Origin of the sequence: Eubacterium sp. AF16-48 (assembly GCF_003479405.1) — a bacterium.
Taxonomy (GTDB): domain Bacteria; phylum Bacillota; class Clostridia; order Lachnospirales; family Lachnospiraceae; genus Eubacterium_G; species Eubacterium_G segne.
Genome location: NZ_QUHB01000010.1, coordinates 1 through 105,689, shown reverse-complemented (window position 1 = coordinate 105,689; position 105,689 = coordinate 1). Strand labels below are relative to the sequence as shown.

At 35.2% G+C, this 105,689-nt stretch carries 86 protein-coding genes and 6 tRNA genes; 13 read left to right on the top strand and 79 right to left on the bottom strand.

Translation table 11 applies throughout. From position 1 onward, the window contains the following. Positions 1–423: 423 nt before the first annotated feature. The 32 genes from DWW68_RS11035 to DWW68_RS10880 form a co-directional block, all read right to left on the bottom strand. A complete protein-coding gene (locus tag DWW68_RS11035; protein ID WP_186840673.1) occupies positions 424–1,560 on the bottom strand; it encodes a glycosyltransferase family 1 protein in 1,137 nt (378 codons plus the stop codon). Positions 1,561–1,635: 75 nt separating this feature from the next. Further along, the gene (locus DWW68_RS11030; protein WP_118589568.1) at positions 1,636–2,823 is read right to left on the bottom strand and encodes a glycosyltransferase; all 1,188 of its coding nucleotides are present in this window, start codon (positions 2,821–2,823) and stop codon (positions 1,636–1,638) included. Next, positions 2,820–3,920: a glycosyltransferase gene (locus tag DWW68_RS11025; RefSeq protein WP_118589569.1), complete on the bottom strand. Its 1,101-nt coding sequence runs from the start codon at positions 3,918–3,920 to the stop codon at positions 2,820–2,822. Before DWW68_RS11025 ends, DWW68_RS11030 begins: the two co-directional genes overlap by 4 nt. A gap of 53 nt (positions 3,921–3,973) precedes the next feature. Then, the gene (gene rfbC / locus DWW68_RS11020) at positions 3,974–4,576 is read right to left on the bottom strand and encodes a dTDP-4-dehydrorhamnose 3,5-epimerase (protein WP_118589570.1); all 603 of its coding nucleotides are present in this window, start codon (positions 4,574–4,576) and stop codon (positions 3,974–3,976) included. Further along, a complete protein-coding gene (gene rfbD, locus DWW68_RS11015) occupies positions 4,563–5,453 on the bottom strand; it encodes a dTDP-4-dehydrorhamnose reductase (protein ID WP_118589571.1) in 891 nt (296 codons plus the stop codon). Before rfbD ends, rfbC begins: the two co-directional genes overlap by 14 nt. Before the next feature lie 3 nt (positions 5,454–5,456). Next, positions 5,457–6,485 carry a dTDP-glucose 4,6-dehydratase gene (rfbB, locus tag DWW68_RS11010; RefSeq protein ID WP_118589572.1) on the bottom strand — a complete coding sequence of 343 codons (1,029 nt, stop codon included), beginning with the start codon at positions 6,483–6,485 and terminating at the stop codon, positions 5,457–5,459. 79 nt (positions 6,486–6,564) lie between these two features. Beyond that, positions 6,565–7,434 (bottom strand): glucose-1-phosphate thymidylyltransferase RfbA, encoded by an 870-nt coding sequence (gene rfbA / locus DWW68_RS11005; RefSeq protein ID WP_118589573.1) that lies wholly within the window; start codon positions 7,432–7,434, stop codon positions 6,565–6,567. An 87-nt stretch (positions 7,435–7,521) separates the two neighbouring features. After that, entirely contained in the window at positions 7,522–8,049 is a 528-nt protein-coding gene (locus DWW68_RS11000) for a VanZ family protein (RefSeq protein ID WP_118589574.1), read from the bottom strand. 42 nt (positions 8,050–8,091) lie between these two features. After that, on the bottom strand, positions 8,092–9,531 hold the full coding sequence (locus DWW68_RS10995; protein ID WP_118589575.1) for a lipopolysaccharide biosynthesis protein: 1,440 nt from the start codon (positions 9,529–9,531) through the stop codon (positions 8,092–8,094). 13 nt (positions 9,532–9,544) lie between these two features. Beyond that, complete coding sequence (locus tag DWW68_RS10990; RefSeq protein WP_118589576.1) at positions 9,545–10,666, bottom strand: TDP-N-acetylfucosamine:lipid II N-acetylfucosaminyltransferase; 1,122 nt, start codon at positions 10,664–10,666, stop codon at positions 9,545–9,547. Positions 10,667–10,697: 31 nt separating this feature from the next. Continuing rightward, positions 10,698–11,702 carry a glycosyltransferase gene (locus DWW68_RS10985; protein WP_118589577.1) on the bottom strand — a complete coding sequence of 335 codons (1,005 nt, stop codon included), beginning with the start codon at positions 11,700–11,702 and terminating at the stop codon, positions 10,698–10,700. A gap of 31 nt (positions 11,703–11,733) precedes the next feature. Next, positions 11,734–12,816 carry an acyltransferase gene (locus tag DWW68_RS10980; protein ID WP_118589578.1) on the bottom strand — a complete coding sequence of 361 codons (1,083 nt, stop codon included), beginning with the start codon at positions 12,814–12,816 and terminating at the stop codon, positions 11,734–11,736. Positions 12,817–12,966: 150 nt separating this feature from the next. Next, on the bottom strand, positions 12,967–14,649 hold the full coding sequence (locus tag DWW68_RS10975) for a PT domain-containing protein (protein ID WP_118589579.1): 1,683 nt from the start codon (positions 14,647–14,649) through the stop codon (positions 12,967–12,969). A gap of 197 nt (positions 14,650–14,846) precedes the next feature. Next, the gene (locus DWW68_RS10970) at positions 14,847–15,989 is read right to left on the bottom strand and encodes a DegT/DnrJ/EryC1/StrS family aminotransferase (RefSeq protein ID WP_118589580.1); all 1,143 of its coding nucleotides are present in this window, start codon (positions 15,987–15,989) and stop codon (positions 14,847–14,849) included. 14 nt (positions 15,990–16,003) lie between these two features. Further along, positions 16,004–16,858, bottom strand: a complete 855-nt coding sequence (locus DWW68_RS10965) for a fumarate hydratase (protein WP_118589581.1) — start codon at positions 16,856–16,858, stop codon at positions 16,004–16,006. Between the two features lie 14 nt (positions 16,859–16,872). After that, entirely contained in the window at positions 16,873–17,379 is a 507-nt protein-coding gene (locus tag DWW68_RS10960; RefSeq protein ID WP_118589582.1) for a fumarate hydratase C-terminal domain-containing protein, read from the bottom strand. Next, positions 17,376–18,350, bottom strand: a complete 975-nt coding sequence (locus DWW68_RS10955; RefSeq protein WP_118589583.1) for an acyltransferase — start codon at positions 18,348–18,350, stop codon at positions 17,376–17,378. The genes DWW68_RS10960 and DWW68_RS10955 overlap by 4 nt, the downstream gene beginning before the upstream one ends. Next, on the bottom strand, positions 18,351–19,490 hold the full coding sequence (locus tag DWW68_RS10950) for an HpcH/HpaI aldolase/citrate lyase family protein (RefSeq protein WP_118589584.1): 1,140 nt from the start codon (positions 19,488–19,490) through the stop codon (positions 18,351–18,353). It abuts the gene before it with no gap. Further along, complete coding sequence (locus tag DWW68_RS10945; protein WP_118589585.1) at positions 19,468–20,730, bottom strand: ATP-grasp domain-containing protein; 1,263 nt, start codon at positions 20,728–20,730, stop codon at positions 19,468–19,470. The genes DWW68_RS10950 and DWW68_RS10945 overlap by 23 nt, the downstream gene beginning before the upstream one ends. Positions 20,731–20,732: 2 nt before the next feature. Next, positions 20,733–21,626, bottom strand: coding sequence for a hypothetical protein (locus DWW68_RS10940; RefSeq protein WP_021952346.1), 894 nt, complete (start codon positions 21,624–21,626; stop codon positions 20,733–20,735). Positions 21,627–21,636: 10 nt separating this feature from the next. After that, positions 21,637–22,932 carry an MmgE/PrpD family protein gene (locus tag DWW68_RS10935; RefSeq protein WP_118589586.1) on the bottom strand — a complete coding sequence of 432 codons (1,296 nt, stop codon included), beginning with the start codon at positions 22,930–22,932 and terminating at the stop codon, positions 21,637–21,639. 10 nt (positions 22,933–22,942) lie between these two features. Further along, positions 22,943–23,908, bottom strand: coding sequence for a 2-hydroxyacid dehydrogenase (locus DWW68_RS10930; protein ID WP_118589587.1), 966 nt, complete (start codon positions 23,906–23,908; stop codon positions 22,943–22,945). 15 nt (positions 23,909–23,923) lie between these two features. Continuing rightward, complete coding sequence (locus DWW68_RS10925; protein WP_118589588.1) at positions 23,924–25,192, bottom strand: O-antigen ligase family protein; 1,269 nt, start codon at positions 25,190–25,192, stop codon at positions 23,924–23,926. A gap of 77 nt (positions 25,193–25,269) precedes the next feature. After that, positions 25,270–26,157, bottom strand: coding sequence for a glycosyltransferase family 2 protein (locus DWW68_RS10920; protein ID WP_118589589.1), 888 nt, complete (start codon positions 26,155–26,157; stop codon positions 25,270–25,272). Further along, positions 26,154–27,308, bottom strand: a complete 1,155-nt coding sequence (locus tag DWW68_RS10915; protein WP_118589590.1) for a glycosyltransferase — start codon at positions 27,306–27,308, stop codon at positions 26,154–26,156. The genes DWW68_RS10920 and DWW68_RS10915 overlap by 4 nt, the downstream gene beginning before the upstream one ends. Positions 27,309–27,319: 11 nt before the next feature. Then, positions 27,320–28,660, bottom strand: a complete 1,341-nt coding sequence (locus DWW68_RS10910) for a glycosyltransferase (RefSeq protein ID WP_118589591.1) — start codon at positions 28,658–28,660, stop codon at positions 27,320–27,322. Position 28,661: 1 nt separating this feature from the next. Next, positions 28,662–29,597 carry a hypothetical protein gene (locus DWW68_RS10905; protein WP_118595008.1) on the bottom strand — a complete coding sequence of 312 codons (936 nt, stop codon included), beginning with the start codon at positions 29,595–29,597 and terminating at the stop codon, positions 28,662–28,664. 5 nt (positions 29,598–29,602) lie between these two features. Beyond that, positions 29,603–29,785, bottom strand: a complete 183-nt coding sequence (locus DWW68_RS10900; protein ID WP_118595006.1) for a hypothetical protein — start codon at positions 29,783–29,785, stop codon at positions 29,603–29,605. A gap of 10 nt (positions 29,786–29,795) precedes the next feature. Further along, positions 29,796–31,157, bottom strand: a complete 1,362-nt coding sequence (locus DWW68_RS10895) for a hypothetical protein (RefSeq protein ID WP_118589593.1) — start codon at positions 31,155–31,157, stop codon at positions 29,796–29,798. 9 nt (positions 31,158–31,166) lie between these two features. Further along, positions 31,167–31,961 (bottom strand): glycosyltransferase, encoded by a 795-nt coding sequence (locus tag DWW68_RS10890; protein WP_118589594.1) that lies wholly within the window; start codon positions 31,959–31,961, stop codon positions 31,167–31,169. Positions 31,962–32,004: 43 nt separating this feature from the next. Continuing rightward, a complete protein-coding gene (locus DWW68_RS10885; RefSeq protein WP_118589642.1) occupies positions 32,005–33,204 on the bottom strand; it encodes a DUF1972 domain-containing protein in 1,200 nt (399 codons plus the stop codon). Between the two features lie 35 nt (positions 33,205–33,239). Continuing rightward, positions 33,240–34,685 (bottom strand): sugar transferase, encoded by a 1,446-nt coding sequence (locus tag DWW68_RS10880; RefSeq protein WP_021952360.1) that lies wholly within the window; start codon positions 34,683–34,685, stop codon positions 33,240–33,242. Positions 34,686–34,909: 224 nt separating this feature from the next. Here DWW68_RS10880 and DWW68_RS10875 point away from each other — a divergent pair, with 224 nt between their 5' ends. From DWW68_RS10875 to DWW68_RS10865, 3 genes are all read left to right on the top strand, one after another. After that, a complete protein-coding gene (locus tag DWW68_RS10875) occupies positions 34,910–35,320 on the top strand; it encodes a hypothetical protein (RefSeq protein ID WP_021952361.1) in 411 nt (136 codons plus the stop codon). Position 35,321: 1 nt separating this feature from the next. Then, on the top strand, positions 35,322–36,152 hold the full coding sequence (locus DWW68_RS10870; protein ID WP_118589595.1) for a DUF5685 family protein: 831 nt from the start codon (positions 35,322–35,324) through the stop codon (positions 36,150–36,152). A gap of 80 nt (positions 36,153–36,232) precedes the next feature. Further along, positions 36,233–36,925 (top strand): J domain-containing protein, encoded by a 693-nt coding sequence (locus DWW68_RS10865; protein ID WP_118589596.1) that lies wholly within the window; start codon positions 36,233–36,235, stop codon positions 36,923–36,925. 69 nt (positions 36,926–36,994) lie between these two features. Here the strand turns inward: DWW68_RS10865 and DWW68_RS10860 are convergent, their stop codons facing one another. The 4 genes from DWW68_RS10860 to pth are packed head-to-tail and all read right to left on the bottom strand — an operon-like array spanning position 36,995 to position 42,778. Then, positions 36,995–38,038, bottom strand: coding sequence for a serine hydrolase (locus tag DWW68_RS10860; protein WP_118589597.1), 1,044 nt, complete (start codon positions 38,036–38,038; stop codon positions 36,995–36,997). Then, positions 38,035–38,679 (bottom strand): hypothetical protein, encoded by a 645-nt coding sequence (locus DWW68_RS10855; protein ID WP_118589598.1) that lies wholly within the window; start codon positions 38,677–38,679, stop codon positions 38,035–38,037. The genes DWW68_RS10860 and DWW68_RS10855 overlap by 4 nt, the downstream gene beginning before the upstream one ends. Positions 38,680–38,716: 37 nt before the next feature. After that, complete coding sequence (gene mfd, locus DWW68_RS10850; protein WP_118589599.1) at positions 38,717–42,214, bottom strand: transcription-repair coupling factor; 3,498 nt, start codon at positions 42,212–42,214, stop codon at positions 38,717–38,719. A gap of 9 nt (positions 42,215–42,223) precedes the next feature. Further along, positions 42,224–42,778, bottom strand: a complete 555-nt coding sequence (gene pth / locus DWW68_RS10845; RefSeq protein ID WP_021952367.1) for an aminoacyl-tRNA hydrolase — start codon at positions 42,776–42,778, stop codon at positions 42,224–42,226. 170 nt (positions 42,779–42,948) lie between these two features. On the opposite strand from pth, the gene DWW68_RS10840 reads away from it, so the two are divergent. Continuing rightward, positions 42,949–44,070 (top strand): acyltransferase, encoded by a 1,122-nt coding sequence (locus DWW68_RS10840; protein ID WP_118589600.1) that lies wholly within the window; start codon positions 42,949–42,951, stop codon positions 44,068–44,070. A gap of 37 nt (positions 44,071–44,107) precedes the next feature. Here DWW68_RS10840 and spoVG read toward each other — a convergent pair whose 3' ends face one another. Genes spoVG through DWW68_RS10825 form a run of 3 tightly spaced genes read right to left on the bottom strand, consistent with a single transcriptional unit; the run spans position 44,108 to position 46,798 of the window. Further along, positions 44,108–44,389, bottom strand: coding sequence for a septation regulator SpoVG (gene spoVG / locus DWW68_RS10835; RefSeq protein WP_021952371.1), 282 nt, complete (start codon positions 44,387–44,389; stop codon positions 44,108–44,110). Between the two features lie 19 nt (positions 44,390–44,408). Then, complete coding sequence (gene glgD / locus DWW68_RS10830) at positions 44,409–45,527, bottom strand: glucose-1-phosphate adenylyltransferase subunit GlgD (protein ID WP_118589601.1); 1,119 nt, start codon at positions 45,525–45,527, stop codon at positions 44,409–44,411. After that, positions 45,527–46,798, bottom strand: a complete 1,272-nt coding sequence (locus DWW68_RS10825; RefSeq protein ID WP_118589602.1) for a glucose-1-phosphate adenylyltransferase — start codon at positions 46,796–46,798, stop codon at positions 45,527–45,529. The genes glgD and DWW68_RS10825 overlap by 1 nt, the downstream gene beginning before the upstream one ends. A 373-nt stretch (positions 46,799–47,171) precedes the next feature. Here DWW68_RS10825 and murC point away from each other — a divergent pair, with 373 nt between their 5' ends. The 4 genes from murC (at position 47,172) to DWW68_RS10805 (ending at position 52,281) form a co-directional block, all read left to right on the top strand. Continuing rightward, a complete protein-coding gene (gene murC, locus DWW68_RS10820; RefSeq protein ID WP_118589603.1) occupies positions 47,172–48,554 on the top strand; it encodes a UDP-N-acetylmuramate--L-alanine ligase in 1,383 nt (460 codons plus the stop codon). 322 nt (positions 48,555–48,876) lie between these two features. After that, positions 48,877–50,061, top strand: a complete 1,185-nt coding sequence (locus tag DWW68_RS10815; RefSeq protein ID WP_118589604.1) for a DnaD domain protein — start codon at positions 48,877–48,879, stop codon at positions 50,059–50,061. Between the two features lie 27 nt (positions 50,062–50,088). Then, on the top strand, positions 50,089–51,081 hold the full coding sequence (locus DWW68_RS10810; protein ID WP_021952376.1) for an ATP-binding protein: 993 nt from the start codon (positions 50,089–50,091) through the stop codon (positions 51,079–51,081). A 30-nt stretch (positions 51,082–51,111) separates the two neighbouring features. Beyond that, positions 51,112–52,281, top strand: a complete 1,170-nt coding sequence (locus tag DWW68_RS10805) for a ribose-phosphate pyrophosphokinase (protein ID WP_021952377.1) — start codon at positions 51,112–51,114, stop codon at positions 52,279–52,281. A 112-nt stretch (positions 52,282–52,393) separates the two neighbouring features. Here DWW68_RS10805 and DWW68_RS10800 read toward each other — a convergent pair whose 3' ends face one another. The 6 genes from DWW68_RS10800 to DWW68_RS10775 all read right to left on the bottom strand — a co-directional run bounded on the left by DWW68_RS10800 (position 52,394) and on the right by DWW68_RS10775 (position 62,756). Next, complete coding sequence (locus DWW68_RS10800) at positions 52,394–54,295, bottom strand: AAA family ATPase (protein ID WP_118589605.1); 1,902 nt, start codon at positions 54,293–54,295, stop codon at positions 52,394–52,396. Next, complete coding sequence (locus DWW68_RS10795) at positions 54,292–55,356, bottom strand: exonuclease SbcCD subunit D (protein WP_118589606.1); 1,065 nt, start codon at positions 55,354–55,356, stop codon at positions 54,292–54,294. Before DWW68_RS10795 ends, DWW68_RS10800 begins: the two co-directional genes overlap by 4 nt. Before the next feature lie 190 nt (positions 55,357–55,546). Beyond that, positions 55,547–56,119 carry a hypothetical protein gene (locus DWW68_RS10790; RefSeq protein WP_158576888.1) on the bottom strand — a complete coding sequence of 191 codons (573 nt, stop codon included), beginning with the start codon at positions 56,117–56,119 and terminating at the stop codon, positions 55,547–55,549. Between the two features lie 161 nt (positions 56,120–56,280). Continuing rightward, positions 56,281–58,395 (bottom strand): hypothetical protein, encoded by a 2,115-nt coding sequence (locus DWW68_RS10785; protein ID WP_118589608.1) that lies wholly within the window; start codon positions 58,393–58,395, stop codon positions 56,281–56,283. A gap of 75 nt (positions 58,396–58,470) precedes the next feature. After that, positions 58,471–60,405, bottom strand: coding sequence for a 1,4-alpha-glucan branching protein GlgB (gene glgB / locus DWW68_RS10780; protein WP_118589609.1), 1,935 nt, complete (start codon positions 60,403–60,405; stop codon positions 58,471–58,473). 68 nt (positions 60,406–60,473) lie between these two features. After that, positions 60,474–62,756 (bottom strand): hydratase, encoded by a 2,283-nt coding sequence (locus DWW68_RS10775; protein ID WP_021952383.1) that lies wholly within the window; start codon positions 62,754–62,756, stop codon positions 60,474–60,476. Between the two features lie 316 nt (positions 62,757–63,072). On the opposite strand from DWW68_RS10775, the gene DWW68_RS10770 reads away from it, so the two are divergent. Both DWW68_RS10770 and DWW68_RS10765 read left to right on the top strand, forming a co-directional pair. Continuing rightward, complete coding sequence (locus DWW68_RS10770) at positions 63,073–64,200, top strand: glycosyltransferase (RefSeq protein ID WP_158576887.1); 1,128 nt, start codon at positions 63,073–63,075, stop codon at positions 64,198–64,200. 43 nt (positions 64,201–64,243) lie between these two features. Then, positions 64,244–65,032 carry a lysophospholipid acyltransferase family protein gene (locus DWW68_RS10765; RefSeq protein WP_118589611.1) on the top strand — a complete coding sequence of 263 codons (789 nt, stop codon included), beginning with the start codon at positions 64,244–64,246 and terminating at the stop codon, positions 65,030–65,032. Positions 65,033–65,100: 68 nt separating this feature from the next. Here DWW68_RS10765 and DWW68_RS10760 read toward each other — a convergent pair whose 3' ends face one another. From DWW68_RS10760 to DWW68_RS10735, 6 genes are all read right to left on the bottom strand, one after another. After that, entirely contained in the window at positions 65,101–65,784 is a 684-nt protein-coding gene (locus DWW68_RS10760) for a hypothetical protein (protein WP_118589612.1), read from the bottom strand. Positions 65,785–65,885: 101 nt separating this feature from the next. After that, complete coding sequence (locus DWW68_RS10755) at positions 65,886–66,260, bottom strand: immunoglobulin-like domain-containing protein (protein WP_118589613.1); 375 nt, start codon at positions 66,258–66,260, stop codon at positions 65,886–65,888. 125 nt (positions 66,261–66,385) lie between these two features. Further along, the gene (locus DWW68_RS10750; RefSeq protein ID WP_021952392.1) at positions 66,386–67,378 is read right to left on the bottom strand and encodes a fibronectin type III domain-containing protein; all 993 of its coding nucleotides are present in this window, start codon (positions 67,376–67,378) and stop codon (positions 66,386–66,388) included. A gap of 132 nt (positions 67,379–67,510) precedes the next feature. After that, a complete protein-coding gene (locus DWW68_RS10745; protein WP_021952393.1) occupies positions 67,511–68,110 on the bottom strand; it encodes a hypothetical protein in 600 nt (199 codons plus the stop codon). Between the two features lie 15 nt (positions 68,111–68,125). Continuing rightward, positions 68,126–69,337 (bottom strand): hypothetical protein, encoded by a 1,212-nt coding sequence (locus DWW68_RS10740; RefSeq protein ID WP_118589614.1) that lies wholly within the window; start codon positions 69,335–69,337, stop codon positions 68,126–68,128. A 917-nt stretch (positions 69,338–70,254) separates the two neighbouring features. Next, positions 70,255–73,029, bottom strand: coding sequence for a glycoside hydrolase family 3 protein (locus DWW68_RS10735; RefSeq protein ID WP_118589615.1), 2,775 nt, complete (start codon positions 73,027–73,029; stop codon positions 70,255–70,257). Positions 73,030–73,340: 311 nt separating this feature from the next. Here DWW68_RS10735 and DWW68_RS10730 point away from each other — a divergent pair, with 311 nt between their 5' ends. Both DWW68_RS10730 and DWW68_RS10725 read left to right on the top strand, forming a co-directional pair. After that, positions 73,341–74,639: a phenylacetate--CoA ligase gene (locus tag DWW68_RS10730; RefSeq protein ID WP_118589616.1), complete on the top strand. Its 1,299-nt coding sequence runs from the start codon at positions 73,341–73,343 to the stop codon at positions 74,637–74,639. 11 nt (positions 74,640–74,650) lie between these two features. After that, on the top strand, positions 74,651–75,082 hold the full coding sequence (locus DWW68_RS10725) for an ACT domain-containing protein (RefSeq protein WP_021952398.1): 432 nt from the start codon (positions 74,651–74,653) through the stop codon (positions 75,080–75,082). Between the two features lie 103 nt (positions 75,083–75,185). Here the strand turns inward: DWW68_RS10725 and DWW68_RS10720 are convergent, their stop codons facing one another. The 13 genes from DWW68_RS10720 to DWW68_RS10655 all read right to left on the bottom strand — a co-directional run bounded on the left by DWW68_RS10720 (position 75,186) and on the right by DWW68_RS10655 (position 93,145). Next, a complete protein-coding gene (locus DWW68_RS10720; protein WP_118589617.1) occupies positions 75,186–76,532 on the bottom strand; it encodes a glucose-6-phosphate isomerase in 1,347 nt (448 codons plus the stop codon). A gap of 98 nt (positions 76,533–76,630) precedes the next feature. Continuing rightward, positions 76,631–77,356: a hypothetical protein gene (locus DWW68_RS10715; RefSeq protein WP_118589618.1), complete on the bottom strand. Its 726-nt coding sequence runs from the start codon at positions 77,354–77,356 to the stop codon at positions 76,631–76,633. A gap of 142 nt (positions 77,357–77,498) precedes the next feature. After that, a complete protein-coding gene (locus DWW68_RS10710) occupies positions 77,499–78,191 on the bottom strand; it encodes a 5'-methylthioadenosine/adenosylhomocysteine nucleosidase (protein ID WP_118589619.1) in 693 nt (230 codons plus the stop codon). Further along, entirely contained in the window at positions 78,191–78,436 is a 246-nt protein-coding gene (locus tag DWW68_RS10705; RefSeq protein WP_021952402.1) for a TIGR03905 family TSCPD domain-containing protein, read from the bottom strand. Before DWW68_RS10705 ends, DWW68_RS10710 begins: the two co-directional genes overlap by 1 nt. A 4-nt stretch (positions 78,437–78,440) precedes the next feature. After that, positions 78,441–79,184 carry an ABC transporter ATP-binding protein gene (locus DWW68_RS10700; protein ID WP_021952403.1) on the bottom strand — a complete coding sequence of 248 codons (744 nt, stop codon included), beginning with the start codon at positions 79,182–79,184 and terminating at the stop codon, positions 78,441–78,443. A gap of 8 nt (positions 79,185–79,192) precedes the next feature. Continuing rightward, the gene (locus DWW68_RS10695; RefSeq protein WP_021952404.1) at positions 79,193–79,996 is read right to left on the bottom strand and encodes an ABC transporter permease; all 804 of its coding nucleotides are present in this window, start codon (positions 79,994–79,996) and stop codon (positions 79,193–79,195) included. A gap of 174 nt (positions 79,997–80,170) precedes the next feature. Then, positions 80,171–80,449 carry a hypothetical protein gene (locus tag DWW68_RS10690; RefSeq protein WP_147365678.1) on the bottom strand — a complete coding sequence of 93 codons (279 nt, stop codon included), beginning with the start codon at positions 80,447–80,449 and terminating at the stop codon, positions 80,171–80,173. 162 nt (positions 80,450–80,611) lie between these two features. Further along, positions 80,612–81,661: a hypothetical protein gene (locus DWW68_RS10685; RefSeq protein ID WP_118589621.1), complete on the bottom strand. Its 1,050-nt coding sequence runs from the start codon at positions 81,659–81,661 to the stop codon at positions 80,612–80,614. Between the two features lie 200 nt (positions 81,662–81,861). After that, positions 81,862–82,920: a hypothetical protein gene (locus DWW68_RS10680; protein WP_118589622.1), complete on the bottom strand. Its 1,059-nt coding sequence runs from the start codon at positions 82,918–82,920 to the stop codon at positions 81,862–81,864. A gap of 41 nt (positions 82,921–82,961) precedes the next feature. Beyond that, positions 82,962–83,771 carry a DUF3267 domain-containing protein gene (locus DWW68_RS10675; protein WP_118589623.1) on the bottom strand — a complete coding sequence of 270 codons (810 nt, stop codon included), beginning with the start codon at positions 83,769–83,771 and terminating at the stop codon, positions 82,962–82,964. Positions 83,772–83,854: 83 nt separating this feature from the next. Beyond that, positions 83,855–85,018, bottom strand: a complete 1,164-nt coding sequence (locus DWW68_RS10665; protein ID WP_118589624.1) for a site-2 protease family protein — start codon at positions 85,016–85,018, stop codon at positions 83,855–83,857. 422 nt (positions 85,019–85,440) lie between these two features. Then, complete coding sequence (locus DWW68_RS10660) at positions 85,441–86,724, bottom strand: GHKL domain-containing protein (protein WP_118589625.1); 1,284 nt, start codon at positions 86,722–86,724, stop codon at positions 85,441–85,443. 184 nt (positions 86,725–86,908) lie between these two features. Then, positions 86,909–93,145 carry a discoidin domain-containing protein gene (locus DWW68_RS10655; protein ID WP_118589626.1) on the bottom strand — a complete coding sequence of 2,079 codons (6,237 nt, stop codon included), beginning with the start codon at positions 93,143–93,145 and terminating at the stop codon, positions 86,909–86,911. A gap of 335 nt (positions 93,146–93,480) precedes the next feature. Between DWW68_RS10655 and DWW68_RS10650 the strand changes: the two genes are divergently transcribed. Continuing rightward, positions 93,481–95,124, top strand: a complete 1,644-nt coding sequence (locus tag DWW68_RS10650) for a CDP-glycerol glycerophosphotransferase family protein (RefSeq protein ID WP_118589627.1) — start codon at positions 93,481–93,483, stop codon at positions 95,122–95,124. 20 nt (positions 95,125–95,144) lie between these two features. On the opposite strand, the gene DWW68_RS10645 is transcribed toward DWW68_RS10650, so the two are convergent. The 15 genes from DWW68_RS10645 to DWW68_RS10575 form a co-directional block, all read right to left on the bottom strand. Then, positions 95,145–96,545, bottom strand: coding sequence for a prenyltransferase/squalene oxidase repeat-containing protein (locus DWW68_RS10645; protein ID WP_118589628.1), 1,401 nt, complete (start codon positions 96,543–96,545; stop codon positions 95,145–95,147). A gap of 39 nt (positions 96,546–96,584) precedes the next feature. Further along, entirely contained in the window at positions 96,585–97,694 is a 1,110-nt protein-coding gene (locus tag DWW68_RS10640; protein WP_118589629.1) for a DUF4430 domain-containing protein, read from the bottom strand. A gap of 15 nt (positions 97,695–97,709) precedes the next feature. Then, a complete protein-coding gene (gene rsmI, locus DWW68_RS10635; protein ID WP_118589630.1) occupies positions 97,710–98,549 on the bottom strand; it encodes a 16S rRNA (cytidine(1402)-2'-O)-methyltransferase in 840 nt (279 codons plus the stop codon). 21 nt (positions 98,550–98,570) lie between these two features. Beyond that, positions 98,571–99,302 carry a tRNA1(Val) (adenine(37)-N6)-methyltransferase gene (locus DWW68_RS10630; RefSeq protein ID WP_118589644.1) on the bottom strand — a complete coding sequence of 244 codons (732 nt, stop codon included), beginning with the start codon at positions 99,300–99,302 and terminating at the stop codon, positions 98,571–98,573. Positions 99,303–99,315: 13 nt separating this feature from the next. After that, positions 99,316–100,209, bottom strand: a complete 894-nt coding sequence (locus DWW68_RS10625) for a stage 0 sporulation family protein (RefSeq protein WP_118589631.1) — start codon at positions 100,207–100,209, stop codon at positions 99,316–99,318. Next, the gene (locus DWW68_RS10620; protein WP_118589632.1) at positions 100,206–101,267 is read right to left on the bottom strand and encodes a DNA polymerase III subunit; all 1,062 of its coding nucleotides are present in this window, start codon (positions 101,265–101,267) and stop codon (positions 100,206–100,208) included. Before DWW68_RS10620 ends, DWW68_RS10625 begins: the two co-directional genes overlap by 4 nt. Before the next feature lie 74 nt (positions 101,268–101,341). After that, positions 101,342–101,935 (bottom strand): guanylate kinase, encoded by a 594-nt coding sequence (locus tag DWW68_RS10615; RefSeq protein ID WP_118589633.1) that lies wholly within the window; start codon positions 101,933–101,935, stop codon positions 101,342–101,344. 16 nt (positions 101,936–101,951) lie between these two features. Continuing rightward, positions 101,952–103,376, bottom strand: a complete 1,425-nt coding sequence (locus tag DWW68_RS10610; protein WP_118589634.1) for an aminotransferase class V-fold PLP-dependent enzyme — start codon at positions 103,374–103,376, stop codon at positions 101,952–101,954. A gap of 30 nt (positions 103,377–103,406) precedes the next feature. Continuing rightward, positions 103,407–104,339: a hypothetical protein gene (locus DWW68_RS10605; RefSeq protein ID WP_021952423.1), complete on the bottom strand. Its 933-nt coding sequence runs from the start codon at positions 104,337–104,339 to the stop codon at positions 103,407–103,409. Between the two features lie 586 nt (positions 104,340–104,925). Further along, a tRNA-Phe gene (locus tag DWW68_RS10600) sits at positions 104,926–104,998 on the bottom strand. A 6-nt stretch (positions 104,999–105,004) separates the two neighbouring features. Continuing rightward, positions 105,005–105,078: transfer RNA gene (locus DWW68_RS10595), tRNA-Met, on the bottom strand. 16 nt (positions 105,079–105,094) lie between these two features. Further along, positions 105,095–105,176 (bottom strand) — tRNA-Tyr (locus DWW68_RS10590). Between the two features lie 28 nt (positions 105,177–105,204). Beyond that, a tRNA-Thr gene (locus DWW68_RS10585) sits at positions 105,205–105,277 on the bottom strand. 36 nt (positions 105,278–105,313) lie between these two features. Further along, positions 105,314–105,386, bottom strand: a tRNA-Val gene (locus tag DWW68_RS10580). 81 nt (positions 105,387–105,467) lie between these two features. Continuing rightward, a tRNA-Asp gene (locus DWW68_RS10575) sits at positions 105,468–105,541 on the bottom strand. Positions 105,542–105,689: the final 148 nt, after the last annotated feature.

Below are 105,689 nucleotides of genomic sequence, written 5' to 3'. Positions count from 1 at the left end.
TATAACACCTCTTTCCTTTAATATTTCGAGGTGTATACTATTAGTTTTTCTTATTCTTTTTATAGTATACACCGGATGTAAAAAAATTACAATAGCACAATATAAACATCATAAAGTACAAACCACCATTGCGCCTGCTCAAATATTTAATTTGTATTTATCCGTTCTTACTTTGTAGTATTTTATTTACATCTTACATTTATTATAATACATATATTTTGTTGTGTTGTCAAGTTGTTTTTATATTATGTTTTATCTTCAATATATTCTTTTCTATAATAAGTGTCATTTTGTTATCTATAGACATTTTAAACACTTAATTGTCTAAGTTTTTTTGCCACCTCTATGTATTCAGTAATTATCAGCAAACAAAAAATCCATGTACGAGCCATCTCCCACATGGATTTTCTACTTTTTCATTTTCTAATTATTTTTTCCGGCTTCTTTAAGCGCCTCCACATAAAAATCCTTCAACCACTTTGCATTTTCCTTAATGTCAAATCCGGCATTAATTATTGTTTCATATGTATCTTTTTTCTTAAAATTTTTAAGCACATCATCAATCACTTCTGCCCACTTTTCGGGAGCATCCTCTAAGGATACAACTTTAACATTTCCTGTAATATCACATTGTATAGGAACTTTGTCTGAAATTACACATGGTAAGCCTGCTGCCTGTGCCTCCACCATAGTCACCGGCAATCCTTCAAAAAGTGATGGCAGAAGGAACACATCAAAAGCCTGCACCACTTTTTCCACATCTTCCCTTACTCCCAAAAACTTTACTGAGTCTTCCAGACCTAAATCCTTTACTTTATGGCGAATCTGATTTTTTAAAGTATCATCTGCCTCTCCGCCACCTACTAAAAGAAGCACCGTATTCTTATCTCTGTCATGAACAGCTTTAAATATATCAATTAAAAAAGTATGATTCTTCTGCGGAAAGAAACGTCCAACATGACCTATAACCTTTTTACCTGAAATTCCCAGTTCTTCCCGCATACGGTTTTGAGTTTCTTCATTATATCTGTACTGATTTGCGTCAATGGCATTCTTCATTATAATAACATTATTTCTGTTTTTCTTTCCATAAAGCCAGTCCCCCGCCTCAATACCACAGGCAAACATATGAGTATTATAGTATTTAAGCATAAACCTGAAATAATACCTCATAATCAGTTTCAAATCCACTCCCAATGGGCGGTTGTGGGAATGGGAGATTCTTACAGGAACTCCTGCTTTTTTTGCTTCTTTTAACGGAAAATAACTTCTCTCCTCAAGATTTGAATGTACAATTTTATATTCCGGATGTTCTTTTAAAAAGTTATAAACTTCCTTTTTATATTGCCTAAAATATTTCGGATACATAGGGCACATATGATAAATCTTACCACCTAGCTGCTCTATCTCATCCTCGTATGCAGCCCTGTAATCCCTGTTTGTAAGAAAATCAAATTTAATGATATCCCTATCTATATTTCTCATATAATTCATAATCATAGCTTCAGCCCCACCACGGTCCATAACCGTATCAAGCACTAAAACGTGAATTGGTTCCATGTATTTCTGCTCCCTTTTTATCTTTTACTGCAATTTTCAATAACTTCATTCATCCTGCTTTTGTCACAATATATTTTATCCGGCAAGGTACTCATAAAATGCCTCTAAATCCTTAGCTGCATCCGCTATTTCATATCCTCTCTCAATCACTTTTTCTTTCATTAGGATGCTTTCAGCTTCCCGATTTTGACCATCGGCTGTCATGGATAATATTTTTTGTGCCCACTGAGAAGCATCCTCTTCTAATGATTTATACTGGATTTTTTCTGTCATATTTATGTCATAGCCCACGGCATCTGAAACTAAACAGCAAAGTCCCACCGCCTGTGCTTCCACCAATGTCACCGGAAATCCCTCTGTTCTAGAAGGCATCACCAATATATCCATTGCCTGCATTAGCTCATTTATATCTTCCCTTACCCCTAAAAGCTTAACTTTGCCCTTAAGTCCTGACTGCTGCACTTTTCTCTCAATTTCTTCTTTATAGCTAATTTCCTCTTTAGGTTTCCCTCCACCTATTAACATCATTGCGGATTTTTTATTGAGGATATTAACATTTTTAAATATATCAATTAAAAAACTTTGGTTCTTATCATGTGTAAATCTGCCTACATGTCCAATAACCAAAGTATCTCTGCTTATCTTCATTTTTTTTCGTACTTTTTCCCTTACATCTGTTGAATAACTGAACTTATCAGTGTCAACGGCATTCTTCATTAAAACCACAGTATTTTTTGAATGTTTTTCTCCCTTTACGAAACTTTCCATTTCTACCAGGTCTGCATCACTTCCGAAAAGCCATTTTGCCGCTTTTTCACCACATGCCACTTTGTGAGTACAATACTTCTGAAGCTTCCTTCTAAAATACAGCCTCATAATCATTTTCATATTACGACCACACGGAGCCGAATGAGCATGGGCAACTCTTACGGGGATTCCCATTTTCTTTGCAATTTTAAAGGCAAAGTAACTTCTTTCTTCAAGATTTGAATGAATAACATCATATCCCGGATGTTCTTCTAAGAAATTCCTGAATTCCTTTTTATATCTATGGAATTTGCCCGGATATAAAGGGCACATATGATAAATTCTGCCACCTAATTTTTCTATTTCATCCTCATAATCAGCTTTTTGTTCTCTGTTTATGAGAAAATCCATATGAATTTTTTCCCTATTAATATTTCTAAGATAATTCATCATCATGGTTTCAGCCCCGGCTCTATCCATGACAGTTATCAGCACAAGAACATTTATTTTCTTCATTTGCTTCTACTTTCATTATATACTTCTTTATATTTATTACACAGGCACTTGCTGTTAAACTCATTTAATATATCTGAATATGCCTGTTCTATCAGCTTGTCACTGTTTCCCTTTTCTATGTCTTTTAACGCCTCTACAAACTGATCTGTTTCATCGCAAATGTAACCATTATAATCATTCTTTATTACATCACGATTTCCCACTACATTGCTAACCACACAGGCTTTTTTCATATACATTGCCTCTAACAGTGAAATAGGCAACCCTTCATATCTCGAAGCCAGAATAAACGTATCAAACTTTGTGCTTAATTCCATTGCCTCTTTATGTTCCAGCCAGCCTGTAATAACTATGTTGTCAGCCGTCAGCTTATCACGCATATCCCCATCACCTATCCATACAAACTGCATTTCCGGCAATTTTTGTGCAATTTCGTTAAACAATTCCGGCCACTTCTGGTAATTAATCCTTCCTACGGTATAGGCCGTAAAAACATTCTTCTTTATATTAAAATCCTCTAAATTCTGCTCATTAGCATTAATCAAATTAGCATTAAGTTTGTCTATGTTTACTCCATTGCTAATATATGTGGAATTTTTGGTAACTATCCTGCTTTGCTCCCACTCACTTTTTCCACATGCCACTGTAAGGCATTTTCTTTTTCCAAGGATTTTTTCCATAGTTTTATAAATCTGTTGTTTAATCCCTGACTCATTTTCCATTAGGAAACTGTAACCATGAGGGGTGTAAAACATCTTTGCTTTTCCTGTTCCCACAAGCAATCTTCCCAGCGCCCCCGCCTTAGATGAATGAAGATGAATTATATCCGGCTTTTCTTTTTTTACAATCTTTCTTAATTCAATATATGCCTTAATGTCTTTTACCACATTTAAACTTCTGGTAAAGTTCTCAACCTTAATAAGTTTAATACCCTCATTAAAATAGTCCTCATAGTTTTCCGGGGTTTCTTTTCGCATACCAAAAGCAATGGATACATCAAATTCATCGCTCATGCCATTGGCTAATTCCACTAAATATGTAAATACTCCTCCACCCATAGCCTCAACTAAATGTAAAACTTTTTTCTTTTTATTCATGTATTATCCTCATTTAAAGTCAAAATTTTCAGGTGACTTAATACTATTTTATACTAAAATCTAAATGTTTCCTTAAACCCTTTCATCTGTTTATCCTTGTCACTTAGATTAAGTAGGGTTCCATCTTCCATTTTATACCCTTTAGGTGATGTGCTTCCACTATATTCCCCTATTACCTTAGGCCACTTTATGCCTATTTCAGGGTCATTCCATGCAAGACCTCCTTCATCTCCCGGATGATAAAAATCCGTTACCTTGTAGCAAAACTCTGCTTCATCTGACAGCACCAGAAATCCATGGGCAAATCCTTCAGGAATATAGAACTGTTTCTTGTTTTCTTCTGACAGTTCCACACCATACCACTTGCCATATGTCTTTGAATCTCTTCTTAAATCCACAGCCACGTCAAAAACCGTTCCCTTTATAACTCTTACTAACTTACCCTGAGGATATTCCTTCTGGTAATGTAATCCTCTTAAAACACCCTTTGTGCTCATAGACTGATTATCCTGAACAAAAACCATGTCAAGTCCGGCTTCCTTCATATCGTTTAAATTGTAGGTTTCCATGAAATATCCTCTGTCATCTCCATGAACTGTAGGCTCTATCACACATAAACCTTCTATATCACATTTCGTTACTTTAATTTGTCCCATTTTCTATCTCCATTTTCTGCTGTAAATATCTTGAAAGTGCATCTTTCCAATCCGGCAGTGGTTCAAAGCCTTGATTCTTAAGCTTTGATTTATCCATTCTGCTGTTAGACGGTCTTTTGGCTTTAGCGGGATACATATCACTTCCTACCGGTAAAACCTCCACCTTACTATACTTATCATTATATTTAGCAGCCTGTTTCATTATTTCCACTGTAAAATCATACCAGCTGATATATCCGCCTTCATTTGTTGCATGATATATGCCATACTTTTCACTTTCTGCCATATCCACTAACAACCTTGACAAATCATAGGTATAAGTCGGAGTCCCTATCTGGTCTGAAACTACCGTCAGTCTGTCATGGGTAAGCCCCAAATTGAGCATCGTATTAATAAAATTCTTTCCGTTAATTCCAAACACCCATGCAATTCTTACTATAAAATACTTCTCTATATACTTTTGTACTGCCAGCTCTCCTAAATATTTTGAATTTCCGTACACATTAAGAGGATTCCTCTCATCCTCCGGCTGCCACGGAGTCTCTCCCTGACCGTTAAATACATAGTCTGTACTTATGTAAACCATTTTGCAATTAATTTCGTTGCACACCTTGGCAATGTTTTCAGTACCTGTAGCATTTACAGCCATTACCTTTGGTACATTCTCTTCATCTTCCGCAGCGTCCACCGCCGTCCATGCTGCACAGTGAATAACCACATCAGGATTAATTTCCTTTATTGTTTTATTAACTGCCACCTCATCAGTGATGTCCATTTCTTCCACGTCTACACCTACTGCCTGATGACCTCTTTTTTTCAGTTCATTCATAAGGTCAAATCCCAGCTGACCTTTTACTCCTGTTACCAGTAACTTCATCTTCTATGCTCTGTCCTTTTCAACATACATCTTTTCAAAATAATTGCGGTAATCTCCGCTTATGATATTTTCCCACCATTCTCTGTTATTTAAATACCAGTCAATGGTCATTCTTATTCCGTCTTCAAATTTAGTTTCCGGCAGCCAGCCCAACTCATTATGTATTTTTGTAGGGTCAATTGCATATCTCATGTCATGTCCCGGTCTGTCTGTTACAAAAGTTATAAGGCTTTCCGGTTTTCCCAGCTGCTTAATTACTGTTTTTACAACTTCCAAATTGCTCTTTTCGTTGTGACCGCCTACATTATATATTTCTCCCTCTCTGCCATTTCTCATTACTAAATCAATGGCACTACAGTGATCCTTTACATAGAGCCAGTCTCTTATATTTTCACCTTTTCCATATACCGGCAATGTTTCATTTGCCAAAGCTCTCGAAATAATAAGTGGAATCAGTTTCTCCGGAAAATGATATGGTCCATAGTTATTGCTACATCTTGTTATTGTAACAGGAAGCCCAAAAGTTCTATGATATGCCATTACCAGCAAATCCGCACCTGCCTTTGACGCTGAATATGGTGATGATGTATGTATAGGAGTTTCCTCTGTAAAGAATAAATCAGGTTTGTCTAAAGGCAAATCCCCATATACTTCATCAGTTGATACCTGATGGTATCTCTTTATTCCGTATTTTCTGCAGGCATCCATTAACACCTGCGTTCCCATTATATTTGTCTTAAGGAAAATTCCCGGATCCTCAATTGAGCGGTCTACGTGAGACTCAGCTGCAAAGTTTACAATAATATCCGGATGTTCCTCCTCAAATAATTTCTCAACACATTCCTTATCTGCAATATCTCCCTTAACAAATCTAAAGTTAGGGTTCTTCATGGCTTCTTCTAATGTTGCAAGATTTCCTGCATATGTAAGCTTGTCAAGACATATTATTCTGTCCTCCGGATGCTTCTCCAACTCTAAATATACAAAATTGCTTCCAATAAATCCTGCTCCACCTGTAACTATTATATTCATAATTCTTTTTCCTTATCTTAATTCCTTTAACATTTCTATGTATTTTCCATCAACAACATCTTTAAGGTATCTGCCATACTCATTTTCCATCAACAACATCTTTAAGGTATCTGCCATACTCATTTTTCTTCATCATTTCATATGCCTGAATAACCTCTTCCCTGGAAATCCAGCCATTTAAATATGCGATTTCCTCAGGGCATCCTATCTTTCTGTGCTGATGTTCTTCCATCGTCTTTACAAAGTTAGTAGCTTCCACCAGACTCTCATGAGTTCCCGTATCCAACCATGTAAATCCCTGTCCTAACAATTCCACATCTAATTCATTATTGTTAAGATACATTGCATTTAAATCTGTTATTTCCAGTTCACCTCTGGCAGAAGGTTTTAATCTCTTAGCATAATCAACCACTTTATTGTCATAAAAATAAAGCCCTGTTACACAATAATTGCTCTTTGGATGTTCCGGCTTTTCTTCAATGGATATAGCCCGTCCATTTTCATCAAATTCCACAATTCCAAATCTTTCCGGATCATCTACATAGTAACCAAATACCTTAGCACCGTTTTTTATGTTTGCTGCATCTCTAAGCTTCTCCGTTAGTCCGTGACCTGTAAATATATTATCGCCCAAAATCATGGCAACGCTGTCATCACCGATAAAATCCGCACCTATAATAAATGCCTGTGCTAATCCATCAGGGCTTGGTTGCACAGCATAAGTTAAATTAATGCCAAAGCGGCTTCCGTCCTGCAATAATTCCTTAAATCTCGGTGTGTCTTCCGGCGTGGATATTATCATTATATCTCTAATTCCTGCTGTCATAAGAACTGACAACGGATAATAAATCATCGGTTTGTCATATATAGGTAACAACTGCTTTGATGTTACCATAGTCAGTGGATACAGTCTCGTTCCTGAACCACCTGCTAAAATAATTCCCTTCATATCTGACTTCCTTTGTTTTTTATATTTATTCTATGATATTTTATCATTTATAAAATAGGCTTTCAATAGTCAATTAAAGAGAGCACTTCATGCCCTCTTGTTTTTTATTACGCGGTATAATATATAACCTATGTACGTGCCTAAGGTATTCATTATTAAATCCTCTGTCTGAACTACTCCACAACACAAAATCAGTTGCATTGTTTCAATAAACAGACTCATAAAAAACCCCATAAGAACGCATACTTTAACGTTCTTTGCCCTGTTCCACACAAAAGGGAGTAATGTTCCAAGAGGTATAAACACCAAAGCATTGGCAACGGCATATAAAATTATATACCTGACACCACCTGCGGTGTTAAATGGAATCAGGTCAATTTTACTTATACTTCCTATTTTTCTGGAAAATAAGGTCATATATAAAATAACTGTCATGTATATACACAGTGCAATATACATTTTCTTATTTGTTATCCTTCTGTTTAATACCTTTTCATATACCAGCATTAATACAATCACCAATATGCTAATTGGAATTCCAAATGGGGCAGCTTCTATTAACCTAAAAAGCAATGTTTCTATATGTTCAAAGAATCTTTCTATTATTTCATCCATTATCTGAAAACATCCTCCCTGCCAGTACAGGTATACAGTCTATTAACGCTTCTTTTTTACTATTGATAATATATAATTTAAGCTTTCAAATTTCAAAAGCTTTGCTCCTGCAATGTATATCACAGCACCAACAATTACCTGTATTGGCAACAATGCAAAATCATTTAGATTTATTTTTCCAATAGCATATACAACCATAGCCATAAAAGCTCCCAGCAACATAGATGGCAGCATATCAGCTAACTGTTCTCTGTATTTATACCCCAACAATTTTCTGTTTGGTGTAGCGTTTACAATTGCGCTCAACGGCGAAGTTATCAAATATGCCATTGCCATTGCCAATACTCCAAAAGGCATTGATATTAAAATAGAAATAATTCCAATTGTCTTCTTTATAATTTCCAATTTTAAAAATATATCACTTCTTCCCACAGCTTTTATTGCATTCAAATTAGCTGTATGTATAGGCCAAAATCCATATGTAAAGCAAAATATTTTCAAAAAAGGTACGCACTTCATCCACTTTTCAGTAAGCAAAATTCTAACAACCGGCTCCGCGCATGCCGCCAATCCAAGAACTATCGGCCATATTATAAAACTACTTGTTTTTATGGCACGTCTGGTCATGGCTTTTACCCTGTCTATTTCATCCTGCTTAGAAGAGATCGCCGGAAATAACACGCTATCTATGGCAACGTTTACATTTGTGATTACCAGATATGGTAAATGTTTTCCTTTGTTATAGTATGCCAAATCAGCAGATGAATACACTTTGCCTATTATTACCTGGCGAATATTATTGTACACGGTATCCAACAGTGATGATGCCAATAACTTCCAACCATATGCAAATAATCCCTTTAGCCTTTTAAAAGAGAACTTTAACTTTGGTCTCCACTTTACTGTTATCCATAAAATTATTGTGTCTACTGTTTGGTTGAATATCTGCTGTGCAACTAATGCCCACACTCCAAATCCGGCATATGCCATGGCAATTCCCACAACTGCAGAACCAATTGTTCCTCCCAATGTTGAGAAGAAAAACTTTTTAAACTGCATAGTCCTTGACACATATGCCTGCTGTACATTTTTAACACCGGATATTATTAACGTAAGACTCAGCACTCTTACCACTGCCGTTAATTCCGGATTTTCATAAAATGCCGCTATCCACGGTGCCGCAACAAACATCCCTGCATATAAAACTATACACAGTAACATGTTGAAAAAGAATACCGTTGAGAAATCCGTGTCATCTGCATTCTTTCTTTGTATAAGTGCATTGCCCATTCCGCTATCAACAAATACATTTAAAATATTTGTAAATACCGTTACCAATGCAATAACACCATATGCCTCCGGTGCTAAAAGACGTGCAAGAACAATAGATACAACAAACGCTATGCCCTGCGCTCCACATCTTTCAGCGAATCTCCAAAAGAAATTTTTAGTAATATTCGTTCTACTTGTCATATTATCCATTTAAAATTCCCCTTTATCTATTGTATTTTTCAGTCACACTGTTATAAATATTTTTCCACTTTTCAACCTTAGCAGACATGTCCGAAAAATGTAAAATAAATTTGTTAAATTCTTCCTGATCTGTTATTTCAAAATCAGAAATAAATTCCTGAAAACTTAGATTTTCAATATCATTGCAATCCTGTATAGGTACCCCGTTTTCCCTAAAATACTTATACATTACACTATCTTTTGGCATATATAATTTAACATTTCTGCACACCATTCTATTGATATTTCCCAATCCACACTGACGTTGCGTATCAAAAATTGCAATATCTATTCTTTTCATCAATTCAAAATATTCATCTGCCTTCATAAAATCTTTTAGTGCCATAATCTTGCCCGGAAATAGCTTTTCCGCATATTCTGCAACTTCCGTTGCATATTTGTCATTGTCATTTCCATAACTTAAAGGCAAAAATATCTTTATTTTTTCTTCCGCAAAATGTTTTAGAGAATCGAGAACTTCCTTATGGTTGAGGCTTTCCATAGCATTATGCCCTACCTGTATGTATATTTCCTGCCCCTTCTCTCTGCTATCCCTCAACTGTCTATATGGTGTATAATCCTGCAATTCCTTAGCCACCTTTGCAGAACAATACGGTGCATAAAATACCTTGGTTTTGGATTCCGGATATTCGTTTCTATAATAATCACAATCAGGTGGAAATATTCCCACCATTGCATAAACTTTAGTTCTAAATGTCGTATTTAGGTATTCATGGATGGCCTTATTTATTCCTGTCCACTCTCCTCTCCATGAATATAAATCAAACCCCCACTCTATCCATATTAATTTCTTCATTACACTTCTGTTTAATAAAAATAATCCCTTAGCTTTATCATCTAAAAACAGGGAATGGAGCACTATACAATCATATTTTTTTACTATATTGAGAAGTTTTACCGTAGACTTAACTGAAGAATCCCAAAACATTTCCTTTTGCTCTATAGACAGACTATCATTTAGCATAGTCTCCTGACCTTCTCTCAAATACAGTATTGCATGTCCATCATTGGCAAAATATTTATCATAAAATTCTGATATTGATTTTGTAAACTTCTCTTTTCTCATAATATGAATTGTTCTCATAATAATCTAACCTTTCCTCAAAGATTCTTCTTTATTTTCCTGATATTTCAAACATAAAAATGCAGACATAATACAATTTAAGCCTAAGCAACAGGCACATAACCTGACTTTTTTTTCTCATTCTGCTTAAGTCAACCGTTCTAATTGCATTTTGATAATCATCTTTTTCAAGAATTTTTCTTAATTCTCCGGCTCTCTGGCTTCTCTTTTTGTATTCCTTCTTTCCCAACATCAAATAATTATACTCCATAAGGAATGCCACCAGCAGATAATTCAACTCACAACTATAATCAATATCTTTTATATTCTCAATATGTTTTTTAAATTCATAATAAGTTTTTTCCAATATATCAACTATTTTCACATTTAACCTATTACATATACTAGAGTCATTATCCGTTGTATATATATATCCATAAAAATCATAAGAAAAAGCCATAGGATTTTTATTATAGCAGTCAAACATAAATATTCTATCCTGAGCTTTTTGTATTCCCCTAACAAATCTAAGATTATTATCATCTATGAAACTTTTTTTTATTATTTTTCCCCAACATGCTCCATAGTTATATTCATTGTCCTTCATTTCCAGGATACTTCTGTTTATTTTTTCAATATCGGGAGTAATATCTCTTAAATCTAATGAGCCATCATCTGACTTTTCTTCACCGGCTACCATATATTTAAAGCATAATATATCAGCATTTTTTTCTCTTGCTTTGTTCAATACATCTCCTAAGGATTTCTTTCTGATTTTATCATCCGGGTCAACAAAACATATATATTGCCCTCTTGCAGTTTCAATTCCCACATTTCTTGCTATTGAAACACCTTCATTTTTTTTATGAATAACCTTAATGTTCTTATCCCTGTCCGCATACTCGTCACATACTTTTCCACAGTTATCGGGAGAGCCGTCATCTACAATTATAATTTCCATTTCTGCAATATCTTGTTTAGTTAAACTCTCAATGCATTCCCTAAGCATTTTTTCATTAATTTTATAAACAGGTATAATTACAGATAATTCCATCATTTCTAATCCTCTTTTGCTATTTTTTCATATACTAATTCTGTTTTCTTTCCGCAAAACATTCCTTATTAAGAGACTCTATCTTAGACAATTTATTCATTATTGGCTTTTCCAAAAACCTTTTTCTTAACATATCAATTATCATGCATACAAGAAAAACACAAAAAACTGATAGAACGGCATGTAGCGACAGCCATTTTGAATCATAATATTTACAGTTATCAAAAACCGTTTGCCACAAAAACCTTGTCATTGCCCTTCCCTGGGTGTGAATAAGGAATATTCCAAAGGTAGATGCCGAAACCATATTTACATATTTATTATTACGTATTTTAATATTTTTGAAAGTTAAAAAGAATCCCATTGCACATGTTAGTGCCAGTAATTTGTTGCTATCTACCACCATATAGTACGGCTGTTCAAAACCTGCAATTTTGTAACCAACAAAATCCACACATAAAATACTGGCAAATATCAGCACCAATGAACCCGCCATCAATATCATTCCATATTTTATACTTTGTGTATACTTGTTTGGATAAATTCTTATATATGATGCAATAAAATAAAGCGTGACATACCATCCAATGTAATTCCAGGTGTCATTCATTATGGAAAACGTGGATATAATGGTATATATAAACAACAGTATACCGCATAATTTCAAATGCATTTCTCTCTTTAGTGCTTTTCTCATCCGATTTAAAAATGGAATCAACATATAGAATGCCAAAAAAGACCCCATAAACGAAACATTGACACCATAAATCATATTGAATAAAACTCTTACTATGCGTCTTAAAGATAAAACATCATATCCTGTTATAACAAAAATTATATAAATGACAATAGCATAGAATTTCACTTCCAAATATAGCTTTAACACTTTCTTCCATGTCAGTTTATATTGGCACATAAAATAACTGCTTATTAACACAAATATGTTAATTGCCATTTTTCCTCCAAATCCAAAGAACTGCAGAAATATCATATTCGCTGTTATATTGCTATAATCATATAACTGAACAATCCCTGAATTCACTACATAATGATGCGCAATTATTATTAACATTGCCACTATTCTTAATATTTCTAAGTTAGAGCTTCTTTCCTTCATTAACCGATTCCTTTATTCGTCAACCAACTATTTAATACTTTCGTTCATACAATATACTATTCTAACACAAAATCTGACATTCTCATAGTCAAAGAAAAAGGTTGCCATACTAAGATGACAACCCTTTATATTCTTAATATAATTGCTAAATTACTGTACTGTAAGTGTAGCTACATCTGAAATTACTGTATTTCCACTTCCATCTTTAACGATACATCTATACTGTTTTGTCTTGTATGATGCAGGTATTTTAAATGAAATTGTATTTGTCTTATTTCCTGCGATTGATGTATTTACCCAACTTCCAGATGCGTTAAGTGTCTGCCACTGATATGTAAGGTTTGCACCAACTGCACTTACACTAAACTTAGCTGTTGCTCCAGCCTTTGCTACTAAATCCTTTGGCTGTGATGTTATAGCTAATCCTTCTTTTCCAACTGTTAACTTAGCTGCACTTGATGTAACACTTGCTCCTGTTACATCTGTAACTATTACTCTGTAGTATTTTACCTTGTATGATGCAGGAATTACCAATGAAATTGTATCTGTATTGTGTCCTGAAACCTTAGTATTATTCCATGTTGTTCCATCAGAACTTGTCTGCCACTGATATGTAAGACCTGTTCCTGTTGCTACAACCTTAAATGTTGCCTTATTTCCTGCTCCTGCTGTAACGTTAGCAGGCTGTGATGTTATAGCTAAATTTCTATTACCAACTGTAAGTTTTGCTGCATCAGATGTAACTGACTTACCTGTTGTAGCATCTGTAACTATTACTCTGTAATATTTTACTGTATATGTTGCAGGAATTGTTAATGTGATCTTTGCTGTATTATGACCTGCAACTTTTGTGTTCTTCCATGTTGTTCCGTTAGAACTTGTCTGCCACTGATATGTAATCTTATCGCTTCCTGCTGCAACAACATTAAAGCTTACTTTCTTTCCAACAGGTGCTGTAATGCTCTGTGGCTGTTTTGTAATTGTTAAGCCTTCAACTGTTTCACCAACTGTCAATACTGCAACATCTGATGTAACGCTGTTTCCATACTTATCGCTAACGATACATCTGTACTGCTTTGTCTTGTATGATGCAGGTATTGTAAATGAAATTCTGTTTGTCTTATTTCCTGCAATTGATGTATTAGCCCATACATTTGATGAACTAAATACCTGCCACTGATATGTAAGTCCTTCACCTTCTGCTTTAAGGCTAAATACTGCCTTTTCACCAGCCTTAGCTGTAAGGTTCTGTGGCTGGCTTGTAATCTTTAACTCAACAGGTGCTACTGTTGGCTTCTCTGTTGGAGCCTCTGTAGGAGCTTCTGTTGGCTTCTCTGTTGGAGCCTCTGTTTCAGAAAGTGCTTCCTTCTTAAATAAAACTTTTGCTGTATTGTTACCATACTTAACAATAACTTCGTTTACATCCTGAGTAAGTGCTGATAAGTATACTACTGCACCTGCTCCGTCAATTGATGCTACGTTCTGTGAAACGCCGTTCACTGTTACACTTGTGATTGCTTCAGATACGTTAAGGTAAATACCTAACTCAGATGCCCATCCAGGCTGCTGAATGCTAACCACCTCATTAACTGTCATGTTTGCTTTGTCATAGTAGTAATTATTGTTTGAATTCTGTCCTACCAAAACCCAGTTTGCTCCAACTGTAGTCGGTTCTGTTTCTGTCTCTGGAGCTTCCGTTGTATATAACCACCAGAACGGGTTAGTTATAACGTCTCCGTCGAATTCATATGGATCATTTACGTTTGCCCCCAAAACTGTGATCGCGCCTAATGTTACCACTACCGAGAATAAAATTGCTAAAAATTTCTTCATTATACCTTCTCCTTCCTTTTAACTCGGACATAACCATATGAGTTATATTACCATATTACCAAATTTTTTTAAAGACTTAAATATAAATTTTTCACAAAAAAATATGAGTACCTTGGTAAAAATATAACACCTATGTTTCATATTTTTTTATTTATCAATTTATGTATGCACATTTTATATATTTTTCATTATTTGTTTTAACAATTATTTAGAATAATTTCACAAATCCTGTCTACGTCATCTATTTTCAAATCTGAATATATTGGTAATGTAAGCACCTGTAAAGATACTTTATAAGCCACAGGAGTATCTTTAACATCAAACATTCCCTCATAACATTCATAAGAATTAGTTAAAGGATAGAAATATTTCCTTGCTCCAATTCCATGTTCTGCCAGCAAATCAAATACTTCATCCCTGCTTTTTCCGAATTTATCTTTGTCAAATAAAACCGGAAAATAAGCATAGTTGCTTTTTACTGCGTTTTGACCAAGGTTCAGTTTTATTCCTGCAACTCCATAGAGATTTTTAACATACTGTTCAAAAACCCGTTTTCTCTTCTCTATCTCATGGTCTAGATGCCTTAAATTACAGATTCCCATAGCCGCCGCAAATTCATTCATTTTGGCATTCCCACCTATAAATTCAGTAGTTTCCGGACCTGTAATGCCAAAGTTCTTCCATTCGTTTAATACCTTCTTCATGGATGAATCCTTAAAGCATACCGCGCCGCCTTCTATAGTATTAAATACCTTAGTGGCATGAAAGCTGAACATTGAGGCATCCCCAAATATTGCACTGCTTACCCCGTTTTTTTCCACGCTAAAGGCATGAGCCGCATCATAAATCACCTTAAGATTATGTTTCTTTGCAATCTTTTCAATTTTTTCCGTGTCACAAAGATTTCCGTATACATGAACCGGAACTATTGCACAGGTTCTGTCTGTTATCAATGCTTCTATTTTGTCCGGATCAAGGGTGTAATCATCTTCCTTAATATCGCAAAATACCGGTTTTAACCCCTTGCGCACAATGGCATGGGTAGTTGATGCAAAAGTAAATGGTGTTGTAATTACCTCATTTTTAGGTTCTCCCCAGGCATTCTTTTCTTTTCCTAACTGAAAAGCTTCCAAAATACATTCTAATGCCTGATGACCGTTTACAAACAATGCAATATTCTCTTTTGATATCCCAAGATAATCTGCCAGATCCTTTTCTAACTGCTTGTGCTTTACACCCATATTAGTAAGCCAATGGGTGTCCCACATATCCTTTATTTCATCTGCATATTCCTCAAAAGGCGGCATGGATGATCTTGTCACTAAAATCTTTTTGTCCATTAATTCCTCCCTAATTAGTCTAATTCTACTGAAGCAATTCTCGGTTCAAAGCAACAACATGGTCTTAAACATACCACACGGACTCCGCTGGCACGTTGTGGACCTACCTTCATAAATGTGGCAAGCACTGTGGTGTCCCCTCCCAGACCTAAAGGTCCGGTTCTCTCTTCATTAACCTTTTCAGTAATGTATTTTTCCATAGGACTTTGTCTGTCATATGTGCCATCCACCAAAGCTTCTAACATCATTGAAGCTGCCTCATAGTTAGAACGTCCAACTCCTACTCCCAATGTACATGGGGTACAGCCTAGCTGCTTTGTTGCCTCCTTAGCCCATGACACAATTTCATCTAATACAACATTGGTATCGTGTTTGTGAAAAACCCTGTAAGTTCTGCCTCGTATAGCCGGTCCTCCTCCAAACATTAATATGTTAAGTTTAATTTTATCCTCTTTAATATTTCTAATAAGTATAGGTGCCGCCTCTAACATTCCCGGGTCATCCTCTAACCCCTGGGACTGGTCTATTCTCTGGCTGTCATTGCCTTTTATTGCCATTGGTCGTCCCGGAAGCTTTCTAAGACCATATCTCACGCCTTCTTTAATGGACTCAATCATTTCACCGGTTATGGCTTTACCCGGTCCCACTTCTAAAACCAAATGGGGAATACCTGTATCATCACATAACGGACTTTGATTTTTTTCTGCAACATAGGCATTTTCCAATATTTTTTCCATTGTCCATTTTGCCTGCTCATTAGTTTCCTTAGCTATTGCCTTTTTATATGCTTCTTTTTTATCTCCAAGGAATGTGGAGCCTGCTTTTACCAATGTGTCACATACCTTTGTAACTATTTTTTCGTCATACATATTCAATATGTCTCCTAATAAATACTTTGATTATGAGCTGCTGCTATTATCATAGGATAATCCTTTACCTCTAATTCATAAAACGCCTCCATTCCCAACTCTGGAAATGCAACAAGCTTTTGAGATATGGTATTTTCCCCCAACAATGCTGTCACTGGTGGTATAACGGCATATACCGAATTGTTCCTGTCTAAAGAGTCTATGGTTTTCTTACTAATCTGACCTTTGCCTAGGTGTATCTTTACTCCCGCTTCTGATAATGCAGGTATGCTGCTTTCTATTTCTAATTTATTACTGGATGTAGGGCCCACTCCTGCCAGACTTACCGCAGTATGAAAAATTATGCTTCCCTTTAATTTATTTCTTATATCTTCGGCATCACTACCCTCAAGCATTTTGCATATCTTCGGCAGTACCGCATCACGTCCACAAAAAATTTTGCCCGAAACTAACAGCATATCTCCTGTGTTCAAATTATGAATAGTATCATCTGAAATAGGTGTTTTAACTTTCTTTATCATTGTTCTATTATCTTCTTTCTCTCAAAAACAATCTTATTACAATACCATGCCAGCACCAGCGTAATTATAATAACCATAACCGGCAGGCTGTAGCTAAATACAACACTTCCCTTAATGTTTATCTTTTCACTTAATATGACAAGCATCTTCCACACAAAAGGATGTAATATATATACAAACATTGAGCACTTCTTACCAATTTCCTGCATAACTCCTTTGTGTTTCTCACTGTTATTAATACCATATATGAATATTGCCATTACCTGAACAAATGTAGATATATTAATTCCAAAATCCCGTCCCATAACTGCTCTTTCTAAAAAGCACATTAACGTAGAAGCTACTATAACAGTAATTATAGCCTTATTGCTGAAATTAAATTTGTTTTCTTCCTTATGGATCCATTCCCCCAACATAAATAACGGGAAACCTTCTATTAAGAAATTCCGATACAGAAAATTCGGCATGTCCTTACCCAACATATGCATTCCCTGTGCAAAAAAAATATAGATAGCTATAAATACAATAATGGTGCAATATGCTAATTTATATAAATTCTTTTTTTGGATAATATAATATAGCAGGTAAACATATATTAGTGCAAAAAGAAACCACAATTGTCCAACAATTACTACCGGTCTGTTAAACAAAATCCACAAAACAATGTCCCTTTTACTTACCGGATTAATGTTTTGTCCCAATGCCCATTGTACCAAAGCAAAAATCAGATAGAAAACCGATGCATATATTGTCATTTTTGCTATTCTTTTTACTTTTCTCTTTGAGCTTTCCGTAGACGTATTGTAACTGTAATATCCTGATATCATAAAAAAGAACGGAACGCAAAATCTTGATATTGCCTGTACGGCAGTTCCAAAAACTCCCGGAAATTCACAATGCATAAACACCACAAATATACATGCAATACATTTAAGATAATCAAAACAATAATTGTATTTTTTTTGTGCCATTTACTTTTCCTTTCCAAACAATTCAAAATAGCTTTGCTCGTTTTCTACTACACCATAGGCTTTCGCTCTCATAACAATTTTTTCAGCCCATCTATGATGAGGTCCCACCTCATTCATTCCTTTGCTTCCCTTTAAGACACCGCCTTTTGCTTCTAATATCTGGCAGGCATCTAAATACTCATCCTTCGTTACCGCAAGCATTCCATTGATGTATGGAAGATGTGTAGGATGTATACATGTCTTTCCCATAAATCCATTTGCCTGATCAAGGAGAAGTTCTCTCAAAAGCCCATCCACGGCATTGTTCACCAAAGTCGTCCTTTTAAGCAATGTATCCTGAAGACTTACTTCCGGTAATTCCTTAAACTTCATATCTTTGTTTGCTCTAAAATACTCCCATACCGGTCCTGAAACCGTATAGTCATTAAACCTTGTAAATACATTTAAAATATCCATAAGGCAGTCCCTTACAGTCATGATGTCATATATTGTATAGTCAATTCCTCTTCTAAGGCCAAAGCATGAAGAAAAATCCGTTCCTCCTACACGAACATTTAGTATTAGTTCCTTGTATTCATCCATAATTTTCTTTACAGCCATAAGTTCATCCATTCTGGTTTCCTTAAAAGCCACACGACTGTCTTCAATTATTGGCATTCCGTATATTATTTCTCCAAACTTTTCATTTAAATATTTTAAATGTTCCAGATACTGCTTTCCGTTAATGCTGTTATATTTAGGAAAGTTGAACCCTGCTATAACCTTGATATGCTCCGGCTTTAGCATTGAACTAAAATGCTTGAATTGCTCAACCGAGCGCACTCTGAAAAATATCAAAGGTATATCCTTATATGTAAGTTCACCATTTTCCATTTTTTCACTAATCACATCTAACAGATGTATGGAATTTTCCTCTGCCTGTGGAACCTTTGACTCCTCACATGCATCTTCAAAGCACATCACCATAGTGGTAAGTCCCGGATGTTTCCTGTCTATAATGGCCTGAGCAAAATCCTTTGTTCCCGGCATATACATCGTTGCTCCCAAACAATATTTAAGCATTGAAATATCTGTGTATTTATTAAATTCTTCCGGTTCTTTATAAAATTTAAAATCTTTATTGTATAGCTGATGTCTCATCTAAATTACCTAAAAACAAATCCTTTCTCATTATGCAATTTCCATCAATGTCAATTACATCAATTCTGTCTATGGCAGTTTTGATTTTTTTATACATTTCTTCTTTAGTTATTCCCTTTACAAGAAATGCAGCCACCCTTCCTGCACTTGCCCTGTCACTTCCTATTTCCATTCCTTTTGTCTTATGATAAAACACACCTTCAATAACCCCTTCATTTATAAGTTCGTCAACGCCTGTTAAATGATCAAATATTCCCGGTAACCCATATATAAGATTTACCGAATAGAAGCACCCATCATCTGACAAATATAATTTCACCTTTTTTTCTTCATATGAATCAATTGTGGCACCAATTATATCAAATCCTGTTTTTTGCAAAATTGTATAATAGCTTATACCTCCTCCCACACGTGGTGCAAATTCTATAACATCTATATCATCACCATTTATTAAAAACTGCACATGAAGAGCAGTATTATCTAATCCAAAAGCCTTTGCTATTTTATCAGCTACTACTTCTATTTTCTCATATGCTTTTTTTGAAATATTTGGTGGCGTAACTGTTGCATAACACTTTAGGACTTTTTTCTCCCCTTCAATTACACTCATACGTTGAGATATCATTACAACCCTGGCGCTTCCATTTTCAACAAAACAATAAGCACTTACTTCTATTCCCGTAAAAAATTCTTCTACTATTACGCTTTTTGTCCTGCTAACATTTTTTGCCTCTTCAAAATATACGGATAATTCCTTTATGTCATTCGCCTTTTTTACCCCTGAAGCAGCACATGCATCTGCCGGTTTTACAATTACAGGATATCTTAATTCTAAATTCTCAATGTTTTGATTTTGCTCTAAATATACGTATTTAGTTGTTGGTATTCCTTCCTTTACCATGATTTTTTTCATATAACCCTTATTGGTAATTTTGTGCGCCAAATCATATGTATAAGGTTTTGTGAGGCCCAACTTTTCAGCAACATAACACGCCGTAATATTTGCCTGATCCACACAGGCGCTTATTACAAGGTCTACTTTATTTTCAGCAGCAATTTTTAAAACTGTTTCCTGATCCATTGTGCTTTCCTGTATATGAACATCTGCATATTTCTTAGCAGGTGGATTTTCAAGGTAATCAACTAAAATCACATAATAATTTCTTTTCTGTAACTGTTTTATTAACTCTATATGGGGATTTGTCCCCCCAAGAACAATTGCCTTTTTTTGTTGTATCATAGCTATCTTATACTTCCTTTCGGTGACTGTATTGCCTCAGGATAATATGCATCTATAACTCTCTTAACTAATGACACCTGTTTTGCCCTCTGCTTTGCATCTGCTTCTGAGCTGTCCCAGCTATGTGTTTTTGCCACAGAGCCACCTGTCTTTAAGTAAATAGGTGCTGCAATTCTTATCATTTCAGGCACTTCGTAATGTCTTATAAAGCCTCCTGTTGACTTAGGATTTTCAGTATGAATATCAATAGGTATGTCTATTGCCTGACGCATTGCTGCAAGCATCTGTAACTGGATATCTCTTACAGGGTTAATTGAGTTAGCTCCAATGGATTCAAGTAACTTAGCTGAGCATGGATTTCCGTGTCCTGCATGGGCTGAAATCTTAAAATGGCAATCTGCCGGTATTTCTCCTGCTTTTCTCATTTCATTGAGAAGCCATAAGCATCCTTCATCATATACTAAAAATGAACGGCATCCAAATGCTGCTGCTCTTTTTACATCTTCAACAGCTCTTACAATCTGCTCCTGACCCCGAAGCCTATACCCCATTCTTACACCTTCCGGAGTATTTACGGAAGCGCTTGTATCTGTTGTGGCTCTTGGTCCTATTGCTAAAATCAAATCCGTTCCGTAATCCTTAGCCAGTTTTACCATTTCCATTATTTCATTATCTGTTAACATCATAATGCCCTTTGTCTGGGTTACTCTGTGTAAGCTTATCTGATATTTATCCATTTCATCCAGTAATGCTTCCATTACCTTAGGACTTTGTATTCCCGGTACCTCAAAACGGTACTGTCCTCCATCATGGAATCTTTTCTCAGATGTAGGAAGGTCATAAGCATCCCCTTCCGGCATTCCTATTGACTTCAAAAATTCTCTGGTTTCCTTCATAACTTTTCTCCTATCTTTCCAATTTATTTAAAATAACATTTCCTTTATCTTCTTTGCCACACCACTTCATCATATAGTTAAACTTGTCAATTATTTCCCTGTGGCTCATAGGATTTTCCGGATCACCCTTTGCGTACTTTATCTCTTTGCAAAATCTTTCTCCATTTTTCATGACAACTTCCACTTTAGAAATTCTCTTATTTGATGTCTCTTTTGTATACTCCTCATTCTCAAAAACATTTACCTTATTGGTAAGCTCTAAAATATCACCATTTTGTATATTGTTTTCTTCAAACGCCGTTATATCGCTTTTTCCTAAAATTATTGAACTTGCCACGCTGTAGGGTATACTTAATTTTGCAGAGCTTTTTCCCTGTATTTCTTTGTGATCATGCCCTAAAATTGCCAATTTATATGTATAAACATTTATTTCTTTAATGTCTTTAGTGTTTTTTATTCCATTTCTTAGCCTAAGTGCTGCTTCTATTGCCGTGTGGCAATGTCTGCATGCTGCATACGGTTTTACGTATATTCTCCCTATTTCAAAATAATCGGTTTCTTTAAAGCAATCTAAATTAATATCTTTTCCCAGTAAACGAAAAACCCCTCTTTTGCCTCCAAGTATATCATCGGGACCTGAAATGGAGGCTTTTCCCATTTCTGCTGCCATAAGCCCTGACATAGCTGCATGGCCTAAATTATATGGTTTCAACAGAGAGCTGTTTTCCTGTATTTCCAACGCTCCTGCTGCACCGGTTGCCGCTGCCGATATGGTTGATTTCAGCTGTTCCCTGTTATATCCCATAGCCACAGCCACTGCTACTGCCGCACCTAATGTTCCACATGTTCCCGATGTATGAAAGCCTCTTTTTTTATGTTCCGGCTGCATTGCAATGGAGCATCTTACTGCCATTTCGTATCCCATTATTATTGCCTTTAGGAAATTTTTATAATCTATATTTTCCTTTTGTATCATTGCAACTAAAGGTGAAATAACTGCTGCTCCTAAATGAATCATTCCAAAACGGCTTCCATCATCTAATTCCATGGTGTGGGCATTATATCCATTGAAAAATGCTGCCCTTAACATATCTGTGGATACATCCGTGCCACAAATGTTAATGTCACCGGACGCTCTTTTTTGTCCACATACTTTTTCTATTGTATCTATATTTTCCTTTGCTCCTGCATAAGTCACTCCAAGATAATCAATGAGGCAGTATTTTGACTTTAAATATACCTCATCAGATATGTCGTTATTGGATTTTTTAATGATATAATCCAGCATCAAATCAGTAACGTTCATTTGTAAGCTCCTAAAATATATATCTGCTATTCTCTATTTCCTGTAACTGTCCCTTATCAAACATTTCAATGTTCCTCATTGCATCATGCATCATTTGGTAAAAGCTGTCATATGTAACTCCTCCTATATGAGGTGTTGTTATAACTTTTTTAAGTTGTAGCAGTTCATTATTTTCAACAGGCTCCCTCTCATAGACATCTATTCCTACACCTGCTATTTTCCCGCTTTTTATTCCATTAACAAGAGCAATCTCGTCAATCAATCCGCCCCTTGCGGTATTTATAAGTATAACACCATTTTTCATTTTGTTGACAGCCCTGTTATCAATTATGTGTTTAGTCTCCGTTGTTAACGGGCAGTGAAGTGAAATAATATCCGATTTTTCAATTATCTCTTTAATGGTACAATACGTTATTCCCAATCTTACTTCATCTTCCTCTTTCATTTGCAGAACATCATTATACAAAGCTTTGGCACCGAATACCTTAAGCATTTCTGCCACTTTTCTACCTATTGTCCCCATTCCGATAAGTCCCACTGTTTTCCCACTAAGCTCGTATGTGCAAACTCCCTGTGCCTGTTTTTTCCAAATCCCATTTTTAGTATTTTCATTAATCTCCACTAAATTTCTAAGTGTTGCCAGCATGAGAAGTATCGTATGTTCAGCAACACTTTGAGCATTCACGCCCTTGTTTACATAAAGTGGAATGTTGTTTTTCTTAATATAATCCAAATCTATTGTATCAAGGCCCACTCCGGTCCTCTGTATCATTTTTATATCAACCGCATTTCCAAGCACTTTTCTGTTAATTCTTAATCTTCCGCTGACTAACAAATAATCTGCATATTTAACCTTATCTTCAAGCTCCTGTTGTGAAACGCTTTCTAACATTTCCAGTTCAAATCCGTCAGGCACTACACTTTTTATAATTTCTGCGGGTTTACCGTCATAATGATTTGTAAGTAAAATTTTCAAAGTTTTCTCCTTTAATTAATAAACTCCATTTTTCTTAAATGCTCTTATTTCTGCATTTATCCATCCGATCATTATTCCCCAGGCAATCCACGTCCTGAATCCAAAATTTCCATTTACAATATAACTCATGATCATCATTCCTACCGTTATCATAGCCATTACAATAGTTTCTCTCTTAAGATAATAATTTTTCACCTTAAAAAACGGTATAATATTTGAAATATAAAGCCATATTAGAGAAAATGTGCCTAGCAATCCTCCTTTGATAAGCAACGTATAATACGCATTGTGCAGAAGCGCTATCGACTTACCTCTATGCATATCCTCCGTAAATTCACTTGGAATATATTTGACCTGTATATAAGTCCCAAGGCCTTCCCCTAATATCTTCTGCCATACCGGTGCTTTTTCCCATTGTATTTTTGCCTGCTCTATCTCAAATCCACGCCAGTGCTGAATAGCCTTCATATATCCATCATAATCTTCGTCACTACTTATTTCATTAAAGCTGACAGTCATTTTATCATTAAATTCATCTTGTATGTTTTGTGGCAGAGCCAGATATAGCAGAAAGCTTATTATGACCAATATTGCTACTGATATTGACAGCTTTACCAATCTGCCGGCTCTGTTTTTACCAATAAGTACATTAAAAATCAGCATTGCAACGATCATGGCGAACATAGATACTATCTGTGCTCTTCCCATTGATAATATAACGTTTAATAACATAAGAGCTGCCGCTACCCAATCAATTGTGTTGGTAAAAATCACCCTGTTCATTACAAGTTTGTCTGCTAACAGTATACATAATATAAATGCTACTTCGTATACTTCCCTACTTGATATCTCACGAATTGAATGCATATCTGTTATCTGTGTTATGTTTAAAATTACTCTTCCTACAGAAAATATAGCCATACCCAATCCCGCTATATATAGAGTTTTCTTTACGTCCTTTGTCTTTTTCAAATAATAGCACTGATATCCTATCATAATTATTACCAATGTCTGCGCTACATAGAACACATCTTTTACAATATCTCTTACATCATTGCTAAGTCCCCCGATATATGCAGATATTACTATCATAGCCACAAACAAGAGCATCCCCTTCACCCGCGGCAGGTGAAAAGCAATTTTTCCGTTTTTAAATATCATCGTCATCATCCATATTACATCGAGTATAAATGCAAGCTGATAGTTTTCAGTATAAAATCTCACCATAAATATTATAAGTAACGGCCACATTATATCATTTTTCCATTTAATTCTTATAATCATACTTATTCCTCTTTTTTGTAAATATATATCGCCTCTTATTTGGCACCAATTCGTCTAATATATCTCTAATAACTTTCTTATTTTCTATGAGATAACAATTTACTTAATAGCAGATAATTCATCTTTCCCAACCTATATGTAACTGTGTGTATAATTTTTTTTATTTTTCCAGCTTTAAGATATTTATCCAGATACAGACATCTGCTCTCATATGCCAAATCTAATCTTTTTCCCGTAGATTTAATACTTTTTGATATACTTACTGAATGATGATGTAAAAAATTATGATTATTTAATACATAACTGACATATCCCTTGCTTTTTAGCTTAAATGCCAATATATTTTCTTCACCGTATAGAAAAGTTCCTTCATCAAACATACCTACATCCAAAAAGGTTTCTGCCTTCACGGCAAAAAAAGCCCCGCTTACAACATCAACCCTGCTTTCATTCTGTTGAAAATAATTTCTGTCATAATACACGCCTTTTATTTTTAGTAGTTTCCTGAGCACTATCATGTTTTCCCACAAACAGTCTGCATATGTAGGTAATTTCCATGCGGGACATATTTTAGCCTGTGTGGTAGTAACCATACTTCCTGTTACCACCCCTATTTTAATATTTTTCTGTTCTTTATTTTCAAAAAATCCCAGTATTGAATTAATCACTTCTGCATCAAACTCCACATCCGGGTTTGAAACAAACACATACTTTGGCGAATATTTGTCCATGGCATATTTAATTCCAAAATTGTTTCCATATGCATATCCACCGTTTTTTTCAGTCTTAATGACATCTGTTTTTTCACTTTCATATGCACGCAGCTTCTCAAAGGAATTGTCCGTAGAGCAATTATCCACTACAATTAATTTATCGATACTTTCAATATGTACTGCATTATTCAAAAACTTTTCTATTGTATTGTAATCATTATAGTTTAAAACTACTAATACATTTTCTATCATCTGTCAACTCCCGATACCGGCTGCCCGAATATCCTGTCCATTTTCTTTTTGTAACAGTCGTAAGAATAATTTTCATCATACTGTATAATAGCATTTTTCTGCATTTCGAATATTTCATCTGCACTTAATTTGCATATTTCGTCTGCCACCTGATTTATTATACCATGATTATAATTTATTCCAATATTCTTTTCCCTTACCATGTTCCACGTATCACTTTTACAGCAATTAATTAAAGCTAATCCGTTAGACATGTACTCCATACTCTTATAAGATAATGCAATTGCCACATTTTCCTTAAATCCATTGAAGCCGAAATGACATTTTTTCATTACTTCTTCCTTAACAGCATCATCATATATACGTCCCATAAAATTATACTTTATTTTCTTATCCTTTAATTCATTTAAAAGCCATTCTTTTCTCGGACCTTCTCCAATAATAAATAACTCAACATCCTTCTTTTCTTTTATTATGGACAGCATTTTTACCAACCCTTCAAAATCATAGTTTCCTGTTAATGCTCCCAAATAAAGAATATTTAATTTGTCGTTAGGTACAACTTCTGTCCGCTCTACCTTTTTATTGCTCTTACACAAAGGCACTACTTTCTTTTTTTCATCCTCTTTTATCCCCAACAATTCAAAATAATATTTACATGATCCGATAAAACAGTCACATTTTTTCATTGCATAATTTCTCATATGCGACCACCACCAAAATCCTAAAACATTAGCCACTTTTTTAACATTTTTATTAAATGGAATTGTCTCCGGATACAAATCATAAATATCCGATACCAAATATGTATTTTTTAGTTTTTTAGACAAAACATATGCCGTTGAATTAGGTGGTCCCACAACATATACAACATCTGCTGTACGCGTTTTCAACAATTTTACCACGTCAAAAGCAAATTTCACCGCTGAAATCATTCTTGTTAAAGACATATTCTTTTTGTATGGAATAACTTCTATTTCCCTGACGCCCTCAAGATTATATCTAACTTTTTTCTTGGAATTATGGTCATAATTTCCACATAATGCCTCTACATCATATCCCTTTTCCTTAAAATAATTGTAAACTGTATAGCAACGGTCAGTATCCCGTAAATTTAAATAATATGAAACAATTAATACTTTTTTATTCATTTCCTTCACCTTTATCTGTATATACCATTAATTATATCCTGCACATGCCCACTAATTAAAGGTACTTCAAACATATTTAGTACATTATTTTTCATTTTTCCTATCTTTTCCGGATTATTTAAAAGTTCCCTTAATTCTTTTTTTATCATTTCAAGGTCATAATCACATATAATTCCGGTTTTTCCGGGACATACTAAATCCTTTGCCCCAACTTTATCTGTAACCATTACCGGCACTCCGTAACTTAATGCCTCTAAAACCGTAAAGCCATAAGATACATCACGTAATGCTACAACCAAATCTGCCTCATTCATCACCTTATCAAGCTCCTCGTACTTAAATGAAGGCTTATTATTAATATATGGTGCCATATTTTCGCCGCCATTATAGACCGTTAGCTGAAAGTTTCTTATTCCTTCCTGATACAACTGATTTAATGCTTCCTTAAGGACATAAAAGCCTTTATATTCCGCAATTGGTCCTAAATAAGATATTTTTACAACATTATTTTCTATTGTTTTTGTGTACTTCTTTTTATTATCTTTAATTTCCCCGTGAGTTATATTACACACGATTCCTTTGTCAACATTTATATAATTTCTAAAAACATCCCTCATGTATGTGCTGTTAAAGTGAATGGTGGATATTTTTTCAAAATACCTGATATATCCTTCTCTTAATTTCCGGTAATTTTCACTATAAATCTTATCCTCTTTTTGTAATTCCTTTAATCCGCTTTCATTTACAAAAATTTTGTTCTTTTTGTATTTTCTTAGAACTCCAAGTATTTTAGTATTTTTTATGTTTCTGTATAACGGACTTTGTAAAAGTTTCATTTTTTTAATAGACAAAGCATTTTCACAGCAGGTATAGCATCCTTTGCATTCAAAATTTTTCTCACATATTTCATTATTAAAAAACAGTGTTGTTTTAGGACATATTCCAAAAAAATCATGAGTCGTATAAACGGTTTTTATTTTTAATTTATTTGCTGTTTCTAAGAAGCCAATGTGCATTCCCATTAAAGTATGAATGTGTATTGCATCAGGCTTTTCTCTATTTAAAAATTCTTCATATACCTTTGTGTCTACATTTTTTTGAAATCCGTCAAATTCTCTGATTCCGTATATCTGTGGCAAATATTCAGGATTTTCAAGTTCAAAACTTTTTATTCCCTGAAAGGCTTTACCCTGTTTAATTTTTATTGACGAACCATTTAAAACCCGGCCTGGCCAAAGCATTCCCACATCATGTCCCTGCCTTACCTGTTCTGTAGCAATATCTATTGCATATTTTGTCAGTCCACCTCTTGCATATGGTGGGAATCCTAGTGAATAATGTAATATCTTCAATTTAATCCTCTTCTTGCAATAACTTTTTTATTAACTCTATTCTAAACTTTAACTGACCTTTTCTTGTATCTGTGTTTTTGTCATCCCTCTTCAGATAAAAGACTATAATATAAAGCAAATATGATACAAACAGCATGTTAGGTGTATTACAGTAATTATACAGTTTACTCTTGTATTTTTTATACACCCTAAAAGTTTCCTGTATGTTCATATCGTTAAACATTATACTTTTCTGACAAATATAATGAAAAAAATCAAAAAACGGTGTTGCTGTTTTTATACAATATTCAAAGTCAAAGGCATACACCTCTTTATTCTTTATGCATGTATTCTTTGGTGTAAAATCCCCATGGGCGAAACTATAATAAAAATCACTGTTTTTTAAGAAACTTTCTGTTTTTCTTATAGCATACATAATACTGTCTTCTTCACCAACTAAAGTTTCTTCTTTCGCACAATGTTTTAAAAACATAACCGGTTCATACATATCACTGTTTTCAAAACTAATTTTCACTTTAGTTTTTTCGTACATATCAGCAATAAATCTCCAGTGTTTATCCAAAAACCGGTAGCAGCTTCTGTTATCTTCTGCAACATTTTCCTGTATAAAAATATCCCAACTGCCTTTTTTTGCAATTCCAATGCCTGCGGGTATATTTCTCACATTTTTTTCCTTTAAAAATTTCAGGGCAGTTAATTCTTTTTCAAATAAATCTTTAACTGTTTTTTCTTCTGATATTTTCATGTAGAAAAAAGTTTTATCTTTGTTAAATACCTGTATGACAGCCTTGTGGTTTTGAACAGATTCCTTCAGGTTTCCATAATATACGGAACATTCATATTTATCTTTGCAATATTTTTCTATTATGTCTTTGATTCCGTCATTTATCTTAAGGTACTTAGGCGTACACTTGCATATTTTTCTTGCAGGTATCACGTCCCTTAAGACCGGAAAAAAATCTTTACCAATTTTGCCTTAAAATTAGATGCCTGAAGTATTCCAAAACCGTATTTCATGTTTTTTTCGGGAATAATCCATGTTTTATTTCCATTATCTATTAAATAGTATTTTTCGCCATAAACATCTTCAGAAAATATTTCAGCATATAATTTATTCTGTGCCATTGCAGCTCCTCTAATATTCCAAACAATTATCAAACACAATTTTTAGTATTTCGTTACTTATTGTATCAACGTCATCTTCTGCATTTAGATAATATATTTTTTTATAATACTTCTTTAACCTTTCATATTCCGCTGACTGTCTGCTAATTTCTTCAATGGTTAATTCCTTTTTTCTATTGTGTATAACCTGTGGTCTTGCCTTTAACACAAATGTAACTTTAGGTTTCGGCGTTAATGCCACAAAAAATCGTCTGACGCAGTATGGAAGGTTAATTTTGCTTCGTTTCGGATCTACAATCAGGTCGTAGCTATATCTGTCAAAAACTGAATATCTGTCATAATGTACATCTCTTCGTACTTTTTTTCTCCATCCGACTATATAATCAAAAGAATAGTAACATATTCTGATAAGTGAACCTTTTGGCTTTGCCTGCTCTAATTTTTTTCTTTCAAGTGCATAATTTTCCTCTAAATTTTGTTCCTTTGTTTTTTCCCCGAAAACATCCTTTAAATTAGGAATTATTCCCGGTCTGAAATGATACAGATTGCACTTATTTTCACATATATAATAATAATTTATTTTTTCTATAACTTTATCAATAACTGTGGATTTTCCCGTACCATCCGGTGCAATAACACAAAATGTTCTGGAAAACTTTCTATAGCGAAAAAGTATTCTATGTATTTTTTCCAGCACAAATTCCATTCTGCCTGCTAAAACCTTAACAGGCTTTTTCTTAGTTAAAGAAAATATTATATTTTTGCTTATTTTTCTATATTCCTTAAATAGTACATCGATTCTGTCTTCCTTTATTGCTTTCTCAATATGTCTGCCGTAGCTTCCCCACATCCTGCGTGACATTTCTTCTAAAAAAAACTCTTTATCATTTCTTATAAGATTAATTATTTTTTTAGAATATTCTTCTTTCAGTTGCAGTTTTTTCTGACCTGTCACCTTCATTATATATAGCCAAAATGCCTCGTATTGGGGTTGCAGCACCGTAAGATTATTGTAGCTTATTGTGTTTTTATATAGTCTGCTAAAATCCTCTAATTCAATCCCCTTTATGCTTAAACCTTCTATTATATCTATGTGTATTGCCGTCTTTTGTTTCAGACTCATTCCATGACAACATATCATTGCCCCTGTCCTAAACTCGTCGTAATATTCCAACCCGGCACCATTCATTATTTGTTTTAACAATGTATGTGCCTGTTTAATTTTTTCCGGCTCAATTACTATATCCACATCTTTTGATTGATTATCAAAAGGCAATCCCTGATAATTTCTCAAAATAAAGTAGCGTATATTGTTGTCATTTAATTTTTTAACATATTCTACCAGTATTTCACCGCACTTTCGGTTCCACATATACTTCTCCTACTTTAATATGTTTCTAATTTTTATTTCTATCTTCCTTGTTGCCTTACTTCCAAAAATTGAAATCAATACTTTTTTTGCCTTTTGTAATAATGGTCTGAAAAAGGATATCCATATTTTGCTGTTGCCACGTTTTTTCTCTCTTGCACTCATCCAACTGTTATCACAATAATGAATAGCTACTGTCTGCTCTGTAGTTCTAAACACCCCTTCTCCTAACTTTTTAGGGTAAAAATATTCCCTTGGATATATGTCTATGCCTGACACCTTTTGTTTCTCCCCACCTAACACAAGTCCCTCTTCCACCATAATTTCAGTAAGAAGTGACACATTTGCCACGGTATCCATAGCTCCATTTTTTGAAAGAAACGGATTATTTTCATAATAATCCAGCATTTTTTTTGCAATTATACTGTGTTTCTTTAGACTTATAACTGCGGTTCCTAAATACTTTCTTCTTTCAAACCCCATAAATTCTTTTCCTGCCTCAATATCACTAAACTTCTTCAAAAATTCTACATCAAGGTCAAGATATATTCCTCCATACTCATATAAAACCTTCATTCTGACATAGTCACTAACAAAAGCATATTTTCCTTTGTCATACGCCTGTGCAGCATAATCACAGCTGTAAATATCAAAATTATCCTCTGTCCACACTATAAATCGGTATCCGGGAAAGAATTTCTTATTATTTTCCAAAAAGTCCACGTACCTTTGTGGCATTTTTTCTTTTCCAAACCAACAACAATGAACTATTTTACCATTTTCAATCATATGATTCATTCTTTTCATTTCAAAAAGACCAGAATGTAATTCTGGTCTGTTCTATATCCTATTATTTTCTAAACAACTTCTGATATTTTTCAGTTATGTATTCCCAGTTGTAAAAATTATCAATTCGTTTTTTAGCTTTGTTACCTATAGTCTCTATCTCATTTTCACTCATATTATCTGTTTTGTCTATTAAAGCTGCCAAATCCCCGTCATCTAAACTCCAATATTTAGCTCCGTCTTCTGCCACTTCCCTGTTAAATATAACATCAAATAAGAGGTTTACATCTGTAAGACCTAATGCCTCAAGAAGACTTGGATTTGTTCCACCAACAGAATGTCCGTGAATGTATGCAAAGGCATTTTCCCTTATTTTCTTTAATAACGGTTGGTCATAAACCGTGCCTACAAACTTAATCCGACTGTCCTTATTAAAGCCTGTGCTTTTCAGGAGTTCATCGTAGAAAGCATTATTTTGACAATCCGTTACAATCACCAAATCTTTCTTCGTTTTCGACTTCATAAACTCCCTTATAATTGTCTCAAAGTTGTTTTCCGGCACAAACCGTCCCACAACCACATAGTAATTCTTAAACTTTATGTTAAACTCTGAAAACCACTCCTTTACCTTGTTGTCATCATCTGTCAAAGTTGACTTGGATGTTTCAGCGCCGTAAGCGATAAATGTGGTTTTTGGATTATACTTTTTGTAATCTTCCTTTATGTAATTTTCAATGCCTATGCTGTCGCAAATAAGCAAGTCAGCATTTTTAACCATAAGACGCTCTGATATTTTCCAGTATTTTCTAACGGGAGCACTCCATTTGGCACGTTTCCATTCATGTCCATCCGGGTTTACATAAAGTCGCCCACCAAGTTCATGTATCTCCCTTTTAAACTTTCCAATAAAAGGCCCTATCCTGCAGGCAAGCACATAAATAACAGGCTCCTTAAGATTATATTTTTTGATATAGTCAACACTGTATTTTATAGCATCAACATCATAAAATATAGCTTTTTGAGGTCCGCCCATGCGCTGTTTTATATCAAAACAATGTGCACCGTTATACTCATATTCAGTATTATTTTCATCATATTCACTATCATCTAATATCCTTGAAACATGATACTGAATACTCTTATCTTTGGTATATTCCGTTAATTTATCTACGAAGGTTTCAAATCCGCCATATCTGGTAGGAATACCTTTACATCCCACAATAAATATATGTCTTTTGGATGTGTCTGTAAAATTACTATTCATTACAGCTCCCATTCTCTTATTCATAATTTAATATTTTATACTGAACCTCTCCTTGCAATTACTACCACGACTGTTTTTAAAATAATCTTTATGTCAAGTCCGATAGTCCAATTTTTTATATATTCGTTGTCTAACTTAACAACTTCTTCAAAATCCGTAAAATCGCTTCTGCCACTCACCTGCCAAATTCCTGTAAGCCCCGGCTTGGCAGCCAGTCTGCTTTTATGATGTAGCTCATACTTCTCGTACTCATCCATTGTTGGCGGTCTGGTTCCTACTAAACTCATGTCGCCTTTAAGGATACTCCAGAAATTTGGAAACTCATCTAAAGACGAAGCTCTCAAGAAATGACCTAAACCTTTTCTCTTTCCGTCCGGTCCGCTTCCTATAATTCTAGGGTCTGCATCTATTTTAAACATAAGACCACTCATTTTATTTTTATCCATAAGTTCCTTCTTACGTTCTTCAGCATCTGAATACATTGAACGGAATTTGTATATTTTAAACTTTCTGCCGTTCTTTCCAACCCTTTCCTGTCCAAAAAATACAGGACCTTTAGGGTCAGCAATTTTAATTGCCGGTGCGATAAAAATAAACAATATCGCTGTTATGAGACAGCCCACAATGCCGGCACATATATCCAGCGCCCTCTTTAAGAAAATCTCATAAGGCTGCACCGTCTTCATACTTGTTGTTAAAACATTAACTGCATTAATTCTGCCAAAATATACATTGGGAAGTCCCTGTGTAAACATATTCATCTTAACATGCACTGTTACTCCCATTTCCAAAAACTTATTTGTGACCCGCTCGATTTCATCCTGTCTGCCCGGGTCCATACATATAAGTACATCATCTATTACGTTATGACAAACATATTCATATACGTCTTTACCATACGCCACTACCGGTATTCCCATAATTTCACTACACTTTGATTCCGGCTCCACAATGGCTATTCCCACAACATCATAGGTTTTATCATGACCGTCTTTTATAAGATTAACCGAATCCACAGCCATTTCCTCATTGACTAACACCAAAATTTTTACCCTGTTATACTTAGACAGTCCCTCATTATCATTAATAATTTTTTTCAAAATTATATGCACCATATACATAACTATGGTATTAATACAAAAATAGCTTATAAATGTCAATCTCGAATACTGTATACTTAACTGCATAACAAACAAATAGCTGAAAACCACTGCTATCATTTCCAAATTATATATAAATACCTTTTGAAATTCTCCGAAATATCCACGTTTCAAAATTCCTGAGTACCAATTTGAAAAATATGTTATACAAAAATGCAAAACCATTATCATAATCATTATCATTCGATAATCTTTTATTTCGTATACATTTGCAATTCCGTGTCTTAACCAATATGCAAGATTAAATGTTATGTTTAAGCATATCAAATCGGCCAGAATAAAGTCAAAATGCTTTATCCAGCTGCTTTTTTTTATATGCATATATGTACCCTCCCAAGTTTGCCCCAATATCAAGTTATATTTGCTACATTTTTCGACCCAATATCGTTTTTATTTTATCTTATTATCTACTAATTGTAAATATGGAATATTTGTAAACTTTTGTGACTTATGTGTTAAATATGCCCCATGATTATTGATTTTGCCTTTTAGAATTGGTAATTTGTATATTATGAATTGTTATTTGTTCTGAAAGGAGTTTTGTTATGAACTTTAGAAATAAATTTTCCAATTTTATGTATGGCAGATACGGCATTGACCAGTTATCAAGATTTATACTTGGTGTAACATTTGTTCTTTGCATTCTTTCCTTTTTCACAAAAGGTGCAGTAAATTCTGTATTAAGCCTTTTTATATTTGCTTCTATTGTTCTTCTTTACTTTAGAATGTTTTCAAGAAACATATATAAGCGTGCAGCTGAAAACGAAAAGTATTTAAGAATAATTTCTAAAATTAAATTTAATAAAAATTTCAGTAAAGAAGCCAGGGAGCAGAGAAAATATTATAAATTTTTCAAGTGTCCCGGCTGCGGTCAGAAAATCCGTATTCCCAAGGGACACGGCAAAATCGAAATCCGCTGTCCTAAATGTAACAATAAATTTATAAGAAGAAGTTAATATGTTTGGATATGTTGTTGTAAATAAACCGGAATTAAAAATTAAAGAATTTGACATTTACAAAGGTTATTATTGTGGACTGTGCCGGTCATTAAAGAAGCGCTATGGTTTTATGGGACAGCTTACCCTAACCTATGACATGACTTTTTTAAGTATGCTTTTAACGGCACTTTATGAACCGGAAATCTTCGATGAAATGCACAGATGCATTGCACATCCCACAAAAAAGCGCCGCATGATATCTTCTAAATATACAGATTATGTGGCAGATATGAACATTATCTTGTCCTATTACAAGTCTATGGATGACTGGAAGGATGACCGGAATGTTATTAAGCTTTTATTTGCCAAACTAATTAAATTAGGAAAAAATGATTACCTGGAAAAATCCCAGGCTATAGCTTCATTGCTTAACGAGCTCGGTACCCGCGAAAAAAATAATGAGACAGGCATTGATGTTATGGCAGGGATTTTCGGTAAAATTATGGCAATTTTGTTTGTTCCACATAAAGACCGTTGGAGCGATACGCTGTCACGTATGGGATTTTTCCTTGGAAAATTTATTTATATTTTGGATGCCTATGACGATTTAGAAAAGGACATTAAGAAAAATTCCTACAATCCTTTTAAGGAAATTTGCCAAAATCCCGGTTTTGATGATAGAATAAAGCAGATGCTTACTATGATGATGGCTGAATGTTCCAAAGAATTTGAGACCCTGCCTATTCTCGAAAATGCGGAAATACTTCGCAATATTCTCTATGCCGGGGTATGGAACAGATTTAGCACCATCTATAAAGAGAGAACCGGTACAGGCACTGAAAATAAATAATTCGTTTCCATGGTTATCCTTTATATAACGTAAGTTTCATTGTGAAAAAGTTTTAAATTTAACAGATTGAGAGATACAAAATGAACGATCCATATAAGGTTCTTGGCATAGACCCAAGTGCCACAGATGATGAAGTTAAAACAGCATATAGAAAGTTAAGCAGAAAATATCACCCGGATGCTAATATTAACAATCCCAACAAGGATAAAGCTGAAGAAATGTTTAAGCTTGTAGGTCAGGCATACGACCAAATTATGAATGAGCGTAAAAGCGGATATTCCGGTGGTTCCGGCAACTACTCCGGTGGTGGATATAACGGTAACCCTTACGGTCAGTATAATGGCAATCCTTTTGGAGGCTTTGGTGGTTTTGGTGGCTTTGATGATTTCGGCGGTTCCTATGGAAGAAATACCGGATACAGTCAGGATGATTCATATTATTCTGCCGCTTCTAATTATATAAACAACGGCAGATTTAATGAAGCATTAAACGTACTTAATAACATAAATGACCGAAATGCCCGTTGGTATTTCCTCAGTGCCATTGCCAATAATGGTGTAGGAAATAATGTTATTGCCCTTGACATGGCAAAGACAGCCCTTCAAATGGAACCAAATAATGCCACATATCAGCGTCTGGTTCAGACCTTGGAAAGTGGTGGGCAATGGTACAATCAGAGACAATACTCATATGGCGGTGACCCGGATAACATGTTTTGTTGTTCTGATCCATGTACTGCGTTATGTCTTATGAATTTATGTTGCAGATGCTAAATGATATTACGTAATTATGGGGCTGTCGCTCATTCAGTGCGACAGCCCCTATTTATTAAAACATCTTATTTACTCTAATCCATATTTCAACATTTTTTTCGCATCATTCCACCGCTGCTCGTCTGTATTGTCGTTAAGTACCACGCTGACACATTCCTTATCACCCTTTTTCCCAACTGACACAAGACATTTTCCTGCCAATCCGGTACTTCCTGTTTTCAATCCCTGACAATATTCGTAATAAAAATTTCCATTTTTATTTAACAGTGCATTAGTAGAAGTCCATGTTTTACTAAGTGTATCTGAATATGCAGAACTTTTACCACATATATCTGCAATAACTGAATTACTGTATGCCTCAATTGCTATCTTAGATAAATCCGTTGCTGTGGTATATTGATCATCATCGTCGTATCCGTCAGGAGATGTGAAATGGGTATTTTCCAATTCCATGTCCCTTACATTTCTGTTCATTTCCAATACAAAACGCTGTACGCACTGCTGGGAAGTAAAGGTCTTTCCTTCATTGGCAATATTATCCTCAAAAATTTCCTGACCTGCCGCCTTTGCCAAAACATATGCAGCATCATTTCCTGATGAAATTAAAAGTCCCTGCAACAGTTCCTTTACTGTTACCACCTGTCCTCTGGAAAAACCTGCCTTGCTGGAATCAGAAGCAATAAAGGTTATTTCATCCCCTATTGTAACTACATCATTAACATTCATAATCTGTAAAACCGTAAGTGCTGTCATTAACTTTGTGGTACTTGCCGGGTACATATGCGTATTTTCGTTTTTAGCATAAAGAACATTATTTGATTTTATGTCAACCAATATTGCTGACTGTGCACTAATATTTTCACTAAAGGAACTGCTTTTGGTTTCCTTATAATTAACCGGATGAAGGCTATAATCCGTCCATGGATTTTTTTCTGTAATTACATAATTATCATGTATAAAATCCTGAACCACAACTTCCTTTTGAGCTGCCTCCATTACCGGATTCCCATTTTTCTTTTTTTCCTTACCTGTATTAAATGCATAATTTACAGTGCAAACAATAAGCAAAACTGCCATGGTTGCACTGATTACGCAAGTCAATCGACTTCTCACTTTGCATCCTCCAATGTAAATATATGTTCATTAAAATTAATTTCATCCCAACTTGCTCCTGCCGTAACAGTATTTGCTTTTTTCCACTTTTTATACATATTATCGGCAGCATTGTCGTCAGAGGAATTAACGTTACTTTCAACTCTCTGTTGAATTTTCTGTTTTTCAAAAATCTCTATAAGCCGCTGTCTTTTAATATCAATTTTTTTAACAAGACCACTATCAGATTCTTCAAAAAAATCATTAACAGCTGCTTTTACATTGTCCTCGTCACTGTCAGAAAGTTGGACATCGTATTTTTTTGCCAGAGAACAAAAATATTCCCTGCGGCAAATATCGTCCAGAACAATACTCTTTATTCCCTCCTGCCAGGAAACGCCTTTTTTCATATCGCTTTTCCAGTCTATATTTTTGTTTTCCGAAATATAGTAAGCCTCATATGTTGCCTGGGCCGTGTAAGCATAGTATCTTACTTCATCTGTTAAAACTCCAATACCACCTGCATTTATGGCAACTTCACTGTTTGACGACAAATCAACCTGACCTGCGGTAGTTTCCTGATTGCCTTTGTCCTTACTGCAACCTGTCAGCGTCATGGTAAATACCACTGCTAACATTAAAACAACTGCTAATTTTTTCATATAATCTCCATTCTGCACCTTTATGGCGACTTTACTGCTAAACAAGTGTGGACATGGATTCTACCAGTTTTCCTGCCCTTCCAATTACATTGTCATCATCAGGCTTTGGTGAATAAACAAAGTACGGTGTATCACCGGTAACAAACTTAAGTCTGCCTTTGTACTCCCTTACAAGAATCGGTATTCTCTCAACATCTATTTTGGCCTGATTCCACATCATTATTTTCATTTTGTCTTTAGTTCCACTGATTTCCGTAATGTAAACCTTGTGAGCCGCTGCCTTAAGCAAAACAACCTGTAACAGATTTTCAACCTGAGACGGTATATCCCCAAACCTGTCAATAAGTTCGTCCTGCATATCCTCGTACTCTTCGTCAGTTTCAATTCCTGCAATTCTCTTATATATATCCATTTTAAGAGTTTCATTCTTAATATAAGATGCAGGAACAAAAGCATCACACATTAAATCAATCTTAGTTTCAAAGTCTTCTTCCGGTGTTTCACCCTTTAATACCTCAATAGCCTGATTTAGCATTTTACAGTACAAATCATATCCCACTGCTTCTAAATGTCCGCTTTGCTGGGCACCTAGAAGATTTCCTGTTCCTCTGATTTCCAAATCTCTCATGGCAATTTTCACCCCGGAACCTAACTCTGTAAAGTCTCTTATGGCACCAAGACGTTTTTCAGCCACTTCCGTAAGCATTTTATTTCTGCTATACATTAAAAATGCATATGCCATACGGTTTGAACGTCCCACACGGCCTCTTAACTGATAAAGCTGTGACAATCCCATACGCTCCGCATCGTGAATAATAATGGTGTTGGCATTTGGAATATCCAGACCCGTTTCAATAATTGTGGTACTTACAAGTACATCAATGTCTCCATTAACAAAGTCATACATAATTTCTTCTAGCTGCCGCTCACTCATTTGTCCGTGGGCAAATGCCACATTGGCATCCGGCACCATGTTTTGAACACTTGCCGCCATATCTGCAATATCCTGAACCCGGTTGTGAACAAAATAAACCTGTCCTCCTCTTGCCAGTTCACGGTTAATTGCGTCCCTTGCAATCTCCTCATTATATTCCATTACAAAGGTCTGAATAGGCATTCTGTCCTGAGGAGGTTCCTCCATAACACACATATCTCTTATGCCAATAAGGCTCATATGAAGGGTTCTTGGAATTGGCGTTGCCGTTAATGTAATAACATCAACGTTGTTTTTCAGTTCCTTTATCTGTTCCTTATGCTTTACGCCAAATCTCTGCTCCTCGTCAATAATCAAAAGACCCAAATCCTTAAATTTAACATCCTTAGATAAAAGTCTGTGAGTTCCTATTACTATATCCACATATCCCTTTTTTAAATCTCTTATATTCTGGTCTATGTTTGATTTTGTTCTAAATCTTGAAAGCATTTCCACCCTTACCGGGAAATCCTTAAATCTTTGTTTAAATGTTTTATAATGCTGCTGTGCCAGCACTGTTGTTGGCACTAAATACGCCACCTGCTTGTTATCCTGTATTGCCTTAAATGCCGCTCTAATGGCAATTTCCGTTTTTCCAAAGCCAACGTCACCGCATATAAGACGGTCCATGATTTTGGTGCTTTCCATGTCTTTTTTAACTTCATTTATGGCATTTAACTGATCATCCGTTTCCTCAAAAGGAAACATTTCCTCAAATTCCTTTTGCCACTCTGTATCCGGCGAAAATACATATCCCTGACCATTTTGTCTTATAGCATAAAGTTCCACCAGTTCCTTGGCAATTTCTGCAACAGCCTTCTTAACCTTTGACTTTGTTTTGTTCCATTCCTGACCACCAAGACGGTTAAGCTTTGGCTTCTTTGCCTCGCTGTCGGCATATTTTTGAATCATATCAAGCTGAGTTGCCAATATATATAAATTACTTCCACCTGCATACTCTATCTTTATATAGTCCTTTACCACATGGTCTACTTCCACCTTTTCAATTCCCCGGTATATTCCCAGTCCATGGTTTTCGTGTACCACGTAATCCCCTATATTTAAATCAGAAAAGCTGGATATATTACTTCCTGAATATCCATGTTTCTTTCTGCGCTTTTTCTTCCGTTCTCCGAAAATATCCGTATCCGAAATGGCAACAAATTTCACCATGGGATATGTAAATCCCTTTCTAAGCCTTCCGGAAATAATCATTACTTCCCCGGGATTTACCTCTCTCGTATCGTCTTTTTCATAAAATGCACTAATTTCAAAATCCCGCAGATCTTCTGCTAAACGCTGTCCTCTTGTAGCCGACGTGGTTACCAGCAATACGCTGTATTTTTGCTTTTTATATCTTTTAAGATCCTCTACAAGCATCTCAAATTTGTTATTATAAGGACTTATGTTTCTTGCATCTACTTCCACAAAATCTTCTGTATCAAATACCGAAACCTTTTGTGCAATGGCAGTAAATACTACCTTTGTATATGAATTTATTTTATCTGTTATTCTCTCTTTGTTCCAAAGTACATCTGTCTGCCCCGGGAGAACGTAGCCCTTCTCCAGCCTGTTAGTCATGCTGTCCTTAAACTCCCCGTTAACTGCATTTAACTGCTCTAACACACGCTTTGGTTCATCAATAAAAAATATAGGGTTGTCAAAATATTCCAAAAGACTTGTAAGGCTGTCAGAAAAATAGTTTACATAACTATCTATAGATACTCCAAAAGGATTTATTTCCATATTTGTTATAAACTCTTCCACTGTAGTTTTAAGTCTATGGGCTTCCTCTGTTTTAAACTTCTTTCTAAACTTCTCTACTGTTTTGTTTAATTCTAACTTAATTTTATCAAGTCCTGCCTTTATCTCTTCCTCTGTAAAGAAATATTCTGTGGCAGGATATATCTTTATACTTTCAAGATTCTCTATTGAACGCTGGTTTTCTATTTCAAAACTCTTTATTATGTCAACCTCGTCATCCCAAAAATCTATTCTGTAAGGCACCTCATCTGTTAAGGTATAAATATCAATTATGCTTCCCCTTATAGCAAACTGCCCCGGACTATCCACCTGTTCCACAGCCTCATAACCCATTTTAACCAGTTTCTTTTTAAGGGCATCCTGCTCTATTACGCTACCCTCTGATATTTCCAGATAATTGTCTTTTATTTTATCAAGAGGCTGAATTTTGTCCATAAAGGCATCTGCTGTTACAATTACCGTAAAAGGCTTATCTTCTACTATTTTTTCAATAAATTCCAAACGTTGCTGTAAAATAAGATTTCCGTGAACATCAGCACTGAAAAATATGAAATCCTTAGAGGGATACATTACCACATCGTCTGTAAATCCCTTTATATCGTCGTATATTTCCTTTGCTTTTAATGCACTAAAAGTAACGATGACTTTCTGCCTGTAGCCATCGCTTAATCCTGTTATAAAATGTGCAAGCTGGGAGTCACTGCATCCTGTAACCTGACATGTTTTTTTCTGTGACAGACAGTCCCTGACCTGCTCATATTCATTTAATTTTAAAAGAGGATAGTAAAAACTATTCATTCTCTGCTCCTAGTTAAATTTATTCATGGCTTCCTCCACGCCACATATTACCATCACTTCTGCTGCAGACGCTGCATTTCTTATAGCCTCATCTACGACCACTCTATCCTGTTTAGAGAATTTTCCAAGAACGTGCTTAACCAAATCTCCTTCGTTAGCCCCTACTCCCACTTTAATTCTCTTAAACTTATCTGTACCTGCATGGGCAATAATGCTTTTTAGTCCGTTATGACCTCCTGCACTTCCCTTTGCCCTTATTCTGATTTTACCGGTAGGCAGGCTAATATCATCAGATATTACTATTATATCACTTTCCGGGTTTAATTTGTAGAAATCAATTACAGCCCTAACAGATTCTCCACTTAGATTCATATATGTCTGGGGTTTTACTAAAACAACCTTTTCTGCACCAATCTGACCTATACCGCACAAAGCTTTATGCCGTTTTGTCTTTACCTCCACTGCCATTTGCCGTGCCAACTCATCAATAACATCAAATCCTACGTTATGCCTTGTCTTGTCATATTTTTTATCCGGATTTCCCAAACCTATTATTGCGTACATATTAATCTCCTAACTAATCTGATTTATATTGTCCCCCCGTATCTGCAGATTATAAACCATAAATTATCATTAATCAACGAATTTACCGTATTCTTACAGCCTTTTTATTGACTTATTCTTTTTAATAACTTATTCTTAACAAAGTAATATTTATAAAGGGGATTTTTTACATGAATAGTAGTGTTTCAAAAAAAAGAATCAATTCATTTACCGGACTTCGGTTTTACATGATGATTATCATAATGTTATCTCATATGGAATTTTTGTCTTTGCTACCCAATGGCTATGTTTATTCACGTTTTTTTCATAATGCTTATGTTGCTGTTAATTTTTTCTTTATACTCTCAGGCTTTGGACTCGCATATTCATATAAAAGCAACGAACATTTACCACGGATAACACTTGGTGGCTCCATTTCATATGGCATCAAGCGCATAAAAAAAATATATCCTGTTTATTTTATTCTTTTATTTGTATGTTTACCATATTGCCTATATTTCAGTATTTCAGATGGAAATACAATTATTGTTGCCTTTTGCAAAACTATATTTAAACTTATTCTGGACATATTTTTAGTTCAATCTTCAACAGGTATTCTCCAATTAAGTACTGGAATTAATTCTGTTGGCTGGTTTTTATCAACTTTGTTTTTATTATATATATGTTGCCCTCTTTTACTAAAACTAAATGAAAAAATAAAAAACAGCTTAAAAGCCGTGTCTCTTTTTTGTGGAATTAATCTTGCCTTAATAATTATTTTTTATTATATATTTGAGGCTATTGAAAGCAGAACCTTTTTTGACTCACTATCATACACTTCTCCTTATCTTCGAATTTTTTACCTTATTTCAGGAATACTTCTCTGTGATATGGTAAAGTTATCAAAAAGCAATTTAACTTTATTTAATACTTTTTCTGAAACTGTTATTGTTTTGTTAAATATCTTATGGTTTGTTTTCAGAAATAGTATAACCATTGATATTCACATAAAATATATAGTAGACTTTTTACTATGTGTTCTTTTAATATACATATTTGCTTTTGAAAGAGGGTATATATCAAAAGCTTTATCTAATTCCTTCCACGTTAAAGCAGGAAATAACACTATGTATTGGTTTCTGATTCATTACCCTATCAGACTGTATGTACATGCAATATTTAGTTTCTTTTCTCCTGCTGCAACCTGGTATATAGGTATAATTGAGGTAACCATAATATTTGTCTTAACATTTCTTGTAACAAATATTATTACAGGGAAAAAGCATTACTCCACGGATACTTCCATGAAATAATGCTTCCCTTTTGATCTTATTCTAAAAAAATTGCTTTTTATGCTTCCTCTGAAATTTCCGGTTCTAACAGTGCTTTCTCATAAGCATCAAGTACTATTTTCTGAATATTGCTGCGGGTATCTGAGTTAATTGGATGGGCAATGTCTCTGTACTCCCCATCTGCTGCCTTTCTACTTGGCATTGCAATGAAAAGTCCCTTGTCTCCCTCAACGACCTTTATGTCATGAACAACAAATTCGTTGTCAATTGTAATTGAAACAACTGCTTTCATTTTGCCCTCTTTTGTCATCTTTCTAACTCTTACGTCTGTTATGTTCATATTTTTACTCCCTTTCTTATTACAAGCTATATCTGAAATTTCTTTCATTGATAATCTTTAATTCATTTTCATCTCCAAGATGCTCTCCCGGATTAATGGTACTGTGACTTTCCACAATGCAATTTTCAATAACCGCGTTATCCCCAATATACACATCATTAAGAATAATGGAATTTTTAATAACGCAGTTATTTCCAACATACGCCTGCTTAAATACAACAGAGCCTTCAACCTTTCCGTTAATGATACTTCCACTGGAAATCAAACTGTTACTTACATCTGCTCCGGTGTTATATTTTGCCGGTGGCAAATCCTCCACCTTTGAATATATATCCGGATATTGTCTAAAGAAGAAATCCCTTACTTCCGGCTTTAAGAAGTCCATATTTGTATCATAATAATTCTTGACACTTGATATATTCTTCCAATATGTATCTATTTTGTACACATATATCTTCTTTGTACTTTTATTTCTTATTATAATGTCGTTTACGAAATCGTATCTGTCTTCCGCAATGCAATTTTCAATAAGCTGTATAAGAAGTCTTCTTCTTATAACATATATTCCTGTAGATATAAGTCCACCAACTTTATTAAGTGGTTTTTCCTCGAAATCTACCACTCTTCCATTAATATCCGTACTAACAACGCCATATTCCGATACATCTGCCTTGTCTCCTGCATTCTTGCATACGATGGTTAAGTCGGCACCTGTTTCCACATGTTTTTCAAGAACTTTGTTATAGTCCATCTTGTATACCGCATCTGCCGATGCAATAACTACATAAGGTTCATGGCTTTTCTTTAGGAAAGCTATATTCTGTGCAATGGCATCAGCTGTTCCTCTGTACCAGAAACCGTTGTCAGATGTAATGGACGGTGTAAATACAAAGAGACCTCCCTGTTTTCTACCAAAGTCCCACCATTTTGATGAACTTAAATGTTCATTTAATGACCACGCATTATACTGTGTTAATACTGCCACCTTCTGAATATGTGAGTTTGACATATTACTAAGTGCAAAATCAATTGCTCTGTAGCTTCCCGCAATAGGCATTGCTCCTACAGCTCTTTTCTTGGAAAGCTCCTTCATTCTGCTATTATTTCCACCTGCTAAAATTATACCAACTGCTCTCATTAAATCTCACCTGCCTTAACTATATAGTCACCTGATGAAAGCTTTCCGTCAGGGTAATCTGAAAGTTCTGTCTTTCCTGATACTGCTACATTTTTACCTAAAGTAACTCCACTTGGAATTGTGGAATTTTCACCAATTACTGCTAATTCGCAATTGTAAATCTTCTGACTTAACTTGCTGTCAGCATATTCTCCAACACCTATGGAACAATTGTCTCCGATAATGGTGTTTTCAGCTACAATTGCGTTATAAATCTTTGTTCCCTTTCCAATCTTACATCCCTGCATAATAATTGAATCATGAACTTCTGCATCTTCAGCAATATCAACATTTGCACTTATAACTGAATTATGTACATTACCTCTTACTTCACATCCATTACAGATAATGCTTCGCTCTATCTTAGAGTCAGCTGAAACATACTGTGGTGGAAGCGCCTCGCTCTTGGTATATATCTTCCAGAATTCTTCATAAAGATTAAATTCCGGAACTATATCAATAAGTTCCATGTTTGCCTGCCAGTAGGATTTAAGAGTTCCTACATCTTTCCAGTATCCTGTATATTCATATGCAAAAATTCTTTTTCCGTTCTCATGAACATATGGAATAACATGCATACCGAAATCACAGTTAGGCTGATCCTTCAGTTTAATAAGTGCATCCCTTAAAACCGGCCAGCTAAATATGTAAATACCCATTGAAGCAAGATTGCTCTTTGGATGTTCCGGTTTCTCCTGAAATTCAGTAATCTTATGATTTTCATCTGTAACTACCACACCAAATCTGCTTGCCTCTTCTATTGGTACCGGCATAGCTGCAATAGTAACATCCGCATTATTTGCCTTGTGGTAATCCAGCATAACTTCATAGTCCATTTTATAAATATGATCCCCTGACAAAATTAAAACATAATCAGGATTATACGTTTCCATATAATTCATATTCTGGAAAATAGCATTAGCCGTACCTGTGTACCATTCCGTGTTCTCACTTTTTTCGTAAGGCGGGAGAACTGTAACACCTCCGATATTGCGGTCGAGATCCCATGGCATACCAATGCCAATATGATCATTTAACCTAAGTGGCTGATACTGTGTAAGTACACCTACCGTATCAACGCCCGAATTAATACAGTTGCTTAATGGGAAATCTATAATCTTATATTTTCCACCAAACGCAACTGCCGGTTTTGCAACTTTTGCAGTAAGTACACCAAGACGGCTGCCTTGTCCACCTGCTAACAACATTGCAATCATTTCTTTTTTTATCATGTCAACTCACCTCGCTGCTTATATTAAGTAATAAAATTATAGCATTAAATTGCTAATAATAAAAGCATTTTCCCCCTATTTTTTATTTATATTTTCTCTTTTTTTTGCCATTTTTCGTTCTTCGTTGTGCAAAATGTACAATTTTTTTATTGTTCTTTCCTATTTCTTATTTTTTCATTAATCTATTTTGTATTTTTAACAATTTTCTATACTATATTTTGTCTAAAATTGCTATAATAAAGTTATTCCTGATTTTTGTATTTATTATAGAAGATTTACCTTTTAGTTTTGATTAATTTTATGTTAAATCTTTAAAAAGTACTAAAACAAGTGTATAATCATATAAGATTTTATTATGAGATTGGAGAAGAATATGTACAAATTAGATTTTAATACTCCTGCTAAACTACATTTTACCGGAATCGGTGGAATTAGTATGAGTGCATTAGCAGAAATCATGATTTCAAGAGGTTTTACCGTTACAGGTTCAGATTCAAAGGAGTCCGAAATAACAAAGCACCTAGAGTCATTAGGTGCAACTATTTGCTACGGACAAAAATCGCAGAATGTTTCTTCAGATGTTGAAGTTTTAATTTATACAGCTGCCGTTAAACAGGATAATCCTGAATTAGTTGCAGCAAAATCAATGAATATTCCCCTTCTTACAAGGGCGGAATTTTTAGGTCAGATTATGCAGAATTACCATACTGCCATTGGAGTTTCAGGAACTCACGGAAAGACCACTACTACTTCCATGCTTTCCCAGATTATGCTCGAGGCAGATACCGACCCTACCATATTAGTAGGTGGAATTATGCCTGCCATTAAGGGAAATACAAGAATCGGTCATTCTGATAAGCTTATTACTGAAGCATGCGAATATACTAACAGTTTCTTATCCTTTAAGCCAACAGTTGCCATTATTTTAAATGTTGCAGCGGACCATCTGGACTTTTTTAAGGATTTAGACGATATAAGACATAGCTTTAGGGAATATGCCCGTTTAGTCCCTGATGATGGAGCTTTAATTATTAACAGCGACATTGACAATATTGAATATTTTACGGAAGGGCTCAAATGCAGTGTCATTACAGTAGGTTCAGACCCTGATAAAAGTATGTACAGTGCTGCAAATATTACTTTTGATGAATTTGCAAGAGGCTCTTATGACTTAGTTGTAAACGGTGAAATTAAAGACCATATTACATTAAAGGTCACAGGAAAGCACAATATTTATAATTCCTTAGCTTCTATTGCCGCTGCCCACTTTATGGGAATAAGTAATGAAGATATTAAAACAGGACTTACGGCATATGAAGGTACGGACAGACGTTTTCAGCTTAAGGGTAAATTGGGAGATATTACCATTATAGATGATTATGCCCATCATCCTGATGAGATTAGGGCCACCCTTAGCACTGCAAAACACTACCCTCACAATAAATTATGGGTTGTATTCCAGCCACACACATATTCACGTACAAAAGCTCTGTTGCCTGAGTTCGCTGATGCGTTGAAGGAAGCTGATGCAGTAGTTCTGGCTGATATTTATGCTGCAAGGGAGAAAAATACCCTTGGCATAAGTTCAAAAGATGTAATGGATGAGATAAAAAAAGACGGTGGTACCGCTTACTATTTCCCAACTTTTAGTGAAATAGAAAATTTTTTATTAGAAAATTGTGCACACAATGATTTGTTAATAACAATGGGTGCCGGAGACGTAGTAAAAATAGGGGAACATCTTCTTGGAAAATAACTTATTAACATTCCACAAAATTTTGTTGATAACTATTAACAAAGTTTTGTGGATTTTTTGTTTACATAAGATTGAATTTTAGCAACCTTGATTTTCCAGAGTTAATGGGAGGTGTGACAGTTTTCGACAAATTATGCCCCCTTTTTATTATCATTATTAACATTATTAACATACCCCGCAATCCCTTTAAAATAGGGCATTTCAGCCAATTTGTGACGTTGATTTTTAGAAATTTTATGCTATACTTCAAAATGTATTTGAGATGCAGACAAAGCTTTGGAGCAAAGCTTGATATAAAAAATTATTGTAGGAGAGCACAAAAATGGCTAAGTTGATTTTAGACAGAGGTAACTTTGCGGATTTCACCTCTATTTCGAATGTTTTTTTAGATGAATATATGCCAAAAGCCAATGGGGAATTTATAAAAATCTACCTTCATTTGCTTCGTCTTATGAACAGAAATACTAGCGAAGCTTCTGAAGATGAATTAACACTTTCAAATATTGCTGACAGGTTTAATATGTTAGAGGCTGACGTAAATCGTGCCCTCCATTACTGGGCAGATCAAAGTCTGTTATCACTTTCAACGGACAAGTCCGGAAATATTGCCTGCATCAGATTTGAAGCCTTAAAAAGCAACCGTTATCTTGTAAGTGGTATTTCCACTGAGAATGTATCTGGTGCTATTGAAGTATCTGATATTTCAGATGTAAAACCTGAAATTTTGGCAGCGGTTTCAGGAGACAGCACTCCTATTCCTGTTCCGGAAACATCAGGGATTATCATTCCGGCTAAGAGGAAATATTCTCCAAAGGAAATTGCTTCTTTTTCAAATGATGACAGGTTTGAGCAGCTTACATTTTTGGCACAGACTTATTTAGGATGTACACTTAATCCTGCTGACATTAACAGCATTATTTATATGTTAGACGGACTTAAGCTGGATTCTGATTTTATTATATACATAATGGAAAAGTGCATTTCAGAAGGTCATAAGACTTTTTCATATATTGAAAAGACTGCTATTTCTTATGTTCAAAAGGATATCTATACTATCGAGGAAGCTAAGTTAGATGCAAAAGTAAGAAAGGATATTTACAAAAGAATTTATAAGATTTTTGGACTAACTTATAAGGCTCCTGTAAAAAATGAGGTTTTATATATTTCAAAATGGACAGACAAGTATGGTTTTTCTGATGACATTATTTTAGAGGCATGCAACCGTACCATGGAGCATACTCACTGTGCAAGTTTCAGATACGCAGATGGTATTTTGACAAACTGGTTTAAAAATGACGCCAATTGCTTAGAAGCTATTGAAAAGCTGGACAAGATTCATTCTGAAGAGACAGCTAAGTCATTTAGTGTTGTTTCAAAAGCCCCGGCAAAGAAGGCAGTGAAAGCTAAACGTGCAAAAACTTTTGAACAGCGTACATATGATTACAGTCAGTTAGAAAAGAAGATTGTAGAAAGCCAAAACAAGAAATTTGCCAAGAAGAATATTTAATAAAAGGATTTAAGGAGAGTTTCCCCTATGGGTCTTACAAGAGAACAGTTTGATACTATAAGTAACAACTATAATAACAGACGTTTAGAAAATAAAATAGAAATGGACAGGCGTATTAAGGAGGTTTATGAAAATGTACCTCAAATAGCCGAATATGACAGGGAAATTGCTTCACTGGCTGTTAATGCCACAAGACTTGCATTGTCCGGTGATGCTTCTGCTAAGGACTCTTTAAGAGAGGATATTCAGGTTATAAGCGAGAAAAAGCGTGCAGCACTTCTTATGAACAGATATCCCGGGGACTATCTGGATGAAATTTTTACCTGTCCTATTTGTAAGGACACCGGATTTGTCCACGGAAAACCTTGTGAATGCCTTAAGTCTGAAATAATAAATCTTATATATTCAAGATCAGAATTAAATGAGATTTTAGCAGTGGAAAATTTTGATAATTTCAATTTTGATTTCTATTCTGATGACATAATTGATGAAGTTTCCGGCATATCTTCCCTGGAAAATATGGAAACTATTGTAGACAGATGTCATTATTTTATAAATAACTTTGACAAACACCCATGTAATCTGCTATTCTATGGCAGGGCGGGTACAGGCAAAACCTTTTTAATTAACTGTATTGCCAAAGAATTAATAGACAAATCTTATTCTGTTATTTATCTTTCAGCAGTTCAGTTTTTTGACCTGCTTGCAGATTATTCTTTCAGAAGAGAGAATAATTCCGTTTACAGACAGATTAGTATAAATGAATTAGAGGGATGTGATTTACTTATAATTGACGATTTAGGTACTGAGATGAGCAATTCCTTTACCGACTCGGCACTGTTTGATTGTCTTAATGAGCGACTTATACATCAGAAATCTACTATTATTTCTACAAACTTTTCTATAGAAGATTTGCAGAATAAATATGAAGAGAGAATTTTTTCCAGGGTTATTGGAAATTATAATTCTTTTAAGATTTTTGGTGATGATATAAGAATAAAGAAAAAGTTTACTATTTAACACATTTACACATGAAGGAGAGTTTTACAAATGGCTATCGAAAAGTTTATCGAATCTATTCCCGTTGGTCCACTTGCCATCGTAGCATTATCAGGAAGTAAGGCATTAGGAGAAACTGTTGATGCTTACATTTCTGATTGGAGAAGTGAAAGAGTCGAAGCAAAAGAATCACCTATTACATTTAAAGGTTATGTTAAGGATTCATACCTGTTAGATGTAAGCACACCAAGATTTGGTACAGGTGAAGCAAAATGTACCTTAAAAGACACAGTTCGTGGTTGCGACCTCTATATTATCGATGATGTTACTAATTACAGCATTGAGTATACTGTTTGTGGTCAAAAGAACCATATGTCTCCTGATGACCACTATGCAGACATTAAGAGAGTTATTGCCGCTGCTGCAGGTAAGGCAAAAAAAATTACTGTTATTATGCCTTTCTTATATGAAAGCAGACAGCACAGACGTACTTCCAGAGAATCTATGGATTGTGCAGTTATGTTACAGGAACTTGTTAATATGGGAGTTGATAATATTCTTACTTTCGATGCCCATGACCCACGAGTTAACAATGCTATTCCTATTCACGGTTTTGAGTCAATTATGCCAACATATCAGTTCATTAAAAATCTTTTAAGAAATGTTGACGATTTGCAGTTAGATTCAGAGCATTTAATGGTTATAAGCCCTGATGAAGGTGCTATGGGAAGAGTTGTATACTTCGCCAACGTACTTGGTATTAATATGGGTATGTTCTATAAGCGTCGTGATTATACTACTATTGTAGATGGAAGAAATCCTATTGTAGCTCATGAATATTTAGGCGAATCAGTAGAAGGAAAGGATGTTCTTATTATTGATGATATGATTTCATCCGGTGACAGTATGTTAGATGTTGCAAGCCAGTTAAAAAAACGTAAAGCAAAGAGAGTTTTTGTTGCATCAACCTTTGGTCTCTTTACAAACGGTTTGGAAAAATTTGATAAAGCCTATGAAGATGGTCTTATTTACAGAGTAATGACTACAAACTGCATTTACCAGACTCCTGAACTTTTGTCAAAAGAATGGTACATCAGTGTAGACGTTGCAAAATACACAGCCTTATTTATTGACAGATTAAACCACGATTCTTCAATTAGCGATTTATTAGATCCTGTTGAGCGTATCAACAAACGTGTTAATGAATATGGAAACAGATAGTTAAAGTTTATTTAAAAAGATTGCTACTATTTTGGTAGCAATCTTTTTTTGTCTTTATATCTTATTTTTAAGCCGGCTGCCTCTGGGCAAGCTGTCTTTTTGATTTCTTATTTTATAATTTTATGAAGTTGTGATGTATTTTCAACTTATCCGCCATTACTTTTTCTCTGGTATGGCAGGAGAAAATAATAACCTGTTCCATGCTTTCAGCCATAAACTTCATTGTGTTGCCCATACGTTTATTATCATACATAACAAAGGCATCATCTAAAAAAATCGGCTTCTTATCTTTCTCAAAAATGATATCAGCTGCTGCAAGGCGAAGCGCCATATATATCTGCTCCACCGTTCCTTTACTAAGCTTAGATGCAGGAATTAGTGATTTTTTACCATTAATGGAAATGTTTAATCTGTCATCTATAGAAAGATTATCATATTTTCCATTGGTAATCTCCGACATATAAAAGGACGCCTTTTCATTTAACTTCTTTCCAAAGCTGTTTCTAATTTCAGCAGCTATTTTTTCAATATTAGCTTTTGCCTCTTCAATGGCATCAATTTCAAACTTTGCTTTTTTAATAACTTCAAGTCTGTGATTTGATTCATTAATTCTTGCTTCAACTTCAATATCTTTTTCTTTTTTCTGCTCCAAAATCCAGTTAGCCTTGGAAATAGCCTCATTCAATTCCCTCTCCTGCTGCTCTATTTCCTTAAGCTCATCGCTACAATCTTCTGAATTTACTTCCTTATCTTCTTCTGCCTTTATCAGCTCCTGTGTTGCCTCAAGGGCATCTTTTTTGCTGTCAATCTGATGCATACAATAAGTTTCCTCATGCTTTGCCGCATCTAACTTGTCCAGTACCAGCTTAAGCTCCTTCAGGCTTTCAATTTTCTTATTGCGTTTCTTTTTGTTAACAAAAAACTTTACAACAGATAAAATCAGACACACGCCTGCCAGTCCTAAGCAAATCGCAGGCTTCATCCAATATTCCCCTACATATAACAAATCAACATTGCCAACGGTAAAGCCAATTGCTGCCCCAATAAATGCCATGGTAAGAATTATAAACACAATCGGTATATTGCTTCTGTTTACAACCTTATCTGTAAGCATATCCATGGTCTCCCAATTATCAATCCCCTTGCTTTTTAATTCATTTTCCAATGACTGCTTATGGGATTTTATCTGTTCTAACATAGAGTTATACTTTTCAAGCTCCGTGGTATATGACAAAACCTCCTGATAAAGATTCTCTTTTCTCTCATTTTGCCTTGCCAGTTCCTCCAGCCTTTTGGCATCCCTTGCAGACAAATCCTTTTTCTTTTCCTGAAGACGTGCCACAGACTCCTTTTTCTGTTCAATAGAGGCAATAATTGTGTGCTGTTCTCTTTCTGACAACTCCAATGTATCCTCGTCATCTCTTATATATCTGCGGATTTCATCCTCTTCTCCAATTTTATTTTCAGAAATAATCTTTCTTTTTTCGGTATTTAACTCCTCAAAAGCCTCTTTTATATTAATTTCCATAGACTTTGTGGAACCAAGATTAGCTGCATAATTTTTCAGTATATTCTCCAGTTCCTTGTCAGTAACGCTGCCTAGCTGGCTTATGCTAATGGTATTGTAATAACAGCTTTCATCCAGTCCCGCAAACAGTTCATCTATTTGTTCCTGAGATAATTCAATACCTAAATCCTCATTTATTACCTTAAAGCTCTTATTTTCCTTACTAAAATTGCGCTCTATACGATAATTCACTCCATCGCTTTCAATTCCCATGGTTCCCTGATAATTAGAAGGATTGTCCCATGGCTGGTATTTAGAATAGGTATCTTTAGCACTTGCCTTTCCTCTTTGCTTTTCAATTCCAAAAAGCATACCTCTTATAAAGGTGTGAAGAGTGGTTTTCCCTGCCTCATTTTCACCATATATAATATTAAGTCCCGGCTCAAGAGATATATATTTATGATTAAATTTACCAAAATTCGTCAACTGTATATCTTTTATAATCATACCTTACCCTCCATAGCCTGTGATAAAGCTTTTGTGCCATAATAAAGTGCCTTCTGCTGCAACGGATTTAATGGTTCCTTATCTAAATACTGACCAATAAACATTCCAAGAATATTATCCTTATTGTCGGCATACATTTCCTCAAAATCAAAATCCGGAATTGTTTCATCAATAACAGTTACTATATTGCCACAATCCATTACGTCTTTTATGCTTATTTCAAATTCAGGATCCCTGTAACCGTTAAATGTTACACGGTACATGTTATCCTTTCCTCTTTCATTAAAAATGTCGGAAAGTCTGTGTCTGATTTCCATATTTGTAGCATTCGGCGTTACCGTAAAGTCCAAATCAACATACTGTCTTTTAGAAAATGGCACAAATTCAAACTCCAGACCTTTCTTGTCCACTTCTCCGTATATATAGCCACGCTCACCTGTATCATTCACATCAATAGGCTCTAAGGAACCACAATAAGCCATTTTGTACTTTTCATCCATAAACGGCTTGTGAATATGTCCCATTGCCACGTAGTCAAATCCTGACATTGCCACTCTCTTTTTATTAATCGGAATATGCTTTTCATCACCACCATGAGCCACCAGAATATTTATCATATCAGGTCTGTCCACAATAATGTGATCATACATTCCATCTGTTATTTCTGTCTGATGGTAGCTAAGTCCATAGACACATGCGTTAAGTTCCGGGATTTCCACTTTTTGAACATTATCACTGCCTAGAAAAATAACATTATCACTCCACTTAAAGCCATCGTAAAATGACCCCTTTTTAATGGCATCATGATTTCCGGCACACAGCACTACTTTAGTTTCAGGTATTGTTGAAAAAAGATAGTCCACCTCTTTTAACTCCCTAAGCAATGGCTGTCTGTGAAACAAATCCCCGGCAATAATCAACATATCCACCGGCTGTGCTTTAATTTTCTTTATTAATCTCTCAAAAGTCTGCCAGATTTCATCTCCACGGTTTTTTGCCCACTCTTTTCTGCTCTCCGGCATGGCTCCTAAATGAATATCTCCTGTATGAATAAAACGCATAGTCCCTCCCGAACTTTTTTACTATCTTTTAGTATAACATTAATGGATTTTTCGGTCAATTAATCAGAGAGATATGTTATGGTTTAATGAGAATAAAATATGAGTTTTAATATTTGCATCCATAACAAAGAGGCCATCCACTAATGTGAATGACCTCTTTATTATATAATATTATGTTATTTTTATCCCACTAAATAGTGTACTTAACCCATTTTTGTACATTGCTTACGGAATCCGATTCCTGAATTTCTGAGGTGGACTCCTTTTGCTCTACCTTCTTAAATAAGTATGTGTATGACTTACTGCGGTCTGCATAACGATACTGAGTCTTGTAAGATGCAACTACTGTCCTTGTCCATTCATAATACCAGCATGGAGCACTTCCGTATAAATAGAAGAATCCTACCGAATTAGAATTCTGGCTTCCTGTAATTGGCAAATCCTGACCATCCCATACAAACTTGCTTGGTGAACCGAATTTTCCCGGCTTGGTCATAACTAATGTGCTAAAAGCTTCCCCTGACTTTGCATCTGTCAATGTAAGCTTGGAATCATATTCAACCCTAAGTACCGAGCCTAATATTCCCGGATTGTCCTTTATAGACACATTTACAGATACTGTAGAGCCGGGAATGGCATTTTTCCCTTCTACACTAATAATAGCTGTTTTCCCTGTTGCAGCTTTTATGTCAACCACATTCGCCGGAAGCATAGAAAACATCATTGCTATTATCATCAATAATGAAATGAATTTTTTCTTCATATTTATCATTAAACCGGATAACTACACTTTTTATAGAAAAAATTGTCACTTTCCAATATCTGTAAATAATTATATCCCATTACATGCTATATTTCTACTTTATAATTGTTAATTTTGTTATATTTAATGCCTTTTTTTCACTTTATGTTTAAATATATTTTCTACTGATAGTTCTCCTCAAACACCCATATTTTACTACCCCTTTCATCTATCACCAAACCATAAACTTCCCTTGCGGCTTTTGTGGCATCCTCCTTTTTAGAATACACTCCCTGAAGCATTCCATATCCATATACAAAATATCTGTCTTCAGTGGTTTTTACAAATTTAGAGTCAACCTCTGTTCCTGTAGAAAATTCCACTGATCCCCATTTGCCAATGGTAAGCTTGGTTGTGGCATTAAGATTATTGGTAAAGGACAGCGCCAGTTCCCTCATTTTCATGTCATCGGTATAATAGCTTGAATTAGCAACCCTTACCGTATCCTCTGTGTTGTCAAGAAGCTGGTCATCCTCTAAACGCTTTCCTTTTCTAAAACGCTTAAAGCTGATAATTGTATCTGTAATAGTTACGTCTGTCATAGTTATTCCGCTTTTTGAATATGACTTAACCAGGTTTAAATCAGAATCCACTATGTTTAGTGTTTCAATAGGAAAAGCATCGTATTTCTTATCTTTTGAAATTGTTCCTGTTCCATATACCAGATTAGCACCGGTATATCCGCATACTGCAATTTTCTTACCTTCTTCTGCCTTAATTTCCTTTTTGTCTCCATTAGTTAAATCAATAACAGTAATACTGTCACTGTTATAAATACTTCCATTGGTGTTATAAGCAATTACTGTTCCCTGCTCATTTACACACAAACTTCCATCCTCCATGTTCTCAATCAATGTTCCCCATTCCTTTGTTTTTAAGTTTACATAATATACTGCTTTTCCCAGCATTATATATAATGTTCCGTCACCTTCATAGCAAAGCTGAGACATTTGATTTTCCAGAATCCACGCCGGCTCATTACATGGTATAAAGGCTTTTTCCACTGATTTATTATCCTTAACACTGTAATCCATTATGGAAATTCCATTTTTTCCACCATGATTTACACTTGGACTGTAACCATATATCATGTATTCTGCATTTCCATCATTATCCACCTTTATAACTCTGGAGCGGGTCTTGTAAAGCTGCTGCCCGCTTTTTGCCTTGCTGTTATATACACGATACATTTTTTTGCCGGTAACATCAAAAGTATACACGTCACCATTTATCTCATATCCGATAAACTGTCCGTTAGAGCTTTCTACATTAGAAACCGTTGTCTGCTTCTGTATTCCCAAATCAATAAAACTGTTTCCAACATTATTCTTTGAAGCAGCCCAAACCTGATTTACCTCCCTGTCATATGCCAGTACATACTGTTTACCTGCACAGGTCCACACTGTAATGTTTTCAGTAACATTGTAGGTTTCCTCCACCTTTTCAGTATTTGTTGCTTTCATCTGATAATTCATGGTGTAGGTTCCTGCCTCGCCGCTGTCTTTTATACAAAAATCCTTGGCATACACAGTTGTATCAGTGCTCTTTGCCGGGTGAAGTGTCTTCCACACCAGCATGCTGTAACTGGATTTAATGGTAGTCTCCCCTAAATTATCATTAGCTCCCTTTGCATCCGGCTCAATATATGCCACTAATCCCTTTGCCTCGTTTTCATTAAAGGTTCTGTCACTAAAATCCTTGGCAAAGGCAATCTGGTCTTTAACTACATCTGCACCTATTTGCATAACCCTTGTGTAATAGTGCAGATTTTTATGTTTATCTGTAGACATGTTGAAGGTAAGAAAATATTCTTTTCCCTTTTCCATAATGGCACTTGCCTGATAATCAAAGGCAATTTCCCCGTCATTTTCCTGTAAATCCGTGATTTCTCCACTATCTAGAAGAGTGTCACCTTCTGCACTTACCACCTCATAAGATAATTTTTCAATCTTATTTTTGTTGGATGTTATTTCCATAGAAACCTTATTGTCTGTACCTACCGGAATAATACTATCTCTAAGGTGTGCATAATTCATTTCCATTGTGTATCCGTCTATGGTTCCAATAACATTGCTTCCTGCATATACCTTCATGTCAGGAATTTTGTCTGTCATTTCTGCCACATCATTTTTCTCAGGCTCCCCTGATGTATGATTTTTATTGTACATTATTCCAAATGCACTTGCTCCACCTAATATAATTAAAATAATAATTACGATAAATACCTTTTTTTTCATCTTTTTCTCCGAAAATTCTCTGTATTGTTACTGCCAACAAAGGGCAGCTTAACAACTGCCCTTTTTAGTTAATCTTTATTTCTTTTTTGTTGTTTTTGCTTTCTTCTTTATTACTTTAGGGAATTCAAAAACTACTGATTCCAGAGGCCTAAGTGGTATTTCCAATCTATATGGCTTACCATCAGCCTCCTGTTTCTTTGCTTTATATTTCACTACTTCCGTATCTCCTGTTTCCGTAGTAATAATTCTCTTGTATGTTCCGGCTTTTGGAACACCAACTACATAGTCAGGTCTTTCCACCGGTGTAAAGTTAAATACGAATCCCACAGAATTCCTGTAATCAGGCTCTGTTGTTTTTCTTACAAAACTAAATATACTTCTGTCTCTGTCATCTGCATTTATCCATTCAAAAGCTCCATAGCCTTTTGTTTCAGTATAAAGTGCCGGATATTTCTTATAGATATGTAATAATTTCTTTACATAGTCCTGCATATCCTTATGTTCAGGTTCGTCTAACAAATACCAGTCAAGACTTCTTGCCTCTGACCACTCCTGAAGTTGGGCAAATTCCTGTCCCATAAACAAAAGCTTTCTTCCCGGATGTCCCATCATAAATGTATACGCCGTCTTAAGGTTTTTAAATTTATCTGACGGGTACCCCGGCATCTTGTTAATCATTGAACATTTCAAATGAACTACCTCATCGTGGGAAAGAACTAAGATAAAGTTCTCACTAAATGCATAAGTCAGTCCAAATGTCATCTTATTATGATTATTCTTCTTAAAATACGGGTCAAGCTTCACATATTCAAGGAAATCGTGCATCCATCCCATATTCCACTTGTAAGAAAATCCCAGTCCGCCTTCTTCCGGTGCCATGGTAACCTTCGGCCACGCTGTAGACTCTTCTGCTATAATATAAGCCCTTGGATTTCTATATCTCATAATACTGCTTAAATGCTTAAAGAACTCTATTGCCTCTAAATTTTCATTTCCGCCGTACTTATTAGGAACCCATTCTCCATCTTTTCTTCCATAATCAAGATAAAGCATTGATGCCACTGCATCTACACGAAGTCCGTCTATATGATACTTTTCCACCCAGAATAAAGCATTTGCAATAAGGAAATTGCTAACCTCTGTTTTAGAATAGTCAAAAACCTTTGTACCCCAATCAGGATGTTCTCCCTTCCTAGGGTCAGCATATTCATAAAGAGGTGTTCCGTCAAACATGGCAAGTCCGTGGGCATCCTTTGGGAAATGCGCCGGAACCCAGTCCAAAATAACTCCGATTCCTGCCTTATGAAAAGCGTCTATTAAATACATAAAATCCTGAGGCTTTCCATATCTGGATGTAGGTGCATAATATCCCACAACCTGATACCCCCATGAACCGTCAAAAGGATGCTCTAAGATTCCCATAAGTTCCACATGAGTATATCCCATATCCACCACGTAATCTACCAGTTCATCTGCCATCCTTCTATAGTCATAAAATCCATCTTCATCATCCGGTCCCTTATAGTCTTTTCTCCATGAACCCGGATGCACCTCATAAATTGACATAGGCAGTTCGTAGTGACTTTCCGATGCCTTCTGATGAATCCACTTGGAATCATTCCATTTATATGAATCAATATTGGTTACTCTTGAAGCATTGCCCGGTCTGACTTCCGCCCAGTTTCCATATGGGTCGGACTTGTACAATGTGTCTCCACTTTCCGTGGAAATCACATATTTGTACATTGCTCCTTCTCCAACTTCCGGAATAAACAGCTCCCATATTCCTGAATCATTATCCATAGTCATATTGTGATTAAATCCTAACCAGTCATTAAAATCGCCTATAACTGCAACATTAGCTGCATGGGGAGCCCATACTGCAAAGTATGTTCCCTTAACTCCATCTATTTCCGTAATATGAGCACCCAGTTTCTCATATATTTCATAATTAATGCCTTTACCAAATAAGTAACAGTCATCTTTTGTTATGGCTAATTTATTTCCCATATGGTGTCCTCCATCTGCATACATTATGCTTATATTTTTCCGACTTGTCTGTTTCCGGAAGATTGATTTTAAACTCTGTTGTAGTTAATGAGACAACCCTTTAATATAATGTCACGTTCATCATCTGTCATTTCACCAAGCTTTAATGTAAATGGCTTTAATTCATCGCCAACTACATATGCCGGAATTTCTGTTGTCTTATTCTTTACTGCCTCTGCAATATTTGGAACGAAAATAAAGTCATCCTTCTTAAATGGGAGCTCTTCCTCTTCATAAATAAATGGAAGCATACCCCAGTTAATAAGGTTTGAACGATATCTCTTTGTAGCGTACTCCTGAGCAATATTAGCCCATCCGCCCAGAACCTTCTGACATGATGCAGCTTGTTCTCTTGCTGAACCGTCACCAGGTTTTACAGCATAAATTGTACTTCCTACACCTAAATTTTCTTTATTCACATCAGCAAATTCCTTCTTGATTGTTTCAAGAATCTTCTTATATTCATCTGAATATTCACACATACACTGGCCTGCTTCTCTTGCCTTTTCTACCTTCTGAACTTCCTTTGCCTTTCCTACATATTCAGGGTCTTTTCTTGAAAGTGCAAATTCTGCAAGTCCTAATGGGTTAGAACGGTATGATGAAGTTTCACCTGATGGAATAAGTTCATCAGTTGTTGTTACAGGGTCATGTATTTCTGATACCACCTTAAGTAACAAATTGTCTGTAAGTGCAACCATTTCCGGCCAGTCCTTAATGTTAGGGCCAAACTGGATTTCCGTATCAGGGTCAGCAACACCGTGAGAATCAAATACTCTGTTTTCGTAAATAGTCTTATCAAAATGATACTTACGTCCCTTGTATTCAACATCCATATCTGTTGCTGCTGTAAGATATCCCTTGTTAGCTGCTGTAGCTGCAATTGATCTTGCATCCATAAGTGCAACTGATGCAATCTGTCCGTTCTGCAACTTGCTTCCTTCTCTGTTAGGGAAGTTACGTGTAGAATGTCTGATACTGAATGCATTGTTTGCCGGTGTATCTCCTGCTCCAAAACAAGGTCCGCAGAAAGCTGTCTTCATAACACCGCCTGCTTCCATAATGGAGGCTGCTGCACCATTTTTAATAAGTTCCATGTATACTGGCATTGAAGCCGGATATACGCTAAGGGTAAATTCATCCGATCCGATATTCTTTCCTGTAAGAATGTCTGCTGCTGCACAGATATTTTCAAATCCACCGCCGGCACATCCTGCAATAATACCCTGATCCACGTATAATTTACCATTCTTAATTTTGTTTGTAAGTTTATAATCAACCTGTCCGTCTAATGAGACAAGGGCTTTCTTTTCAACATCTCTTAAAATATCTTCAAGGTTAGCATTTACCTCGTCAATAGTATATGTGTTACTTGGATGGAAAGGCATTGCTATCATAGGCTTAATCTTTGATAAATCAACGTATACCATTCCGTCATAGTAAGTAACTGCTCCCGGATTTAACTCCTTGTATTCCTCTACTCTTCCATGAATATCGTAGAACTCTTTAATCTTCTCGTCTGTTCTCCAAATAGATGAAAGACATGTAGTTTCTGTAGTCATTACATCTACGCCGATTCTGAAATCAGCACTAAGATTTGAAACTCCCGGTCCTACAAATTCCATAACTTTATTTTTAACATATCCTTTGTCAAAAACTTCTCCGATAATGGCAAGTGCCACGTCCTGAGGTCCCACTCCCTTAGCAGGCTCTCCTGTCATGTAAATTCCAATAACTCCCGGCATGTTAATATCATATGTCTGGGAAAGAAGCTGCTTAACAAGCTCCGGTCCGCCTTCACCCATAGCCATGGTACCAAGGGCACCGTATCTTGTATGTGAATCTGAGCCAAGTATCATCTTTCCGCCACCGGCAAGCATTTCTCTTGCAAACTGATGAATAACTGCCTGATGAGGTGGAACATAAATTCCGCCGTATTTCTTAGCACATGTAAGACCAAACATATGGTCATCTTCATTAATTGTTCCTCCAACTGCACATAAACTGTTGTGACAGTTTGTAAGTACATATGGTATAGGGAACTTCTCAAGTCCTGAAGCTCTTGCTGTCTGAATAATACCTACAAATGTAATATCATGGGATGTAAGCTTATCAAACTTAATCTGAAGCTTGTCCATATTTCCTGATGTATTGTGATTTTTTAAGATGCCGTATGCAATAGTATTCTTTGCTGCATCTTCTTTTGAAAGATACTTATCTCCTAATTTGCTCTTAAGTAATTCTTCCTGACCGTCCTCAATCACTTCTGTACCGTTAATGAGATACGCGCCGCCTTTGCTTAATGTTATCATTTTCTCCTCCTGCAATCCTAACTTTTCAGTCTGTATCTGTAATACTTAGCTGATATTCAGGCAAAATAATATGCCTTAAATGATGGCAGTGCCAAAGGTACTTTTGACATTCGCCTATATAAAATATAGTATACAAAATTTCCGGTTTCAAATCAAGCAAAGCAGTGTCCGGTTATTGCAACAAATATATGTTTTTGTATGTTTTTTATTTCTTGATTTCATGTACTGCCTATATTAAAATACCAATATGTGAGATTAAGAAAGGTTTTACCTTTTTAATATATATGTCATAAGCCGTGACAGAATGGAGATTAGTATGATAATTGCAGTAGTTAGCGATGTCCTTGGAGAAGAAAATAACGGTACTACCATTGCCGCTATGAACCTTATACGTTCCCTAAAGGCTAAGGGCCATGAGGTTCGTGTTATCTGCCCTGACGCAGACAAGGCCGGCGAAGACGGTTATTATATTGTAAAAACATTAAACGTTGGGCCTTTTAATAATTATGTTAAGAAAAACGGAGTTAATATTTCAAAGCCTGATAAAAAAGTCGTGGCAAAGGCTCTAAAGGGCGTGGATGCCGTTCACGTTATGGTTCCTTTTCTTACAGGATGCTACGTTGCAAGATATTGTCACAAATACGGCATTCCCCTGTCTGCCGGTTTCCATTGCCAGGCAGAAAATTTTTCTAATCATTTCTTTTTAATGAATGATAAGCATTTTAATAAAAATGTATATAAGTTTTTCTATAAACATTTGTACCGTTATTGTGATGCCATTCACTACCCTACCCAATTTATTCGTGATACCTTTGAAAAGGTGGTAGGGCCTACTCCGGGACATGTTATTTCCAACGGAGTTAACCGCCAGTTTAACCGTGATATTCCAAAGTATCACGTTAATGACGGTCTTTTCCGTATATTGTTTACCGGACGTTACAGTCGTGAAAAAACTCACATTGTGCTTTTAAAAGCTGTAAATAAAAGTAAATACCGAAACCGTATCCAGCTGATTTTTGCCGGGGACGGTCCTCAGAAATCTAACCTGATAAAGTATTCTAAAAGACATTTGCCAATACAGCCTACAATGAAGTTTTATTCAAGAACGGATTTGCTTAAGGTTTTAGGAACAGCTGACCTTTACGTCCATGCCGCGGAAATTGAGCTTGAAGCCATTTCCTGCTTAGAAGCCATTTCCTGTGGTCTTGTACCTGTTATTAATAACTCCCCCCGTTCCGCTACCCGGTACTTTGCCCTTGATGACAAAAACCTGTTTAAATGTAACAATGTAGGGGATTTGGCTAAGAAAATTGACTACTGGATTGAACATCCTAAGGAAAAGGAACAGCGAAGTCTGGATTATGCTGATTTCGCAAAGCAATGGGCTTTTGATAAATGTATGGACAGTATGGAAGAAATGATTTTGGGCATCATAAACAAATAGATAAATAATAGTGTTCTAGTGAAATTAACGGAAAAGGATTTTTATGAAAACAATTTACTATACAGATGAATTAAATGATGATTTTGCGGCAACTAACGGGATAAAAACTCAGGCTCTTCCCCCGGACTATAAGTGGATTCACACCGGTTTTCTGTGGAATTTCTTTGCAGATATTTTGTACTATCTTATAGTGTTTCCTTTGGTAAAGATTTTCAATACCATTGTCGTAGGGCTTCATGTTAAAAATCGCGGTGCTATAAGGCGGTTAAAATCCGGTTGCTTTTTGTACAGCAATCACACCATGCATATTGACCCTCTTCTTTCTGCCGATGTTTCAGGCTGGGGACACCGTACTTATTTTATGGCCGGAAATGATGCTTTTTCCATTAAAGGACTTTACCATTTAGTTGCAATGCTTGGTGCTATGCCCCTTGGCTACGACATGGCAAGTATGAAGGAAATGCTTAACACAGTTTCTAAACGTTATCATCAGGGCAGCTGCATAACTATCTATCCTGAAGCACATATATGGCCTTATTATGTAGGCATACGTCCTTTTAAAAGTGCCAGTTTTGCTTACCCTGTACTTTTAAACGCCCCGATAGTGGCTATGGTTGTAACTTACCGCAAACGTAATTTTCCTTTGGGACTGATATTTAAGAAACCCGCCATTACCATATATTGCAGCGACCCAATGTATGCAAACCCTACTCTTAGCCGTAAAGCTGCCAAAGAGGATTTGCGTAACCGGGTTTATTTATGGATGAAGGAAACCGCTGAAAAATACAGTACTTATGAATTTATTCATTATGAAAAAGAAAATGAGGAGTAAAAAGGAACTTTTCAGCCCCTTTTTTGGTTTTGTTCTCAAAGATGTTCTCATAAGAGACTTATTTTTCATTATTTTTCATTATCTTCCAAATAAATCTTTTTTAATATCAAAGCTAAAACTATTATTAAAAAGATTTCCGGTATGATATAGCAATACGGACTATAATTTACATTCAGCAATGGAAGCCAAAAATCAAAATATGTATCCGGTTCGTCCAATGGATGCATGGTGTTAGAAAAAATAGCAGCAATTATATAATATGCTCCTATCGCTTTTACCAGACAGCCCTCATTTTTAGTATCTTTCCGTTTTAACTTAACCAATACCAATATGATATTGCTTAAAATGAATGTAATGATTATTTTTGCGTATATCGTTTTATAATCCACATAAATATCATCATATGTTTTCAGTATTTCGGAAAAATTTACATCCAAATGGTAAAACACGGCTTCTATTGTTGCGTAAATATTTATAAATATAACAATATATTCAGAAATACTTCTTTTATTTCCGTACTTGCTTAGTATTATTCCTAATATACCTCCAATTAGCAAGCCAATTATCGTTCCTAATATTTTATCATTTGTGACAAATAAAATCATTTCACCTAATACTATAGAATAATACAAAATTATAACTGTTTGTTTATGTCTGATTTTAAGAAATTTTGAAATAAGAATAATTCCTATAAACATCCTTATTATAATTGTTAACAAATATAAATTATTACCAATATTAAAATAATCCATCTTCACTCCTAACTTACTTTCCTAGCTCCCTATAAGCAGTATCTCTGAATAAAATCCCACCATCTCCTACAGGTAGTTGTCTTGCCGGTGTAAAATATCCATTATTGTAAAGAAAAACGATTTGCTTTTATAAAGATTATTTTATATTTACCTTTTTTTAAATTCCTGCCAAAATATTTTTTCCATTTTATCTTTATCGGCTTCTTTTCATTTTGTAATATTGTTACGGTTTTCGCAAACTTAACGCCTTTCTTAAAATGTATTTTCTTCCACTTTCCTTTAACCTTCTTTTTTAATACAAATCTTTTGGAAATATATACACTATTCTTTCGTTTATTGTTAACAGTTATTTTAATGTACTTATTTGTTGCGTTAACTACATTAACTTCTACACCTTTTATTTTTGATGCTTCTACACTTTTTTCACTTGGTACAATAAGCGCTATTGCTATTATCAAAATCATCAATCTTTTCATAACTTTTTATATCCTTTAATATTTAGTCTTAAGTTTCCCTCAGAGCATTTTTAGGGGCTGCCACTTTAACGCTTATAAATCATTAAAATGACAGCCCCGCTATGTAAACCTTATATTATTTCTAACTATTTCTTTGTTTTAACAGCCTTCTTCTTTGTCCATTTGCTGTATACTGTATCTTTTGACATATTGTATTTTACAGCTCTGACTCTTACATAATACTTTGTTCCCTTTTTAAGCTTTGTAAGCTTGTATGTGGTTTTCTTTATTGTTTTTGTCTTTGCTCCCTTAAATGAACCTTTTGTAGAATACTGTACCTGATATTTCTTTGCTCCGCTAACCTTAGAAAACTTCAATGTTGCAGTAGCTTTTTTAGCCTTTTTAGAAACCTTATTTGCTTTTAACTTCTTAACAGATGGTTTGCTAATAGTATTGTCAGCTTTGTATTTAGCTTTTGCTGTTTCTAAAGTTACATTTGAATTTGTAGTTGCAAATAATGTCTGATTCTTTGAAATCTTAACATCAAATGTTGCAATGTTTTTGTTTGTTTCACTAATTGTTCCTGTTGTTGCAACAATTGCCTTTGGCATTTCAACATTTACTGTCATTTTTACTAATGAATCCATATCAAGACCTGCTGCCTTAAACTGACTTGCTATGTCTCCGTCAACCATTCCTGCATCCATTCCGCCTAAATCGTTCATTTGTGAAGCGAAGTCCATTTTTAAATAAAATGTATCAGTTGTTACATAACCTTCTCCACCTTCAGTTATATCCTGACTTAAGTTTCCTTTTTTGATAGTCTGATTTCTTGTAATCTGATAATATGTTTTACCATCTCTTACAACCTTCTTAGCTCCTGCTTCTGCAAATGATTTAGGAAGTTCTTTTCTTAGTTCCTTCTCATATAATGCAATTTCCACATTTGAAAGCCCACTTGCCTTAAGCATCTTAAGTGTAGCATCAATGTATGCTTCTTCATCAATTTCTACATTAACAGTAACCTTTCCTGTTCCATCAGCATTAATCTTAATGTCTGACTGCTGTGTAGCACATCCTGTAAATACCATAACAACTACCAGCATAATTGCCATAACCTTAACTTTGATATTTTTCATTTTTGCCTCCTGTAAAAAATATTTCCGGGGTTCAAATTTTGTTGCCCCTTGACTGATAAATTAATTATATTCTATATTCCAAAAAAAGTAAAACTATTTTTAGAGCATTACTAAATACACTAAATTACTCTACTACTTTGTTAAATCAAAAACACCTATGGCATATTTTTCCTTACCTGCATAATCGCTGTACCCTATGCCTTTTTGGGCTTTGCGGTCATGGAGAAATACTTTGCCGTTGTATATTCCTCCATCTTCAGAACAAAATTTAAAATAGATATACATTGCTTTATTTGTTTGAATTGCTCTAATCTTTTGATATGATGTGCATGCCGTTATTCCCTCCTTAAAGCCTTCACCTTTAACATCAGTGGCAAAAAAGTACCTTGTGTCATCTAAACCGAAATTAAATAGATTTTCGTCATTTCCACTATCCGTTTCCATTTCCCGCATATCCAAATCAGGGTACATCACTTTTATCCTCAAATAGCCTGCTGATTTATCACTCTCAAAAAAATACTGATCCATAACCATTGTGTATCCATCTACCTCTATTGTCTGGTTTCCTGTTTTATAATTTTTCACTCCATACTGCTCTTCTAAATTAAGTACATCAGGAAAATATTTATTTTTTACATAATTATATATTGGATTCTTTCCATATATACTTGTAATTATTGTTAGGGCAATGATTACACCTATCACAACTGTTATTACTGTTTTTTTCTTCATATATTTATCACCTAATTATTTAATTGTAAACTTAAATGCTTTATCAACACCAGCATATGATTCCTCTACGCTCTTATTCTTTCCTGTCACTAATGTATATATAGCTGTAAACTTTCCATCATCTGCCAAGCACACCGCCACTGAAACCCAATCTTTTTTTGTCTGTATGTGTTTATAATACGGGTGGAATACAACGATGTTTGACTTTCTTTTCAAATAGAAAATTATACCTATTCCCTCATTTGAATATTCTTTAGTTTTTACATATGGGAAGTTTGCAAGAGCAGTATCATTATTTTTATGAAGTTTAAATGCACATCGTATTCCATAATTATCTAAATAATACTGATTATTCTTCAAAGTATTATAATTATCATTATACTTCATATTAACTGATTCTGATACATATTTTTCATTTAGTATCACACTTCCACCATCAGTTCTGTGCTCATATTGATGTTTTGTCCAGAAATGACTCACCGATGTTTTTCCAGCATATGCGTAATCATATACCACATTATCCCATTTCATTGCTATCGTATCTAACTCTCTGTATTTGGGCATTTGATCCCACTTAAAAATTGCATGAACATAAAGGTAGTTCTTTTTATTTTTTGCTTTCGTACATATAATTGTTTTCTTAAGCATTGTCTTATTTTTCTTATCATTTGTTCCACCTTTATGCTGTGTCTTTGCTTTTACCTGCAGAGGTCTTATTCCAATACCCTCTAATATACCTTCAATGACAGAAACTTTGTCTTCCTCACTGTCTTCTGCCTCCTCATCATAATACTCTTCCGCAATATACGCATTAATTTCCTCATCTGAAACCGGCACCATTTCTTCGTCTGTAACAGATACTCCATTTAACTCCTCCGTATCCTTTATTGCATAATATTCAGCCTGTACTTCTATATCCTCTGGATTAAGTTTATTTAGTTCGTCAATATATGTTTCCGAATATTGACATATTTCGCCATCAAACACACCCTGTTCATTTAAAGCCTCTTCCACCTGCGGTTCAAGCAAACCTGTATCTACACTTAATTCGTCCTCAACTTTTTGCTCTATGTACTCATAATCTTCCATATTTTCGGTGAAGTTCTGATTATCCTCCCCTACCATAGATACTGTGGTATTATCTACCGCATAAATACTTGTTGGTTCCCACCCCCCTACAATAATTAATGTTGTTGCCATTGTAATTGCTAATATTTTCTTAATCATATGCAATTCCCCTTTCAATTTTTATATTTATTACAACATTTGAAATTCAAATGCTTAATACTTCTTTCGTCTTTAAACTTTTCATTAATTTAAAGTAACACTTACACTCAAAGTTATATCTATTATTCTACTGATATAGTTAACAAGCGTCTGTTATTTATTCTATTATATGTTTTAACTTTAAGGGATTTTGTCTTTCCTGACTTTTCATTTTCCACATATTTAGACAAAATTTTCCATGCGTTGCTACTCTATCATAATTGTATCAATATTTCAAGTGTTTTAATTACCCGGAAATAAAATACAAAAGTGCTTCTTCCCAATAATTTGACTACGTATAAACAAATCAAACCGGGAAAGATTTGATTTGTTTTAAATATCCTGGTAGAAATTGGCGCCTTACAGGCTATAATCAATGAATTGAACCCGGAAAACAGCAATTTCACAAAAATATCCTGGCATGAATAGCCTTTTCACCGGTTAATACAACCGGTATTTACGTGGATTTTGGCATTTTATATCTTTTTCCCGGTTCTTTGCTGCGCATATTGTTGTTTTTAACCCTTTAATTACCCGGAATCAATTCATAAATTTGTCTTTTCCGGGTAATTGCAAACAATTTCAGCCGACGAAGGTGCGATTCCTACCGGGACTTTTATATAAAATCATCATTTTCCTGGTAATTGCACCTTCTTCCCACCAAAAAAGCTGCCACACCTAAGTGCAACAGCTTTTTCGCTCTCATTCTTTATATTTAACGCAGCTTAGCTATATTTTAAGCCACCATTAAATCTCCACCTAAAACTTCCATCTAAAACTTCCATCTAAAACTTTCATCTAAAATCTTCAACTAAAAATTCCGCCCAAAATCTCCATCTAAAGCTTCAATTAAATTTTTCAGATGACATTTTCAATTATTATTTTCCTTTATGCTTCTTTATCTTCTTGAACTGTATGTACTTAACTTCAATACCTGCTAAAACATCCTCCAGTTCAATGTTGTAAACGCCCTTGTCTAACTTAACCTTGCATAACTTCTGGGTAATCCAGTTACCATCAGTTCCGTTAGTCTGGATAACAACCATAGTCTCACCGTTGGCATTAACATTTACCGTTGACTGGGCAAGATTTGATTTTGCAAAAGAAATATTCACAATAGTAGAATATTCTGCTTCATCTTCCACAACCATTGTCGCAGTTTTCCTGCCATCAAACATAATCTTATCACTGTCTGCTAACTTCTGTACATCATATTCTGCCTTATCCTCAGACACTGCCCCGTAATGTTTAGCCACGTCAGTATCAACTAACTCTCTATTAATAACCGGTGCATTCAAAATAAATGTACAAATGTTAATTGCTGCTCTTTGAAGCTCTCCAACTGTAAGTCTTCCCTCTTCAACAGACTTCTCTGTATCATCATTATTTGAATTAATTTCAGCACCATTGTTATTGACAACCATGTAAACGTCATTCTGTGAGCGAACCATATCACGGGTTTTCTGACCTGATTCCTCACCTTTTTCCACAACGTCATTCATTTTTGCCCACCAGTCAGTCATAACAATACCTTCATAACCCCATTCTCCACGAAGAACTGTTGTACAAAGGTCATAGTTTGAAGCTGCCCAATGTCCGTTTATAGGATTATAACTTGTCATAAGAGTCATAACCGTTTTTTCCTTTACAGCCATTTCAAAGGACTTAAGATAAATTTCTCTTATAGCTCTTTCTGAACAAACTGCGTCAACCTTAAATCTGTGTGCTTCCTGACCGTTAAGTGCGAAATGCTTGATAGTTCCCCATGCACCACCGTCTTTAATACCACCCGTAGATGCTACTGACATAGTTCCTGAAAGATAAGGATCTTCTGAATAATATTCAAAGTTTCTTCCGTTAAGAGGATGACGATGAATATTAACTCCCGGTCCTAAAAGTGTGTCAACTTCATTTCTGCAAAGTTCCATTCCCTCCATGGTATAAAGTTCCCTTACAAGCTTTGGATTCCATGATGCTGACAAAGCAGTTCCAATAGGAAGCTGTGTAGCCTTAGCTTCCATTCTAAGTCCGCTAGGGCCATCTGCCGTACAGGCTGCCGGAATACCATAGTTAAATAATGAATCACTTAATCCACCAAAAGCTGAAGCCGTTCCTTTAGTTACACGTGGGTTGCTCATTCCTTCACCTCTGACAATCTGTGCCAGTTCTTCCACACTAAGCTGTGCAACAAATTCCTCCACACTGCTTTTTCCTGCATGAACATCCTGAAGGGTAATTCCCACATCACCGGTAATTTCCATTGTTTTTGGAAGATTCTCTTCAATTCTCTTTCCTAAATCAACTGTCGGCTTCTGAGAAGGTATATAAACTTTCTCATAACTTCCATCTTCCTTTTTTGCCCCCGGCTTTAAGATAGTTAAATTATCATCATCCGGACACATAACCTCTGACAACTGTTCTACTACAACTATGTCATCTAACTGATATGTAAATACGCTTTCGCATTTTTTAACACTGTTACCAACTAAAATTTCGTAATCTCCTGCTTCTAATACATAGCATGACTTGTGACCTGTCACTCCTGAATCGTCATAAGAAGCCATTGAATACTCATCTACATCAATTTTTATAATCTGACTTTCTCCCGGATTAAGGCACTTAGTTTTCTCATATCCACACAAAACCTTTGCCGGTTTTCCCAGCTTGCCCTGTGGTGCCTTACAATATACCTGAACTACTTCCTTTCCCGAATACCTGTCACCTGTATTTGTCACCTTGATTTCAAGACTGATTTTTCCATTATCTGCTTTTGCTGACAATGTTTCAATATTAAAAGTTGTATAAGACAATCCATATCCAAACTCATATACAACTTTGTCCGGTGCAAATGTTTCAAAATATCTGTAACCAACATAAATATCTTCTTTATAAAGATTAGTAAACTGGTTTCCGAAATTTTCAAAAGATGGATAATCTTCCAAATTAAATGCCACTGTATCCGGCATCTTTCCGCTAGGAGTTTCCTTCCCTGACAATACATCTACAACAGCGTCACCGCCTTCCATTCCGCCTTGCCATACAAAAAGTGCCGCCTTAATGTGACCCTTAAACTCCTCATTATTAATCCACTTTACGTCAACAATGTTTGATACGTTTAAAATAACACACACATCATCAAATGCTTCTGTAATATTCTTTAAATTCTCTTTCTCTTCATCTGTAAGTAGATAACTTCCCACTCCGTTATAGTTATCCTTGTCTTCACCGGCTGTACGTCCAATAATATAAACTGCCTTGTTAGTTGTCTCAGCCTGCTTTTTTGCATATTCAACGCTTATGTCCATATCCTTCTGGAACCATGGCTCACAAGCCCATCCGCCACCGCCATTATCAAATGGATGGTCTTTAATCCAGTTTACATAATCTGTAACCAGTTCTTCGTTTATAGATAAATTACTGCTTTTAAATCCATCAATTATATTTGTAGCATACTCAACATTTACAGCTCCACCTGAACCTGTACCACTTCTATAATAATCCAGCTGTGGACGTCCAAATACTGATATTTTATCTTCTTTAGTAAATGGAAGAATGTTGTCTTCATTTTTTAGAAGTACAATTCCTTCTGCTGCCGCCTGACGGCTCTTTTTCGGGAACCCTTCAATCGGAACACCTTTTAAACTTTTTTCCATATGTTAGTTGCCTCCAAATTCTAATTTTATTCAAACACATTTTGTTACGTGATTTTCTTCCAAATTTCTTTAATTGCACTATACCATATAGCTCCACGAATTACTAGATTTTATAGGTAGAAAAACATTTTTATTATAGTGCTCAAACGCCCATTTCAAGCACCATAAAATGTTGCTTTTTACTAAAAGAAATCTATCTTTCGGGAGTTTTTGTAACGTTTTTATATTAAAAAAAGTTTATTGCGCAAGTACCCTAAATATTGTAAAATCATATTATAAATATTTACGACCGAGAGAAAGGATTTACAAAAATGGGAAAATATTTTCAAGATGATATTGAGACTGCTTCCCGCGAGGAAATCGAGCAGTGGCAAAATGAAGGACTTGTATCTGTAGTAAAACGTGTTTATGAAAATGTACCTTACTACAGAGACTTGATGGACAAGGCAGGAGTTACACCTGACGATATTAAAAGCACAGCAGATTTACCGAAGCTGCCTTTTATTACAAAGGATGATTTAAGAGATGCTTATCCATATGGTTTACTGGCAGTTCCACTTAAGGACTGTATCAGAATCCATTCCACATCAGGAACAACCGGAAGACGTGTTGTTGACTTTTATACCAAAAAAGATATTGATATGTGGTATGACGGATGTGCCCGTGCCATTGTTGCCGCTGGTGGAACTGACGAAGATGTATGCCATATTGCATACGGATACGGACTTTTCACCGGTGGTTTTGGTTTAAATGGTGGTTCCCAGAAGGTAGGATGTCTTACACTTCCTATGTCATCAGGTAATACCGACAGACAGCTTCAGTTTATGACTGACTTTGGTTCTACTATTCTTTGCTGTACTCCTAGTTATGCTTCATATTTGGCAGAATCCATTGAAGAACGGGGACTCAAGGATCAGGTTAAGTTAAAAGCCGGCATTTTCGGTGCTGAGGCATGGTCTGAGGAAATGAGACACGATATTGAAAGCAAGCTTGGCATTAAAGCATATGATATTTACGGTCTTACGGAAATTGAAGGTCCGGGAGTTGCTTTTGAATGTGAAGCACAAAATGGCATGCATATTTGTGAAGATTATTTTATTCCGGAAATCGTTGACCCTGAAACCTTAGAACCTGTTCCTGACGGACAGATTGGTGAACTTGTATTTACAAGCTTTGCTAAAGAGGCTTTCCCTATTATCAGATACAGAACAAAAGATATTACATATATCACAAAGGAAAAATGTTCCTGCGGACGTACTCATGCACGTATTCACAGATTAATGGGTAGAACTGATGACATGCTTATTATAAAGGGTGTTAATGTTTATCCTTCACAGGTTGAAGAAGTTCTTATTAAACAGGGTATGCCTGCTAACTATCAGCTTATTGTTGACCGTGTAAATAACAGCGATACCATGGAAGTTCGTGTTGAAATGACACCGGAAATGTTCTCAGATACAGTAAGCTCCATTGAAAAGAAGGAAAAAGATATTGTTTCAGCCCTTAAGAGCATGCTGGGAATTTATGCCAAGGTTAAACTTGTGGAGCCAAAGTCCATTACCCGTTCAGAAGGTAAGGCTGTCCGCATAATTGATAAACGAAAAATTTAGGAGGTAGACTTATGTACATTAATCAGATTTCAGTTTTCGTAGAAAATAAACCGGGAAATCTTGCAAATTTTACAAACTTTCTGGCAGACAATAACATAGATATCAGAGCCTTTGAAATTGCAGATTCCAGCGACTATGGTATTATTCGTATTATAGTTGATAAACCTTTTGATACAGTAACACTTTTAAAGGATAATGATTGGATTTGTAACCTTACACAGGTTATTGGCATTAGAATTGCTGACAAGCCGGGAGAAATGGCTGCAGTCCTTAATGTTTTAGCAGATGCCAAGGTTAGCATTGATTACGCTTACACCTTTGTAACAAGAAATACTGATGATGCTTTAATGATTTTCCGTGTACAGGAAAACGAAAAAGTTTCATCCCTTCTTAGCAGCAAAGGTTTCAAGCTTGTAGCACAGGAAGATTTGGCAAAACTATAAACTTATAAAATAACTTATCATCCAAAAAGGCTTCCCCTCAGATGTATTCACTACATCTGAAGGGAAGCCTCATTTATTTATATATATCACATCTAAGTTTTTATTATAGACGCTTTAACAACTGTGCTGTTAAATCTTCAAATCCCGGCTTACCAAGAAGTGCAAACATGTTCTTCTTGTAGCTTTCTACACCAGGCTGGTTGAAAGGATTTACTCCTAAAATGTAACCACTTACACCACATGCAAATTCAAACATATATAATAACTCACCAAGATAAAACTCATTCTGCTTTGGTACGTTTACTATAATATTTGGTACATTTCCATCTGTGTGGGCAAGAATTGTTCCATTCATGGCACTCTTATTAACAAAGTCCATATCCTTTCCTGCTAAATAGTTAAGCCCGTCTAAATCCTCTGCTTCTTTACTTATTTCAATCTTTGCGTCAGTTTCTTCAACGTTGATAACTGTCTCAAACATTATTCTTGAGCCATCCTGAATAAACTGTCCCATAGAATGAAGGTCTGTTGTAAGGTCAACTGCTGCCGGGAAAATACCCTTGTTGTCCTTTCCTTCGCTTTCACCGTAAAGCTGCTTCCACCATTCACCTACATAATGAAGGCTTGGTTCGTAGTTAGCAACAATCTCTACTGACTTACCTTTTCTTAATAATATGTTTCTGATTGCCGCATATTTCATGGCATCATTATCTTCAAATTTGCTATTTAATGCTCTCTCTCTTCCGCTTGCTGCACCTGCCATAAGCTGGTCAATATCAGCTCCGCTTACTGCTATAGGAAGAAGACCTACTGCTGTAAGAACTGAGAAACGTCCTCCAACATCATCCGGTACTACGAAGCTTTCATAACCTTCTGCTGTTGCAAGTCCCTTTAAGGCTCCCTTTGACTTATCAGTTGTAGCATAAATTCTCTCTGCTGCACCTTCCTTGCCATATTTCTTCTCTAACTTCTCTCTGAATACTCTAAAAGCAATAGCAGGTTCAGTAGTTGTACCTGACTTTGAAATAATATTAACAGAAAAATCCCTGTCTCCTACTACATCAAGTAAAGCCTTTAAGTATGATGGGCTTATGCTGTTTCCTGCATAGTAAATCTCAGGTGTCTTTCTGATTTCCTTTGAGACATTGTTATAGAAACCATGTCTGAGAAACTCAATAGCAGCTCTTGCGCCTAAATATGAGCCACCAATTCCTATTACAATAAGAACTTCTGAATCACTCTGAATCTTCTGTGCCGCCTTTTTAATTCTCTCGAATTCTTCCTTGTCATAATCTATTGGCAAGTCAATCCATCCAAGAAAGTCATTACCTGCTCCAGTCTTTTCAACTAATACTTTCTTTGCATTTTCTGCAATATCCTTCATGCTTGTCAACTCGTCATCCCCGATAAATGATTTAACTTTTGAACAATCAAGCGTTACTTTAGACATATTTCTTCCTCCGTTGTTTCTCCAAAATCATCCTTAATTATAGGCTTAGAAAACATTTTTAGCAAGACTAAATCCAACAATTATGAAAATCCTGCACATTATTGTAAAAATTCTCCAATAACTTGGTTTAATATTTGCTCTTCACTATCATTTTCACCTATTTTAGATGGTGAAAATTCTTGATTATCAGGCATATTTTTATTATATTCCACATCTATATCATTATTATCCAATATATTCTCAGTATTCTCAGTATTTTCAGTGACAACGCCCTTATATCTGGCACTGTTTTCAAGATTATCCGCCACAGAGTATGCAAGCTCTGACTTTCTATCCTCCACATTAACCATGCGGTCTGTCATTTCCAGGCTAATTGCCACAAAAATTCCAGCCAGCACATAGGAAAATGCTACATTTTTCTGTGCCGAATTATTATATAAATACCATCCGGCTATAGCTGTAAATCCCATAATTAAAACCACACAATACCTGATAATATTATCAATTTTTCTAATTGGTATATAAAATAGTTTGCTTTTGTTAACATAGTGTTTTACAAACAAGAGAGTATTAGGCAATTCTCCGTTTACCTGCCGGATACCTTCATACTTATTTTTAATCTGACGGATAGTTGCATTTTTAGTATGCTGCATGTTCTCTGCCCTTCTAATAAGTTTCCCATAATAATGCCATACTATCCATTTTGTCACAGCACCTAATAAAAAAAGACTTCCTATTATCAACAGAAAGTTCTCTTTATCCATTACCGTTGGTGCCACACTCTCCAACCCTTTTTCTAATTTAGTTATGTAAACTTCCAACATTGCTCATTCCCCCAAATATAAAATAGTTTTAAGACATCCCGTCCAAAATTACTATATCACATTTCAGAGGCATAAGCACTTGTAATCGTTCGTCAAATTATTCTAAAAAATTCGTAGCCGTCCTAAGCTGCTGTACACAATACTACACGTTTTTGATTATCTCATTTAAAAGCAAAATGGAATTAGCTGCTGCCTTCTTTTCAAATGTAGGATAATCCATATGAGCGCCACCATCTGCCTTGTCAGAAATTGCTCTGATAACAAGAAATGGAATGTTATTCAGGCTTGCCACATGAGCAATTGCAGCTCCCTCCATTTCAGCACAGTCACCGCCAAAGCTGTTCTTAAGGCTTTTCTTCTTTTCGTGGGTGCTTATAAACTGGTCGCCGGATACAACCTTACCTTCAAAAACCTTTACATCAAGACCTGCTTCCTTTGCACTCTTTTTTGTAAGTTCCACCAGCTTTCTGTCTGCTTCAAATATAGAAACATCCATATCCGGAATAATTCCCTTCTCATAGCCTAATGCCGTTACATCCATATCATGTTCCTGTGCCACAGTTGATATAACAATGTCGCATATATCTATATCGTTATTAAGGGAACCTGCAACACCTGTGTTAATAACGGCATCCACATTGTATCTGTCTGCCAATATCTGAGTACACATAGCTGCATTTACCTTGCCGATTCCACACTTTACCACTACAACATCTTTTCCGCCAATTACACCTTCATAAAAGTCCATTCCTGCAATTTTATTAATGGCGGGATTTTCCATTTCGTTTTTGAGGCTGTCCACCTCAATGTCCATAGCTCCAATAATTCCTAACATTATTTCTGCTCCAAATACTGTTCCAAGGCAATTGCCAGCTGATCAGGGCATGAAGTTCCCCTGCCATTGCAGTCAATACCTTTTAATCTTTTTATTACTTCGTTAATGTCCATGCCTTCCACTAATGCTGCAACCCCCTGAGTATTTCCGTTGCATCCCATAGTAAACCTTACATTAGTTACTTTATTATCCTCTACATCAAAATCTATAAATCTTGAGCATGTTCCCTTTGTTGTATATCTCATAATTCTATCCTTCTATCTTCTTTCTGTACAACTCAGCCATTTCATTCATTTCTCCTTTTGCAATAAGGTTTCCATGGTCTAATAAAATAGCCTTGTTACATATTCTCTGTACCTGTGCTAAGTTATGTGAAACGAAAAGAACCGTAACACCGTGGTCAAACATAGACTGCATCTTCTTTTCGCACTTTCTTCTAAATCTGGCATCACCAACCGACAAAACTTCGTCAAGAATCAGAATGTCCGGCTCAACTACTGTTGCAATGGCAAAACCAAGTCTTGACTTCATTCCTGATGAATAGTTTTTAATAGGTACATCTATAAACTCCCCAAGCTCTGAAAATTCCAGAATTTCATCATATTTAGCCTCTAGGAATTTACGTGAAAATCCAAGTACCGAACCGTATAAGAAAATGTTTTCCCTTCCTGTATAGTTCGGATCAAAACCTGCACCTAACTCAAGAAGTGGGGCAATATGTCCCCGTCTTACCACTTCACCGGTAGTCGGCTTGTACACCCCGGCAATAATCTTTAATATGGTACTTTTTCCTGCACCGTTAAGTCCCAGAATACCTAATCTGTCACCTTTTTCAAGTTTAAAACTTAAATTTTTTACAGCCCAAAACTCGTTAAAACGAATCTTTTCGCCCTTTATTTTTTTAAATATTAATTCTTTTAAATTGTCTACTTTTTCTTTACTTAAATTAAAACGAATGCTGACATTATTAACTTCAAGTACATACTTTTCCATAACGCCTCCTAAATGTGCAAGATGAATTCATCCTGATGCTTCTTAAATACATACATACCAATTATCAGTGCCACAATACTGAATATTAATGAATATATCATCATAAACAGATTTGAGAATCCATAGCTTACACTTGTAAATATAGACCCCTGCTCCATTAAAATACATCGGAAATTACTAATAATACAATATATCGGATTAAACTGTAATGCCAAAGTAATACCTGAATTAAGTGTATTTACATAATAGAAAATAGCTGAACAGTACATAACAAGCATTATAACTACTTCCCAAAGGTATTCTAAGTCTCTAAAGAATACACACACTGTAGACAATATCAGTCCCGCCGCAACGCATAAAATAAGTAATATGGTTAGCGGTATAAATATCTCGATTATGTGCCATGTCATCCTTACTCTTAATACTATACACAATGCTGCAAGCACTATAAGTGACAGTAAGAACAAAATGTAGTTATATATAATAGCTGACAACGGATACAGGTACTTAGGTACATATATCTTCTTAATCATCGCCTGATTAGCTCTTATGGAACGCATGGCAATTTTACTTGTGCTGGAGAAACAGCTAAATACCAGACGTCCACACAAAATATAAACAGGATATGTTGCATCACCTTTTCCTAATATCTTTCCGAACACAACTGTAAGTACCATTGTTGTAAGCAACGGCTCTAACAATGTCCACACCAATCCCAAATATGATCTTCTATACTTTAACTTAATACCCTTTGTTACTAATTCTTTCAGCAAATATCTGTAATGCCAAAAATTATCTATATATTCCTTCATGTTACCTCCATAATAACCTGCAATACTCGCATATATTATATATTATTTTGTTTTATTGTCAAATTATAATTGAAAAATGACCCTTATCTTATTAGTATACCAAAAAAAGTCCCGGTAGTATATTAAATATTTACTTCCGGGATACCTTATTTCAGATTATAACTAACATAATCATTAAAGCTTCATTTTATATATAATTATTTTCCCATCTCTTTTGACATTAAAGACACTTTTTTCTTTTGAAATATTTTTGATTTTATCATATTCTCCAACATCAAAATCGAATCCTAAATTATTTGGATTTCCATATATCTGATATACAACTTTGTCATCCAGTGTGAATATCATATACAACGTTCCCTCATCTGAAATATTATCATATATTTCATCAGAACTTATGCCAATATACTTTTCTATTTCCGACTTCTCCGTATACGGTTTTACAAAATACACACTATTCCATTGGAAATCTGTCAAACTGTCAAGCCTTACTATGTCACTTTCCTTTTTTTCAAAAGTGCATCTTCAAGGCTCTTATCTTCTTTTGAACATGAAACCATAAATATAGCCAATCCAATTAATAATGCTATTAAAAACTGCCTCTTTCTCATTTTCCTATTTATGTAGCCAATATATTTCTGACGATTTGTTAGTTAATTTGGCTTTTACCCTTTTCTTTAATTTTTTATCTGAAACATTTAAAAATGTGTCATACCAATTGATAACATCTCTCCCTACAGCATTATTATGTAAATCCATTTTTCTATGTTCTTTTTCTTTATAGCCATCTGCAGCCTTCTTTTCTAATTGTTTTTTTGTTTTTCCACTTCCATGTGCTGTAGCGTATAAATCAGCCCATGCCCTTGTTATATCTCTAGTCATAAGAGCATTCCAAACACCATGTCTAAACCCATCAGATTTGTCACCTAATCCATTATATCCAAACTCATCTTGTGTCATATCATATGCTTGATTAGCAAGTGCTTTTGTTGCCATTGCTTTTCTAGGTTCTATTATTACCAACGATTTTTCTTTATCAGTCAAGGTATTCCATTGTGCTCTTGTTTCTTGATACAGAGAACTTGCTTCTACATTGTCCCCCCACGTAAAAATTTTTCTATCCTTTGCAACAATTTCATCATTTACTTCTACAATAAGTTGTGATAATTCCATACTGCTATTAGCTTCTTTTATTTGTTCAGTTTTTCTACAAATTTCATAGTATGAATCATCAATTTCAATGCCTTGGGTTTCAAAAAATTTTTTTACTTCTAATACACTCGAAAAACTTTTCCCAGTGCTCGGATTGATAAATTCCTGCTCTTGTAAATCCTCAATATCTGATACAGCCGCTTCTTTATTAATATACTCATCAGTTTTATTATCCGATATTGTTTTCAAATAATCAATAGCTTCATCAAAATCATCTTCCTCTATTTTATTATTAAAATGTTTTATTTCTGATTTACTGTAATTTCCCTCATCAATCACATCCATTAATATCATTTCCTGATTATCTTTAATTGTTGAATTTAATTCATCAATTATTGTTTCAGCCTGATGTATACTTATCTGCGTTTCTGCATCACATGCATTATATTTAAAATTCCCCAACATAGTAAACAATAACGTTATTGCAACTAATTTACATATTACTTTTTTCATATTTTTATATTTCCTCATCTTTCCTTTAAATTATTTTTTTACCTTTAATATTACTATATCCATTATATGTGCCGAGTCCCAATATTGCAGCTATTGCTACTGCAATTCCTACAACAATACAAACGATACCACTATCTATATCACAAAACTCATCTCTAGATAATGTAATAAACTCATTTTTGTTTCATAGTTTTTTTGTTTCATTTATCAACAAAAAATCCAGCGGAAATATATTGATACTTAGAACTCTTTACCTGATACTCTCCTTCTTTTGCTACCTGTCCATTATCCTTTAGCGAATATTTTAAAATCGTATCTCCGGTAATGACAACTAGTTTGTTGTTTTTAACCTCAAATTGCATTAAACTTGTCTTTACCTTATATGTATCCATTACTTTCTTTGATTTTAAATCGTATTTTATGATTTCTGTGTTATCATTCTGCTCATAAAATTCCGCTCTTGATATATATAAGATATCACCATCTTTATAAATGGATTTAATGTCATTTTCCCCTTCGGGAATATTTATTGTCTCTGTATTTCCCGTATCCGGCGAAATCAAAAGCACATTTTTTGAAGTTGCCAAAACCAATTTTCCATTATACTCCTCTGAAAAAATCGGAATCATCTCACCAATGTCTTTTATTTTTGTTAACAATTCTGTCTTTTTACCCTCAAAATCACATTTATATAAACTTAAACTGCTTTCCAAAATTCCATATAATAAAGTATCTCCTACATTATATATATAAATTCCTGTACCGTCTTCAGCCTCCTCTTTCATAGTAACTATATCTTTTTTCCCACCATTAATAGGACACTTTTCTATGTATATAACTCCGTTTAAATTACTAATAGCATATACATACTTATTGGTCACGGCTAAGTCAGTTATATTTGTTCGGTCAAAATCGTATGATTTACACGACCAATCATTATCATCTATTTCAATAATTTTAGACGGAAACATTTCATCTCCATAGGCCTGGGATATTTCATATGTTTTGCCATTCATATCCATTGGGATGTTAAATCCGCATCCACCAACATTTCCATAATCAATTTCCTTTTCTCCGGCATACTTTAAATTCTCATCTAACAAAACAATCTGCGTCTTGCACTCCTTATACTTTGAAGTGCGAATTACCGCATAATCCGGCTTTCCTACATTTTCTTTCTTAGCATCCCCACTACACGCGCTAAATACACACGCAATTAAAAAAATGCATACTCCTGTTTTTAATTTTCTATTTATCATTCTTTTACCTCAATTTTTTCAAAGTGATTATAATTCAACAATTATAATATAATACTTATTGCAATAATAAAAATTACAATACTATATCTCATAATTATTGATAGTTGATTTTCAATCATATAAAATGCAGCGAATGGTACAAGCAATAAATAGAGAAAAATAACATTTTCTGTTAGCAAATAACTTGTTCCTATGGCAACAGTAATAATTAATGAAATAAATGCTATTATAATCTTTAATTGCTCACAATCCGATTTTTTACCTATGTAAAAAGTATTAACACCTGAATTAAACAACTGACATTTTCCAGGAGTAACATTTAATACCTTAAGCACATTCCAATAATCACCTATTCCACAACATATTTCTAGCACTCCAAAGCATAAAATTCCCGGAGATATCTTACAATTTGCATTAACAGCTGCAATATATAATATTACAGGAATAATTCCTAAAACCATATTAGGGAGTATACTCATAAATATATATCGTCTACGGGTTATTATATCTGTAGTTGTTGCCAACATCCCTTGCGAGAAAAAATATATATATTTTTTTGATTTACAGGGCATAGCTATTGCATGTAATAATTCATGAATAGGCATCATTATCAAGCTCAAGAATAAAACCAGGAAAAAGCAAATTATGTCAAGCTCTACATAATATGTAAAAGTTATAACGAAATACATAAATAAAATTCCTAAAGGTATCGCATATATATATATTTGTTTCATTATTTCATTTATGTCATTGCTATTTTCTAATCTATTATATTTTTTCGCCAAATCATTTTTAGGTAAAGCATCAATATCTTTAAGATATCCTTTAAATTCAATATTAAAAAATTTCATATATTATTTCCTTTAATTCCACCATCAACTGAATCCATTTCATTCTTTGACATTTCGTCAAATCCTTTGTTTAATTTCCCATTTTATTTCTCCTCTTTCTGCTGAATAATTCTACGCTCTATCTCTCTAACCGGTTCAAACAATCCCAATAAAGTAAACGAACTGCTTGGATTCATATTTTTGTTTAACCAATCAGCATAGTCGCAATCATATAGCAAATGTTTTGTCAACTTAGTATAATACTCATTTGATGGCATGCCTTTCAACAATTTCTTTGATGACCTGTTCATTATTTCTTGTAATACACACTTTTCAACCTGTCCATCCTTTAATAACTTGTATACCATATGATAATAGAATATATCCCGCTCTTCACTTTGTGGATATTCTGATAGTATTTTATCCTCCTCAAACATTGATTTGAGAGTTCCATTTATTCCATCATCCAACTCAAAAATACCCAGATACTCCATCTGAATAAGCCAGTCGAGCATCCCAAGGTTGGTTGAATCTCCCGGTTCATCATTAGTTTTTCTTACATATTGTAATATTTCATCCACAAGCCAATCACTATCCATTATTTTCTGTTTCCAGTTATTTGCAAATATCAAATACTGCCCAAACTGAAGGATAGTCAACTTATCATTTTCCTTATACAGTTTGTACGCAGGAAAATCACCATAAATATTTTCTGTTTTTAGGAACGATGAAAAGAATATTGTAAGTCCAACAAAAATACAAAACACTAAAAATACACTTACATTTGTATTCTTTGTAGATAGCCCCGAAAATAACAATGCAGAGTATGCGACCACTGCTACTATCGCCTCAACAAAGGATATTATTGGTGCAAACAGCAATGCTCTGCTGTATATTTTTCGGATTTTTTTAAATTGACTCTCACTGTTTATTGCCGGAAGATCCGGTATTGCAATTCCACCTGTAAGTGTTATTTTATTGGGGTAAAATATATATTTCCATTTCTTATTATCCTTGTAAAAGCAAAACAGAAATATGGCCACAAACCTAAGTGGAACTTTATTTATCCCAAAATAAAATGCGTGAGACAATTCATGAAGTGCAATGGAAAATAACATTGCCAACACAAACAATCCTATTATTGTAACATAGTCGATTCTAAGTTCAAATAGCTTATCTATCTCAAGCTCAGTCATAAATGTTCCAATTCCTATTCCAAATAAAATGCATATCGTCAGAGCTAAAATATACCGACAAAACTTTTTCATGCAATACCTCCAACATCATACTTACACTTGCCGAAAAAGTGATATACTTACCCCAGGTACTTTTTCTAAAGTGCTTATGTGTTAGGAACTCTGATGGTTTGCGCAAATTAATCAGCGTTCTTTTTATTTATATAAAGTAGTTTATCAAATGATAAAACCACAATATATCATTTTAAAATTTCCTACTTAAGAATTTTTTCTTTTTTTTAAAAAACATAAATCAAACCGGTATTTTAGCTATAGTACGATTAATTTACTTTTAATGTAAGATAGCATGTTTTCCATTTTATGCATCTCATAAAAATGCATATTCTCAACTATTGATTTGCTTAAATTTGTTTCTTTCAATAGAATTTAACGCTTAACACAGCTTTAGTCTATTATAGTCTTTTATTTTTTTCCATAACTTTTCGACGAACGGTCTATTTTTTCGACAAACGGTCATTTTTTATTTGTATTTCTGAATAAAACATATTATTCTCTACTTTACATAGAAAATTTCCATTATACTTTTTAACTGTCTTTTTTATATTTTTTATTCCAAATCCATGATTTTTTCTATCTTGTTTATCCGTCTGAAGACCACTGCATTCAGGCAGACATGTATTCTCAACAATTATATATGTATAATATTTTCCACTTTTTATATTAAAATTAATTAATTTCTCACATTTTTTGTTTATCTTTTTTATTCCCTCAACCGCATTAGACAAAAGATTTGATACCATTATACATAAATCTCTATCCTCAATATTAATTGTTTCCGAAATATAACCTTTAACATTAATAATGCAATTATCTTTAACTGGAATTAGGTAATGATTCAACAATATATTTACTACCTCATTTCCAACATCATAATTATAATTGCTGATTAAATCTAATTCATGTAAAGATTGTTCCACGTATTTATCTAGTGCCTGATATTCCTTCCGCTCCACATAAGATTTAATCTGCATTAATTCTGCCATAATATCATGCCTAAACTGCCGTGTTTTCCCTTCCCAATTTTTATCAAATTCAATTATTTTTTGATGTACCTCTTTATATTTTCTTCGTGAAACAGGTATCCTTCCCCCACCATTTAAATATAGCCATTCTTTATCCATATCTAAAACATATAATAAATTAACAATTTTACTTCTGTGTGTCTGCAGGAAAATTCTTTTATCTAATTTTTCCATGAACTTTTTTAATGATTCATTTATCTCAAAATCGGTTTTATAAGTACAAATTTTTAAATAATCTTTTTTTGACTCTATATATTTTATTTCACGATGAGATATTGTACATTTTTCACCGTTATTAGATACTTCAATTAACCCACTTCCTGCCAAAGAATATTTTACGGCACTTAGTGCCTCATAAAATTCCTTTTCATCAACAGGCTTTGTAACAAATCTTTTTGCTCCTATTTTAAAAGCATCTTTAAACCTTTCTCGTTTACTGCTAAGCATTATTATTTGGGGATTATAGCCATTTTTCAATAGTATCCGTGCTGCTTCAATACCATCTTTATCAGGCATATCGATATCCAGCATCAGCACATCATACTCAATACTAAAATTTATAAGTTCCTCACCACTATAGCAATGAAAAACCTTAAACACATATTCATTTATTTTATTATAAGTTTTAATTAACTGTTCTGCTTTTTGATGTATTAATTCTTCATCATCACAAATCAAAACCCTAATTTCCTGCATTCTTCAACTCCTCTTCCGTATAAAAACTTTTTTATTCTACACTATATTACCATACATTTTATATCCTGTGGTAATTTTTTACAAAAAACAGGCACAGAAAAACAGGCTCTCCTGTCAACAACCTCAGTCATTAGCAAGAAAGCCTGTTATTTATACCGTTGCCCTGTGTAGGCAATATTCTATTTTACTGTGCCAGAGTTACTATTTCACTCCATTCAAATTCCAGTTTTTTGTAATCTTTATTTACCACTGATAAAACCTTATCGTAAATAAAATTATATCCCTCAAGAGAATTCATCTTTTTATTCTGATAAATGTAATCAGCAATTTCATAAATTGAAAACTCACTTATTGTACTGTATACATAAGTTCCATCTTCAAGAATTGCATATGCCCTTATTTTATATCCTGCTGTAAGGGCTGTGGCATTTGTATTTCCGAAGGACATTGTTCTTACATAATTTGTGCATGTAGCTGAACCTCCCAGATTGGTTGGAAGCGTACCCTCAGCTGTTGACTGATAATGAATAACTTTGTTGCTTGAAGAATCAATAATCATATCATCATCTGTAACACCTGTACTTTGGTTATTTATGGTTGCGAGACCGTATATAAATCCCCAGCCTGTAACTTTTTTGCCGTTTATTTCCGGCTCAACTGCTGCAAGAACCCTGAAACCACCTTCCTTGTTAAATGCCTTATCACTTATCTGGTATCCTAAAACTTCAATATCATCACTTACTACAATGGTATTATCTTCATATAATTTTGCATTCTTTTCCGTGCTTAAAATTGCAACTTCACATATCTGAATACCATATGTCGGTGTTGTAGGGTAACATACCTTAACATATCTTACTGCCCCGGTGTTACCTGAAACATCAGCGGCAACGCAATTGTCACTGTCTAAATCATTTGCAGTAATTGTCTTTGAAGTATAAATAGTTTTGAAGTTCTCTCCATCTTCAGAATACTGAATATTATACGTTCTGCCAACTACAGTATCATTATCATTATTGTCTTTGTACTGTACCAAAACTTCATCAATGGTAGATGCGTCATATTTAGCTCCTAAGTCAATAGTTATATAACTTTCTCCTAAATATCCCCATCCACTTGATATGGCACAATGAGTTCCACCTGTTGTGAGTTTTCCATCTGTAACACAGTTTTCGTCACCTTCAGCTACTCCCGGACTTATTACAAAGCTCTTGTTTAACGCCACATTGTACCTGGTATTTAATACCATTTCCTGATTTGTTGCTGCAGGTCCTACAGTTACGTGACATACTGCCTTATGTTCTCCCACCTTAACTGTAATATCAACTTCACCTTCATTTTTAGCTGTAACTGTTCCTGCATTACTTACAGTTGCAATTTTTTCATTACTTGAGCTCCATACAGCTGTTGTGTCATCAGTAGTATCTGCCGGATTAATCTTAAGCTCTAATGTTTCCGAAGTTTTCTTCTTCATTGTATAAGTTTCCGGAATGCTGATAGAGGTAATGTGTACCGGTTCCGTAACTGTAATCTGACATTCTGCCACCTTTCCACTTGGTGTAGTTGCCGTTACCTTTGTAGTTCCCGGATTTTTACCTGTAATCTTTCCCTCTTCATTTACAGTAACAATTCCTGTATCTTCACTTTTCCATGTAACTGTTTCGTCACTTAATGCTGCTAACTGCATTACTCTTCCAATTGCAATTTTAACTGATGAAGGATTAATTGAAATTGTTCCTGCAATTATAATATCTGACTCTGTTACATCAGATAAAATCATTCCTTTTCTATAAGTAACTGCCTTAACTATAGTTGACTTATTAACCTTTATTGGTTCAACATATGTAACTGAATCCTCTGTTGGTGTTGAGCCGTCTAATGTATATTTAACTTCGGCACCCTTTACTGCCGTTGACATTGTAATAGTCTGTTCACCTGTATATTTTCCACTAACCGGTGAAACTGTAGGTGCATTAGCCTTTAAGGCTCCATATACTTCCATCTCGTAAATTGAGTATCCGTACCGGGTTCCTCTCTTAACACCCTGCATTCTTACATACTGTGCCTTAACTGCTGCAAAGCTTGATGTGATTTCTCCCACCTGTCCGCTTTCTGTTGCAACTGTAGTCCAGTTTTCTCTATCTACAGAAACCTGAATCTGATATTTTTCCGCATAAGCTGTTTCCCATGTAATTTTTACTGTATTAACAGCCTGAACACTTCCCAAGTCTACCTGTAAATATTCATCATCTGCTGACTGTGCCTGCCATCTTGTGCTTCCATCTCCGTCAACTGCCAGTTCTGCCTTTGCCGCACCATCCTCTGATGATGCAGTAGCCGTCTTTCTCAATGCAAGATTATTGCTGCTTTGTACTGTATCTCCGTTGATTTTTATTGCTGCTGATGCATAAGCAGAATCTATTGAACCGCTTTTAACTGCAATGGCTTTCAGTACAGTGTCACTTGATACCAAAATTTTTCCATTGTACCGATTAGAAGCTGTAGTTGGAACTGTTCCATCTGTTGTGTAATAAATCTCTGTTCCTTCATCTGATGAAAGTTCAACAAACTGTGTATCGTCAAAGTTCTTTGTTCCTGTTATATTGTCAGTCACTTTTCCATCAGCAATTGCTGTTGCCTTAATTACCGGTGTACTTACCTGAGAAATAGCAAATTCCTCTTTTGTGTTAATTTCAAATGCTACAGTAGCCTTTGAACCTACAGTGACTGTTCCCACCTTTGTTCCGTCAGCCTTCTTTACGGCAACTGTCTGGGTAACTGATGTAGGATTCCAAACCTCTGCTGTGTACACCCCGTCTTTAACATATACTGAGCCCTGAATATTTCCAACTACCATATAGTCATTTGTTCTGTGGCCAATGGAATCCATTGCTGAAATAAACCATAATGTATTTGCCCTGTCTTCCACCTGAACCTTTGATACATTTGCCTCAAATTTGTCATATGCACGTTTTGCATCTGTCTGGGAAAGATATGGCCATGTAATATGCTGCCATCCATTATCCGGAGTTGCATATTCATCATCCTCTGTTATGTTTCCAAGTCTCTTTTCAATACTTATTGCATATGCAGTATCATCCTCCAGACCTTTATATATTTTTTTACATTTTGCCTGATTCATACCATAATTGGTAAGATACTCAGAAACAGGAAGCCACTGGATACCATAAATATATACCGGCTGTCCGCCAAAGTATGTACCATATCCCATTGATGCACCATATATCTGACCTGCTGCCTGGAATGGATATGCCGGCAACCAGTTATCTTCGTCATAATCAAACCAGTATTGCTCAATTGCATCCATTTCAGTAGTAAATCCATAAGCACCTGCATCTATGTATGTTTTATTCTGAGTTGCCTCGCCCCAAAGGTACATTCCAACCCAGCTAAACAATGCTTCTGAAGCTGATTCCTGGTTGTTACCTGAATCGCTGTCTCCATATCCTCCTGCCCATGAATGTCCTGAATACTGGTCAAAAGCCCTGAACTTGCAGAACATGTTTCCGTCATCTTCCGGGTCTTTTGGATCAGCATAATCTCTTACCAAAAGTTCAATCATGTCTCTGTAATCATTTAAGAACTCTTTATCGTAGGTAGCCAGAACTGCTGCACCAAACATAAAATATCCGTATGTGAAATGGTGGTCACATATTGCGGCGTTTGCGCCGTAAGCACTGTCAGGATAGTAAATTGTTCCCCAATCCTTATTATATATAAGGTAGCATCTGTCATCCGGCCCGTCATAGTTAAACCAGTCAACCATAATGCTCTTTAATTTAGCCAGTAACTTTTCCTTAATTTCCGTTTCACCTAACTGGTCTGCCATTATTGCACTAATTGCCAACGGATGTACATTTTTACCTTCCCAATATGCATCTGATACAGGAGCGGTATTTACCTTAGACGCAACTACCTGATTTAAGTAGTCAATCATTTCCTCTGTATCCATCATGTCACTGTCAGGCTTTGCAAAAGTTGGAAGCAAGCCTGAAAACTGCTGGGTTGTACTATATGTATTAGCCCAGATTGACTTCATATTGCCTCTGATTGATGTATATGTAGCCACCGGTGAATCTGCTGCAGTGCTGTGTTTCCACTGATGTGGGAATAAGCAATGCATAGTTTCATTGGAAAATCCTGCTCTCTTTAAATCTGTTGAAGCAGTATATATAGTTGTAATTTTTGAATTATCATGGTTATACTCGTAATCTACAGTAGTATCTGTAACAAAAGCATATCCATGCTTATAATATCCATCAATATTTTTTAAATCCGTCATTGCGGCAACAGACATATAATTATCAGCCTTTGATGGGAAAGTAACCTTAACCTTATAATTTGATTTTCCAATCATTACTTTAAATGTTGTGCCTGCCGGAACGTTTACCTCAAAGTATGAGCCTTCATTGCCTGCTTTTGTATTTTCCTTATCAAAAGACTTAAAAGCAATGTGATCTGTTGTTATTGTGTCCCCTTTATTTCCAAGAATTGTATTTCCGTTTCCGTCATAAAATTCCTGAATGCTGCTTCCACTTATAAATGCAACTGTGTTATTGCAAAATTCATTGAAAATATATGGTGAACCCTTTACTATTGTTGATTTCATCTGAACTGCATCTTCATCTGTAAGTCCCAGTTCAACTGAATAATCTCCATAATTTTCTACTCTGTCATATCCTGTTTCTGTATCAAAATTCTCCGGTGAAATATAGAAATCTCTTTCTGTCTCTGTACTTTGATCTGTTCCCAAATCATTTTCAGTTCTTGTTCCTACCCATCCTGATGTTGCCAGCAAAATTCCCAGACCTTTAGTTGAAAAACTTGCTTTTAAAGGTGTTGAACATAATAAACTGCTGTACTTCTGAACAAGGGCAGATGACCACCAGCTGTTAGAATCTATAGGTGTTTTAATATTGTCTTCATTAACAAATGTAGGGAGCTTGTTCTTTTCATTGTACATTTCTCCCGTTACATAAGTTCCCTTGCCTGATGCACTTTTTAAAATTTCCTGTTTTGGAAGTTCTGTAATTGTTTCATTTGTCTTGCTGTCACCTTCTACATATTCATACACTGACAACTCTGAAATACCAAAGCCACTTCCGCTTTCTACCTTTGTATATCCTAATACCTTTACATATCTTACATTTTGCTGATACATAGTGCAGTTATCCACCATATATGCGTATCCCTTTTGAACACGGTGAACTGTTTTCCAGTCTTTTCCGTCTGAAGATACCAGAACGTCATATATTTTTCCTGCATCTGCATTCCAATTTACAATAACTCTTCCTATTGTGTATGCCTGTCCCAAATCAACGGTAAGCCACTGGTCTGTACCCTGATAAGATGTAAATGATGTTTCTGTATTTCCGTCTACTGCATTTTCAGCCTTAACATTATTATATGCACTTTCCATTATATTTCCGTCTTCATCCTTCATCCACCACTCATCTCTTATTCCTGAACATGTAACTGTCTTATTAAGAGCAAGGTTTTTGCCATAATTTGAAGGACGTTTTCTTGCGCCGTTAGTTCCATAAACCTGAAATTCATACATTGAACATCCATAGGCTTCCATGGCTCTTTCATTTACTACCATTCTTACATATCTTGCCTGCTTCTGTTCTGCTGAAAGCTCATCAAAGGTAATTGTGTCTTCATACTTGTTTTTGCCTTCTTTAGTTGTCTCCTCAACTGTTGTAGCTTCCTCCGTAAATTCCCCTTCTATTGTTCCTTCTCCTAAAACCTGCTTTGTTTCTTTATCCAAAGCATAAACCATAAGCTTATGTTTTCCTGCGGAAAGAACAATCTGTCCCTGATTTACATTATGACCGGTAAAACTATATCCGTCCGGCGCCTTGGCAATATTTTCTTCACTGTCAACGCAAACCTTATATATTGCTCCGTCCACAGAATCCCAGTTTGCCTGAATTGTGGCATATCCCTTTTCAACCTTTTGAACTGAATATGTAATTTTCAGCCCTGTAGTTTCTCCTGGTTTAGTTGTTTTTCCCTTTGTATATACTGTAGTCCAGTTTTCTTCATCATCTGAAAACTGGATTTCATATGACTTTGCATATGCGGCTTCCCAATGTATAAACAAATGGTCGATATCTGCCTTTTTTCCCAAGTCAACATATAACCACTCATTTGTATCATCACCGGCAGCCTGCCATCTGGTGCTATCCTTGCCATCCACGGCATTTTCTGCGGAATCATTTCCGTTCTGTGAGCTGGCATATACCGGTCTTCCATATGAAATATTATATGGCTCTCCATCCATGGTATCTGCTGCTGATACATTAGTATAGAAAATCTGTCCCTTAGGACAAACTGTTACAGTCATGGCAACGCACAACGCCAGACTGCATGCCTTTTTAAGGAATTTATTCATCATTTTACCTCCGAAATCTTTTCTCCTACTATTAATTATAATTTTTGGTAAATTAGTGCACAAGTGTAAAAAAGTTTTTCCTTAATTTAGAGCATATTGCACAATTTTTTAACTATATATTCTTAATGTTCCACCTGTTTTTATGGTAATAATATCTAAATTATTTTTTCGGCAAAAAAATGTTTTTACTACTTTTTTTGTGCAATTTGTTTTATTATAAATTTTACGTTTTTTTCTTATGGTTTTGTTTGAAAAACCATAAACCTTATACTATAATTTAACTGATGTTAAGTGTAACAAATTTAACTATGATTTTACTATAATTTACGAGGTGTGGTATGAGTGAATATATAGCCACCGTCAAAGATGGCACAAAGGTTAAGTTAAACAGAGGTTTTAAAAAATTTGCTCAAAAATTTCGTATGAGCAAGGATGACAAAATTAAATTTCAATATCATAATTATCTTTCTCTTCCTATTAAAGATAATTATATTTTTTATGAAGCATTTTTAGGGCTTGGTATTTTAGACAGCCCCCGTGCGCTTTTCAATTATTTATTAGATTCTAAGGATGCCAGTCAGTATACCCATGTGTGGGCTGTGGCCGACATTGAAAAAACCGGTGATAATTTAAAGGAATATTCTGAATATTCCAATGTTATTATTGTTCAGAAAGGTTCTGATGATTACTACAAATATTTAGCCACCTGTAAATATTTAATAAACAACTCTTACTTTGATTATTTCTTTGAAAAAAGAGTTGATCAGATTTACATAAATACATGTTGTGGCATTCCTTTTAAGCACGTAGGCTATGATAATCATTCCCAGCCTGTGGAAAACAGCAAGGATTTAGTCCGCAACTTCCTTATGGCTGATTATCTGTTGTCTGCCAACCGTTTTATGACAGACACATTGTACAAGCATGCCTTTATGTTAGAGGGAATTTTTCAGGGAAAGATTCTTGAATTAGGATATCCCAGAATCGATACTATTTTAAATTCCAATACCGCAGTTGTGTATAAGCGGTTGGAGAATTGCGGTTTTGACACTAATAAAAAAATCATTTTATATGCTCCTACATGGCGTGGAAATGTTAATTCCGTTGACTTTAATTTAGATGGCATTAAAGATGCCATTTCAAAAATGTCCGGCGCCATTGATGAAACCCGGTATCAGATTTGTCTCAGGGTTCACTATTATTTGTACGAAGCATTGGCAAAAGACCCTGATTTAAGTAAGTTTTTAGTTCCTTTTACAATTGATACCAGTGAACTTCTTACTGTTACAGATATTTTAATTACAGATTATTCTGCAATTTTTTATGATTTTTTAATTACACAGCGACCTATACTTTTCTATCTTCCTGACTACAAGGATTACAGGAAAAGCCGTGGACTTTACATTCCTGCAAAGAAGCTTCCGGGATATGCAACATCCGATATGGATTTAGTAGCTGCTTCCCTTACTGCCATTTGCAATGATCCTGAGCAGTACATGGAATATTACGGAGAAAATTATTATGAATTAATGAAAAAGTCCTTAGAAGGTGAAGATGGTGAAAGCTGTCAGCGTATTGTAAATACCATACTGCGAAACAAAAATACGCCAATTGCTGTTAATACCCTAAAAAATTACAAAAAGCAGACTCTTGTTATTGTGGATATTGACACCAATGGCAAAACTTTTTATGACCAGTTAAATGAATATCTTGATAATGTAAACTTTTTCGATAATGACATAACTATTTTAGTTACGGCATTTAAGGATACATATAACCGTGAATACTTTAACGCCCTTGCCACTAAAATACGTGTTTTAGAATGGCACAGGCTTCCTTATGAGCTTAAGAGAGATGACAGTTTCTTTACCCGTGAAGTAAGACGTACCCTTGGCAATTCCGACTTTGACGAAGTTAAGTTTATAGGTAAGGTTTCCGAATACTGGGCTGAATTTGCCAATAATGTTATTAAGTTATCATAACAAAAAGTAGCTAAAAACCACTACTTATGGCTTTTAGCTACTTTTTCTTTTTTTATAATTATTACCGTTCCTGCTGCCACTATAACTATGGCCCCCAGCAAAATAATTATTCCATTATTGTTCTTTTGTTTTTCCTCACTACTACTGTTTCCCGTTGTTTCCTCAACTATTTTAGTAACAACTATCGTTTCTCCATCTTTTTTCGTTTCAATTTCAGTTTCTACTATGGTTTCATTTTCCACAGTTTTTTTTCCTTTTTTCTTTGACTTTTTAATTGTTGTTGTTTCCGGCAACGTTTTTTCCTGATAATAGGTTGTTGTATTGTTTATTTTTTTCACGGTTTTAGAACTTTTTGAATTTTTGTTTCCTGACCTGTTATTTTTGTTATTTTTACTTTCGGTATTTTCCCTTGAATTATCTGCTTTTTTTATTTCAATGCTTTTGTAGGTAATTCCGTCAGACATATCAAAAAGTCTGTTCATTCCTGAAATATTTCTATAAAAGGCAGTTAAAGCATACATCGCCTGTTCCGTGGACATCTGATTTATCATTCCTCCCTGAACATGACTAAATCCACCGTTTTTATAATATTTCATTAAACCATCTATTACGGAATTTCCATTTTTTATAAACCTTGAATCCTTTACACTTACATTTATGGTGGAAATTGCCGTTAAAACCTGCGCCGTACTTTCACAGTTTTTAACATTAGATGTAGCATATCCTCCATCACTTTGCTGCAATTCTCCAAGGCAGTCCACTGCCTTGTCCACAGCTTTTTTTACCCTTTCTTCACTCATATATGGAGCTAGTGCCTGAATTGCCATAGCTGTCATATCTGTGTCAGCTTTTGTGCCACTAAAATTCCAGCCTCCATCGGATTTTTGGTTGTTTAAAATAGTCTTAACCAGTTTTTTCCTTGTTGTAACCTCTCCGGTGTAATTTTCCTCAGGCTTTGGAATATCATAATTTCCACAATCAAGGGCAATTAATCCATAAATAATACCATTTAATCCCTGACTAATAAGCCTGTCATATTCAGCTAATGGTCTTACGAGATTATATCCTGCAAAATTTTCCGGATTTTCCTCTATAGCTGTTAGTGCAATAACAACCCTTGCATACTCCGTATATTTTCTGGAAGATAACTGTCCGTTACAGGATTTCACATATGCCTTTAAATTGCTTTTGTATGTAGAAAGAGTTTCCCGGGTAACGGCTCCATATCTGGCAAGCCCCATTACCATCCATTCCCCGCCTACACTTCCATAGGAAGGGTTTGTTATATTATATTGCTCATAATATGAAATGTCATACAAATACTTATCTGTCTGGGCCCTTGTTAATGCAGTTGCCCCACATACAGGTATTGTACTTATTAGCAATAATATCATTATTACACAGACAATCCTTTTTTTCATATTTGTATAACTCCTTCATTTTGTAACTTAAATAGCTGATTATTTCTTTATCCTTACGGTTTTAACCTTACTCCATTTGCCATATATACGAACTCCGTTAACCACTCTGTAACCACGGACCTTCACATAGCATACCTGTTTTTTCTTTAATTTCTTTGTTGTTATATATGTTTTTGATGTGGTCTTTACTACTGATTTTTTAAAACTTTTGCTTACGGAATATTTGTACTGATATCCTGTTGCTCCTGATGCTTGGTTTACATAAATTTTAGCCTTGTACTTTCTAACATTTTTAACTGTTTTTATGGAAGCGGTTTTCACTGTAGGATATGTGGGTTTCTTCTTTGCTCCCTGCAATGCTGCCAAAGCATTATCCACATTCTTTTGTGTAGGATTGTACTCCTTTGCTACCTGAAACGCCTTATCATATGCTGATTTAACATTTGGATATGCCATCCAGTAATCTTTCTTTTCGTTAGTTTCCGCCACTTCCTTTAAAAGTGCATCCCTGTTAGCCATCTGGAGTTTAGGAATACCGGTGTAGCTTTCCGTATCATATCCTAAATCAGCTCCATAACCATAAACTGAAAACTGAAGTCGTATAACATCTCCATCTTTTACAGGTATGTAATTAACTGATTCACTTGCCGGCTCATTGTTGATGGTGAACATCCATCCTGCCATTTCGCCATATGAATATTCACCTAATGCATTATTTTCCAACTGATTTCCTATATTTACACTACTTGTAGGTGCCTTATAAGAAACGCTATGCTCCTCACCGTCACTTCCCACATATGTATATGAGTAATCAGGCATGGCTGAAATTTCTTTTGGAATATTCACCGTTCCTGCATCTGCATTATTTATGGTCTTAAGATAAAAAGTCTTTACCCCTGTAGCTGTATAAGTTCCTCCCATATCCTTAAGAGCTCTTTTAAAAATCGTCTTTACATTATCTCCTGCCTTTATTTCCACCTTAACAGGCTCCATGTAAAAGCCCTGACCAATAGTCATTCTTTCTATGTCAAAGGTAACTGTTCCCAGATTTTCTTCCTCTGCACCTTTTACATATCCCGGTGTGTAAACTGATAAAATCATAGCTGCTGCTAAAATTCCCGCAACAAACTTCCTTGCCCATTTGTTCATAAACTACTCCTTATCCTATCTGTTACATTCATTATAAATGTCTCTCTTAGACACGCCTCTATCCTTTGCCGCAAGCTTCATGGCTTCTTTTTTGTCCCGACCTTGGTTTACATAATATTCAACATGTTCCTGAACACTTATTTTTTCCCACTGCCTGCGCTTTTCTTCTATTAATTCCTCTTCAGGTTTTCCTGCAATTACTAAAACAAACTCTCCCTTTATATCTGTATTGGAATATTTCTCTATTAATTCTGAGAAAGTTGTCTGAAAAGCTTCCTCATACTTTTTTGTCAGTTCCCTACATACCGTAAGTGGTCTGTCACCTAATACATCCATTAATTCCTTTAAAGTCTTAAGTAATCTGTGAGGTGCTTCATATATAATAATAGTTCTGGTTTCCTCCTTAAGGCTCTCCAAAACTCTTGATTTTTCCTTTTTATCCTTTGGCAAAAATGCCTCAAAACAAAATCTCCTTGTTTTCTGCCCTGACATGGTAAGAGCTGTAATACATGCTGCCGCACCGGGAAGTGAAGTTACTTCCACCCCTGCCTCATAGCACTGTCTTACAAGTTCCTCTCCCGGGTCTGATATTCCCGGCGTTCCTGCATCAGTTATTAATGCCACATTTTTTCCATCTAACATTTCCTGCACCAAAACCTTTGCCTTATCATATTTATTAAATTCATGATAGCTGGTCATAGGTGTTTTTATATCAAAATGATTTAATAACTTTATGCTGTTTCTGGTATCCTCCGCACCAATAATATCCACTTCCTTAAGGGTTCTTACCACCCTGTAAGTAATATCTTCTAAATTTCCTATTGGTGTAGCACACAAATATAATTTTCCTGCCATTTTTCTTCCTTACTTAAAACATTAAAAACCATATATCTCATGGATTTCATCAGAATACACGCCCTGTTCCTTATAAACAACAATAGGAGGCTCCACCTTCATCATAGGTCTCTCTCCCCTTCTTCCCTCAATTAAAACCATATTGGCTTCTCTGTCTGAAAAAGGATGTACCATTCTTATACGCTTAGGCTCAATTCTATATTTTCTCATAATCTCAATAATGTCCACTAACCTTCTGGGTCTGTGAACCATATAAAATCTTCCACCGGGCTTTAAAACCTTAGCACTTTCCCTGACAACATCCTCTAAGGTACATTTAATTTCATGTCTTGCTATTGCCTTTGGCTCTTCAGGATTTTTAAGTCCGTGATTTTCTGTCATATATGGTGGATTAGTAGTCACCACGTCAAAGGATGCTTTTCCAAAAATCTCTCCCGCTTCCTTTATGTCCCCGGTTACCACATCTATTTTATCTGTAATATCATTAAGCATAACGCTTCGCCTTGCCATATCTGCACTTTCCTCCTGAATTTCCAGACCGGTAAAATGCATGCCTTCTGTCTTTGCCTCTAAAAGCATAGGAATAATGCCTGTTCCCGTTCCTAAATCCAGCACCTTTTCCCCTTTTTTTACTGCGGCAAATCCAGTAAGTAAAACAGCATCAATGCCAAAACAGAATCTTTCCCTGTCCTGAATTATACGATAACCGTTTCGCTCTAAATCAACAATGCGTTCATTTCCTTTTAGTTCCATAAATTTAATCCCATTAATCCAATTTTGAACTTTCCGTATCCTCAAGTCCTTTAAGCTCCTTAAGTTCATCTGCAGCCAAATCAAACTTCTTTTTCTTAGGCTTAAACTTAAGCTCATTTACAGCGTATTCCCTGATTTCTCTCTCATCATTTTGTTCAATAACAATTTTAACCTTCTGTCTTAAAACATTAACACTTGTAACCTCCCCTTTAAATCCGTCAAAGGTTTTAACTGTTTCTCCCACATTTGGAAGATTAGAATTTAAGTGTTCATAAGCCTCCTGCTCGTTTTTAAGACAGCACATAAGTCTTCCGCATATTCCGGAAATCTTTGTGGGATTAAGTGACAAATTCTGCTCCTTAGCCATCTTAATTGAAACAGGTATAAACTCTGACAAATAAGTATTGCAGCACAGTGGTCTTCCACACATTCCTATGCCGCCTAACATTTTTGCCTCATCTCTCACTCCCACCTGTCTTAACTCAATTCTTGTTTTGAAAACCGAAGCTAAATCCTTTACTAACTCTCTAAAGTCAATCCTTCCGTCAGCTGTGAAATAAAATAAAACTTTATTGTTGTCAAAAGTATACTCTGAATCTATTAATTTCATTTCAAGGCCGTGCTTTGCAATTTTTTCCTTACATATTTTGAATGCCTTTTTGCCCTTCTCAATATTTTGCTGTGCCTTTTGGTCGTCCTCTGGTGTTGCCACCCTTATAACAGTTTTTAAAGGCATAACCACATTCTCTTCTTTCTCTTCCTTTACGCCAAAAACAACATAACCATACTCTACTCCTCTTGCTGTTTCCACTATAACGTGATCACCCTTTTTTATATCCAAATCTGCCGGATCAAAACTATAAATTCTTCCTGCCTTTCTGAATCTAACTCCAATAACTTTTGTCATTTTTTTATCCTTTCTTTTATCGATAAAAACAATACCTCCATGGTAATATCAAAATTAACATTTGATTTAATTCTGTTCCATGCCTGGTCTATTGATTTTAAAATAATATTTATATGAAAATATGATATTTTTTCTGACATTTCCACAATTTCGTGATAATCATCCTGAAAAATAAGTTTTTCCGTATCTCCCGTAGCCTTATACAAAAGTACATCCCTAAACCACGTTTGCATCAGCCCGAAATAATCATCTATCTGATTTTTAAAACTGCCTGCTTCCTTAACCCTCTGGGTTATAATGTCCATTCCGCCTTTCTCTAAAGAAAGAAGTGTGCCTACCACCTGCTGCTTTAATTCCTTAAAATCCTCAGATGTAGCCAGCTTTATGGCTTTTCCCGGATTACCATTGGCAAAAACCGCTGCCACATTAGCCTCATAATTTCCAATGCCATACTCAGACATTAACTGATTTCTAATGGTCTCTTCCTTTACCGGCCTTATGTTTAGCAATACACATCTTGACAATATTGTTTGAAGAAACATATCTGCATTAGTTGTCAGCAAAATAATTATTGCATATTCCGGTGGCTCCTCAATGGTTTTTAACAGGGCATTTTGCGCCTGCACCGTCATTTTTTCACTATCAGGAACAATATAAATTTTGTATCTGCTGCTATAGGGCTTTATATCAATATCATTGTTAATCTGGTCTCTTATTTCATCTACGCCTATACCTGATTTCTCGTGAGTTACATATTTTATGTCCGGCTGGTTTCCCGAATCTGTCTGGTGACAGGATTTACAATGTCCACAGGCAACTCCGGTAATTTCCTTCTTTCCCCCTGTGCCTTCTCCAAAATCAAACTGCATATTTCCATCAGATGTATCAGGATTATTTGCTTCACATTGAAGTGCCTTGGCAAAATGAACTGCCAGCTTCATTTTTCCTGAACCTGCCTCACCATTTATAATATAGGCATGGGATATTTTTCCCATTTTTATGGCATTTTCAAAATGTTTAATTATATGGTTTTGTCCAAGAATCCTTCCTGACTCCATATTTCGCTCCTATCTTAAAAATGAATTTGCACATTAAGGTTTGAGCTAAATATTATCTGACACAAACCCACCTTTTATAATACCATAAAATCACGAATATCTTCAACTATCTCTTCTATGCATCTTTCCAGACTGTTATTTTCATATCTCTTTTTGATTCCCGCTTTTTTTATATTTTCCTCGCAAAAATCTTCTTCATCTGCCAGAAATCTTCTGCAAAGTTCTGTATATTTAGGATTTTCCTGCTGTCTCTCCCTATTTACGGCTCTTGTCAGCCTTTCTCCTGTTTCCACTTCCACATAAATAGGAACAACTACCTCTTTTCCGTAGTATCTAACCATCTGCTCATAGGATTCCAGTGTTCCTATGTACAAATAATTTCCTTTTTCAAGATTAATCTGTCCGTCATCCACCGTAAAATAACTCCAAACTCCATAAACAGTGTTGTAATCCCTGCACTCTATTACTTTTTCCTGATTTTTTAAAGCTTTAAGTTTTTCATTATTTACGAAAAAATACTCCACGCCGTTAGTTTCCCCTTCTCTCATGGGTCTTGTGGTGTAACCTGTTACAGTATTTAAATTTAATTCCCTGTCTTCCTTTAACTTCTTAAAAATTGTATCCTTCCCGCTACAGCTTTTTCCCAACACAAAAAAAATCTTTGCCATTTTACTTCCTCTTAATCTATTTAATAACCTTAATGTATTTATTTTCCATATCCGCTAATCCGTTAATGTTCATATTCATTTTCTTAAATTCTTTTACCTGACTAATTAATTTATGGGAAATAACTTCCCCCGGCACTAAAAGAGGGATTCCCGGTGGGTATAAATAAAGAAACTCCCCTGAAACTTTTCCCTGTGCCTCTTCTATTTTAACCGGTACACTTTCTGATTTCTGTGCCTCATAAACAGACATTGCCCTGTCATTTCTTGTAAGTTCAAATTCTGCTGCGTCACAGGTCTTTTCCTTATAACTAATACTGCTGTCTATTTCTTTCAAACTTTCATAAAGTCTTTGTATCTGGCTTAAATCATCACATATACCTGTAATTCCCAGAACATATTCCGGTGCTTCCATTTCCATTTCAAATCCATAGTGTTTCCTTAATATATCTGAAAGCCATTTTCCATCCCCTGCCTGTGCTTTTATGCATATTACCAGCTTTGTAGGATCCATATCATATACGGAAAACTTTCCTACAATTTCCTTTCCCGGCACATAAAATCTTTCTAATTTATTAACATTACTTCTGAAATTATTAAGGGCTATTAACAATTTTCCCATGAAGTTATCACCATAATTTTCAATAACATCAATACACCTGTCAATAGATGCCATAAGCACATAGGAAGGGCTTGATGACTGATAAATTCCCAGTGATTTCTCCACTTCTTCTTCTTTTACCCTGTTGCCACATTTGTGCAAAACCGCTGTCTGTGTCATGGACGGCAATGTTTTGTGAACACTTTCTATAACCAGGTCTGCCCCTAATTTGTACGCCGGTGTCGGAAGCTTATCACTTATTCTAAAATGTGCTCCATGAGCCTCATCAACAATTAACACCGCCCCGTATTTATGGGTAATTTCTGCTATTTTTTCAATATCAGATACTATCCCATCGTAGGTGGGGGATGTTATAACCACTGCCTTTGTGTCTTTGTTCTCCCTTAGCAGTTTTTCTAATATTTCAGGATTATATCCTCCGTTTATTCCCAGTTCACTAACATATTCCGGATAAAAATATTCTCCTTTAAGATTTCTAATTGTCATGGCGTTATACACCGCTTTATGACAATTTCTTCCTATTATTATTTTATCCCCAATATCTGTCACTGAATTTATGGCAGCTAAAATTCCACAGGAACTTCCATTAATTAAAAACCATGTCCTATCTGTTCCATAGTAGGACGCTGCCCTATCCATTGCCTCTTTTATAATACCCTGAGGATGATGGAGATTATCAAAATCCGCTATTTCAGTAATATCAATATCGAAGGGATCCATTCCTGAAAGCATGCTGTCATTTCGCTTATGTCCCGGCATATGAAAGGGATATTTGCCATTTTTTCCGTATTCTATTAATTTATCGTACAATATGTGACTCATTTTCTATTCCTTTTTATAAGTAACTATACCTTATAGCTGAAAAAAGCTTATTTGCTTATTTGTATAATCGCCCCTGTTAAATCCTTCCACAAAAACTTCCATTGATATAAATATTTTACGTCCTTTTTTTGTAACATATGGAATGTCCACGTTAAACACCACATGATCTCTTGTGTTGTTATCTTCCCTTTCCATAAGTTTCTCCAAAACCGCCACAGGCACTGAAAACTCTCCACTGCTCTCCATAAAATTAAGCTCAAAATTTGCCTCAAACTGGTTTTCACTTCGGTAAACACTGTCAATGTATACCTTGCCTATCTCTGAATTTTCCGCTTCCTCCAAAACCGGCTTAAGCCAATCCTTTTTTCCCATAATCATTACCGGATATACTCCGTTTACAATTCCAATTACCGCCTCCGGCATAACTGATTCTTCCTCTACCTCTCTTTCGTACCCCTCTAACAATTCCTGTTTTGTAATATTATTTATGGTAGATTCGCTTAACCCTGCCACGAAATTATCAATTTTTTTAAGTATAGGTTGCATAACTCCTATTCGCTCTAAGGACACCATAAATATGTTGTGAGCCCATGCATATTCCTGTGCATCTCTTGAAAAAGCCGTGGCACTAAAAAAGCACCCCGAATAAGTATACCTATCCGGGATATTTTTTGCTTCGCCTTTTATGGTATAATTTTTTTCTGAAATATCAGCCATTATGCCACCAAAATCCCTTATATGATTTAACTCTACCCTGTTTTTGGCATAATATTTATACTGACATATAATTCGCACTGGATATAAAAATGCTGTTGGCACATTTATCCTACCATAGGCATGTATGTCATGGTATCCGCTACGCCCCGGAACCTCCTCCTCTATAATTGATATATACCTGCTATCCTGCAATAATTTTTTTACCTTTTCCTCGAAAATATATTCCCTTGCCTGATGTTCCTTCATTCTTTTCTCCGTACCTGTATAACACTAATCGCTACTTTTGTTTTCACTTTATTCTACTATGATTTAGGAACATTATCAAACTAATATTGTTATACGTTTGTTTTTTCTTAAAATCTTAATAATTTGACAAACCTCCCTGAACTATTTGCAATTGCAGATGTATGTGTTATAGTAAACTGAAGCAAAAACAGTAAAAAATGTAATGCTTACGCGCGATCTACACAGGCATTACATTTATACAGTATATAAATTAGAAAAGAGGTAACAGATTTGATTTATAAAAACGGATTACTAAGAATAATCATACCTATAATATTTATCATATTAATTTTAGGTTCGTATTTTTATAAAAAAAAGATAGAACCTACACTAAATAATAAAAGTCTTTTGATAATTAGAACTAGTGTAGTTGTTTTGTGTTTGGTAGTAGCAGTTTGGACTTTTGGAAATATATTTCTTTAACTAAAAAATGAAAATATATTAGAAACTTCATAAAGTATATTTTTTTCCATTATCACATAAAAAAAACAGAAAATACAAGATTCATAATAAATCAGTATTTCCTGCTTATTTTTTTACATAAAAATGCCCAGTTCCGGAATCGAACCAGAGACACGAGGATTTTCAGTCCTCTGCTCTACCAACTGAGCTAACTGGGCATTGAGTTGCGGGGATAGGATTTGAACCTATGACCTCCGGGTTATGAGCCCGGCGAGCTTCCAGACTGCTCCACCCCGCGATATTTAATTAAATAATGGGCAGAGGTGGATTCGAACCACCGAAGCAAGTTGCAGCAGATTTACAGTCTGTCCCCTTTGGCCACTCGGGAATCTGCCCATCATAACTTAGAAATAATTTCTAAGAAAGCCGATGAACGGACTCGAACCGTTAACCTGCTGATTACAAATCAGCTGCTCTGCCAATTGAGCCACATCGGCATATTTAGTTTTAACCACAGTACTTAAAAGTACTAGTGGGACCTACAGGGCTCGAACCTGTGACCCCCTGCTTGTAAGGCAGATGCTCTCCCAGCTGAGCTAAGATCCCAAATTTTTAGAAAAAATAAAGAGGATGAGAAAGCTAGCTTCTGTTGCTTTCAACCTCCTCAGTATAACTTATATATACTAGCGACCCGGATGGGGTTCGAACCCACGACCTCCGCCGTGACAGGGCGGCGCTCTAACCAGCTGAGCCACCGGGCCAACAATTGTACTATAACACAAAAAAGTCAAAAAGCCAAGCTTTTTCACTTTTTATTTATTGTACATTCAAAACTACATACTGAAATTTACATCCAGAGGATAACTCCTCTTCCTTCCTTTATGGATAAGCCCTCGACCTATTAGTATC

Excerpts from the sequence above, each read along its gene's own strand:
- DWW68_RS11035 (WP_186840673.1), bottom strand. The coding sequence starts at position 1,560 with ATGGAACCAATTCACGTTTTAGTGCTTGATACGGTTATGGACCGTGGT.
- DWW68_RS10630 (WP_118589644.1), bottom strand. The coding sequence starts at position 99,302 with ATGGAACTAAAAGGAAATGAACGCATTGTTGATTTAGAGCGAAACGGT.
- DWW68_RS10685 (WP_118589621.1), bottom strand. The coding sequence starts at position 81,661 with ATGAAAAAAGTAATATGTAAATTAGTTGCAATAACGTTATTGTTTACT.
- DWW68_RS10800 (WP_118589605.1), bottom strand. The coding sequence starts at position 54,295 with ATGATTATAAAAGATATACAGTTGACGAATTTTGGTAAATTTAATCAT.
- glgD (WP_118589601.1), bottom strand. The coding sequence starts at position 45,527 with ATGAGAGCAGTTGGTATAATTTTAGCAGGTGGAAATAATAGCAGAATG.
- DWW68_RS10970 (WP_118589580.1), bottom strand. The coding sequence starts at position 15,989 with ATGGACAAAAAGATTTTAGTGACAAGATCATCCATGCCGCCTTTTGAG.
- DWW68_RS10865 (WP_118589596.1), top strand. The coding sequence starts at position 36,233 with ATGAACGATCCATATAAGGTTCTTGGCATAGACCCAAGTGCCACAGAT.
- DWW68_RS10790 (WP_158576888.1), bottom strand. The coding sequence starts at position 56,119 with ATGAAGAAAAAATTCATTTCATTATTGATGATAATAGCAATGATGTTT.
- DWW68_RS10725 (WP_021952398.1), top strand. The coding sequence starts at position 74,651 with ATGTACATTAATCAGATTTCAGTTTTCGTAGAAAATAAACCGGGAAAT.
- DWW68_RS10745 (WP_021952393.1), bottom strand. The coding sequence starts at position 68,110 with ATGAAGAAAAAAACAGTAATAACAGTTGTGATAGGTGTAATCATTGCC.
- DWW68_RS10945 (WP_118589585.1), bottom strand. The coding sequence starts at position 20,730 with ATGATACAACAAAAAAAGGCAATTGTTCTTGGGGGGACAAATCCCCAT.
- DWW68_RS10885 (WP_118589642.1), bottom strand. The coding sequence starts at position 33,204 with ATGAATAGTAATTTTACAGACACATCCAAAAGACATATATTTATTGTG.
- spoVG (WP_021952371.1), bottom strand. The coding sequence starts at position 44,389 with ATGAACATAACAGACGTAAGAGTTAGAAAGATGACAAAAGAGGGCAAA.
- DWW68_RS11025 (WP_118589569.1), bottom strand. The coding sequence starts at position 3,920 with ATGAATAAAAAGAAAAAAGTTTTACATTTAGTTGAGGCTATGGGTGGA.
- DWW68_RS10920 (WP_118589589.1), bottom strand. The coding sequence starts at position 26,157 with ATGATAGAAAATGTATTAGTAGTTTTAAACTATAATGATTACAATACA.
- rfbC (WP_118589570.1), bottom strand. The coding sequence starts at position 4,576 with ATGGGACAAATTAAAGTAACGAAATGTGATATAGAAGGTTTATGTGTG.
- DWW68_RS10890 (WP_118589594.1), bottom strand. The coding sequence starts at position 31,961 with ATGAAAAGAATGAATCATATGATTGAAAATGGTAAAATAGTTCATTGT.
- DWW68_RS10650 (WP_118589627.1), top strand. The coding sequence starts at position 93,481 with ATGAGTGAATATATAGCCACCGTCAAAGATGGCACAAAGGTTAAGTTA.
- DWW68_RS10955 (WP_118589583.1), bottom strand. The coding sequence starts at position 18,350 with ATGGCACAAAAAAAATACAATTATTGTTTTGATTATCTTAAATGTATT.
- DWW68_RS10935 (WP_118589586.1), bottom strand. The coding sequence starts at position 22,932 with ATGAACGTTACTGATTTGATGCTGGATTATATCATTAAAAAATCCAAT.
- DWW68_RS10680 (WP_118589622.1), bottom strand. The coding sequence starts at position 82,920 with ATGATAAATAGAAAATTAAAAACAGGAGTATGCATTTTTTTAATTGCG.
- DWW68_RS10625 (WP_118589631.1), bottom strand. The coding sequence starts at position 100,209 with ATGACAAAAGTTATTGGAGTTAGATTCAGAAAGGCAGGAAGAATTTAT.
- rfbB (WP_118589572.1), bottom strand. The coding sequence starts at position 6,485 with ATGAATATAATAGTTACAGGTGGAGCAGGATTTATTGGAAGCAATTTT.
- DWW68_RS10760 (WP_118589612.1), bottom strand. The coding sequence starts at position 65,784 with ATGGATTATTTTAATATTGGTAATAATTTATATTTGTTAACAATTATA.
- pth (WP_021952367.1), bottom strand. The coding sequence starts at position 42,778 with ATGTACGCAATAATAGGTTTGGGAAATCCGGATAAAAAATATGACAAG.
- rfbA (WP_118589573.1), bottom strand. The coding sequence starts at position 7,434 with ATGAAGGGAATTATTTTAGCAGGTGGTTCAGGAACGAGACTGTATCCA.
- DWW68_RS10915 (WP_118589590.1), bottom strand. The coding sequence starts at position 27,308 with ATGAATAAAAAAGTATTAATTGTTTCATATTATTTAAATTTACGGGAT.
- DWW68_RS10610 (WP_118589634.1), bottom strand. The coding sequence starts at position 103,376 with ATGAGTCACATATTGTACGATAAATTAATAGAATACGGAAAAAATGGC.
- DWW68_RS10785 (WP_118589608.1), bottom strand. The coding sequence starts at position 58,395 with ATGAAAAAAAAGGTATTTATCGTAATTATTATTTTAATTATATTAGGT.
- DWW68_RS10710 (WP_118589619.1), bottom strand. The coding sequence starts at position 78,191 with ATGTTAGGAATTATTGGAGCTATGGACATTGAGGTGGACAGCCTCAAA.
- DWW68_RS10895 (WP_118589593.1), bottom strand. The coding sequence starts at position 31,157 with ATGTGGAACCGAAAGTGCGGTGAAATACTGGTAGAATATGTTAAAAAA.
- DWW68_RS10660 (WP_118589625.1), bottom strand. The coding sequence starts at position 86,724 with ATGCAGGAAATTAGGGTTTTGATTTGTGATGATGAAGAATTAATACAT.
- DWW68_RS10640 (WP_118589629.1), bottom strand. The coding sequence starts at position 97,694 with ATGAACAAATGGGCAAGGAAGTTTGTTGCGGGAATTTTAGCAGCAGCT.
- DWW68_RS10720 (WP_118589617.1), bottom strand. The coding sequence starts at position 76,532 with ATGTCTAAAGTAACGCTTGATTGTTCAAAAGTTAAATCATTTATCGGG.
- glgB (WP_118589609.1), bottom strand. The coding sequence starts at position 60,405 with ATGGGAAATAAATTAGCCATAACAAAAGATGACTGTTACTTATTTGGT.
- DWW68_RS10870 (WP_118589595.1), top strand. The coding sequence starts at position 35,322 with ATGTTTGGATATGTTGTTGTAAATAAACCGGAATTAAAAATTAAAGAA.
- DWW68_RS10655 (WP_118589626.1), bottom strand. The coding sequence starts at position 93,145 with ATGATGAATAAATTCCTTAAAAAGGCATGCAGTCTGGCGTTGTGCGTT.
- DWW68_RS10755 (WP_118589613.1), bottom strand. The coding sequence starts at position 66,260 with ATGAAAAGATTGATGATTTTGATAATAGCAATAGCGCTTATTGTACCA.
- DWW68_RS10770 (WP_158576887.1), top strand. The coding sequence starts at position 63,073 with ATGATAATTGCAGTAGTTAGCGATGTCCTTGGAGAAGAAAATAACGGT.
- DWW68_RS10795 (WP_118589606.1), bottom strand. The coding sequence starts at position 55,356 with ATGCGTTTTATTCATACAGGAGATATTCATTTAGGAGCCATGCCGGAG.
- DWW68_RS10675 (WP_118589623.1), bottom strand. The coding sequence starts at position 83,771 with ATGAAATTTTTTAATATTGAATTTAAAGGATATCTTAAAGATATTGAT.
- DWW68_RS10855 (WP_118589598.1), bottom strand. The coding sequence starts at position 38,679 with ATGAAAAAATTAGCAGTTGTTTTAATGTTAGCAGTGGTATTTACCATG.
- DWW68_RS10620 (WP_118589632.1), bottom strand. The coding sequence starts at position 101,267 with ATGGAGTCAGGAAGGATTCTTGGACAAAACCATATAATTAAACATTTT.
- DWW68_RS10875 (WP_021952361.1), top strand. The coding sequence starts at position 34,910 with ATGAACTTTAGAAATAAATTTTCCAATTTTATGTATGGCAGATACGGC.
- DWW68_RS10925 (WP_118589588.1), bottom strand. The coding sequence starts at position 25,192 with ATGATTATAAGAATTAAATGGAAAAATGATATAATGTGGCCGTTACTT.
- DWW68_RS10775 (WP_021952383.1), bottom strand. The coding sequence starts at position 62,756 with ATGATAACATTAAGCAAAGGCGGCGCGTATCTCATTAACGGTACAGAA.
- rsmI (WP_118589630.1), bottom strand. The coding sequence starts at position 98,549 with ATGGCAGGAAAATTATATTTGTGTGCTACACCAATAGGAAATTTAGAA.
- murC (WP_118589603.1), top strand. The coding sequence starts at position 47,172 with ATGTACAAATTAGATTTTAATACTCCTGCTAAACTACATTTTACCGGA.
- DWW68_RS10940 (WP_021952346.1), bottom strand. The coding sequence starts at position 21,626 with ATGAAGGAAACCAGAGAATTTTTGAAGTCAATAGGAATGCCGGAAGGG.
- DWW68_RS10975 (WP_118589579.1), bottom strand. The coding sequence starts at position 14,649 with ATGAAGAAATTTTTAGCAATTTTATTCTCGGTAGTGGTAACATTAGGC.
- DWW68_RS10960 (WP_118589582.1), bottom strand. The coding sequence starts at position 17,379 with ATGATAAAGAAAGTTAAAACACCTATTTCAGATGATACTATTCATAAT.
- DWW68_RS10880 (WP_021952360.1), bottom strand. The coding sequence starts at position 34,685 with ATGCATATAAAAAAAAGCAGCTGGATAAAGCATTTTGACTTTATTCTG.
- DWW68_RS10990 (WP_118589576.1), bottom strand. The coding sequence starts at position 10,666 with ATGAGAACAATTCATATTATGAGAAAAGAGAAGTTTACAAAATCAATA.
- DWW68_RS10805 (WP_021952377.1), top strand. The coding sequence starts at position 51,112 with ATGGCTATCGAAAAGTTTATCGAATCTATTCCCGTTGGTCCACTTGCC.
- DWW68_RS10950 (WP_118589584.1), bottom strand. The coding sequence starts at position 19,490 with ATGAGACATCAGCTATACAATAAAGATTTTAAATTTTATAAAGAACCG.
- rfbD (WP_118589571.1), bottom strand. The coding sequence starts at position 5,453 with ATGAAGTTACTGGTAACAGGAGTAAAAGGTCAGCTGGGATTTGACCTT.
- DWW68_RS10840 (WP_118589600.1), top strand. The coding sequence starts at position 42,949 with ATGAATAGTAGTGTTTCAAAAAAAAGAATCAATTCATTTACCGGACTT.
- DWW68_RS10995 (WP_118589575.1), bottom strand. The coding sequence starts at position 9,531 with ATGGATAATATGACAAGTAGAACGAATATTACTAAAAATTTCTTTTGG.
- DWW68_RS10740 (WP_118589614.1), bottom strand. The coding sequence starts at position 69,337 with ATGATTAAGAAAATATTAGCAATTACAATGGCAACAACATTAATTATT.
- DWW68_RS10985 (WP_118589577.1), bottom strand. The coding sequence starts at position 11,702 with ATGATGGAATTATCTGTAATTATACCTGTTTATAAAATTAATGAAAAA.
- mfd (WP_118589599.1), bottom strand. The coding sequence starts at position 42,214 with ATGAATAGTTTTTACTATCCTCTTTTAAAATTAAATGAATATGAGCAG.
- DWW68_RS10615 (WP_118589633.1), bottom strand. The coding sequence starts at position 101,935 with ATGGCAAAGATTTTTTTTGTGTTGGGAAAAAGCTGTAGCGGGAAGGAT.
- DWW68_RS10810 (WP_021952376.1), top strand. The coding sequence starts at position 50,089 with ATGGGTCTTACAAGAGAACAGTTTGATACTATAAGTAACAACTATAAT.
- DWW68_RS10715 (WP_118589618.1), bottom strand. The coding sequence starts at position 77,356 with ATGTTGGAAGTTTACATAACTAAATTAGAAAAAGGGTTGGAGAGTGTG.
- DWW68_RS10605 (WP_021952423.1), bottom strand. The coding sequence starts at position 104,339 with ATGAAGGAACATCAGGCAAGGGAATATATTTTCGAGGAAAAGGTAAAA.
- DWW68_RS10730 (WP_118589616.1), top strand. The coding sequence starts at position 73,341 with ATGGGAAAATATTTTCAAGATGATATTGAGACTGCTTCCCGCGAGGAA.
- DWW68_RS10735 (WP_118589615.1), bottom strand. The coding sequence starts at position 73,029 with ATGGAAAAAAGTTTAAAAGGTGTTCCGATTGAAGGGTTCCCGAAAAAG.
- DWW68_RS10815 (WP_118589604.1), top strand. The coding sequence starts at position 48,877 with ATGGCTAAGTTGATTTTAGACAGAGGTAACTTTGCGGATTTCACCTCT.
- DWW68_RS10705 (WP_021952402.1), bottom strand. The coding sequence starts at position 78,436 with ATGAGATATACAACAAAGGGAACATGCTCAAGATTTATAGATTTTGAT.
- DWW68_RS10980 (WP_118589578.1), bottom strand. The coding sequence starts at position 12,816 with ATGAAGGAAAGAAGCTCTAACTTAGAAATATTAAGAATAGTGGCAATG.
- DWW68_RS10825 (WP_118589602.1), bottom strand. The coding sequence starts at position 46,798 with ATGATAAAAAAAGAAATGATTGCAATGTTGTTAGCAGGTGGACAAGGC.
- DWW68_RS10695 (WP_021952404.1), bottom strand. The coding sequence starts at position 79,996 with ATGAAGGAATATATAGATAATTTTTGGCATTACAGATATTTGCTGAAA.
- DWW68_RS11030 (WP_118589568.1), bottom strand. The coding sequence starts at position 2,823 with ATGAAGAAAATAAATGTTCTTGTGCTGATAACTGTCATGGATAGAGCC.
- DWW68_RS10965 (WP_118589581.1), bottom strand. The coding sequence starts at position 16,858 with ATGTATGACGAAAAAATAGTTACAAAGGTATGTGACACATTGGTAAAA.
- DWW68_RS10750 (WP_021952392.1), bottom strand. The coding sequence starts at position 67,378 with ATGAAAAATATCAAAGTTAAGGTTATGGCAATTATGCTGGTAGTTGTT.
- DWW68_RS10665 (WP_118589624.1), bottom strand. The coding sequence starts at position 85,018 with ATGAAAAAGTTTTGTCGGTATATTTTAGCTCTGACGATATGCATTTTA.
- DWW68_RS11000 (WP_118589574.1), bottom strand. The coding sequence starts at position 8,049 with ATGGATGAAATAATAGAAAGATTCTTTGAACATATAGAAACATTGCTT.
- DWW68_RS10900 (WP_118595006.1), bottom strand. The coding sequence starts at position 29,785 with ATGGCACAGAATAAATTATATGCTGAAATATTTTCTGAAGATGTTTAT.
- DWW68_RS10645 (WP_118589628.1), bottom strand. The coding sequence starts at position 96,545 with ATGAAAAAAAGGATTGTCTGTGTAATAATGATATTATTGCTAATAAGT.
- DWW68_RS10765 (WP_118589611.1), top strand. The coding sequence starts at position 64,244 with ATGAAAACAATTTACTATACAGATGAATTAAATGATGATTTTGCGGCA.
- DWW68_RS10700 (WP_021952403.1), bottom strand. The coding sequence starts at position 79,184 with ATGGAAAAGTATGTACTTGAAGTTAATAATGTCAGCATTCGTTTTAAT.